General features: G+C 38.6%; 100 protein-coding genes, 2 tRNA genes and 1 pseudogene (2 of these 103 cut by a window edge). 51 read left to right on the top strand and 52 right to left on the bottom strand.

Annotated features, from left to right (window positions below):
• On the bottom strand, positions 1–579 hold the 5' portion of the coding sequence (gene rsgA / locus J8L70_RS06820) for a small ribosomal subunit biogenesis GTPase RsgA (protein WP_211054786.1). Its footprint begins 480 nt before the window's first position; 579 of the gene's 1,059 nt are visible here — the first part of the coding sequence; it begins with the start codon at positions 577–579; its stop codon lies off the left edge, out of view.
• A 122-nt stretch (positions 580–701) separates the two neighbouring features.
• Between rsgA and orn the strand changes: the two genes are divergently transcribed.
• The 4 genes from orn (at position 702) to J8L70_RS06800 (ending at position 4,562) form a co-directional block, all read left to right on the top strand.
• The gene (gene orn, locus J8L70_RS06815) at positions 702–1,247 is read left to right on the top strand and encodes an oligoribonuclease (protein WP_211054785.1); all 546 of its coding nucleotides are present in this window, start codon (positions 702–704) and stop codon (positions 1,245–1,247) included.
• A gap of 261 nt (positions 1,248–1,508) precedes the next feature.
• Positions 1,509–1,584 (top strand) — tRNA-Gly (locus J8L70_RS06810).
• A 191-nt stretch (positions 1,585–1,775) separates the two neighbouring features.
• Positions 1,776–1,851 (top strand) — tRNA-Gly (locus J8L70_RS06805).
• Between the two features lie 470 nt (positions 1,852–2,321).
• A complete protein-coding gene (locus tag J8L70_RS06800; protein ID WP_211054784.1) occupies positions 2,322–4,562 on the top strand; it encodes a heparinase II/III family protein in 2,241 nt (746 codons plus the stop codon).
• 243 nt (positions 4,563–4,805) lie between these two features.
• Here J8L70_RS06800 and J8L70_RS06795 read toward each other — a convergent pair whose 3' ends face one another.
• From J8L70_RS06795 to J8L70_RS06785, 3 genes are all read right to left on the bottom strand, one after another.
• Positions 4,806–5,231, bottom strand: coding sequence for a secondary thiamine-phosphate synthase enzyme YjbQ (locus J8L70_RS06795; protein ID WP_211054783.1), 426 nt, complete (start codon positions 5,229–5,231; stop codon positions 4,806–4,808).
• Positions 5,228–5,695, bottom strand: coding sequence for a chemotaxis protein CheX (locus J8L70_RS06790; RefSeq protein ID WP_211054782.1), 468 nt, complete (start codon positions 5,693–5,695; stop codon positions 5,228–5,230). Before J8L70_RS06790 ends, J8L70_RS06795 begins: the two co-directional genes overlap by 4 nt.
• Positions 5,696–5,765: 70 nt before the next feature.
• Entirely contained in the window at positions 5,766–6,200 is a 435-nt protein-coding gene (locus J8L70_RS06785) for a transcriptional repressor (RefSeq protein ID WP_211054781.1), read from the bottom strand.
• A 92-nt stretch (positions 6,201–6,292) separates the two neighbouring features.
• On the opposite strand from J8L70_RS06785, the gene J8L70_RS06780 reads away from it, so the two are divergent.
• From J8L70_RS06780 to J8L70_RS06745, 8 genes are all read left to right on the top strand, one after another.
• Positions 6,293–6,913 (top strand): MarC family protein, encoded by a 621-nt coding sequence (locus J8L70_RS06780; protein ID WP_211054780.1) that lies wholly within the window; start codon positions 6,293–6,295, stop codon positions 6,911–6,913.
• A gap of 159 nt (positions 6,914–7,072) precedes the next feature.
• Complete coding sequence (gene dusA / locus J8L70_RS06775) at positions 7,073–8,056, top strand: tRNA dihydrouridine(20/20a) synthase DusA (RefSeq protein ID WP_211054779.1); 984 nt, start codon at positions 7,073–7,075, stop codon at positions 8,054–8,056.
• Positions 8,057–8,291: 235 nt separating this feature from the next.
• The gene (locus J8L70_RS06770) at positions 8,292–8,960 is read left to right on the top strand and encodes a PspA/IM30 family protein (protein WP_211054778.1); all 669 of its coding nucleotides are present in this window, start codon (positions 8,292–8,294) and stop codon (positions 8,958–8,960) included.
• Positions 8,961–8,969: 9 nt separating this feature from the next.
• Complete coding sequence (locus J8L70_RS06765) at positions 8,970–9,176, top strand: PspC domain-containing protein (RefSeq protein ID WP_211054777.1); 207 nt, start codon at positions 8,970–8,972, stop codon at positions 9,174–9,176.
• 9 nt (positions 9,177–9,185) lie between these two features.
• On the top strand, positions 9,186–9,512 hold the full coding sequence (locus J8L70_RS06760) for a hypothetical protein (protein WP_211054776.1): 327 nt from the start codon (positions 9,186–9,188) through the stop codon (positions 9,510–9,512).
• Positions 9,513–9,588: 76 nt separating this feature from the next.
• Positions 9,589–10,098: a copper chaperone PCu(A)C gene (locus J8L70_RS06755; protein WP_211054775.1), complete on the top strand. Its 510-nt coding sequence runs from the start codon at positions 9,589–9,591 to the stop codon at positions 10,096–10,098.
• An 8-nt stretch (positions 10,099–10,106) separates the two neighbouring features.
• Positions 10,107–11,093: a DUF2333 family protein gene (locus J8L70_RS06750; RefSeq protein ID WP_211054774.1), complete on the top strand. Its 987-nt coding sequence runs from the start codon at positions 10,107–10,109 to the stop codon at positions 11,091–11,093.
• A gap of 9 nt (positions 11,094–11,102) precedes the next feature.
• The gene (locus tag J8L70_RS06745; RefSeq protein WP_211054773.1) at positions 11,103–11,873 is read left to right on the top strand and encodes a TIGR04219 family outer membrane beta-barrel protein; all 771 of its coding nucleotides are present in this window, start codon (positions 11,103–11,105) and stop codon (positions 11,871–11,873) included.
• 27 nt (positions 11,874–11,900) lie between these two features.
• Here J8L70_RS06745 and J8L70_RS06740 read toward each other — a convergent pair whose 3' ends face one another.
• Positions 11,901–12,788 (bottom strand): TIGR03899 family protein, encoded by an 888-nt coding sequence (locus J8L70_RS06740; protein ID WP_211054772.1) that lies wholly within the window; start codon positions 12,786–12,788, stop codon positions 11,901–11,903.
• Positions 12,785–13,375: an SRPBCC family protein gene (locus tag J8L70_RS06735; RefSeq protein ID WP_348772136.1), complete on the bottom strand. Its 591-nt coding sequence runs from the start codon at positions 13,373–13,375 to the stop codon at positions 12,785–12,787. Before J8L70_RS06735 ends, J8L70_RS06740 begins: the two co-directional genes overlap by 4 nt.
• A gap of 159 nt (positions 13,376–13,534) precedes the next feature.
• On the opposite strand from J8L70_RS06735, the gene J8L70_RS06730 reads away from it, so the two are divergent.
• Positions 13,535–15,724, top strand: coding sequence for an EAL domain-containing protein (locus J8L70_RS06730; RefSeq protein ID WP_211054771.1), 2,190 nt, complete (start codon positions 13,535–13,537; stop codon positions 15,722–15,724).
• Positions 15,725–15,816: 92 nt separating this feature from the next.
• On the top strand, positions 15,817–18,006 hold the full coding sequence (locus J8L70_RS06725; RefSeq protein WP_211054770.1) for a YgiQ family radical SAM protein: 2,190 nt from the start codon (positions 15,817–15,819) through the stop codon (positions 18,004–18,006).
• A gap of 73 nt (positions 18,007–18,079) precedes the next feature.
• Here the strand turns inward: J8L70_RS06725 and puuE are convergent, their stop codons facing one another.
• Genes puuE through xdhA form a run of 8 tightly spaced genes read right to left on the bottom strand, consistent with a single transcriptional unit; the run spans position 18,080 to position 27,160 of the window.
• Positions 18,080–19,012 (bottom strand): allantoinase PuuE, encoded by a 933-nt coding sequence (puuE, locus tag J8L70_RS06720; protein ID WP_211054769.1) that lies wholly within the window; start codon positions 19,010–19,012, stop codon positions 18,080–18,082.
• 2 nt (positions 19,013–19,014) lie between these two features.
• The gene (locus tag J8L70_RS06715; RefSeq protein WP_211054768.1) at positions 19,015–20,235 is read right to left on the bottom strand and encodes a urate hydroxylase PuuD; all 1,221 of its coding nucleotides are present in this window, start codon (positions 20,233–20,235) and stop codon (positions 19,015–19,017) included.
• A 4-nt stretch (positions 20,236–20,239) separates the two neighbouring features.
• Positions 20,240–21,595 carry a guanine deaminase gene (gene guaD / locus J8L70_RS06710; protein ID WP_211054767.1) on the bottom strand — a complete coding sequence of 452 codons (1,356 nt, stop codon included), beginning with the start codon at positions 21,593–21,595 and terminating at the stop codon, positions 20,240–20,242.
• A gap of 2 nt (positions 21,596–21,597) precedes the next feature.
• The gene (gene uraH / locus J8L70_RS06705) at positions 21,598–21,942 is read right to left on the bottom strand and encodes a hydroxyisourate hydrolase (RefSeq protein ID WP_211054766.1); all 345 of its coding nucleotides are present in this window, start codon (positions 21,940–21,942) and stop codon (positions 21,598–21,600) included.
• Complete coding sequence (gene uraD / locus J8L70_RS06700) at positions 21,939–22,439, bottom strand: 2-oxo-4-hydroxy-4-carboxy-5-ureidoimidazoline decarboxylase (RefSeq protein ID WP_211054765.1); 501 nt, start codon at positions 22,437–22,439, stop codon at positions 21,939–21,941. Before uraD ends, uraH begins: the two co-directional genes overlap by 4 nt.
• Complete coding sequence (xdhC, locus tag J8L70_RS06695; protein WP_211054764.1) at positions 22,436–23,344, bottom strand: xanthine dehydrogenase accessory protein XdhC; 909 nt, start codon at positions 23,342–23,344, stop codon at positions 22,436–22,438. The genes uraD and xdhC overlap by 4 nt, the downstream gene beginning before the upstream one ends.
• Positions 23,341–25,674: a xanthine dehydrogenase molybdopterin binding subunit gene (xdhB, locus tag J8L70_RS06690; RefSeq protein ID WP_211054763.1), complete on the bottom strand. Its 2,334-nt coding sequence runs from the start codon at positions 25,672–25,674 to the stop codon at positions 23,341–23,343. The genes xdhC and xdhB overlap by 4 nt, the downstream gene beginning before the upstream one ends.
• Positions 25,661–27,160 carry a xanthine dehydrogenase small subunit gene (xdhA, locus tag J8L70_RS06685; protein ID WP_211054762.1) on the bottom strand — a complete coding sequence of 500 codons (1,500 nt, stop codon included), beginning with the start codon at positions 27,158–27,160 and terminating at the stop codon, positions 25,661–25,663. The genes xdhB and xdhA overlap by 14 nt, the downstream gene beginning before the upstream one ends.
• 344 nt (positions 27,161–27,504) lie before the next feature.
• Between xdhA and J8L70_RS06680 the strand changes: the two genes are divergently transcribed.
• On the top strand, positions 27,505–28,881 hold the full coding sequence (locus tag J8L70_RS06680; RefSeq protein WP_211054761.1) for a nucleobase:cation symporter-2 family protein: 1,377 nt from the start codon (positions 27,505–27,507) through the stop codon (positions 28,879–28,881).
• Between the two features lie 139 nt (positions 28,882–29,020).
• Here the strand turns inward: J8L70_RS06680 and J8L70_RS06675 are convergent, their stop codons facing one another.
• Positions 29,021–30,460, bottom strand: a complete 1,440-nt coding sequence (locus J8L70_RS06675) for an NCS2 family permease (RefSeq protein WP_211054760.1) — start codon at positions 30,458–30,460, stop codon at positions 29,021–29,023.
• Between the two features lie 351 nt (positions 30,461–30,811).
• Here J8L70_RS06675 and J8L70_RS06670 point away from each other — a divergent pair, with 351 nt between their 5' ends.
• The 4 genes from J8L70_RS06670 (at position 30,812) to J8L70_RS06655 (ending at position 37,175) form a co-directional block, all read left to right on the top strand.
• Positions 30,812–32,284 (top strand): adenosine deaminase, encoded by a 1,473-nt coding sequence (locus J8L70_RS06670; RefSeq protein WP_211054759.1) that lies wholly within the window; start codon positions 30,812–30,814, stop codon positions 32,282–32,284.
• Between the two features lie 11 nt (positions 32,285–32,295).
• Positions 32,296–33,216: a hypothetical protein gene (locus J8L70_RS06665; protein ID WP_211054758.1), complete on the top strand. Its 921-nt coding sequence runs from the start codon at positions 32,296–32,298 to the stop codon at positions 33,214–33,216.
• A 294-nt stretch (positions 33,217–33,510) separates the two neighbouring features.
• Positions 33,511–35,928 (top strand): TonB-dependent receptor, encoded by a 2,418-nt coding sequence (locus J8L70_RS06660; RefSeq protein WP_211054757.1) that lies wholly within the window; start codon positions 33,511–33,513, stop codon positions 35,926–35,928.
• Positions 35,929–36,053: 125 nt separating this feature from the next.
• Entirely contained in the window at positions 36,054–37,175 is a 1,122-nt protein-coding gene (locus tag J8L70_RS06655; RefSeq protein ID WP_211054756.1) for a purine nucleoside permease, read from the top strand.
• A gap of 56 nt (positions 37,176–37,231) precedes the next feature.
• Here J8L70_RS06655 and J8L70_RS06650 read toward each other — a convergent pair whose 3' ends face one another.
• The 7 genes from J8L70_RS06650 to J8L70_RS06620 form a co-directional block, all read right to left on the bottom strand.
• Entirely contained in the window at positions 37,232–38,596 is a 1,365-nt protein-coding gene (locus J8L70_RS06650) for an 8-oxoguanine deaminase (protein ID WP_211054755.1), read from the bottom strand.
• A 179-nt stretch (positions 38,597–38,775) separates the two neighbouring features.
• Positions 38,776–40,041: an allantoate amidohydrolase gene (locus J8L70_RS06645; protein WP_211054754.1), complete on the bottom strand. Its 1,266-nt coding sequence runs from the start codon at positions 40,039–40,041 to the stop codon at positions 38,776–38,778.
• Positions 40,042–40,065: 24 nt separating this feature from the next.
• Entirely contained in the window at positions 40,066–41,295 is a 1,230-nt protein-coding gene (locus tag J8L70_RS06640) for an alanine--glyoxylate aminotransferase family protein (protein WP_211054753.1), read from the bottom strand.
• A 4-nt stretch (positions 41,296–41,299) separates the two neighbouring features.
• Positions 41,300–42,124, bottom strand: coding sequence for a sulfite exporter TauE/SafE family protein (locus J8L70_RS06635; RefSeq protein WP_211054752.1), 825 nt, complete (start codon positions 42,122–42,124; stop codon positions 41,300–41,302).
• A gap of 7 nt (positions 42,125–42,131) precedes the next feature.
• Entirely contained in the window at positions 42,132–43,700 is a 1,569-nt protein-coding gene (locus J8L70_RS06630) for a gamma-glutamyltransferase (protein ID WP_211054751.1), read from the bottom strand.
• Entirely contained in the window at positions 43,697–44,905 is a 1,209-nt protein-coding gene (locus tag J8L70_RS06625; RefSeq protein WP_211054750.1) for an amidase family protein, read from the bottom strand. Before J8L70_RS06625 ends, J8L70_RS06630 begins: the two co-directional genes overlap by 4 nt.
• 395 nt (positions 44,906–45,300) lie before the next feature.
• On the bottom strand, positions 45,301–45,951 hold the full coding sequence (locus J8L70_RS06620; RefSeq protein ID WP_211054749.1) for a TetR/AcrR family transcriptional regulator: 651 nt from the start codon (positions 45,949–45,951) through the stop codon (positions 45,301–45,303).
• Between the two features lie 1,318 nt (positions 45,952–47,269).
• Here J8L70_RS06620 and J8L70_RS06615 point away from each other — a divergent pair.
• On the top strand, positions 47,270–48,169 hold the full coding sequence (locus J8L70_RS06615) for a Dyp-type peroxidase (protein WP_211054748.1): 900 nt from the start codon (positions 47,270–47,272) through the stop codon (positions 48,167–48,169).
• Positions 48,170–48,194: 25 nt separating this feature from the next.
• Here J8L70_RS06615 and argR read toward each other — a convergent pair whose 3' ends face one another.
• Positions 48,195–48,662, bottom strand: a complete 468-nt coding sequence (gene argR, locus J8L70_RS06610) for a transcriptional regulator ArgR (protein ID WP_211054747.1) — start codon at positions 48,660–48,662, stop codon at positions 48,195–48,197.
• 214 nt (positions 48,663–48,876) lie between these two features.
• Between argR and mdh the strand changes: the two genes are divergently transcribed.
• The gene (gene mdh / locus J8L70_RS06605; RefSeq protein ID WP_211054746.1) at positions 48,877–49,809 is read left to right on the top strand and encodes a malate dehydrogenase; all 933 of its coding nucleotides are present in this window, start codon (positions 48,877–48,879) and stop codon (positions 49,807–49,809) included.
• Positions 49,810–50,128: 319 nt separating this feature from the next.
• On the opposite strand, the gene J8L70_RS16055 is transcribed toward mdh, so the two are convergent.
• Positions 50,129–50,317 carry a hypothetical protein gene (locus J8L70_RS16055; RefSeq protein WP_247664716.1) on the bottom strand — a complete coding sequence of 63 codons (189 nt, stop codon included), beginning with the start codon at positions 50,315–50,317 and terminating at the stop codon, positions 50,129–50,131.
• Between the two features lie 387 nt (positions 50,318–50,704).
• Between J8L70_RS16055 and J8L70_RS06600 the strand changes: the two genes are divergently transcribed.
• A complete protein-coding gene (locus J8L70_RS06600; RefSeq protein ID WP_211054745.1) occupies positions 50,705–50,944 on the top strand; it encodes a helix-turn-helix transcriptional regulator in 240 nt (79 codons plus the stop codon).
• A gap of 39 nt (positions 50,945–50,983) precedes the next feature.
• Here the strand turns inward: J8L70_RS06600 and J8L70_RS06595 are convergent, their stop codons facing one another.
• The 4 genes from J8L70_RS06595 to J8L70_RS06580 are packed head-to-tail and all read right to left on the bottom strand — an operon-like array spanning position 50,984 to position 54,727.
• Entirely contained in the window at positions 50,984–52,363 is a 1,380-nt protein-coding gene (locus tag J8L70_RS06595; protein ID WP_211054744.1) for an MFS transporter, read from the bottom strand.
• A gap of 36 nt (positions 52,364–52,399) precedes the next feature.
• The gene (locus J8L70_RS06590; protein WP_211054743.1) at positions 52,400–53,020 is read right to left on the bottom strand and encodes a peptidylprolyl isomerase; all 621 of its coding nucleotides are present in this window, start codon (positions 53,018–53,020) and stop codon (positions 52,400–52,402) included.
• The gene (locus J8L70_RS06585; protein WP_211054742.1) at positions 53,017–53,583 is read right to left on the bottom strand and encodes a YajG family lipoprotein; all 567 of its coding nucleotides are present in this window, start codon (positions 53,581–53,583) and stop codon (positions 53,017–53,019) included. Before J8L70_RS06585 ends, J8L70_RS06590 begins: the two co-directional genes overlap by 4 nt.
• Position 53,584: 1 nt before the next feature.
• Complete coding sequence (locus tag J8L70_RS06580; protein WP_211054741.1) at positions 53,585–54,727, bottom strand: methyltransferase; 1,143 nt, start codon at positions 54,725–54,727, stop codon at positions 53,585–53,587.
• Between the two features lie 41 nt (positions 54,728–54,768).
• On the opposite strand from J8L70_RS06580, the gene J8L70_RS06575 reads away from it, so the two are divergent.
• The 3 genes from J8L70_RS06575 to fabV all read left to right on the top strand — a co-directional run bounded on the left by J8L70_RS06575 (position 54,769) and on the right by fabV (position 57,018).
• Positions 54,769–55,368 carry an alpha-ketoglutarate-dependent dioxygenase AlkB gene (locus J8L70_RS06575; RefSeq protein WP_211054740.1) on the top strand — a complete coding sequence of 200 codons (600 nt, stop codon included), beginning with the start codon at positions 54,769–54,771 and terminating at the stop codon, positions 55,366–55,368.
• Between the two features lie 54 nt (positions 55,369–55,422).
• Positions 55,423–55,734, top strand: coding sequence for a BolA/IbaG family iron-sulfur metabolism protein (locus tag J8L70_RS06570; RefSeq protein WP_211054827.1), 312 nt, complete (start codon positions 55,423–55,425; stop codon positions 55,732–55,734).
• Between the two features lie 90 nt (positions 55,735–55,824).
• Positions 55,825–57,018, top strand: coding sequence for an enoyl-ACP reductase FabV (fabV, locus tag J8L70_RS06565; protein ID WP_211054739.1), 1,194 nt, complete (start codon positions 55,825–55,827; stop codon positions 57,016–57,018).
• Between the two features lie 221 nt (positions 57,019–57,239).
• On the opposite strand, the gene ispB is transcribed toward fabV, so the two are convergent.
• Positions 57,240–58,211, bottom strand: coding sequence for an octaprenyl diphosphate synthase (gene ispB / locus J8L70_RS06560; protein ID WP_211054738.1), 972 nt, complete (start codon positions 58,209–58,211; stop codon positions 57,240–57,242).
• Between the two features lie 444 nt (positions 58,212–58,655).
• Here ispB and rplU point away from each other — a divergent pair, with 444 nt between their 5' ends.
• From rplU to J8L70_RS06535, 5 genes are all read left to right on the top strand, one after another.
• The gene (gene rplU, locus J8L70_RS06555) at positions 58,656–58,967 is read left to right on the top strand and encodes a 50S ribosomal protein L21 (protein WP_004587921.1); all 312 of its coding nucleotides are present in this window, start codon (positions 58,656–58,658) and stop codon (positions 58,965–58,967) included.
• A 16-nt stretch (positions 58,968–58,983) separates the two neighbouring features.
• On the top strand, positions 58,984–59,241 hold the full coding sequence (gene rpmA, locus J8L70_RS06550; protein ID WP_211054737.1) for a 50S ribosomal protein L27: 258 nt from the start codon (positions 58,984–58,986) through the stop codon (positions 59,239–59,241).
• 136 nt (positions 59,242–59,377) lie between these two features.
• Positions 59,378–60,532: an Obg family GTPase CgtA gene (gene cgtA, locus J8L70_RS06545; RefSeq protein ID WP_211054736.1), complete on the top strand. Its 1,155-nt coding sequence runs from the start codon at positions 59,378–59,380 to the stop codon at positions 60,530–60,532.
• Between the two features lie 71 nt (positions 60,533–60,603).
• Positions 60,604–61,092: a type 3 dihydrofolate reductase gene (gene folA, locus J8L70_RS06540; protein ID WP_211054735.1), complete on the top strand. Its 489-nt coding sequence runs from the start codon at positions 60,604–60,606 to the stop codon at positions 61,090–61,092.
• Positions 61,093–61,173: 81 nt separating this feature from the next.
• Positions 61,174–61,548 (top strand): DUF3718 domain-containing protein, encoded by a 375-nt coding sequence (locus J8L70_RS06535; RefSeq protein ID WP_211054734.1) that lies wholly within the window; start codon positions 61,174–61,176, stop codon positions 61,546–61,548.
• 328 nt (positions 61,549–61,876) lie between these two features.
• Here J8L70_RS06535 and J8L70_RS06530 read toward each other — a convergent pair whose 3' ends face one another.
• The 7 genes from J8L70_RS06530 to lptD form a co-directional block, all read right to left on the bottom strand.
• Positions 61,877–63,892 (bottom strand): methyl-accepting chemotaxis protein, encoded by a 2,016-nt coding sequence (locus J8L70_RS06530; RefSeq protein WP_211054733.1) that lies wholly within the window; start codon positions 63,890–63,892, stop codon positions 61,877–61,879.
• A 132-nt stretch (positions 63,893–64,024) separates the two neighbouring features.
• The gene (locus J8L70_RS06525) at positions 64,025–64,843 is read right to left on the bottom strand and encodes a symmetrical bis(5'-nucleosyl)-tetraphosphatase (protein WP_211054732.1); all 819 of its coding nucleotides are present in this window, start codon (positions 64,841–64,843) and stop codon (positions 64,025–64,027) included.
• A 15-nt stretch (positions 64,844–64,858) separates the two neighbouring features.
• Complete coding sequence (gene apaG / locus J8L70_RS06520; protein WP_211054731.1) at positions 64,859–65,245, bottom strand: Co2+/Mg2+ efflux protein ApaG; 387 nt, start codon at positions 65,243–65,245, stop codon at positions 64,859–64,861.
• The gene (rsmA, locus tag J8L70_RS06515; protein ID WP_211054826.1) at positions 65,232–66,035 is read right to left on the bottom strand and encodes a 16S rRNA (adenine(1518)-N(6)/adenine(1519)-N(6))-dimethyltransferase RsmA; all 804 of its coding nucleotides are present in this window, start codon (positions 66,033–66,035) and stop codon (positions 65,232–65,234) included. Before rsmA ends, apaG begins: the two co-directional genes overlap by 14 nt.
• Positions 66,025–67,023 (bottom strand): 4-hydroxythreonine-4-phosphate dehydrogenase PdxA, encoded by a 999-nt coding sequence (gene pdxA, locus J8L70_RS06510; protein WP_211054730.1) that lies wholly within the window; start codon positions 67,021–67,023, stop codon positions 66,025–66,027. Before pdxA ends, rsmA begins: the two co-directional genes overlap by 11 nt.
• 3 nt (positions 67,024–67,026) lie before the next feature.
• Positions 67,027–68,319 carry a peptidylprolyl isomerase SurA gene (surA, locus tag J8L70_RS06505; RefSeq protein WP_211054729.1) on the bottom strand — a complete coding sequence of 431 codons (1,293 nt, stop codon included), beginning with the start codon at positions 68,317–68,319 and terminating at the stop codon, positions 67,027–67,029.
• 44 nt (positions 68,320–68,363) lie between these two features.
• A complete protein-coding gene (gene lptD, locus J8L70_RS06500) occupies positions 68,364–70,616 on the bottom strand; it encodes an LPS assembly protein LptD (protein WP_211054728.1) in 2,253 nt (750 codons plus the stop codon).
• 114 nt (positions 70,617–70,730) lie between these two features.
• Between lptD and J8L70_RS06495 the strand changes: the two genes are divergently transcribed.
• Genes J8L70_RS06495 through djlA form a run of 3 tightly spaced genes read left to right on the top strand, consistent with a single transcriptional unit; the run spans position 70,731 to position 73,275 of the window.
• Positions 70,731–71,732 carry a phosphotransferase gene (locus J8L70_RS06495; protein WP_211054727.1) on the top strand — a complete coding sequence of 334 codons (1,002 nt, stop codon included), beginning with the start codon at positions 70,731–70,733 and terminating at the stop codon, positions 71,730–71,732.
• The gene (murU, locus tag J8L70_RS06490; RefSeq protein ID WP_211054726.1) at positions 71,729–72,406 is read left to right on the top strand and encodes an N-acetylmuramate alpha-1-phosphate uridylyltransferase MurU; all 678 of its coding nucleotides are present in this window, start codon (positions 71,729–71,731) and stop codon (positions 72,404–72,406) included. Before J8L70_RS06495 ends, murU begins: the two co-directional genes overlap by 4 nt.
• 14 nt (positions 72,407–72,420) lie before the next feature.
• Positions 72,421–73,275, top strand: coding sequence for a co-chaperone DjlA (gene djlA, locus J8L70_RS06485; RefSeq protein WP_211054725.1), 855 nt, complete (start codon positions 72,421–72,423; stop codon positions 73,273–73,275).
• Here djlA and J8L70_RS06480 read toward each other — a convergent pair.
• The 3 genes from J8L70_RS06480 to rapA all read right to left on the bottom strand — a co-directional run bounded on the left by J8L70_RS06480 (position 73,258) and on the right by rapA (position 77,945).
• Positions 73,258–74,211 carry a DUF3530 family protein gene (locus J8L70_RS06480; RefSeq protein ID WP_211054724.1) on the bottom strand — a complete coding sequence of 318 codons (954 nt, stop codon included), beginning with the start codon at positions 74,209–74,211 and terminating at the stop codon, positions 73,258–73,260. The genes djlA and J8L70_RS06480 overlap by 18 nt on opposite strands.
• Positions 74,212–74,292: 81 nt before the next feature.
• Positions 74,293–74,946, bottom strand: coding sequence for a bifunctional tRNA pseudouridine(32) synthase/23S rRNA pseudouridine(746) synthase RluA (rluA, locus tag J8L70_RS06475; protein ID WP_211054723.1), 654 nt, complete (start codon positions 74,944–74,946; stop codon positions 74,293–74,295).
• 104 nt (positions 74,947–75,050) lie between these two features.
• On the bottom strand, positions 75,051–77,945 hold the full coding sequence (gene rapA / locus J8L70_RS06470; RefSeq protein ID WP_211054722.1) for an RNA polymerase-associated protein RapA: 2,895 nt from the start codon (positions 77,943–77,945) through the stop codon (positions 75,051–75,053).
• 149 nt (positions 77,946–78,094) lie between these two features.
• Between rapA and J8L70_RS06465 the strand changes: the two are divergent.
• The 8 genes and pseudogenes from J8L70_RS06465 to J8L70_RS06430 form a co-directional block, all read left to right on the top strand.
• Positions 78,095–78,510, top strand: a pseudogene (locus tag J8L70_RS06465) (efflux RND transporter permease subunit); the annotation flags it as partial.
• Between the two features lie 181 nt (positions 78,511–78,691).
• Positions 78,692–79,075: a hypothetical protein gene (locus J8L70_RS06460; RefSeq protein WP_211054721.1), complete on the top strand. Its 384-nt coding sequence runs from the start codon at positions 78,692–78,694 to the stop codon at positions 79,073–79,075.
• Positions 79,076–79,179: 104 nt separating this feature from the next.
• Positions 79,180–79,647: a DUF411 domain-containing protein gene (locus tag J8L70_RS06455; protein WP_211054720.1), complete on the top strand. Its 468-nt coding sequence runs from the start codon at positions 79,180–79,182 to the stop codon at positions 79,645–79,647.
• Entirely contained in the window at positions 79,647–81,059 is a 1,413-nt protein-coding gene (locus J8L70_RS06450; RefSeq protein WP_211054719.1) for a TolC family protein, read from the top strand. Before J8L70_RS06455 ends, J8L70_RS06450 begins: the two co-directional genes overlap by 1 nt.
• Positions 81,049–82,791 carry an efflux RND transporter periplasmic adaptor subunit gene (locus J8L70_RS06445; RefSeq protein WP_211054718.1) on the top strand — a complete coding sequence of 581 codons (1,743 nt, stop codon included), beginning with the start codon at positions 81,049–81,051 and terminating at the stop codon, positions 82,789–82,791. Before J8L70_RS06450 ends, J8L70_RS06445 begins: the two co-directional genes overlap by 11 nt.
• Positions 82,792–82,807: 16 nt before the next feature.
• Entirely contained in the window at positions 82,808–85,954 is a 3,147-nt protein-coding gene (locus tag J8L70_RS06440) for a CusA/CzcA family heavy metal efflux RND transporter (protein WP_211054717.1), read from the top strand.
• Positions 85,955–86,875: 921 nt separating this feature from the next.
• Positions 86,876–90,646, top strand: a complete 3,771-nt coding sequence (locus J8L70_RS06435; protein ID WP_211054716.1) for an ATP-binding protein — start codon at positions 86,876–86,878, stop codon at positions 90,644–90,646.
• Positions 90,636–91,538, top strand: a complete 903-nt coding sequence (locus tag J8L70_RS06430; protein ID WP_211054715.1) for a diguanylate cyclase — start codon at positions 90,636–90,638, stop codon at positions 91,536–91,538. Before J8L70_RS06435 ends, J8L70_RS06430 begins: the two co-directional genes overlap by 11 nt.
• Positions 91,539–91,586: 48 nt before the next feature.
• Here J8L70_RS06430 and J8L70_RS06425 read toward each other — a convergent pair whose 3' ends face one another.
• Both J8L70_RS06425 and J8L70_RS06420 read right to left on the bottom strand, forming a co-directional pair.
• On the bottom strand, positions 91,587–91,967 hold the full coding sequence (locus J8L70_RS06425) for a DUF3192 domain-containing protein (protein WP_211054714.1): 381 nt from the start codon (positions 91,965–91,967) through the stop codon (positions 91,587–91,589).
• 204 nt (positions 91,968–92,171) lie between these two features.
• Positions 92,172–93,116 carry a D-2-hydroxyacid dehydrogenase gene (locus J8L70_RS06420; RefSeq protein ID WP_211054713.1) on the bottom strand — a complete coding sequence of 315 codons (945 nt, stop codon included), beginning with the start codon at positions 93,114–93,116 and terminating at the stop codon, positions 92,172–92,174.
• A 94-nt stretch (positions 93,117–93,210) separates the two neighbouring features.
• Between J8L70_RS06420 and zntR the strand changes: the two genes are divergently transcribed.
• The 7 genes from zntR to J8L70_RS06385 all read left to right on the top strand — a co-directional run bounded on the left by zntR (position 93,211) and on the right by J8L70_RS06385 (position 101,520).
• Positions 93,211–93,624 (top strand): Zn(2+)-responsive transcriptional regulator, encoded by a 414-nt coding sequence (gene zntR / locus J8L70_RS06415; RefSeq protein ID WP_211054825.1) that lies wholly within the window; start codon positions 93,211–93,213, stop codon positions 93,622–93,624.
• Positions 93,608–94,768: an SO_0444 family Cu/Zn efflux transporter gene (locus J8L70_RS06410; protein WP_211054712.1), complete on the top strand. Its 1,161-nt coding sequence runs from the start codon at positions 93,608–93,610 to the stop codon at positions 94,766–94,768. Before zntR ends, J8L70_RS06410 begins: the two co-directional genes overlap by 17 nt.
• Positions 94,769–94,856: 88 nt before the next feature.
• Complete coding sequence (locus J8L70_RS06405) at positions 94,857–95,990, top strand: 1-acyl-sn-glycerol-3-phosphate acyltransferase (protein WP_211054711.1); 1,134 nt, start codon at positions 94,857–94,859, stop codon at positions 95,988–95,990.
• A gap of 102 nt (positions 95,991–96,092) precedes the next feature.
• The gene (locus J8L70_RS06400; RefSeq protein ID WP_211054710.1) at positions 96,093–96,338 is read left to right on the top strand and encodes a DUF1289 domain-containing protein; all 246 of its coding nucleotides are present in this window, start codon (positions 96,093–96,095) and stop codon (positions 96,336–96,338) included.
• Between the two features lie 46 nt (positions 96,339–96,384).
• Complete coding sequence (locus J8L70_RS06395; RefSeq protein WP_211054709.1) at positions 96,385–96,588, top strand: DUF3283 family protein; 204 nt, start codon at positions 96,385–96,387, stop codon at positions 96,586–96,588.
• The gene (locus tag J8L70_RS06390; RefSeq protein ID WP_211054708.1) at positions 96,589–96,993 is read left to right on the top strand and encodes a GNAT family N-acetyltransferase; all 405 of its coding nucleotides are present in this window, start codon (positions 96,589–96,591) and stop codon (positions 96,991–96,993) included. It begins immediately after the preceding gene.
• Positions 96,994–97,017: 24 nt separating this feature from the next.
• Positions 97,018–101,520 carry an EAL domain-containing protein gene (locus J8L70_RS06385; RefSeq protein ID WP_211054707.1) on the top strand — a complete coding sequence of 1,501 codons (4,503 nt, stop codon included), beginning with the start codon at positions 97,018–97,020 and terminating at the stop codon, positions 101,518–101,520.
• Positions 101,521–101,537: 17 nt separating this feature from the next.
• Here J8L70_RS06385 and J8L70_RS06380 read toward each other — a convergent pair whose 3' ends face one another.
• Both J8L70_RS06380 and J8L70_RS06375 read right to left on the bottom strand, forming a co-directional pair.
• On the bottom strand, positions 101,538–102,407 hold the full coding sequence (locus tag J8L70_RS06380; RefSeq protein WP_211054824.1) for an ion transporter: 870 nt from the start codon (positions 102,405–102,407) through the stop codon (positions 101,538–101,540).
• Positions 102,408–102,493: 86 nt separating this feature from the next.
• Entirely contained in the window at positions 102,494–105,160 is a 2,667-nt protein-coding gene (locus J8L70_RS06375; RefSeq protein WP_211054706.1) for a bifunctional acetate--CoA ligase family protein/GNAT family N-acetyltransferase, read from the bottom strand.
• A gap of 103 nt (positions 105,161–105,263) precedes the next feature.
• Here J8L70_RS06375 and J8L70_RS06370 point away from each other — a divergent pair, with 103 nt between their 5' ends.
• Positions 105,264–105,980: an SIMPL domain-containing protein gene (locus tag J8L70_RS06370; protein ID WP_211054705.1), complete on the top strand. Its 717-nt coding sequence runs from the start codon at positions 105,264–105,266 to the stop codon at positions 105,978–105,980.
• Here J8L70_RS06370 and J8L70_RS06365 read toward each other — a convergent pair.
• The 8 genes from J8L70_RS06365 to J8L70_RS06330 all read right to left on the bottom strand — a co-directional run bounded on the left by J8L70_RS06365 (position 105,977) and on the right by J8L70_RS06330 (position 112,994).
• Positions 105,977–106,648, bottom strand: coding sequence for a hypothetical protein (locus tag J8L70_RS06365; RefSeq protein ID WP_211054704.1), 672 nt, complete (start codon positions 106,646–106,648; stop codon positions 105,977–105,979). The two genes, J8L70_RS06370 and J8L70_RS06365, sit on opposite strands and share 4 nt — an antisense overlap.
• Positions 106,649–106,727: 79 nt before the next feature.
• Positions 106,728–108,560: a DUF885 domain-containing protein gene (locus J8L70_RS06360; RefSeq protein WP_211054703.1), complete on the bottom strand. Its 1,833-nt coding sequence runs from the start codon at positions 108,558–108,560 to the stop codon at positions 106,728–106,730.
• A 70-nt stretch (positions 108,561–108,630) separates the two neighbouring features.
• Entirely contained in the window at positions 108,631–109,767 is a 1,137-nt protein-coding gene (gene hemW, locus J8L70_RS06355) for a radical SAM family heme chaperone HemW (RefSeq protein WP_211054702.1), read from the bottom strand.
• Positions 109,764–110,363 (bottom strand): RdgB/HAM1 family non-canonical purine NTP pyrophosphatase, encoded by a 600-nt coding sequence (rdgB, locus tag J8L70_RS06350; protein ID WP_211054701.1) that lies wholly within the window; start codon positions 110,361–110,363, stop codon positions 109,764–109,766. The genes hemW and rdgB overlap by 4 nt, the downstream gene beginning before the upstream one ends.
• 7 nt (positions 110,364–110,370) lie before the next feature.
• Positions 110,371–110,814: a DUF4426 domain-containing protein gene (locus J8L70_RS06345; RefSeq protein ID WP_211054700.1), complete on the bottom strand. Its 444-nt coding sequence runs from the start codon at positions 110,812–110,814 to the stop codon at positions 110,371–110,373.
• A gap of 69 nt (positions 110,815–110,883) precedes the next feature.
• The gene (locus J8L70_RS06340) at positions 110,884–111,417 is read right to left on the bottom strand and encodes a YggT family protein (protein ID WP_211054699.1); all 534 of its coding nucleotides are present in this window, start codon (positions 111,415–111,417) and stop codon (positions 110,884–110,886) included.
• Between the two features lie 26 nt (positions 111,418–111,443).
• A complete protein-coding gene (proC, locus tag J8L70_RS06335; protein WP_211054698.1) occupies positions 111,444–112,265 on the bottom strand; it encodes a pyrroline-5-carboxylate reductase in 822 nt (273 codons plus the stop codon).
• An 18-nt stretch (positions 112,266–112,283) separates the two neighbouring features.
• Complete coding sequence (locus tag J8L70_RS06330) at positions 112,284–112,994, bottom strand: YggS family pyridoxal phosphate-dependent enzyme (protein ID WP_211054697.1); 711 nt, start codon at positions 112,992–112,994, stop codon at positions 112,284–112,286.
• Between the two features lie 2 nt (positions 112,995–112,996).
• Between J8L70_RS06330 and J8L70_RS06325 the strand changes: the two genes are divergently transcribed.
• Both J8L70_RS06325 and J8L70_RS06320 read left to right on the top strand, forming a co-directional pair.
• A complete protein-coding gene (locus J8L70_RS06325; protein WP_211054696.1) occupies positions 112,997–114,037 on the top strand; it encodes a type IV pilus twitching motility protein PilT in 1,041 nt (346 codons plus the stop codon).
• Positions 114,038–114,045: 8 nt separating this feature from the next.
• Positions 114,046–115,182, top strand: a complete 1,137-nt coding sequence (locus J8L70_RS06320; protein WP_211054695.1) for a PilT/PilU family type 4a pilus ATPase — start codon at positions 114,046–114,048, stop codon at positions 115,180–115,182.
• An 84-nt stretch (positions 115,183–115,266) separates the two neighbouring features.
• Here J8L70_RS06320 and ruvX read toward each other — a convergent pair whose 3' ends face one another.
• Positions 115,267–115,343: the 3' end of a Holliday junction resolvase RuvX gene (ruvX, locus tag J8L70_RS06315; protein ID WP_211054694.1), read on the bottom strand. It continues 373 nt past the right edge of the window; only the last 77 of its 450 coding nucleotides appear in the window; the start codon falls outside the window, past its right edge; its stop codon occupies positions 115,267–115,269.

Raw genomic sequence — 115,343 nt, 5'->3', positions numbered from 1 at the left:
TAATACTTGATAACCTAAACCGCGATATATATCGAGTATAGATTGTATTTTACTTAAGCCAGCATCATCGATTAAGTCTATTTTATTAAGTACTAAAATAGGCTCAATCCCCATATCTTCGCAGGCAATCAAATAACGATCGATAATATTATGAGTAAATTCGGGTAAAACCGCAGAGACCATTAAAATTTGATCTATATTAGCGGCAATGACTTTTACACCATCGTAAAAATCAGGGCGAGTAAGTTGCGAACGACGCTCTTGAGTTGCTTCAATGACACCCGCTAAGTCGCCTTCACTTACTTTTGCACGGCGAAATAAAACTTCATCTCCACATACTAGGTTAGATACCGTACGGCGTATGTTGCAACGAAATACATCGCCATTTTCAGTTTCTACATCAGCATGTTGACCGAAACGACTAATAACAATAGCGCTTTGAGTTGCGCCTAAATTATCGTTTTGCCACTGTTGATCGCTTATTTTTACAGTTTGGCTATCTGCATTTTTTAAACGCTTTTGATGATTGGCCTTAATCCGACGGGATTGACCTTTACTTAATTTTTTCTGTTTTGCCACTTTAGGCCTATAACCTGAGTTAAATGTCGACTTTGCTAAAAAAAGCTTTAGCTCGGCGGTTGATGCTAATATGATATATCGAAATGCGTTGGATCTAAAGAAAAGCACCATTTAAGGTAATTATGACTATTAATAAATCAAATTTAATCTGGCTTGACCTCGAAATGACAGGCCTTGAGCCAGAAACCGACAAAATACTTGAAATTGCAACGGTTGTCACTGATGCCGATTTAAATATTCTTGCAGAAGGGCCTACTATTGCAATTCATCAAAGTGAAGAGTTATTAGCAGGTATGGACGAGTGGTGTACCACGCAGCATGGTCAATCAGGTTTAACTGAGCGTTGCAAAGCGAGTTGCTTTGACGAAGCTTATGCGGTTGAACAAACATTAGCGTTTTTAAAGCAATGGGTACCTAGCGGTGTATCACCAATGTGTGGAAACTCTATAGGGCAAGATCGTCGTTTTATGAATAAGTACATGCGTGAGTTAGAAGATTTTTTCCATTACCGCAATTTAGATGTCAGTACGATAAAAGAGCTCGCACGACGCTGGAAACCAGAAGTACTAGCACAAGTAAATAAAAAGGGCTCACATTTAGCACTTGATGACATTAAAGATTCAATTATGGAATTGAAAGTGTATAGAGAAAAGTTCTTTAATTTGTAAAAAAAACTTGCAAACACCTCTAATTATTGTAGAATCCTGCCCCGCTCAAGACGATAACCCCCGCGGGGTTAGTGTGTTTGAGTAACTAGGTTGTTTTGATTGATGTGCTTTTTCACCAAAGAAATCATATTAATAAAGTGAGTTTTGCTAAAGCCTAGAATTTAAGTTTGACGACTTTTGAATGCGGCACTAGCTCAGTTGCCAGAATGTTGAACGCGACACGTCGCGCACCAACGGACGAATCACTGACTATTTTTGAATGCGGCACTAGCTCAGTTGGTAGAGCGCGACCTTGCCAAGGTCGAGGTCACGAGTTCGAGCCTCGTGTGCCGCTCCAATCTTTTTTAATAGATTGCAGCAAAAATTTTAAATGCGGCACTAGCTCAGTTGCCAGAATGTTGAACGCGACCTGTCGCGCACCAACGGACGAATCACTGACTATTTTTGAATGCGGCACTAGCTCAGTTGCCAGAATGTTGAACGCGACCTGTCGCGCACCAACGGACAAATCACTGACTGTCTTTGAATGCGGCACTAGCTCAGTTGGTAGAGCGCGACCTTGCCAAGGTCGAGGTCACGAGTTCGAGCCTCGTGTGCCGCTCCAATCTTTTTACTCCCTTTATTAAATTATGATTTAGCTACCCACTTTTTATTTAATAAAAAGAGTGCTCATAACTTCCTTTTGTATTTCTGAATAAATATTCAGAGCTTCTTATATGTGTACTTTTATACTTATAAATTCACTCTTTAGCACAACCCTATACTTTAAATTCTTATTTTATTTAATTTTCTCGTATCTGTTGCTCAACTATTTCCTTATCTTTATTTATATAAATTACGCATTTTGTTAAATAAAAATTCACTTTTACAAGACAAAAGTACAAAGAAAACGTTATATTTAGTGCCTGACAATATAGCAATGAATAACTCATTTAATATAAACAAGCGTTTAAAGTGAGCTGTTACTGTAAGTTATTATATAGCCGCACTTTTTAGTTATTAATTGTCATTTTAAATACACTGTATACAACTTCTAAAAGTTTGAACGTTTAGACAATGTAAGGACTCACATACATGCACATAAAAAAAATTCCGGCTTTAATGCTAATGACGGCTTTATGCTCAAGCCCATTTACACTTAAAGCACAAGATCACCCTAGTTTAATTTTAAATAAAAATAGTGTTGAAAAGATTAGAAATAATTTAGGTGAAACGCCTTTATTTGACGCAACATTACAACGAGTAAAACAAGAGGTTGATGCTGAAATTGCAATGGGGATAGATACACCTATCCCGAAAGATTTTTCAGGTGGGTATACTCATTATCGACACAAACAAAATTTTATAATTGCGCAAAAAGCGGGTGTGCTTTATCAAATTTTACAAGATGAAAAGTACGCAATATATATTCGCGATATGCTAATGCAATACGAAGCAATGTATAAAAACTTACCTCTTCACCCACAAGAACGTTCGTATTCTCGTGGTAAATTATTTTGGCAATGCTTAAACGACAGTAACTGGCTTGTATATATGAGCCAAGCTTATGACACTATTTATAACTTTTTATCAGAGCAAGAGCGCAATAAATTAGAGAATAACTTATTTCGTCCTTTTGCTGATTTTATTTCATTAGAAAACCCTGCTTTTTATAATCGAGTGCATAACCATAGTACATGGGGTAATGCTGCTGTAGGTATGATTGGTTTAGTGATGAATGATGAAGAGCTAATTCAAAGAGCTCTTTACGGTATAGAAGATGATGGTTTACCGCTAGGCAGTTATGATAATGATGGCGGCATTATTAAAGTTGAAGGGCAAAGAAAAGGCTTTTTAGCGAATTTAGAAGAACCATTTTCTCCTGATGGTTATTACACGGAAGGTCCATATTATCAACGCTATGCAATGTATCCATTTTTAATTTTTGCACTGGCAATGGAAAATGCTCGTCCTGATTTAAAAGTATTGCAGCATAAAGATAATGTTTTACTTAAAGCTGTTGATGCACTGTTAAATTTATCTGATGCTGATGGCGAGTTTTTCCCACTTAATGACGGTCAAAAAGGCATGTCATATTATACTGCATCATTAGTTACAGCCGTGAACATTGCCTATCATTATGGAGAGCAGAATCCTAAGTTACTAAGCATTGCACAAAAGCAGAACCAAGTACTATTAGATGAATCAGGGTTAGATGTTGCTATTGGCATACGCGAAGGAAAAGCTAAGCCTTATACTAAAAAGTCAGTTAATCTTACTGATGGTATTAATGGTAAGCAAGGTGGTGTAGGGGTTTTACGCTACGGCAATGAAGATTTAACATTGGTATTTAAATATGCTGCGCAAGGTTTAAGCCACGGTCATTATGATAAGTTATCGTATTCTCTTTACGAAAAAGGTGATGAAATAATTCAAGATTATGGATTGGCTCGATTTGTAAATATCGGCCAGAAAGGGGGCGGTAATTACTTAAAAGAAAACAAAACTTGGGCTAAAACAACCATCGCGCATAATACATTATCTCAAGATGGCGAAATGCACTTTAAAGGTAAGTACAGTGTTGCCAGTACAAAACATTCTGATTTGTATTTTTTTGATGCAGATAAAGAAGATGTACAAGTGGTGAGCGCTACTGAGGCAGCTGCTTATCCTGGTACCGAAATGCATCGTACAATGGCTTTAATAAAAGACGAGCACTTTGAAAAAGCATTTATGTTAGACATCATGAAAGTTTCTGCTGATAAAAAGCATGACTATGATTTTCCATTTTATTACATGGGGCAGGTTATTGATGGCAACTTTAAATGGGAATCACCTAAGAGCTTAAGCCCACTTGGTAATAAAAATGGCTACCAACACTTATATTTAGAAGGTAAAGGTAAACCTGCTGGCGCGAATACTCAGTTCTCTTGGTTGCACGAAGGGAAGTTTTATACACTTACTTCTGCGACAACACAGGCCGATGAATTACTATTAACGCGTATTGGTGCTAATGATCCTCAGTTTAATTTACGTCGAGATGCCGGTATTGTGATCCGCAGAAAAGATACCGCTGATACTACGTTTGTTTCAATTATTGAACCGCATGGCAGCTATAGCCCTGTGTCGGAAGCATCTTTAAACTCTAGCAGTAATATTAAAGAAGTCTCTGTAGAGCTTGATACAGCGCAATATACGGCAGTGAAAATAGTCGATTTAGATGATAATGAGCAATGGTTTATTTTAGCCAATAAAAATGCGTCAAATACGGCTAAACACAGCTTAACTATTAACAAAAAAACGTATCGTTGGGTGGGACCTTACCTTTATCAATAATAGGTAAACCATCGTTAAGTAAAAATTGCCCTGCAATCTATTAAGCTTATTAACTAATAGGTTGTAGGGTAACGATACGCTGAAAATGAGTGTTAAAACCACTGAAAACGTTATTTTTATTATATTGCTATAAACATCTTTAAATGCAGTTCTAACTCATATTGATAATTAAAGTATTAATAGTGGTGGTAATAAGGTATTTGAAGTGTTTTATATTGTTGCAGACACTGTGGGGTATTAGCGCTACAGCTCACCTTGAATAGTCGCAATTATGTTTCTACTGCTGGCATGATCTCGGTGCTCACCGAGGTATATTCCTTGCCAAGTCCCCAATGCTAAATAACCGTTAGCGATAGGAATTGTTAGCTCACAACCAATCGTACTGCTTTTTATGTGCGCAGGCATATCATCATCGCCTTCATAATCATGGCGGTAATAAGGCTGGCATTGTGGAACAAACTTATTAAAGTGGCTTTCCATATCCATGCGAACGGTGGGGTCGGCATTTTCGTTTATGGTTAAGCTAGCAGAGGTATGTTGAATAAATAAATGTAACAGCCCAACTTTATAGCGGCTTAATTGAGGAAGTTGAGCAATAATTTCATTATCAATTAAGTGAAAACCCCGAGAGCGGGGTTTTAATGTAATAATGTGTTGTTGCCAACTCATAGCGCATCGAAGCTTATTTCTATATAAGCATTACCGTCATCACTGGTAAATGGCATAAGAATTTTTTTGCCATCACTTTTATGGGTAATTGTGTGATTTTTACCTGAAACAACAATGGGGGTCGCCATATCAAAATCGTACCCTTTTTCGCCCAGTAGGTTTTTCGCCCCACCGGTAACCATATTGGTTATTTCGCCAACCATATCAGTAACTTCATCATTAATACTGTCAGGTTTTTCACCTAACATTTTTTCCATTAACGTCAATGCAAGGCTTTCATCAAAAGTAATCGATAGTGAGCCACGAGTAACCGGCCCGACCATTCCGATAACACCCGATACATCACCGCATGCTATTTCATCGGTTTTTATACGAGGTTTTCCCGGTTTTAATTTTGTTTGCGCCATAGTCTCTAATACATTAAGTAAAGAGGCTAAAAAAGGATTGATGAATTCTACATTCATGGTTTATACCTATTAAATAGTACTGAAATAACAGCTTGCAATAAATCTAATTTAAAATACAAAACTAATTTTATGAACGACAAGACTCACATTTACCATGTGCTTCAATTGTTTGTGCAGAAACAATAAAACCGCTTTCTGCTGCAAGGTTATTTAACTCATGGGAAATAACAGTAGAGTGTAATTCTTTTATAAATCCACAAGTGTCACAAATTAGTAATTGAACAGGGTGAATATGATCAAAATGATGACACAGCATAAATGCATTTGTGCTTTCTATTTTATGAATAAACCCCAGCTCAGATAAAAAATCTAAAGCACGATATATGGTTGCGGGCTTAGCGCCTGCCTCAGTAACTTTTAACTGTTCAAGTAAATCATAAGCACCAACACCTCCTTGGGCATTAGCTAATAACCGAAAAACTTTTTCACGGATAGGTGTAAAACGTGCACCACGGTTATCACATTCTTGTTTGGCTTTACTTACGAGTGATTCTATATTCATCTAATTTATCCTTACGCGACCGTGATATACTAACATATTGTATTGTAGTTGCAGCGTTTTTATTCTACTCATTTTACTAGGAAATTTTAAGGATGCATGAATTATTAGCCACATTTATTTTCTTTTTTGCAGTCATAGACCCGATCGGGACTGTACCCGTCTTTATTGCTGTTACACGCGCTGACGATGAAAAATTTAAACGTAAGGTTGCTTTAAAAGCCGTCGGGGTCTCTGCACTTGTATTACTCTTTTTTGTTGTAGCAGGTGAGCAATTATTAAATGCAATAGAAATACCTTTAGCGGCGTTTCAAATTGCGGGTGGTATTATTTTATTACTGTTTGCATTGTCGATGATTTTTGGAGAAAGCAAACCTGAAACAGAAATAAAAAGCGTACGTGATAGTACCGAAACGGCAATATTCCCTTTAGCTATCCCTTCTATAGCAAGCCCTGGGGCTATGTTAGGTGCCGTGTTAATGACCCGAAATGAAGAGTTTACCTGGGTTGAGCAGTTAGTTACATCATCAATGATGTTAGCTGTATTATGTGTTGTGTTGGTTTTATTATTATTGGCAACACAAGTACATAAATTAATTGGTGACAGTGGAGCTAGTATTATAAGTAGAATCATGGGGCTTGTTTTAACGTCGGTAGCGGTGACTAATATTTTAAGCGGGGTGGCGCAGTATTTTGGTTTACAAGTGTATGGCTAAAAGCGAGTAAAACGAATGACGTTATTTTTAATCCAATAGCGGATACTTACTGCTGCATTTTATTATTTAGGTTGTGTATAATTACCCGCTAAATTTGTTATTAGAATCGTTAATGCGCTTTTATTGCGTACATTAATTAAAAACTTTGGAAGTATCGCAATGCCTGCAAGTCCCGTAAGTAATAGTTTTCGTAGAATGTCTGTAGCTCCCATGCTTGATTGGACTGACCGTCATTGTCGTACGTTTCATCGTAAAATGACCAAGCATACGGTGCTATATACTGAAATGATAACCACGGGCGCCATTTTATTTGGTCGCGGTGATTACCTGCATTTTAATCAGCATGAAGGGCCTGTTGCATTGCAATTAGGTGGCTCAGATCCTAAAGCGTTAGCGCAATGTGCAAAATTGGCAAGTGAGCGTGGCTATCATGAAATTAATTTAAATGTAGGTTGCCCATCTGATAGAGTGCAAAATGGGCGTTTTGGCGCATGTTTAATGGCTGAGCCAGATTTGGTTGCGCAATGTGTTAGTGCGATGAAAAGCGAAACAGATATTCCTGTAACGGTAAAAACACGTATCGGTATTGATGAACAAGACTCCTATGCATTTTTATGTGCGTTGGTTGAGGCAAGTCATAAAGCTGGATGCGATGACTTTATTATTCATGCACGTAAGGCATGGCTTAATGGTTTAAGTCCAAAAGAAAATCGTGAAGTCCCTCCTCTTGATTACCCGCGAGTATATCAACTTAAAAAAGATTACCCACAGTTAGATATTAGTATTAATGGCGGTGTTAAAACGCTGACCCAGAGCCTTGAGCATTTAACGCACCTAGATGGTGTAATGATAGGTCGCGAAGCGTATAGCAATCCGTTTATATTAAATGATGTTGATGAAGTTATTTATGGCGAAACAGCCAATAGTCAAACACGTCATGATGTTGTTCGTGCAATGTATCCGTACATAGAAGAGGAAATGCGTTTAGGTGCTAATTTTTGGCATGTAGCACGCCATATGTTAGGGATTTTCCAAGGACAGCCAGGTGCTCGTGGTTTTAGACGACACTTATCAGAAAATGGTCACGGTAAGCAGGCTGATTTATCGGTTATGGATAAAGCTCTGAGTTTCGTTCCAGAATAAACGTATTTTGTAATTAAAATAGCCACCATATTGGTGGCTTTTTTGAACCTAAAAGTTGGTCAAATTCACTTTTTTTTAGTCTTTTTAAACTTTTCCATTCATCCACTCTTCATTCTCCTATTCTTTTTATTTACCGTATCTAATTGAAAATTAATTGTTTTATTGGTTTTTCAGGAGTTGGCATAACTTTTGGAATAACAATGAGGTAATTATTAATTATAAGCGGAGAGTTTAAATGAGTGTAATAACTAGAATTAACGATGTAATTCAATCAAATATCATTGCAATGCTTGATAAAGCAGAAGACCCACAAAAGCTCATCAAGCTATTACTTAACGATATGCAAGGCGCATTGAGTGAGTGCCGCACTACAGCCGCAACACTGTTATGTGAAGAAAAAGCGCTTAAACGCCATATCAAAGCCAATGTGTTAACGATGAACCACTGGCAAGAACAAGTAGAAATAGCGATAGCTAAAAATCGCGATGATTTAGCTAAAGCGGCTTTAATGCAAAAGCAAGTAATTGCAGATGATGTAACCATTAAAGAGTCTGAATTGGCCGCTTTGCAAAACTCTATTGTAAAAATGAGCGATGACTGTGAGCGTTTAAACAAAAAAATAGCGGATGCCAAAGTAAAGCAATCCCAGCTAGAAAAACGCCAAAATATTGCGACAGTAAAAGCAAAGGTACACGGGCAAGTACACAGTGAAAAAATAACCCATGCTATGTCACGTTTTGATTGCATTGAGCAAAGAGTAGAAAGTATTGAAGCACAAGTTGAGGCTTACGAAATGACATCATCAGCAAGCTCAATGGCAGATGAAATTAATAACATAGTAAAAAATGAGGCGATTGATAATGAATTAGCCGCTTTAAAAATGACGATAAAGAAATCAGCTTAGGAGAACGGTATGAATACATTTAATGCAGAACGTCGTTGGTATAAAGATAAACTAAATAAAAAAATATCGGGGGTGTGTAGTGGCTTAGCACAACGACTAGATTTACCCGTTTGGTCTACCCGATTAGTTACGCTGCTACTTTTTTTGAGTTTCCCCGTTGGTGTATTAATAGGTTATTTGGTTGCTCATTGTTGTTTAGAAGATAAAGTAATTTAGGAGAATGTAATGAAAACACTAGCGATAGGTATTGTCTTATATTTGTTATTTTTTACTGATGTGCTGCCTTTTGTCCATTTTGAGTCGTGGCAATTACCATTATGGATTGCGGATATTAGCTGGACAGGGCTTGAGTTAGTTGGTGTATTAGTGGCAATTATTATTGTTGCTGCGGTTGCAGGGTTATTAGCTATGGGCGTAGTAGGGGCTTTTTTAGTGGCTTTTGCCGGTGTTGTTTTAGCGTGTTTATTTGGCTCTATCATGATATTTTGGCCATTACTATTAGCTGCCATACTCTATTGGTTAATAAGCGACAATAAAAAAGTCTTAAGTTAATTTTTTAACTGACTAAGTAGGCCATTCTATGGTAAATTTAGCGAGTAATCTTATGTTAATATACAAGGAATAAATAATGATGAAAATGCTTTTAATAACCGTAGTGATAGCTTTATCTTTTTGTTTTTCGTCATCATTATTAGCCCATGAGGGGCATGATCATAGTCATGAAGTTGCTCAGCTTAGTGTTGAAAATGGGCAGGTAAGAGAGTTTTTACCTGCTGCTGAATCCAGTGTCGGGTATTTAACAATTAGCAATCATAGTAAAGTTGATGCTGTGTTAGTTAAAGCGACGATTGATGGATTGGGGCGTGTAGAAATACATCAACATAAGCACGAAGGTGCAATGATGAAAATGGAAAAGGTAAGTAACATAGAAATTAAGGCTCATGAAAGTGTGCAGTTTCAACCTGGCGGCTTACATTTAATGGTATTTGAGCCGCAAGAGCCACTTATTGCAGGGCAAGAACGTAAACTCACGCTATATTTTAAAGATGGTAACCGTATTTTTACAAACATAGAGGTTATATCGCTAGCAGAACAAGTTGAACAATCTACGTCTGCTAAACATCACTCGCATCACTAGGAGGTAAAATGTCGCAACATAAAGGAAAGTTAGTCACATTATTGGTACTGCTACTTGTTATTTTTTATGTCATTGCTGTTTATTGGAGCATTGAACCTGATAGGTTTGATGTTATCGACAATGCAAATCAACAAGCGAAGCAAGAAAATACCCAATTAGTTACCGGATATACGACCACATCAACGTTGATTACCGTTTCGAATACCTTGCTCAATAAGCCCGGTGGTTACTTGTCAAATGATGTGATGCCACCTAGTTTATTTATGGATAATATGCCTGCGTGGGAATACGGTGCACTTGAAATGGTGCGTGATTTAGCCCTGTCGATGCGTAAGGATTTCAGCCGTTCTCAGTCTCAGTCAACAGAGCACGAGGCACTAAAAAAAGCACAACCACAATTTAATATTAGCTCTGAAGCATGGGCGTGGCCTAGTGCTGAAGGTGAGTATGAAAAAGGAATTGAGTTTTTAATCACTTACCGTAATCAAATTGCTAATCAGCATGAACGTGATAGCCAGTTTTATGCCAGGGCAGATAATTTACGTAGTTGGTTAAAAGAGGCCGAAAAACGTTTAGGTAGCTTAAGTCAGCGTTTAAGTGCCAGTGTTGGCCAAGAAAAAGTAAATACCGATTTAGCAGGTAACTCATCAAATAAACAAGCAACTAACACTCCACTGCAACAGCAAATTAGAACATCGTGGTGGGAAATAGATGATGTGTTTTACGAATCTCGCGGTGCAACGTGGGCGTTACTTCATTTTTTACAAGCCGTAGAGTACGATTTTGCAGATGTACTTGAAAAGAAAAATGCGCGGGTAAGTTTACAACAAATTATACGTGAGCTTGAGGCAACTCAAGAAACTGTGTGGAGCCCAATTATTTTAAATGGGAATGGTTTTGGTTTTGTAGCAAACCACTCATTAGTTATGGCTAATTATATTTCACGAGCCAATGCGGCTTTAATCGAGTTGAGCGAATTGCTTGCTCAAGGATAAGGAAGAACGATGAAAAAATATTGTATTGCAGCTGCCATCTCTATGGCATGTTTAACGCCGGTTGCGCACGCTGATACTCTTTTAGGGCTATATATCGGTGTAGATGGAATTCAAGCGGGCAATGATGGTAGTTTCTCAGATGGGAATAACGCCCAACAAGATTTTAATTTTGAAGATGAAACATTTATAAGTTACTACGCTGCTTTTGAGCACCCAGTACCTTTAATTCCAAATATTAAATTAAAGTACACTGAGCTTGAGCTAAACGGTTCAACAACACTTGATAGTTCTTTTTCATTTAATGGTGAAGACTATGTAACACAAACCGATGTTAGTTCAATGACTGACTTTTCGCATATTGATTATATTTTGTATTACGAAATTTTTGATAACGATTTGGTATCAATTGATTTAGGTCTAAATGCAAAGCAATTTGATGGTGAAATTACAGTAACAGGTACTTCACAGCAAAATGGTTCTAGCCATACAGAAACCGTTGAGTTTTCTGGTTTTGTTCCGCTTGCTTATGGTCGCGCTGAAGTGGGCCTACCATTTACTGGTTTAAGTGTATTTTTTGAAGGTAGCTTATTGGCTATCGATGATAGCAAGTTGCAAGATTACCAAGCTGGTATTGCTTGGGAATTAATTGATAATTTAGCGGTAGATGTTGCTATTAAAGCGGGTTATCGTTCAATGACATTAGAGCTTGATGATATCGATGATATTAATACTAATATCGATATGTCAGGTCCTTTTGCCGGTGTTCAAGTACATTTCTAACGTTGCATAATGTTAACCTGGTATAAATTATTCAATTGTATGCCAGGTTAGCTCAAATTCATTTTCTAATGCGCTATTTATCAATTGCTTATAGTTTTTATTTATTGGAATATTTATTAACTTAGAAAGCTCATCTCCGGTTTGCGTAAACTTATAATAACTCAATACTAAATCACTACTTTTAGCTTTAAGTGTAACTTTTTGTGATAAAAAGCAAAGTGTTAGTTCTTGTCCTGATTTTAAAGCCGCCGATTCAATTTCTTTTCTATACAGTAAATTTAAATCCATTAAGGTTAAAATTTCGGGAAAGCTAATGCCTGTTTTTCCTAAATTTAATGACACTTTATTCCCTTTTCGTAGTAAATCAAACAAGGATGGCTTTTTATAAAACCCTAATAAAATAAAGTGACTATCATCTTTTGCATTAAAGCTACTCAGTGACACACATTTTTGCAATGCATCGGCTTCACGTTGTGTCATATGCTTTAGTGTTTGCAGACTTTTAATTGAAAAAGTACCAGGGGTTAAGGTTTCGCCTATTAGGATTTTGGCCCATAATATTTGCATTGATTCATTAGCGGTATCTTCACACAAAGAGATAAAATGCTCTACCCAGTCTGCATCAGGCTGCTTATTGCTTGCTACATCAGGGCAAAATTCCATCGCTAAAGCTAATATTGTTTCTATGTTTTGTTGGCGCTTTATAAGTAATAGATCTTGCCTTTTTTGAGCACGAGCTAGGGTTGTATTGTCACTATTAATACTATAAAGCGGTTTTACTTGACCATGGGTATTATATTGTTGCTGGCTCGTATCCCCATTGCCTTTTTGTATTGTTTTAGTAACAGGGTAGCCAAGTAGAGATTCAATAATATTAGCTAACCTAATTTTTACTTGTGAAGATTTTACCGTCATAGTGAATTTACCTGTGTGATTGCAGGTTGCATTGGATCTTCGGGGGGATTTTGTTTTTGTTTTTCATGCTCAAGTTGAGCGACGGTTTTTATATTGTTAAGCCCTAAAGTAATGGTGTTTGTTAACACATATTCACTTAATAACGCCATATACCCAGATAAAAATGGGGTGTTTGCTTGGCCTTCTACGTGACAAATAACATCGACAGCAGCGCCGTTAGCTTGCTGGGTTATTGTCGCATTAATTATATGATCTTGATTAAATAAAATATTAAATGAGATTTTATTTTCTGAGATAGTCGTGATTGTCATTTCACCAAAACCCCATTGGCTTTGCCATGTTTGATGGGCACCGAGCCCGCTATTAGGTTCACCTAAAGTAAACTTAATTGTTGGATCAACCTTATGCCATGGAGACCATTTTTTCCAATGGTTAAAATCACTTATTAATGAGCTAATTGCTTTTCTATCGGCCTCGATGGTTACTGATTTTTGTGCTTGGTAATGCTGAGGCAAAAGTAAGCCTATGACAATGATTACGAGTAATAAAATAAATACTGTTTTTAAAGTTAGTTTAAGTAGTTTGATAAGCGTGCCTTTTAAATGATTAATTAATTATGATTTAAAAAACTAAATATTAATCGACTATAGTAATAAGTAGAGTGACTTATATATGTTTAATCGTCGCTAATTAACTTATTAATTTATTTATATTATGCGTACCATCTTAGCCATAAAGGAGAGCAGATGCCATCATCCGAAAATGATTTTTTACTTTTTCAAGAAAGTGATTACCCAGAAGTTGTTGAACCAACAGCATTTTGGGATGTATTAATTGTTGATGATGAACCAGAAATTCATACCGTCACTAAGCTTGCCTTAACGGGTATTGAATTTTCTGGAGCAGGATTACGCTTTCATAATGCACACTCAAGTGCAGAGGCTATCAATATACTAAAGGCATCTTCTGATATTGCGGTTATCTTTCTTGATGTCGTTATGGAGACTGATGATGCTGGGTTAAAGCTGGCTAAGTGGATCCGAGAAGAATTAAACAACCAAACAGTGAGAATAATTTTACGAACTGGACAAGCAGGTAATTGCCCAGAGCAAAAAGTAATACGCGAATTTGATATTAATGATTATAAAACTAAAACAGAATTAACTCGTGATAAGTTAGTAACGTCATTGATTACGGCATTACGCTCATATCAACAAGTTTGTCAGCTTGAGTATCAAAGTGAAGCAATGAACACCATATTAAGTGCTTCTAAGGCCATTTTAAGCTTAAAAGATGTAAAGGTACTGTGTAAAAATATTATTGATTATTTAGCTGTCATTTTAGCGTGCGAACCTAAAGGCTTAATCTGTAAGCAATTACAAGATGATGAAGCAATAACCGTATTAGGCGGGTGTGAAGGCTTTGAGCAATATGCTGGCTTAAAATTAGGCGAGATAAGCCATGACGTTGTAAATAATCTAGCGCATAAATTTAAAAATGATCAGCATGTATTTGACCACGATGGTGCACTCTTTATTTTTAAAAGCGCACAACGCACTGCGGGTATTTATATTCAGTGCGATCATCCTCCTTCAGCGCTGCAGGTGAAGTTTGCAGAAATATTTTTAACCAGTGTGAGTGTCGCGCTAGAAAACGTGGGTTTATTTAATAAATTACGTGATGCCGCCTATAAAGATGGATTAACCGGTATTGCTAATCGTATTAACTTCATTGAAAACTTAGCCTCTCATTACCATGAGAACGACAATAAGAGTGTTTTAGTGTTACTTGATGTTATGGGGTTTTCAGATATCAATAATGGCTTAGGCCAAGAAGTAGGAAATGCCTTATTAATTGCTATTGTACATCGCCTACAAAAGCTACTCCCCGATGCACAATTACTTTCTCGTATAGGTGCCGATATTTTTGGGCTAGTTATTGCAAAAGATAAATTTAGTCAATGCTGTTTTATAGAGAATTTAAGGCCTTCTTTTATCGTTGGAGAGCATATATTACCTATTGGTTTTAAAATGGGGTTGTGTCATCAACATGATTTTCAACACAGTGGCGCAGAAACCTTAAAGTTAGCTTATATCGCGCTAAACCAAGCTAAAAAAGAAAGCAAAGAAGAGGGGGTGTATTTTCAAAGCCAAATGCAAAAAAATATTGCGTTGCGGTTACAGATGATCCGCGAATTAAGACAAGATTTTGAAAGCCAAAGATTAGAGGTGTGGTATCAACCACAGTTTAATTTAAAAGATTTATCGGTATTTGGCTGTGAAGCTTTATTACGTTGGCGCTCTCGAGATGGCAGTTATATTTCACCTGCCATATTTATTCCATTAGCCGAAGATGCAGGACTGATCATTGAAATAGGCCAATGGGTATTAGAGCAAGCGTGTTTGCAGCAAAAGCGCCTAGAAAGTTTAGGTTTTGAAATATGTATTGCGGTTAATGTATCGGTGCCGCAATTTAAAGTGAAAGGTTATGCTAAGCAGGTTACAGATACCTTAAAAAAATATAATGTAGCCCCTAAAAATATTGAACTTGAGGTAACCGAGAGTGTATTAATGGATGAGTTAGGCTCAGTAATAGATAGTTTAAATGAATTAAAAAGCACCGGTATTGAAGTGGCTATAGATGATTTTGGTACAGGGTATTCGTCATTAAGCTACTTACAAAATTTACCTGCTGATAGGCTAAAAATAGATCGTGCGTTTATTAAAGACCTACCAGAAAAAGACAACGGTGATATTGCTGCTATGGTTATCGCATTAGGCGCTAAGTTAGGTTTAAGAACGATAGCCGAAGGCGTTGAAACACAAGCGCAAGCTTCATTCTTACAACAGTTAGGATGCAATGAAGTACAAGGCTTTTTGTATGCTAAACCCATGCCCGAAAATGCATTACTAGAATTTATTAAACAAGCTAATTAATTAAAATTAACATGCTTAAGCGTAATAACACTAAAGCAATCAGTTGCAATTAGTGTATAATTTGCGCCTTTTGTTATTTGATGGTCAAAACTATGAGCCCTCTGCAAGCTGAACGTGCGTTATTTTCCTACCCTAAATATTGGGCAGAATGTTACGGCACCGCCCCATTTTTACCTACCACCCGTGAAGAAATGGATGCACTTGGCTGGGATAGCTGTGACATTATTATCATTAGCGGTGATGCATATGTTGACCATCCAAGCTTTGGTATGGCGGTTATTGGCCGTGTACTTGAAGCGCAAGGCTTTAGAGTAGGGATTATTGCTCAGCCAGACTGGCACTCTAAAGATGCGTTTATGGCATTAGGTAAACCCAATTTATTTTTTGGTGTAACCGCCGGCAATATGGATTCGATGATTAACCGCTACACCGCTGAAAAGCGTATGCGTCATGATGATGCTTATACGCCTGGTAATGTTGGTGGTAAACGCCCAGACCGTGCAGTCATGATTTATTCACAACGTGTGCGCGAAGCTTATAAAGGTGTGCCGATTGTTATTGGCGGAATAGAAGCCAGTTTACGCCGTATTGCTCATTACGATTATTGGCAAGAGAAGGTTCGCCGTAGTATTTTATTTGATGCTAAAGCCGATATCTTAATTTATGGTAATGCAGAGCGTCCATTAGTTGAAGTGGCTCATCGTATTGCTGGTGGCGAAACGATGGATACAATCCAAGATATTCGCGGTACAGCCGTTATTCGTAAAGAACCGTTAGTAGGTTGGCGAGGTAGCGATTCAACAGCAATTGATAAAATAGGTAAAATTGACCCTATCCCAAACCCGTACGGGGCTGATGATGTAGGCTGTAGCAAATCTGAATTTAAAAAAGCAGGCATTGATTTACAAGCCGAAGCAGCAAAGCCAATTACCATTCAACCGGCTCGCCCTAAACCATGGGAAAAAACCTATGTAAAACTTCCCGCTTTTGAGCAAGTAAGTGTTAACAAACCTTTATATGCCCATGCTTCGCGAATTTTACACCAAGAAACAAACCCTGGTTGTGCTAGAGCGTTATTTCAACGCCATGGTGATCGTTCTATTTGGGTTAACCCGCCTGCATTTCCATTAGAAACTCATGAAATGGATGATGTATTTGGTTTACCTTATCAACGTATTCCACATCCAAGTTATGGTGATGCAAAAATTCCTGCTTACGACATGATAAAAACGTCGGTAAATATAATGCGTGGGTGTTTTGGTGGGTGCTCGTTTTGTTCTATTACAGAGCATGAAGGGCGAATTATTCAAAGCCGTTCACAAGAATCTATTATTGATGAAATAGAACAGATCAGAGATAAAGTCCCTGGCTTTACTGGGGTTATTTCTGATTTAGGTGGACCAACAGCCAACATGTATAAACTACGCTGTACCAGTAAAAAAGCTGAAAGTACCTGTAGGCGTTTATCGTGTGTGTACCCTGATATATGTAAACACATGGATACCGATCATACACCGACTATCGACTTATATAAAAAAGCCCGTGAAGTAAAAGGCGTAAAAAAAATATTGATAGCCTCTGGTGTGCGTTACGACTTAGCAGTGCAAGACCCTCGTTATGTTAAAGAGTTGGTGACACACCATGTGGGCGGCTATTTAAAAATTGCACCAGAGCATACAGAGGACGGTCCATTATCAAAAATGATGAAACCGGGCATGGGAGCATACGATCAGTTTAAAGCGTTATTTGATAAGTATTCGAAAGAAGCGGGTAAAAAACAGTATTTAATCCCTTACTTTATTTCGGCGCATCCAGGGACAAAAGATGAAGATATGGTGAATATGGCACTGTGGCTTAAATCGAATGATTTTAAGTTAGATCAGGTGCAAAACTTTTATCCTTCGCCAATGGCAAATGCGACCACTATTTACCATACCGAAATGAACTCATTACGTAATATTAAAAATAATACGGAACAAGTTGCGGTACCTAAAGGGGCACGTCAACGTCGATTACATAAAGCTATTTTACGCTATCATGATCCATCAGGCTGGCCAATGATCCGTGAAGCTTTACGAAAAATGGGTAAAGCAAAACTTATTGGTAAAGGGCCTAATTGTTTAGTGCCCGAAGAAGGCCGCGATGAAAAACAAGTAAAGGGAAGTAAGCATACAAAAGGAAAAAGTGCGCGTCCGGCATTAACGCGACATACTGGGTTTAGCCAATTTAAAAAAGCGAATACCAAGCCTAAAGTCGGTGGTAATAAGCAAAGAGCACGATAAAGGCAATAACAAATAAAAAAGGGTTAACTGTTTAGTTAACCCTTTTTTATTGAGTGTTTAATAAGAATGAGACTTAATCTTGCTGATAAGGGTGGGTATCATGCCAATGCTGTGCAATTTCTGCGCGAGTAGCAAACCAAACCCCCTCAAACGATTGCGCGTATTGAAAAAAGCGTGACAGAGCTTTAATACGTCCTGGACGACCAATTAATCGACAATGTAAACCAATTGACATCATTTTAGGGCGATTTTCGCCATTTGGATCGCCCTCTTCATATAAAGTATCAAATGTATCTTTTAAATAATTAAAGAATTGGTCGCCGGCATTAAACCCTTGTACCGCCGCAAAGCGCATGTCGTTTACATCAAGGGTATAGGGAACAATTAATTGAGGCTTGCCTTGTTTAGTGCTCCAAAAGGGTAAATCGTCACTGTAGTCATCGGCATCGTATAAAAATGGCCCATTCTCAACAACCAGTGCGGCCGTGTTAGGACTGGTTCGTCCGGTATACCAGCCTTGAGGTTTTTTGCCGGTCAGCTGCTTGATAATCTCTACAGCTTTGAGCATATGCTCGCGTTCGGTGTTTATATCTATATTTTGATAATTAATCCAACGCAGGCCGTGGCTCGCAATTTCGTGGCCAGCGGCTACAAACGCTTTTGCAACATCAGGGTGGCGTTCAAGTGCCATCGCTACAGCAAAAATAGTGACTGGAATATCGTATTTTTTAAACAATCGTAACAGTCGCCATACTCCCGCACGAGATCCATACTCATAAATAGATTCCATACTAATATGGCGGTCTTCTACATGAGGCGCACTGACTATTTCAGATAAAAAGGTTTCGGCAGCAGGATCGCCATGCAGTACACAGTTTTCGCCGCCTTCTTCATAATTTAATACAACCTGTAGGGCAATACGTGCCTTGTTAGGCCATTTTGCGTGGGGGACTTGCGCACCGTAGCCAATTAAATTGCGAGGATAATCGTTATTTTTTACAGTCATTATTATTTCTCTTTTTTAACATCAGCAAGCCACAGGGCTAAAGTATCTCGCTCGGCATCGGTCATTTTGGTCACATTAGCAAAGGGCATATCTTTAGTAATAATGGCGCGAGTATGAATTAATGCATTTACTTTTTTAGCGGCTTCGATTGAATCTAATTTAAATCCCAAAGGAGCTGTTTGAAATATTTTTGAACGCGGTGCTTCACTGTGACATTCAGTGCAATGGGTATTAATAATTTGCCATGCTTGTGCATCGCTTACACTAACAACATCCGTAGAGGCAGTTGTATTGGCGACTGTTGTTTGTTGGTTTTTAGGCCAAGGAGCTATGGCTAACATTAAAATTAAAAAGGCAGCTATACCGCTTATTAATACCGATGGTTTATTTACACCTTGATGTTTTAAATTAAAAAAGTGACGTATCCACATCCCGATAATAAATAGGCCAATTAAGATTAGCCAACCAAAATCGTGGCTATAGGTATAAGGAAAGTGATTACTTAACATGATAAAAATGATGGGCAAGGTCGCATAATTATTATGCACAGAGCATTGTTTTGCTTTTAATCCAGGGGCGGAGTCTGGAATACGACCCGCTTCAATTTCGCTGACCATATAACGCTGCCCCGGCATTATGATGTGATAAACATTACCTGCCATACAGGTACCAATCAGTGCGCCGACGTGAATATACACAGCTCGGTCACTAAAGAGTTGATCAACCCCCCATGTCCATAGAGCTAATAGGCTAATAGCGACAAGACTAAAGGCAATGCCTTTTTCAACAAGCGGGCTTTTACATAATAAACGATAGCCAATATAACCTAAGGCTATGAACCCTAAAGAAGCGGCAATAGCGGTAAATTTACTTAATTCACTTTTACTGCTGTCGAGCAGGTATACATCGGCACCTACATAGTAGAGTAAGGTAAATAATAGCGTCCCGCTGATCCAAGTAGTATAAGCCTCCCATTTAAACCAATGTAGGGTACTTGGCATTTTTTGCGGTCCATTTTGATACTTAGCCACTTCGTAAAAACCGCCGCCGTGTATAGCCCATAAATCGCCTTTAATCCCAATATCTTGCTTATGTTGAGGCGGGGTTTGTAAATTGTTATCAAGCCACACAAAATAAAATGATGCGCCAATCCATGCAATGCCTGCGACCACATGAAAGTAGCGAAACATTAAGTGGGCAAGCTCAAATAAATAATTTTCCATTGGTTTAAGCCTCTGTAAGTGAAGGGGAAAGGGGGGCTGCAAAAGGGCTGTTTGCATCACGTTGATAAATACAGTTACCCATAATATAAGTGTGCTCTATACAGCGGTCATCGCCTAACATCATAATAGCAAATAGCTTTTCATGTAACGTATGAGCATGTTGTAAACGAAATTCTAAAAAGTCTGTAGCGGCAAAATCAATGACAATAAAGTCCGCTTCGCAACCTAGGTTAAAGTTACCTATGGTGCCTTCTAAATCAAGGGCACGTGCACCACCTAACGTAGCCAGGTAAAGTCCTTTAAATGCTGAAAACTTTTCGCCTTGTAGCTGTTGTATTTTGTATGCTTCATTACCTGTTTGTAACATTGAAAAGCTAGTGCCTGCCCCTACATCGGTACCCATACCGACATTAATGTTATGTTTTTCGCAGGCTTTTAAATCAAACAATCCTGAGCCTAAAAATAAATTAGACGTAGAGCAGTGTGAAATTGCCGCATTATTATCACTTAGGCAGCATAATTCGCGCTCAGATAAATGAATGCTATGGGCAAATACCGAGCGCTTACGCACTAGCTCAGCTTGTTCATAAACCCCTAAGTAATCGGGAGCATCAGGGAATAAACTACCGACCCATTCGCATTCGTCTTTATTTTCAGATAAATGGGTATGTAAGTAAGCATCGGGGTATTCTTTTAATAACTGGCTGCACTTTTGTAATTGCGCTGGGCTAGAAGTGGGCGCAAAACGAGGGGTTACTGCATAGCTCAGTCTATCAACGTTATGCCACTTTTCGATTAAAGCTTTAGACTCATCGTAACTGCTTTGTGCGCAGTCTGATAGATCTTCTGGGCAATTACGATCCATCATCACTTTACCGGCTATCATTCTTAAATTGCGCTTTTGCGACGCCTTAAAAAAAGCATTAACTGATTGAGGATGTACCGTACCAAATACCAATGCCGTTGTGGTGCCGTTACGTAATAGTTCATCTAAAAAGATGTTAGATACGTGAGATGCGTACTCTTCGTCTGCAAATTTTTTCTCGGTTGGAAATGCATACTCAGTTAACCATGAAAGGAGTTGTTCGCCGTATGCACCAACCATTTCGGTTTGTGGTAAATGAATATGGGTGTCGATCATTCCAGGCATAATTAGTTTGGCGTCGTGGCGTATAACTTTTACATCACTGTGTAACCCGTTGAGAATATCTTGCTCGTAGCCTAGCTTCACAACTTTACCGTGCTCTATTAACATTGCGCCTTTTTCAAAGTAACGATATGCGCGCTCACCAGCAATGGTTGGATCGTCAACAAAGTCTAATATATTGCCACAAATTACTTTTTTATTATTGTTGCTCACAGTTAACTCCCTCTGTAAGTTGAAAAACCAAAGGGTGAGAGAAGTAACGGAATATGATGATGCTTAGTATCTTGTAATCTAAAGGTAATTTGCGCTTCAGGGTAAAATGCCGCTGTGGTTGTATTACTGTAGTAGCTATCAAGGTCAAAAACTAATTTATAGGTAGCAAAATCAATCAGGGTATCAGGTGCTAACCAATCGGTAATGCGGCCATCGTCGTCGGTGTTTGCTTTTGTTAAAAATAGCCATTCATTATCAACTAATTTATAAAGCTCTACAGCGACATTTACCGCCGGTTTTCCGGTGCTTGTATCTAATATATGGGACGTAATTGGGCTTTTGCTCATAGTAATTTCTCTAATCTAATTTTGGTTATTTTTGCCTGCTCGCCAGCCGCTATCATGAGTTCTTCATCACGATCGTTATTAATGCGTTGCTCGATAAGTGTTAGCATTTGCGCTGCACTTTTACCGGTGGCACACACAATAAAAATAAAGCCAAACTTTTCTAAGTAAGCATGATTTAAACGAATCATTTGCTCTAGTGTGTGTTTATCTGCTTCACTCATTGCTGATTGTTCATGGCCTGCTTTATCTGCGGTTGCAGCATATTTTTTGCTTAAGGTAGATAAATCCCCAATTTGTGGGTGACCTTCAAAAGCGGCTAAGTAATCGCTCTCACCTAACTGTTGCCATACAGTCTCTGCGCTAGTAAAAATTTGCTCTTGGGTGTTAAAAGGCCAAAGCGCCATCATGCCTTCAACCCAGCGAGGAGCAACACAGCAATGCGTTAGTTCTTGTTGTGCTTGGTGTTTAGATAAGTCATTAAGTTTTATTTTGCTCATAATAAGGTTTCGCTATTAGTCAAAGTGGTGCTGTCGTTGGTATTTATTAACGCATTTTTTAATGTACGCCATTGTAAGCCTTGGCGTTTTGGAGCAGGGGGTTGCTGCGCTTGGTAGAGCGAAATAATTTGCCCGCTGACTGATACAGCCACTTCCATCGGTAATTTACCCGTCACGTTTTCAAGGCCAACAGGGCAGTGCATAGTTGCAATTTGTTGCTCGTTAAATTGACGATGAGCTAAGCGTTGCTTAAAGCGTTGTGCTTTAGCGTCTGATCCAATCACTCCTAACCAGTTTGCATCACCTTGTTTTAAAATGGTCTGTGTTAAAGCAAAGTCGAGTTGGTGGTTATGCGTTAAAATTAAAAAGTGACCATTTTTAGGGGCTAACGCCACTTGTTGCGTTGGTTCTTCATCTACAATTTTTGTTACGTTACTAGGTAATGACTCGGGAAAGACGTCACTGCGACTATCAATCCATCGGATACGTATGGGGAGCTGCGCTAATATGGTAATTAATGCGTGTGCAACATGCCCAGCACCATAAATATCTAAGCTAAAGCGTTGGCATTGCATGCACTCTAGCATAACGGTAGCAACCCCTCCGCAGCATTGGCCTAAACTGGCGCTTAAGTTAAATTGTTCAATAACTTGAGTGGCTTGTTCGCCGGCTAATAGTTCGCGTGCTTTTTCGATCACTTTATACTCTAAATGGCCGCCACCTAAAGTGTCGTAAATATGCTCTGCGCTAATAACCATTTTTGTACCACTGGCACGAGGGGTTGAACCATTTGTGCCTAATACGGTTGCAATTACGTAATGGGTGCCACTTTGTTCATGGTCATATATTGCTTGCGCCCAGTTTTGAGTATGAAAGCCTTGGAACGACTGATTTAAGTTGCTCATACTTGTTCCTGCTGCCATTTGGTTGTTTGCTCAATGGCGGCTAACACTCGCTCAGGTGTTGCGGGGGTATCTAATGGAGCTGTGTAACGGTAATCACTGACACTGCTAATGGCGTTTCTAATGGCACTCCATACACTAAATGCCAGCATAAAAGGAGGCTCTCCCACAGCTTTAGAGCGAAATACGGTGGTTTCGGGATTTGCTGAGTTATACAGTTTTACATTAAATTCACTTGGGGTATCGCCAATAGCGGGTATTTTATAATTGGCAGGCCCAAAGCTGGCTAATTCGCCTTTATTGTTCCATTGCAAATCTTCGCAGGTTAACCAGCCCATGCCTTGTATAAACGCTCCTTCAATTTGTCCTATATCAAGAGCGGGGTTAATTGAGCTGCCTACATCGTGCACTATATCTACGCGTGTTACGGTATTTTCACCGGTGAGTGTATCTACTTCTACTTCGCTAAGGGCGACACCATGGGCGTAATAGAAAAAAGGTCTACCTTCACCTTTTGCTCTGTCGTAATGAATTTTAGGGGTCGCATAATAGCCCGTTGATGACAGTGATACTCGGTTCATGTAAGCAAGGTTTGCCAGTTCGCTAAAACTGATTTCGCCTTTGCTAAAGGTGATTAGGTTATTTTTAAATTCAATACTTTGCTCTGGTGCTTCAAAGTGCTCTTTAATAAAATCAATTAAGCGTTGTTTTATGGTGTTAACCGCATTGAGTGCTGCCATTCCATTTAAGTCTGTTCCGCTAGATGCAGCAGTAGGCGACGTATTAGGTACTTTATCGGTACGAGTGGCGCTAATTGTCACTGCTTCAAAATCAACCCCAAACCCATGAGCCACTATTTGCGCTATTTTGGTATTTAAGCCTTGGCCCATTTCGGTGCCACCATGGTTTAAATGAATCGATCCATCACTGTATACGTGCACTAACGCACCGGCTTGATTTAAATGCTGCACAGTAAACGATATACCATATTTTACAGGGGTCATCGACAGACCCTTTTTAATGATAGGCGAGTGTTTATTAAACTCTTTAATGGCGTCTTTTCGTGCCCAGTAATCGCCAGATTGCTCTAACTCGCTAATCATATCTTTTAAAATATGCTGCTCAACTGTTTGATGGTAGGGCGTCGTATCTCGTGTTGGTCGATATAAATTTAATTTGCGAATTTCTAGTGGATCTTTACCCAGCTTCGCGGCTATATCATCCATAATCAGCTCGCCCATAATCATCCCTTGTGGGCCACCAAATCCTCTAAATGCGGTATGGCTGACTGTGTTTACTTTACAGCGATTACCTTGGATTTTAGCGGCAGGGTAGTAGTAGGCGTTATCAGCATGAAACATAGCGCGGTCTACAATGGCGTCTGATAAATCGGGTGAATAGCCACAAAAACCATTTACAGTTATATCAGCCCCTTCAATTAAGCCGTTTTCATCAAAGCCGACATGATATTGGTTATAAAAAGGGTGGCGCTTGCCTGTTAATCTAAAGTCATCACTGCGTGATAGTCGCAGTTTTACAGGACAGCCTAAATAGTATGTTGCTAATGCGGCTAAACATGCCCATGGCGCCCCTTGGGTTTCTTTACCACCAAATGCACCGCCCATACGGCGTGTTTCAACTGTAACAAAGCTAAATGGTTTATTTAAAATTTTAGCAATTAAATGCTGTACTTCAGTAGGGTGCTGCGTTGAGCATTGAACATGAATCCCCCCGTCATTATCGGGCTGCGATAATGCAATTTGGCCTTCTAAATAAAAGTGCTCTTGGCCACCTATATTAATATCACCTTTAAGCTGGTGGTGTGCATTCGCAATGGCTTGAGCGCTATCGCCTTTATTAAGTGAGTGAGGCGGGCGTACCCAATGTTGTTTTTCAATGGCGTCTTTAATATCAAGCACAGGAGTACTTTGCTGACATTCAATATTCACCATTTTTGCTGCTCTGCGGGCTGTTTCATGGCTATCTGCAACCACCACTAAAATAGGTTGCCCGTGATATTGAATTAGGTGCTTAGTGAGGAGTATATCGCCAGGAAAAACGGGACCAATATCTAGTTTACCAGGGACATCATCGGCACCGAGTATGCGTTTTACTCCTTTGAGGGCTAATGCTTTACTGGTATCAATAGCGGTAATCGTCCCGCTGGTAATGGGAGCAAGTACAGGGTACGCATGCAAGCAACCTTGTGGGACCGGGTTATCATCGGCATAGTTAGCATTACCGCATACTTGCTTTATTGCACTGTCGTGGTATTTCGATTGACCGACACTGCCACCTTGTGCTTTTAATTTATCCATTTCAAAGTGACGCATGTGAAATCCTAGTAATGGCAATTAAGTTATCTGGGTTTTTTAATTCGCTGTGGCAAAACTCAATACCGACACGGTGTAAAAGGTTTTTCGTGACGTTTATACGATATTCAGCACTTGCGCGTACATCACTCATAGGTGAAAAGTCAGAATTAACGTGTTTCGCTGCCTCTTTAAAGCTGGCTACGCTTAGTGGCAAACCCACTAATTGCTGTTCTATATGGGGCGCATTTTTGGGGGTGGCTGCCATCCCTCCCATAGCACAACGTGCATGAGTAATCGTGTTGTCGTTGTGTTCAATAGCAAGCACTAAGCACACCGTTGAAATATCATCTTCGAAACGTTTTGATATTTTATGACAAGCCAGTTTTAACGATTTACTGCGTTTAGGGATGGTTATATTGCTAATAACTTCATCTTCTTTTAATACGGTTTTACGGTAATCTAAGAAAAAGTCAGCCACATTTATAGTCCGTGTTCCTCGTGCCGATAATAAATCCATTGTGGCGTTAAGTGCGATAAGTAAAGGCGCTGGATCGCCTATCGGTGAAGCGTTTCCTAAACTGCCACCGAGTGAGCCTCCATTACGAACTTGCGTTGAACCTAAGCGTTCAAATAATTCTTTAGCCTCAGGGTAGTAGTGACAAAATTGACTAACAAATTGGCTATAAGGTAAGGATGCGCCAATATTTAGCTCACCTTCATTGTCTTTCAACTGCATCAATTCGTGGGTTTGGCTTAACGAGATAATGGTATCGGGCAGTAACAGGTTTTGGCTTAACTCAATGGCAAAGTCGGTGCCTCCTGTGACTAAATGGGCGTTTAAGTGTGATGATTTTAATGCAACTAATTGAGCCGCAGTTTGTGGTAAATAAAAGGTGCGCTGCTCATTTGTTAAAAAAGGTACTTGGTTTTGCTCGCAGCTTATAGACGCTTTAAATTGTGTCGCTAATGCGCTGTAGTTTTCACTGCTGCGTGGGTAGCTATAAGCCTGCTCGGCAGCTAATAATATAGGGCTGTAACCCGTACAGCGACATAAATTACCACCGAGTGCATGTATTACGGCCGATTTTCCGGGATAAGTCGGGTTATTTATATAAAGTGCCAATAAGCTCATAATAATGCCCGGCGTACAAAAGCCACATTGTGAACCATGACATTCAACCAATGCTCTTTGCACTGGGTGTAATTCGTTTAATGTAGGATAAAGTGAGGGAGTGACTCCCTCAACGGTCACAATATGCTTAGCGTGCGCGTTACCTAGTAGTAATAAGCAACTATTCATGGTTTTATAATGCCAAGAATGCACCCCTTGCGGGTTCACTATTTCTTCGCCGACTAATACGGTGCATGCACCACAATCGCCAGTTGCACAGCCTTCTTTGCTGCCCACTTTCCCTTTATTGGTGCGAAGCCAGTCCAAAATGGTGAGACTTGGCGAACATTTTTCTACTTCTATTGGTGTGTCATTTAATAGAAACTGAATCAAACTGACCCCCTTAACCCTTTTATAGCCTTTATTTTAAAAGGCTTTTTATTTGTTTTTTGTTGTTGTATACGCACGGGTATTAATTATGTTTTGTCATCTTGGTAAGTATATTGCAGATATTATGCCATTCTTGACCGTTTGGTCAGTAGAGCTTATTGACTGCATTTATGCAAGTAACAAGTACTAAATAATTATAAAAATAATTGTGCTATTTGTTGTTGCCAGAAATGTGTTAGTTGCTCGCTTTAATGATTTATCTCGATAAATTAATTGATATGTAAATGCTTTGATAAAGCCATTTATGTAATTAAATTCTCCCTTTGGGGGTATGTAGAGGGTATACAATGGCTAAAGACGCAACATCATCAAATGATATTATTTTTGCAGTAGAAGATAAGCCCGGTGCGATGGAATCTTTTTTTGCAGGCTTACAGCATGTGTTAGCCAGTTTTGTTGGGATCATAACTCCGACCCTTATCATTGGTGGCATTTTAGGATTGGGAAGCGACATTCCTTATTTAATTAGTATGTCGTTAATTGTTTCTGGTGTGGGCACATTTATTCAAGCGAAGCGGTTTGCAGGAATTGGAGCAGGCCTTATTTGTGTACAAGGAACAAGTTTTGCTTTTTTAGGCACAATTTTGGCGACAGGTTTTGCAGTTAAAAACAATGGGGGCTCGAACGATGAAGTACTCGGTACTATTTTTGCCGTTGCGTTTTTAGCGGCCATTGTTGAAATTTTTATGAGCTTTTTTATTAATAAACTTGGCAAAATTATTACTCCAGTGGTTACCGGTGTCGTAATTACAATGATAGGTATTACCCTGATAAAAGTAGGGATGATAGATATTGCCGGAGGGAAGTGGTTACTTGATAACATGCCAGATCAATTTGCATCGGCGAGCCATTTGTTTGTTGGCTTTAGCGTGGTTGCTTTAGTGGTGGCACTTAACGTAAGTAAAAACCAATGGATCAGATTAACCGCTGTCGTGGTTGCTATGGTCGTGGGGTGTATTTTAGCTGCGCTACTTGGGAGCACTAAATTTGAAATGGGCGAATTTGATTTAGTGGCGATTCCAATACCTTTTAAATATGGGTTTAACGTGGATATAGGGGCTTTAGCGGCTTTTGGTTTTATTTATTTGATTACAGCGATTGAGTCTACCGGCGATATCACTGCAAACTGTGCTATTTCTAAACTACCGGTTAAAGGACCTAGTTATTTAAAGCGTGTACGAGGAGGTATTTTAGGTGACGGTGTCAACTCAATGATTGCTGCCGTATTTAACACTTTTCCAAATACGACCTTTAGTCAAAACAATGGTGTGATTCAGTTAACTGGAGTGGCAAGTCGTCATATTGGGCTTTGGATAGGTGCAATATTAGTGATTTTAGGCTTATTTCCCGTGATTGGTGCCGCATTACAAAATATACCCAAACCGGTATTAGGGGGAGCAACACTGGTTATGTTTGGCACTGTCATGGCGGCCGGGATAAAGATACTCACATCAGAAAAAATTAATCGTCGTAGTTTATTAATAATTGCGGTGAGCTTTGGTATTGGATTGGGAGTCAATTTTGTCCCTGAGATATTTTTAAATGCGCCAACTTATATTAAAACTATTTTTGGTAGTGCAGTTACGGTCTCTGGTTTAACAGCGATTGTGCTCACTATTTTATTACCGCAAGATAGTGCCGATGAATTGAGCTCTACATCATAGTTAGCATTAATATACACAATAGCAAAGTATTTGCGCTACATATCACATAAGCGAGTGTGGCTATACAAAAAAGGGGGGTTACATTATTAATGTAACCCCCCTTTTTTCACCCCGGTGGGTGAGCATTTTTTAAATGATGTTATTCATGCAGAAAAATAAATTTAGCAATAAATAAAACAGTGAGTGCCCATACACCTTTCGATACTTGGTTAGATTTACCAGTACCGACTTTAAGCGCGGTATAAGTGATAAAACCAAACGCGATACCATTAGAAATTGAAAAGGTAAATGCCATCATTACCGTGGTGCAAATAGCGGGGGCATATTCTGTTAAATCATCCCAATCTAACCCTTTTAACGAGCTCATCATTAGCATGGCGACATAAATAAGTGCTCCGTCTACGGCAAACCCAGGCAGCATTTGCGCAAGAGGCAAGAAAAACACCCCCATCAAAAATAACAAACCAATCGTTACCGCAGTTAATCCCGTTCGTCCACCTGCTGATATCCCTGTAGCCGATTCGACATACGAGGTAACCGGTGGGCAACCAAAAGCGGTGCCGATCACCGATGAAATAGAGTCGGCTTTTAATGACTTATTCAAGCCTTTTATATGCCCATTCTTATCTTGTAGATTAGCGCGCTCAGCCACCCCCATTAAAGTACCCGCAGTATCAAAAATATTCACAAATAGAAAGGTAACGATCACAGGAATGAGTGCAACTTCAAATGCTCCCATAATGTCTGCTTTAAACAAAATTGGCTCAATAGCAGAAAATTCAGGAACCGCTAATAGTCCGTTGTAACTGATGAAACCGCTGGCGGGAGCAAATGATTTTGCCGCCTCTGCAACAACAAAAAAATCAGTAGGCAGCACCCATGTCATTATAAATGCAATAAGAGTTGTCGTTGCTATTCCTATAATAACCGCGCCAAAAATATTGCGATAACTTAAAATTGCAATAAGTAAAAAACTGAGAAAGCCAAGGGCAGGGGCTTCGGGGCCAAACTCACCAAAACCAAAATGACTAAGGTCGGCAATGGCTAATAGGTTGTCAGGGCTGGAGATTACAATACCAGTAAAACGCAAGCCAATAAATCCAAGAAATAAACCCACACCAGCAGTCATGGCAAGGCGTAAACTCATTGGTATACTATTGAGCATCCACTCTCTGAGGCGTGTGACACTCATTAAAACAAAAAGTACCCCTGATAAAAATACAGAACCGAGTGCTATTTCCCAGCTATAGCCCATAGAGCCCACAACGGTGAAGGTAAAAAAAGCATTTAACCCCATACCTGGCGCAAGCCCAACGGGCCAGTTTGCATATATCCCCATTAAAAGCGTCGCAATGGCCGCCCCTAAACAAGTTGCTAAAAATAAACCATCAAAAGGCATCCCTGATTTTGACATGATCATAGGGTTTAAAAACATAATGTAAGACATGGTTACAAAGGTTGTTAGCCCCGCCATTAACTCTGTTTTAACTGATGTGTTATGAGAAGATAATTTAAACCAGCGTTCTAAAAAACCTACTTTATTCGGGGTGATATCGCCAGTTTCATCTACTTGGCTCATTTTTTTCTCTCTTATTATTTTAATTGAATGATTGTAAGTTACTTGTGAATATTACGGTTTTAGTGATTTTTTATTGTTGAATATTTTTAAATTGGCATTCGTTTATGTTAAATATATATTCAGGTTAATGCTAACAAAATCACAAAAGCTCGTATTTATGTCAACATTTATCTTTAACTTAGTAATGAATTTTAATCATCTTAAAAAATATACTTATCTAAGTGAAAATAAAATAACTACTTAGCACTTAACTATAAATGATATAACTTAAGTCGTGCGGGAGAAAATAGCCTTAAAGTACCTTTAAGTACCTAAATAAAAATAACTAAAATCTAAAATAGAAGGGTAACCATGTTGTCATCACTACGAATTATATTAGCTGTAACGCTATCTATTGGTTTATTTATGTTTAACAACGTCAGTGCAGCCGATGCGGTATTTAGCACTGAGAGCGACCAAAATACATGGTTTGATGAATTTAAAGCGACAGCATCAGATGAGCAATTATATACATTTTTATATAATATGCCCAAAGGTGGAGAATTGCATAACCATTCAAGTGGAAGTAATTTTCCTCGCTGGTGGTATGCGCTTGCAACCAACCCTAAATTAAATGGCGGGTATACTTATTATACTAAAACGTCTTTAAACTTATGTCAGGGGTATGGCCAAAATGCATTTGGTTTTTCGCCTCCTAATCTCACCTTTATTAATATTAGCGAACATACCTATCAGCAATTAAGCGATTGTGAAAAGAGCAACTACAGCGCTTTATCATCGCTCACTAAAGTGCAAAAAGAAGCGTGGAAAAAAAGCCTATGGCTAGATAAAAAGTATGAAGGGAGAGATGAGTTTTTTCAAACTCATTGGCAACGCTTAAATGAATTAACCAACAATCCTTATATCGCAGCTGAAATGCTGGTAAAAAATATGAAAGCATTCGCAAATGAAGGCTTAATTTACCTAGAAAGCCAATTTAATGTAAATGCATTTTATACACCACAAGGGAGCTTAGCATCGCAAGATACGGCACTGGATATTGTGCGCAACCGTTTAAGCAAGGAAGATGCTAAAGAGACAGGGGTTACCGTTAAGCTGATTTTTCAATTATTACGTTTTGCTCCTAATGCTGAACAGCAGTTAGTCGATATTTATAAATTTGTTGATAAAAACCGTGATATTTATGTCGGTATAAATATGGTCGGTAGAGAGGATAATGCTAAAGGCCATCCATTACGATTTTTATCGACACTGCGCGAGCTTAGACAAAAATACCCAGCAATTTCATTAACTATTCACGCAGGTGAAGTCGATGAGCCGAACTTTCATATCAGAGATACGTTATTACTAGGTGCTGACAGGATTGGGCATGGGGTTAATTTACTCGGTGATCCGCAAACCGTTTTATTAATGCGCCATAATAAATATTTGATAGAAGTAAATTTAATCAGCAATTTATTACTAGAATATGTTGATGATTTTAGTAAACATCCCTTTCCTGAATTTTTACGTACAGGTATTCCGGTTGCTTTATCAACAGACGACCGAGGTATGTTTAACTCAAACCTAACCGATGAGTTTTTTATAGCTGTTAAGTCATTTAACTTATCGTGGCAAGAAGTTATGTTACTGAGCGAAAATTCGCTTAGTTACAGCTTTTTAGCTGCAGAGCAAAAGCAGCAATTGTTAAATCAGTTTAATAACAATATGGCACAATTTTCTCAACGTTTTAAAAAGCAGGGTGAAAAAAGCTTAACAAAAAAAGCGGTAATAAATGAATTTATTAAACGCCACTATCCGACATTAAATACGCACTCTAATTAGGTTTTTAAGCAATGAACATTAAAAAAAATTATATCGGTTTCACATGTATTACCTATTTTGCATTTGTTTTATTTAGTCATGCTTATGCGAAAGAGGTTTATACAGATATTGTAAAAAATGCGCAATTAGCCGAAGTTGCCCATGCTTTACAGCCTGAAAAAAGCCAAGAGCAAGCCGCTTATTTATTACTTGCTAAATTAGGTTGCTTAGCCGTCGACGATACATCTACAAATGAAAAAAAGTTGATTGAAGATTGTACTGCATTAAAGTCTTTTTCTGTCAGCGCCGTTAGCGTCCCCGATGCGCTTAGAGACCTATTTAACCAACTGCTAAAACAAGGTGTCATGCAAGGTTACAATATAAAAAAACAAGCGGATGTAACCACCTTAGCGTCGGGTAAAAACAGTTTAGTGTATGGTCACAGCTCGTTAGTGCATGCAAAGCAACTTATTGCTTTATTAACGGCAAATAATATTGATTTTACTTCGCAGCTTATTGCTAAAAGTTCTGCATTTAATATTAGAGATGGGTGGGATGATGCGCAGCCGGGCCAAGATAATGTAAAAATACGTGTTGCCCAAGAGTACGATATTCGCTTTAGTTTTGCCGATGAAAAAACGTTAACAAAGTTTATGCCACTCATTAATCAATACGCTAAAAAAGACGATAACAGTGAAAGCGGGTTGATTATTGATGCATGGTGGCAACCGTTTTACCGTACGCTAAGTGCTCGTGAAGATTATCATCAAGTACAGCGAATATCTGTAACGTATGAAGGGTATGTTGCGTCTAGCTTAGTATTAAATACAGATTTAGAAAAAACACTCAAACAAATTAATGCTCATATCGATAATGAAAAATTTGTTGTGTTTAGTGAAAGTATCTGGGTAAACCCTGCTTTTTTTCGTTACTTAAATGGTGATTATCAATAGTGTGATAATTGCAATATGAAAATATAACAAGGTGCTAAGTTGGTGCAATTGCTCTAATCTAGTGCTTTGTTTTTAAATGTAAATTAATATCTTCTAAATATCATTTCCTTTACTTTGTTAACATTGTTAAACAAAACAGTAACTTAACGTGCTGTTTAAATAAACAGATTGTTCTGTTTTTTAAATTTTATTAATGGCACTAATTGTGCTTTGTTACTCTGTTGATAACTAAAAAAACAAAAACAGCAATTATATAGTTGCTTTTCAGTTCATCTAAACGGGGAAATATTAACAATGAAAACAAGAGAGTATAAAGCAAATTACCTTGCTTGCGCTATTGCGTTAGGTTTAGGTATGTCGACAAATGTATTTGCGGCCGAAGAGCCAGTTGCAGATGCTGATGCAAAAGATATTGAAAAAATTGAAGTTAGAGGATCGCTAGGTAGCTTACCGGGTGAGGCTGTTGAGTCGGTATTTGGTTTTGGTGTGTCTATTTTAGAGACTCCTCGTTCTGTATCGACCATCAGTGGCGAACAAATGGAACGTTTTGCTATTGGTGATATTGATGAGCTAGTAGCCTTTGCACCGGGTACTTTTACTCAATCATTTTTTGGTGTGGCAGGGTCATTAGATGTACGTGGTACACCGGGTGAAACTTACTTTCGTGGTGTAAAGCGTTTAGATAACCCAGGTAACTACCCTACACCTATTGGTGCATCAAGCAGTATTGATATTGTTAAAGGTCCTGCTTCACCTATTTATGGTCCAGCTAAAATTGGTGGTTACTTAAACTTCACGCCAAAATCTTCACGAGCAACAGCAGGGCAATACCTTGAAGAAAACAAAGGTGAGTTCTCGTTTACCGCAGGTAGCTGGGATAAAAATATCATCACAGCTGAAGTAGGTGGTCCGGCTAAAATTAATGGTAAAGACGCGGGTTTCTATATTTATGGTGAAATAGAAAACTCAGGAAGTTACTACGATAATACTGATACAGACCAAACGGTTTTACAGGCTTCATTTAATTATGATGTTTCTGATAATTTTAGATTTGAAATAGGTGGTATGTACCACAAGTTTGATGGTAACCAAGTAGCAGGTTGGAACCGTTTAACACAAGATTTAATTGATAACGGCACTTACACAACAGGGACGGCTCAACCATTAGATTTAGATGGCGATGGCTCAATTTCTCACCAAGAATACAACGAAGTAAACCTCGCTGGTAATAGCTTTTTTTACGTACCAGGTTCATCGTTTACAGATAGTGAAGCCACTGATGCAATGATGCTTGAAAATGTTGGCACTGCCACACTGAGCCATAATCAGGTGCTTGTTGCTGCCGATGATCAGCTAGTGAATACGGCTCAAACATTTTACTTTGATATGTTTTACTACCTCGATAATGGCTGGGAAATTAAAAACCAGTTATTTTATGATGGATATGAAAACTTAAATGAAAATGCGTATGGTTTTGCGCAAAAACACGATAGTTATGTAATTGAAGACAAAATTGTATTTTCAAATGCATGGGAAATTGGCTCGCTATACGCGCAAGTGCAAATTTCTCCATCAGTACGTTATACAAACTTTATGCATGCTGATGACTTTACCCATGAGTACTTCGATCGCCGTGATTTAACAATGGAATCGACTGCCCTTGACCGTCGCTTATTAGCGACACGTATCGATAAAGATTACGATAACTACGATACGGGTAGCTACACAGATTTAGGTTTAGGCGCAATGACTAACCTAACTTGGGATTGGGGCTTAAACATCTTACTCGGTCTACGTTATGATACGATAGATATTGATAGTAAGAGCCACGATTACAAATTGTTAGGTGCTGAAGATTCGACCGATACAAGTAATGTAACACAAATAAGCGATACAGTTAGCGGTACATCTTGGAATACCAGTATTTCTTACAAATCAGAGTTTGGTTTAATCCCTTATATCACACTTGCTGAGCAAGCTACTTTGGTTGCTGGTCAAGGTGCTGAAATTGGCGTTGGGCAGGTGGAAAATGGCGCATTTGATACATCGACACTGACTGAGTTTGGTTTAAAAGGTTCATTCCTTGAAGGTAGCTTGTATTTTGCATTATCAATGTATGAGCAAGAACGTACTGATTACAATGCACAATCAATTACGACCAATGCAACAACACGTAACGAAGGTACTGAGTTAGAATTACGTTGGGTTGTTAATGATCAACTTGTAGTTAGTGGCGGTTACACTAACTTAAAAGTGTATAACTTAACCGCTATTGAAGATGGCAGTCAGTTTGGTTTCTTAGGTGCTGAAGATTTAACTAATCTTAGCGACCCTTCATTAATCTACGGTGGTGCTGTTATCGGTTTAACATTAGTACCTGATGAAGAGTCTGGTTTAAAAGCCGGTGTACCTGAAAACATTTATAGTGTGACAGCAACTTACGACTTCGAAAATGGCTTTGCAGCTAACTTAAGTGTTGTAGATGTTGACTCAACTTATTCAGGCTTCTCACAAGCGGTTGAATTACCAGCATATACTTTAGTAAATGCCGGTGTTTTTTATGAAGCGAAAGATTGGACTGCAAGTTTTACCGTTAAAAACTTAACGAATGAAACTTACTACCGTGCAAACTTCCCTGATTTATTTGGTTCTCAAGTTGTATTGCCTGAGTTACCGCGTAATGTTCAAGCTAAATTTACTTATAAATTTTAAAGTAAATAGCAAACCCATAACCACTGTTTAAAGTGATTTGTGGTTTCTTCCTAGAAAGTGAAACATAGTGATTTATGTTTCACTTTTTTTTCAACTTCTGACATATAAAAAGAAAAAGGAAAAAAATGAAATACTTATTTAACACATTATTACTTTGTGCTTTTACACTGCTTGTTACCGGTTGCGAGCAAAATACAAATATCAGCAAAACCACTCCCGCAGCTTCTCAAGAGCCAAAAGTAGAGGTGAAGGTTGTTGTTGTGAACATGTTTGAAATTGGTGAAGATGAAGGTGATAAAGCCGGTGAATTTCAATTATGGAAAGCAGGACAAAAATTAACAAAGAAATTTGATTTTCCACAATCACACCATGACCTGTATTTTAATGAAGAAACAGGTGTTTTAGGCATGGTAACAGGTATGGGTACAGCGCGTTCAGCTTCCGCTATTATGGCGCTTGGTTTAGACCCTCGTTTTGATTTAACAAAAGCTTACTGGTTAGTCGCTGGTATCGCTGGTATCGACCCGCATGATGCATCAATTGGTTCGGCTGTATGGACTACATGGTTAATTGATGGTGATTTGTCTCATGAAATTGATGCGCGAGAGATACCCAGTGATTGGGAAAGTGGTTATTTCCCGTTATTCTCACATGGACCTTATAAGCAAGGAGCTACGGCTGCTGCTACAAATCATACCCCAGCAGGTGAAGTATATAAAATTAATGCACAACTTGCCGATTGGGCTTTTGAGTTAACAAAAGAGACACCATTAACCGATTACCCTGCAATGCAAGCACTTAGAGCAAAGTATGTTAATTACCCAAAAGCACAATTACCTCCTTTTGTACTTAAAGGCGATCATATGGCGGCATCTACTTTTTGGCATGGTAAATTACTTAATGAGTGGGCAAACTCATGGAGTAAATTTTGGAGTAATGGCGAAGCTAACTTTGTCACTTCTGGTATGGAAGATACAGGTACTTATCAAGCTTTAACGTATTTAGATGCGGCAAATAAAGCCGATAAAAGCCGTTTTATGGTGCTTAGAACGGGCAGTAACTATAGTATGCAGCCAGAGAGTTTAACTGCGGCAGAGAATTTAAAGTTAGAAAGTGGTGAAAACGGTTTTGCTGGGTTGCAATCATCATTAGAGTCAGCATACTCAGTGGGAAGTATTGTTGTGAATGATATTGTTACTCACTGGGCAGAGTATAAAAACTCTTTACCATATGAAGTGAATGAGTAAGTGATATCTGCGGCTTACTTTTTAATAAGCCGCAGACATTTAGGTGGTATAAAACATTAAGAAAGAATAAGTTGTTTCGCTAAATTATGGTGTTGATTTTTAATCTCATTAAGATCGTGACTAAGTAATTGTGCGTCTTTGACTAGCCATTGGCCTTTACACATTACAGCATCTGCACTGTGTGCTCCGCATAACACTAAAGCGGCCAGTGGATCATGGCTGCCAGAAAAACGTAACTCATCGAGTTTAAATAAAGCAATATCGGCCTGCTTACCAACGGCTAGTTCACCGATATCAGAGCGGCCAATCACCTGTGCGGAACCTTTTGTTGCCCAATAGAGTGCATCTAAATGAGTGACTTCGTTTGCTCTATAACGTAAGCGGTTAATCATTAAAGCTTGCCTTACTTCTTGAATCATATTAGACCCATCGTTAGATGCTGAGCCATCGACACCTAAGCCTATTTTAACACCAGCAGCTTCGAGCTCTTTTGTACGGCAAATACCCGAAGCTAAAATCATGTTAGATGATGGGCAGTGACATATCCCTACCTTTGCTTTCCCTAGGCGCTGTATTTCTTCGTCATTAAAATAAATTCCATGAGCAAGCCATACATCACTGGCAAGCCAGCCAACTGATTCAAGGTAGTCAAGTGGGCGCATACCAAACATTTTGATGCAAAAATCATTTTCGTCTTCGGTTTCTGCTAAGTGAGTGTGCAGCATCACTTTGTGTTTGCGGGCAAGGGCGGCGGTTTCTTTCATTAGCTCAGTAGTCACTGAAAAGGGAGAACACGGAGCAAGCGCAATATTGATCATGCTGCCAGTTTGATGCTCATGGTATTCATTAATTAAGCGTGCTGAATCGGTTAAAATTTGAGAGTCAGTTTGCACTGTTTGCTGAGGAGGGAGGCCGCCATCTTTTTCACCTAGGCTCATTGAGCCTCGGGTTAATGTTACTCTGCATCCCATTTGTTTTGCTGCAATTACTTGTAAATCAATAGCGTGCTCTATTGCCTGCGGAAATAAATAATGATGATCGGCTACGGTGGTGCAGCCTGATAAAATTAATTCGGCTAACCCTAATTGGGTCGAGGCATGGATCATATTTGGCATTAACTTAGCCCAAATAGGGTATAAACTTTTTAACCAAGGAAACAACGGTTTATTAATTGCGCCAGGAAATGCACGAGTTAACGTTTGATATAAATGATGGTGAGTATTAATAAGCCCTGGTAAAACAACGTGCTGAGATGCGTCAAATACTTCATCAATGGGTGATTGAGGAGTTGAAAATGAAGGAACAAGCTCAATAATTGTGCCTGTTGTTTTGTCTATAACAATGCCATTTTTGGCATCTTGGCCATTAGCTGTAAAAATAGCTGATGGGTGCTTAATCCATAGTCGTTGAGGTGTGCTCATTTCATATTTTCCAATATAATTGAGCTAGGTATGATCGTAAATACGATCAAAGCCATAGCTCCAATGGGAGTTATGGCAGTGACTTGCGTGTTAATCTGCCGATTTATGTTCAATACACAGGTATTGTGTTGGGTATATCATTACATAAACAATAAAAAATCGAAATAGGTGCTGCTATTTTAATCTTTACTGCTTTTATTTGCTTGTAATACCAATGCGCTGAACATGACATTTAGCGCTTTAGTTACATCTTCATCAATAACAGCTTCTGCAGGATGATGGCTAATTCCACCAGGGCTACGAATAAATAACATCCCAATAGGGCAGATAGGTGCAATGGCCATCGCATCATGACCAGCTCCAGATGCCAGAAAAGGTGAGTTTTCTTGGTTTAAAGTACATGCTTGGCTAAATAGTGCCTGAATATAGCTATCGCATTGCACGGCCTCTGCCGCGTGTGTCCATTGCCATTGAATGGTTAAGTTACGTTGTTTGGCAATTTTTTCTGCTGTACTTTCTATGTTGCTAATTAAGTCTGCTAAATCGTTATCACTTTGTGCGCGGGCATCTAGGCTAATCGTCGTTTTTCCAGCAATAACATTTGTTGCTCCGGGGCGCACATGGACTTGTCCTACGGTAGCCACTTCACCATTTTTACAATCGTTAGCGAGCTTTTCAATCGCAATAACGAGTTCGGCTGCTGCGGTCACTGAATCTTGGCGTAAATTCATAGGTGTTGTGCCTGCATGCCCACTGTGGCCGGTTAGTGTGATCATAGCGCGTTTAGCGCCTGCAATCGCGGTAACGACACCTAACGCTTGATCTACAGACTCTAGCACTGGACCTTGCTCTATGTGAGCCTCCCAATAAGCCAGAATTTCATCTGGGTTAAGGGCTGCTTTTGCAAAATCATCGGGTTGTAAGCCAAAATCCAGCATGGCTTGGCGCATAGACATGCCTTGGGTATCGGTAATTGCTAACCAACTTGGATTAAACTCATTAGCTAATGCTTTTGAGCCAATAAGGGTGGTGGCAAAGCGGGTCCCTTCTTCATCACAAAACCCGACAACATCTAAATGAAAAGGCAAATCAAGATTTAATTGTTTTGCCAAGGCTGCTAACTCTATTGCTAGCATAACCCCTAAAATTCCATCGTAAGCTCCGGCATTTGGTACTGTATCTAAGTGAGAGCCTATAATTAAACGTTTTGCATTTGGGTTTGATGAGCGTAGGCTGCCCCATAGGTTACCTACTTCATCTTGCCATGTCTGCATGTCTGCATCATTCATCCACTGACCCACAATTTTATTACATGCTTGGTGCTCCTTAGATAAATACTCACGGTGAATACCGCCTTGCATTTGCGAAATAGCACTCAGCGTTTTACAGCGTAGTAAAGCACGGGCTGCATGGGTATTAGCAAGGTCTGGGTTCAATGTAGTCATGCGATTCCTTATTGAGTTAATGGTTTATTTATAATGAGATAAGGCAGCAAGAGCAGCCTCGCCTTTAGGACCTTTGTAGCCATTAGCATGTAAACAGGCATCTAAACTGGCAAGTGTTTGCAGTACGGCATCTTTACGTGCGTTATAACCCATAGTACCGATACGCCAAATTTTGCCATGTAGTGGACCAAACGAAGTGCCAATTTCAATCCCAAAATCACTAAGCATTTGGCCACGAACATGATCGGCATTAATACCCTGTGGGATGTATACACCTAATACGTTATTCATTTTATGATCTAAATTACCAAATACTTTAAGCCCTAAAGCCTCAATCCCATGTAACATAGCATCGCCGTGGAGCTTATGGCGTGCGACACAGTTATCAACACCTTCTTCAATGACTATCCGTGCACACTCAGAGGCACAATAAAGCATACTGGTGGCTTCGGTATGATGATTTAAGCGCTCTTCGCCCCAGTAATTCATAATCATGCCTAAATCAAAATAGTTCGAGCGTACAAATGGCTCAATACCATCTTGGTGATCTGCGGTACGTATTCCAGCTTCTACTTTTTTACGTTTTTGAATCCAGTCGGCACATTTATCACTTAGGGTGAGTGGCGCCGATCCTGATGGTCCCCCTAAACACTTTTGTAAACCAACAGATAATGCATCAAGTTTCCATTCATCGGCTGGCAGTTCATTGCCGACTATAGATGCGGTTGCATCACAGTAAAAAAGTACGTCGTGTTTTTCACAAATATCGCCAATATGAGCCAGTGGCTGGTTCATGGTTGTTGAAGTATCACCTTGTACCATTGCTAATACATGCGGCTTTATCGTGACAATTGCTTTTTCTATTTGCTCTGGTGTAAATACTTCACCCCATGGCACTTCAATGGTGTGTACTTTTGCGCCAACACGCTCGGCAATCTCTGCGAGTAAGTGACCAAACCGTCCCATTATTGGCACAAGTACTTTATCGCCAGGACGCAAAATTGAGCATAGTACGGCTTCAATACCTGCCCGAGAGGTGCCATCTATTAACATGGTCCACTCGTTTTTGGTTTTAAAAACTTCGCGGTAACGAGCCATTGTCTCGTTCATAAAGCCGGTCATAACAGGGTCGTATTGACCAATTAATTGTGCAGACATTGCACGTAATACTCGAGGATCAGCATTAATAGGACCTGGGCCCATTAGTAGTCGCTGCGGTGGATTTAACGTTTGAATTTGAGTTTCACTAAACATATTTTTAAGCTCCCAGAGTCTGAGTCAACATGCGAATGCCTGTTAGCATCAGCACAACGGCAAAAGCGCGTTTTAATTGTTTTTGATCAAGCTTACTACCTATTTTTACACCCAGTGGCGCAAATAAAATAGTGAGCGGTATAATAAGTAAAAAAGCAGGTATATTAACAAGACCCCAAGTGCCTATGGGGGCATCATTAGGTGTTGTTCCAATGCTTAATAAGGTAATTACGCCCGGTAAAGCAATGAGTAAACCAAATACTGCTGCAGTGCCAACCGCTACATGCGCACGTACATTAAAAGCACTAAGTAAAGGCACGCCGATTGTGCCACCGCCAATGCCTATCATCACTGAAAAACCACCAACGATAGAGGCCATAATCGCTTGGCCTAACTTACCGGGGAGTTGACTGACTAATGCCGGTGAACCCGCTCTAAACAGCATATTTAAACTTACTAATATAGCGATGCATGCAAACATAAGAACCAGTGCATTGCCGCGTACTGAATGAGCAACAAAACTGCCAATAATCGCCATAATTAAAATGAAAGGGGCCCAAAGTTTAATCAGTGCTAAATCTATATTCCCTTTGCTGTGATGTGATCGAATTGATGATAATGATGTTGGCACGATGGTTGCCAATGACGTAGCGGTTGCTATCATCATGGCTGACTCAGGGCTGACACCAAAACCTTGTAATAAAAAATACAAAACGGGTACTATTACAATGCCGCCACCGACACCAAATAAACCGGCTAAAATACCAGCAAAAATACCGGTAGCAATTAAGGCCACGACGATAGGCCATTGATTAATTAATTCTGACATGAGATCCCTATAAAGTTGATGTTGCAGTTGCAAGGCCGTCGGAGCGAGGGTCTGTTGCTGCTTCTAGGCTATGAGGAGTATCGATTATAGCCCCTGCATGACCCATCATTTCGTTGTTATTTTCTACGCTGACCCAGTCGTGTCCACGTTGAGTTAAATTGCTTTTAATTTGTTGTGCTAATTGCTGTTCAATTTTTAAGTTTGTACTGGTGCTACCCCATGTACGGCCAAGTAACCAGCGTGGCGCACTAATCGCTTCATTAATTGTTTTATTGCGCCAAACATAATTGCTAAATACAGCCGCTTGAGTTTGTGGCTGCCCTTCGCCTCCCATTGTGCCGTAAGCAAGTCTGCGGCCATCATCAAACTTTGCCATAGCGGGGTTTAATGTATGGGCGGGCTTTTTATTGGGAGTTAATGCATTTGCTTCACCTTTGTTAAGGCTAAAACTTAAACCACGATTATTCCATACAAAGCCACCTTCACTCATGAGTACGCCACTGCCAAATTCCCAATAAACACTTTGAATAAAGCTAACTAATTGCCCGTTTTTATCTCTTGCAGCCATCCACACTGTATCGCCCGGTTCGGCATTAAAAGGCCAGCTTTTAGCGCGTTGCATATCAATGTTATCGCTGAGCTTAGTTAAAGTATGATCAGTTAATGCCTCTTTATACTCAGTGCCAAGTACATTAGGATCAGCCCAAAGTGTTGGGCGATGAGTAAAACTTTGTTTTGTTGCCTCTACAATAAGGTGCGTCCAGTCGGCATCGTTGTGGGCGAGGTGCTTTAGTTTTTCTATCGTGCCTAAAATTTGTAAAGAATGAACACCTTGTGTTGGTGCGGGTAAATTAAAGCATGAAATCCCCGACATATTTACGACAAGAGGAGAGACCACATCGGCTTGTGTGCAAGCCATATCGTTAGCTGTTAACTTGCTACCTGCGGCAGATAAGTCGTTTGCAAAGGAGTTGGCAAGGTCTCCGTGATAAAAGGCATCTAACCCTTGCTTGGCTAAATATTCAAAGGTTTTTGCTAGCTTAGGATTTTTAAAATGCATCCCTGCTTGCAATGGTTGACCATTAGGAATATACAATTCTTTAAAGGCTTGATTGGTTTCATCTACCGCGGCCAGTTTTTCACATGCAGCTTGTAAGCTTTTAGTTACTTTAAAACCATCTTTAGCAAGGGCGATAGCGGGGGCTAAAATATCGGTTAATGGCAATGATGCGAACTCATCAAGAGATAATGCTTTTTGCCAGCCCCGAATTGTACCAGCTTGGCTAAGCGCACTTAATCCACCACGCTCAGGGATATGGTTTAATGTTTGATAAGTTTCTGTATCTGCTAATGCACGACCACAAGCATCTATTGCAATCGGTATTTTTTGATTAGCATTATCGATTAACCAAAAACCATCACCTGCAATTGAGTTCATATGAGGGTAAACCACACTAATAGCCGCCGCTGCGGCAACCATGGCTTCGGTGGCTGTCCCGCCTTGTTTTAAAATACTTAAACCCGCATTAGTTGCACTAAAGTGTGGCGCTGTAAATGCAATATTTGCTGTTGTCATAGCGAGGTATCCTGCTTAAATTGATTGCTTATGTGTGTGGCGCAAGCTAATAAGCTTTTGTCGTTTGCATGGCTCATCATTAATGAAAATCCATAAGGGTGGCCATTAGCCGTAGGTGTTAAAGGTAAATGCACTTGTGCCGAGCCACTTAATCCAGCCATTGCAGAGAGCGTTAATATTTGCATTCTTAATGGCCCGGTATCAGCCCCTAATTTTGGTGCTGTAGTGGGGGTTGTTGGTAAAAACAAACAGCTATTTTTGTTTAAATTAGCATCAATCACTTTTTGCCATTGTTGTTGTACTTGTTGCGCTTCTTTTTGTTGTGCTTCACTTAACCCAAGCGCCATATCAAATCGCGCTTGAATTGCCTCTGAAAATTCCGGTTTAGGTGTCGTGTTTTCTAACCAGTGGCGATGAGTTTTTGCAATGGCACGCCCTTGTAATATTCTAAAAGTATCGGCAAGTTCACTAAGAATTTGATCATTAGGTAGCTGAAGTGTTTTTACTTCTTTAAAGTAGGGTTTTATCTTATCTAATGCTGCGACTAGATTGCTGCGCAGTGATACATCTACTAAATCAAATAATTGCTCAGCGACGATTAGGGTATTAACGGGGGTAATTTCTTGCTCAGGAAGCAGTACATCACCTACGTTACTGAGTAAATCGGCACTTTGTGTAAACCAACCAATGGTATCAAAAGGAGGAGCAAGGGGAATAAGCCCTTCGGTGTCGATTACATTATGGCTGGGCCTTATACCATACAAACCGCAATAACTGGCAGGGATACGAATTGAGCCCCCTGTGTCAGTACCCAAACCAATATCAGCTAAGTTAGCTGCTACCGCAGCAGCAGAGCCCATGCTCGAGCCACCGCATGCATGCCCTGGAAAATGTGGGTTTTCAGCAGCACCATAATGAATATTATTGCCCTCTAGGCTATAGGCAAGCTCATCGGTATGAGTGAAGCTAATAAAGCAGCTTCCAGCTTCCATTAATTTATTAATTGCATCGGCATTTTTTATCGCAACATTGCTTGAGTTAAACCAGCTTGGATTTCCTGCACTATTAATATGGTTTTTTACGGCAAAAACGTCTTTCACTGCGAGGCGTTTATTTACTAAAGGCCCGGTATGACTTGTTTGCCAATTTTTAGGACCATGCTGACAAAAAATGCCAGTTAACTGATTACTGGTTGCAATATTCATTATTCAACTCGTTATTTTAAATAGGGATAAATAAGGCTGTCATTATTATTTAACACATTAAAAGTAATTAAATGAGTGGTGCCGCTTTTTAGTTATTGTTTTTACTTTTCGCCACATTATGACCGGCTAGCTTATTTATTACTTATTAAGCTAGCAAAAGCAATGCCAAATCCAATAAAGTTGTCCGTTCGGTCAGGTTTTTTGGCGTTGTTAGCTTTTTATTACAAAATTCAGTTAAGAATAAAGTAAATTGAATGAGGTTAAATAGCTGTTATTGTATTAAGTTGGTGCGTACTTGCACCAAGATAGCCGCCAAATATCCGTATAAAAGTATGTTTATATTGCTATAAAGAAAGTGTTTTTTAATTTACCTAAAGAAGCACTTGCACCGTTAGTTATTCATTTTTCGTCGGTACGCTCAGGCCAATACCTTTTAATATAATTTGTGCAATTGAGTCGGTGATTTCGGTGATATCTTGTGGTGTGTAATCTTTTTTATCTAAAATTAATAAAACTTCACTTTGAAAGTCAGCGTAGTATTGCGTGGTAGACCAAATTGTAAATAGCAGGTGGTAAGGATTAACGCTATCAATCTTTCCTTGATCAATCCAGCTTTGGAATAGTGCAGCTTTTTTCTTCACCCAAGGCCGAGTGCTACTGCTAATATAATTTTGTAAATAAGGGGCACCTCGTAGCACTTCACCGGCAAATAATCGAGATTGTAGCGGTTGTGCAATAGATAAGCTTACTTTGTTTTTTATGTAATTGTATAAAACAATGGCAGGTTCTTGTGTTGCGTTTATATCATTTAACCCAAGGTTCCAATTGACTACAATGCGGTCTATAACTGCTTCGTATAAGCCATCTTTACTTTTAAAGTAATATAAAATGTTAGCCTTTGGAACTTGTGCTGCTTTGGCAATCATGCTCATACTAGCGCCATCGTAGCCTAGTTGAGAAAACAACTGCTCTGCTGCATTTAGAATTAATTGTTGGTTTTTTTCTCGGGTAACTTCTTTTTTATTCAACTTTATTTCAGTAGTCATTATTGAGGTTAGCATGATTAAACAGTGATTCATTTTTAACTTTGTTGACCAAAAGGTCAACGACTGAATATGAAATAGATCTAAACAAAATAAAATAAGCTTCGAATTTAATTAATTACAGTAAAGGCAGAGAAGGGCGATTTTCAATGATATAAATGATTAATACATCTGAAAAATATCCGGCTGATTTATGATGTTCGATATTTTATAAAGTAAGAGTTGCGTTTGATATTAGGTGAATCGTAAGTAGGTAATAAATTTTAGATAAAGAAAAGCGCGCTCTAATAAATAGGCGCGCTTGCGGAATCTTCTAATTTTTTGCATCCTGCAACGAGCTTAATCATTTCCAAATGAATACATTTCCATGTCTGTTGATATATTACTTTTCGTTCTATTCAACGTAGGCCATCCGGGCCTATTTCCTTTTACTCCATTACATCCTGTAAGGTAAAATCTATTACCATCCTTTTTTCACATCATCCTGATGTAATCCATTAAAACAGTTCCATTGCGTTACCTTAAAGGCCTGTCCTTATTTCCATTTTAACATCCTGTTATTGCAACACCCTGTTGCTATCCATTATGCATCGTCCTAATGCTATCCATATATTAAACAAATCCATTGCGGTACTCATCCTGAGCCTGTCCTTTATATCCTAACTTCCTGCTAAACCTTTCATTGGTTATACAAGTAAACCATCCTAGCTTACTTATTAAGCATCTTTGCTTTGATGTAGGTAATTATAGGTTAATTATGGGAATAGAATAGCTCTAAACAGGCTTTGTAAGCATTGAGCTTTATTGTGATTAAAATAAAAGTTATATATTACAGTTGCTTAGAGTTAATGTGCTGCATTTTGATACGTGTGTTTACTCATATGCTGGCAACACCGTAAGAGATATCTCACAAATATAATATTAAAAGTGGCGTCAGCTTTAGCGGGGAGTTTAAAATTTACTTTTATTGAGTTGATTCTTAAGGGGCAGATGGATTACTTATTATTTAATCTATTTTTATATTTAACAAGAAATATATCATACATATTGCAAAGGTAGTTGCAGAGCTTCTAGCTCAGGGCATATACTTACAAGCAATATTAACAATGGCTGAATGATATTATGGCGTATAAATAATTAGCGCTGTTTGTTAGCTGCGTTACTGCGATGTTTAGCTAACGATATTCATCATTTTAATAGTGTACTTTTTGTATAACCCGCACGCTTTATTTTTTAAGGCTAGGAATAATAAAAATAAAACCTCAACACTTAATATAACAAATACGTTTTATTAGGTGTATTAATTAGCTAAGGATTAATCATGGCACAAGCGCAATCTGGAATTTGTGCTGAAGCAAACCTGCATGGGTTACATTTGTTTTTTAACGTACTTGATGCTCAAGATGAATCCTTACGGGCTAAGCTTAAACATGTCAGTGTGATAGAAGCTGAATTTAATGATCAGTTTTCTGAATCGATGCTGTCGTGTATGGTCGCGATTGGGGCGCAATATTGGCCTCATATATTGCCTGAGTTTATCCCAAGTCAATTACAAAGTTTTCCTAACATAAATCACAGTGAGCATGTAATGAGTGCACAACCTTGTGATTTATTTGTACAAATTCGATCTGATAGAGAAGATGTAAATCATTTACTTGCATTACAAATTTTAAAATTATTTACACCGGATGTAGAGCTTGTTGAGCAAATTCGCAATTTTAGATTTTTAGATGGCCGTGACTTTAATGGCTTTATTTATGGGGGGGATACCCCTCATGGTCGTCAAAAACGAGCAACGGCTTTAGTGAATAAACCTGGGACTTTCGAAGATTTAGGGAGCTATATTCATGTTCAGCGTTTTAAACACGATTTAACTATTTGGCAGCATCTGTCTCTTGATGAACAAGAGCAAATAATGGGGCGGACGCGATTAGACAATAGCCCTTTGAGCGAAAAGTTAGAAACTAGCCACGCAACACGTTGTGAAATTAAAGATCAACAAGGTAACCCTATTTTACTTAACCAAAGCATGCCTTACGGGGATGTATATGAACAAGGGCTATTATCAATCAGTTGCTCATCATCAGGTAATGCCTTTGAACAAGTCTTACGTAGTCGCTTAGGAACCGCTGAATGTTATGATCACTGGCTTGATTTTACTCAAGCCGATATGGGTAGCGCTTTTTTTGCCCCGTCAGTGACCTTTTTAAAGCAATTATAATCTGCCTTGTTATTATTTTTTAAGTTTATACGGTATCGAAAAGAACACGCACTCGCTCTAACGTAATATCGATTTCAGATATTTTAGCTGGGGCAATAAAAATAGTATCATCACCAGCAATTGTGCCTAATACACCATCAGCTTTGCCTAAAGAATCAAGTAAGCGAGCTATTAATTGAGCCGCGCCTGGGCTGGTGGTAATTATAATCATCATTTCGTTATGCATAATATCAATAACAAGCTGACGCAACGGACTTTTTGCTGTTGGAACCCCCATTTCTGCAGGTAAGCAATACACCATTTCTTGTTTGGCATTACGTGTGCGCACGGCGCCAAACTTGCTCAACATACGTGATACTTTACTTTGACTTATATTATCAAAGCCTTGTTCTTTTAATGCCTCTACTATTTCGCCCTGAGAGCCAAAATTCTCTTCTTTTAAAAGTGCTTTAAATGCTTTTACCAGCGCTTCTTGCTTATCTTGTGGTTGCATATTGTTCGTCTTGTTATTATTTGTGGGTAAAATTATACACAAAAATGAATAATTATGCAGCAGTTGTTCGCCTTTAAACCCCGCAAATAAAGCAAGAATAAAACTATGGTCGAAAATATATGCAAAAAAAGCCGGATAAATTTGTTTTTAGGCGTTAATTTCATTATCTTAAGGGCCACAAATATTTCCTATCTTCAAATTACGGAGAATTCCAATGAAAGTTGCTGTATTAGGTGCTGCAGGCGGTATCGGTCAAGCGTTGTCTTTATTATTAAAAACAGGTTTACCAGCTGGTTCTGAATTATCACTTTACGATGTTGCACCAGTTGTTCCTGGTGTTGCTGTTGACCTATCTCACATCCCTACAGATGTTAAAGTTGCGGGTTTTGGTGCTGATGCATTAGATCAAGCTTTAACTGGTTGTGACATTGTACTTATTCCAGCGGGTATGCCACGTAAACCAGGTATGGACCGTGCTGATTTATTTAATGTGAATGCAGGTATCATTAAAACGTTAGCTGAAGGTATTGTTGCTAATTGTCCTAAAGCATTAGTAGGTATTATCACTAACCCAGTAAACGGTACTGTGCCAATTGTTGCTGAAGTATTTAAAAAAGCAGGCACTTACGATGCTAACCGTGTATTCGGTATTACGACATTAGATGTTATTCGTTCTGAAGCATTTGTTGCTGAACTTAAAGGTGTTGATGTAGACACTGTTAAAGTTCCTGTGATCGGTGGTCACTCAGGTACAACTATTCTTCCTCTACTTTCACAAGTAGAAGGCGTAAGCTTCACTGAAGAAGAAGTTGCAGCATTAACTCCACGTATTCAAAATGCGGGTACTGAAGTAGTAAATGCTAAAGCCGGTGGCGGTTCAGCTACATTATCTATGGGCGCCGCTGCTGCTCGTTTTTGTATGTCTTTAGTTAAAGGCTTACAAGGTGAAGACGTGGTTGATTACGCTTATGTTGCTGTTGAAAATGGCGATGCTGAGTATTTCGCTCACCCTGTGCGTTTAGGTAAAAACGGCGTAGAAGAAATTCTTTCTTACGGCGAGCTAAGTGCATTTGAAGAAAAAGCTAAAAATGACATGCTTGAAACACTTAAAAAAGACATCAAAGAAGGTGTTGATTTTATGGCGTAATAGCCAAAGTGTCGTGTTAGCCTAAAGTATGTAGGCTAACTTTATGAGCTGCTTATATTAAAAAATAATATGAGCAGTTCATTTTAAATTGTTCTAACTAAACCTAAACCTTATTACTTTTTATACTTTTACTCTGCTCTTTCGCCTCATTGCCATGTCATTTTAAATTCATATTGTTATTACTACTGTTATAGGTTTTTAAGTTGTATCGCTTAACATACATACTTTTTACTACCCAAAACGTTTTCACTCTTGCGTGTAAAATTTAGCTTACTTGTCCCTTAATTTTAAATTTTAGCAATGAATAAATTTAGTCTAGCTAGAATTCACTAGGCGAGTATTCGGTTATTTGTATCATTAAAATGAAAAAACCTAATACAAACGCTGATAATCCTAAAATATAAAAAAAACCTTTTTTTCCTTGTTTTACAGGTACTTTATTTATTTTTAAGAAGGAATACCACGCTATACATAAAACGATGGGAAGCAAAAAAATTAATCTAATCATAAATTCCTCTATATTATTTAATTGTCTTTATTGCAATTATTGTTGTTTGTTTTGATGCTTTAATGTTAACGGTGTGTTCCTTGTTTTATTTTTATCTCATATATACTGGTAGGAGCACAGTAAATGTAATATTAAAGTATCATTAGTAATAATGGTTTAGTTTTTATTTAATTAGTGCAAAGTAAACAATTAAATTTTAACCAGGTGTATATTAGTATATAATGTATTCAGAATGGGACGGGCAAAATTTCATTCTTTTTTAATAAACTTAAAGATGCCGTATTAGATTGCAGCTTGTTATTGGAATAGCAAATTGATTTAAGTGGTTAACACTTATTTCACTGCATTTTAAATGGGTATGTCAGATCATCAAGTAGGAGATGTTATATGATGGGCAAGACTGTTTCTTCACAAGAGAACGAAAGATTAACTAAATGGCTTAAAGTTAAGCGCCATGAAAAGGGGCATACAATGCGAAGCCTTGCACAAGTACTGGGTACGCCGCACTCTTTTATTGGTAAAATAGAAAACCAGGAGCGTCGTTTAGATGTCATTGAGTTTGTACGTTATTGTACTGCACTTGAGGTCGACCCGCTCGAAGCTTTAGGGTTATTACAAGCTGGTTGATAAGATTATTAGGGTGTTGCTGTTTTTACACCCTAATACTTATGTTTTATTATGATAATTTCTTTCAAGTTGGTAGAGTTTGCCTTTAATAAGGTACAAAAATATAAGCGAAGGTAAAACCATTAAAGCTGTCAGCAGAAAAAATAGTGCCCAATTTCCAGCTAACCAGTCATCTATTACAACCCCGCTATAACTTGATAATAATGTTCGTCCTAAATTCCCCAGTGATGCTAAAAGTGCATAATGTGTCGCACTGAATGCTCTATCACACAGCATAGATATAAACGCGACCATAGCAACTAAAGACCAAGCTTGTGTAAAACCATCGATCACGATAGCAAACGCGTATAAACCTAAATTAGGGCCGACTAACGCAATAGCACTAAATGCTAAGTTAGAAGCTGCCATAGCAATACCGCTAATGAATAGACCTTTTACAATGCCATATTTTTGATTGAATAGGCTTCCTATGAAACTAAATATAATAGTAAGCACAGCGGTACCTACTTTAGAAAATGTGGCGATATCGCTGTTACTAAAACCAATTTCTTTATAAAAAACAATAGACATTCGTCCTAAAAAGGCTTCACCAATTTTAAATAAAAATATAAAGGCTAATAACGCTAATGCTGTTTTTACACCATTTTTAGCAAAAAACGTTTTAAATGGGTCTATAACTGTCACCCCTAACCAAGCAATGACTTTTGTCAGTGGGGTCTGCCTCTTTGTGGCTATTTTATTTAGGTATTGCTGCTCTAATTTAGCATGTGTTGCTTCACGATTTGATTGAGGTTCGTTAGCCCATAATGCACCAGTCATTAAAAAAAGAATAATAACAGCTAAAAAGTAATAAATTTGCGGCCAATCAATTGCGCGAAGATCTGCCATATAAAATGGGATCGCACCTAATAAAGCATATCCGGTCCACCATCCTGATGTTGCCATAGCAGCGGCTGCAGTACTTTTGTGAGACTCGTTTTCATTAAGGGTATCAATGCGAAAGGCATCAATTGCAATATCTTGTGTCGCTGAGGCTATCGCAATTAAAAAGCTTAAGCTTGCAGCGATGGCCAAGTTCATTTTTATGTCGAGACCGGCGAGCATTAAAGTGCCAAAAAACATGATGCATTGGCATAATATGATCCAACTTCGACGCTGTCCTAACTTTTTATATAAAAACGGTAGTTTGATACGATCAATTAATGGTGACCATAAAAAGTTGATACTATAGGCACCAAAAACAATGCCAAATAGCCCAATCATACTGCGGCTAAGACCTTCATCTTTAAGCCAAGCTGACATAACTGAGCCAATTAAAACCCATGGAAAGCCACTACTAATGCCGAAAATAAAAATATTAATGAGCCGTTTATCTTTAAAGTACGAAAAGTATTCTTGCAAAGAGAGTGTTTTATTCATAGGGCCTTCAGTGGCTAATGTATTTAAATTTGTTGATTATAATGGTGTATGTGCCAGTACTTTTATATTTAGTATTACAACCGGATCTACGGGGACAAAGTCATAACCAATTTTTTCGTTAAATCCTGTTTTAACGGCCATTATTTTGTCTAATGTGTCATAGCCATCCATTACATTTCCAAATACAGCAAACCCCCATTCTCGGCCTGGGTTTAAATGGTCGTTATTTTCCATGTTAAAAAAGAATTGACGGGTACCTGTATGCGGCTCTCTATCTTGATAAGCCATTGCGATACTATACATATCATTTTTAAGGCCGTTTCCGCTTTCGTTAAAAATAGGATCATTTTCATGTAAACCATCGTAATCTTTATCGTATCCTCCTCCTTGAATAACAAAATCACGGTCATTCTCTACATCGCGTTCAACGCGGTGAAATACACTGCCTTGATAGCTTTTATCCATCACATAAGTAAGAAAGTTATTAACGGTAATAGGGGCTTTTGAGCGGTCTAATTCAACCACTATATTGCCAAGAGAGGTGACTATTTCAACCTGGGGGAAGATATTATCTTTTTGTACAAAGCGGCCTTCTTGAGCCGCAAAAATTGAGTGACTTATTAATGTACAAAGAGTGAAGAGTATTATTTTTTTCATGGGGTGCCTTCTAAAAATGTAATTAATTCAGGATCAGAAACGATACGCGTAATAAGCTGCTCGGTTAGCTTATTTAGTTGGCCTTCGATTTTAGCTCTATCGTGACTTAATGGGCCTTCTAAATTGGCAGTCCCCGAATATGTTTTACTAAAATTGCTATTTGCACGAATAATACGCACTGTAAAAGCCGTGTTAGCATGGCTGGTATGGCTCATTAGCTTTTCTGTTACAACACTCTGCAGCGTATTTATATCAAGCTCAAAACGAGTTGTTGCACGATTTGAGACCCTAGCGCCGTTACGGCTAAGGGCACTGTCGAGGATACTTTTTACCGAATCAGCAACACCTTGACTCGCAATTGTTTTCGTTTGCTTATCGTTAATAATCTTTAGCGTACTATTGTCACCACGTAAATCAATAACACTGGTACTTACGCTGGCGTTAATATTACTCACCTGTGCGTTTTTATACACTGGATTAAAAATAACTTGATTTTGGGGGGCACTGCAAGCGGTTAGTGTCATTAATAAAGTGCAGTAAATACCTATTTTCAACATGTTCATTTTATAGCGTTCCACTATTTTTTGTTGCGCTCAATACGACAAACTTTTTATTTGAGCCCAATAATTTACAGTTTCCAAACATACGATTTAGTTTATCGTGATAGTCTAAATGACGATTACCTATAATACGCAGCTCACCACCTTCTTTTAATGTATCCTTTGCTTGTTTAAACATTTGCCATGCAATGTGATCAGTTACAGCTTGAGCTTGATGAAAAGGGGGATTACAAAGCACAATATCAACACTATTTTTAGCAAAGCCAGTTAAACAGTCATTCTCAATAAATTGACAATCATCAAAGCGAGATTCTAAATTTTGCTCTACATTTAAGCGCGCTGATTCTACAGCCATATATGATTCATCGACAAATGTAACCGCTGCATTTGGGCAGCGCGATAATGTCATTAACCCGACTACGCCATTGCCACAGCCTAAGTCTATAATACTTTTAGATTTAGGCGTTTGTGGTAGGTAATTAAAAAAGAAACGAGCCCCTATATCTAATGAGTCACGCGAAAATACATTCGCGTGATTAGTAATTTTAAAATCAGTGCCTTCAAGTTCCCAGTTTATAGGGAAGTCGGTTGACTGATATCCGCCTTTAGCTTGGCTGATAATTAAGCGGGATTTTTTAACCGCTAAACTGGTTTTTGTTTCACCAATAAAGCGCTCAAATGCTTTAATAGTCGAATTGTGTATCTCTTTTGTTTTACCTGCAGCAATCACCGGGGTGTTGGGTGCTAATATTTCGCTTAATTCACTTAACTGAAATTGTAAAAAGCCGGTATTACGTGGTATTTTCACCAGTACTAAATCGACGTTTTCAGGCAGCGACGATAAACTATCTAACTGTGTGAAATTGGCAGTAGAAAGCTTATTTTCTTGCATATTGTACGCTGCTGCTTGATGACTAATATATGAGTCGTTGACTGAACAAACAGTTAACTGACTAAAGTAACAAGACAGGGCACCAAAGCTGTCGTTTAAAATGAGCAACGAGCGACAATCAGGGTGGTGTTCATTTATATAGTTAATAAGGTACTCATCACCAGAATCCCAAGCTTGTAGGCTACGGTTTTTTTGATCTAAAGGAAAACGCTCTAAGGTAAAGGTTTTGTCACCGAGCTTTGCTTGTGTTGTCATAATAGTTTTGGTTCAGTAATCTAATGTAGGTAAATTCTAACATGCAACGCCCAAACGCCAACCCCCAACTGTTACCAAATGGCTTTTCTTATCAACCAAAAGCAATAAGTGCGCAGAAAAGTCTCAATTTATTTTACTATTTACAGAAAAATCTCAATTGGCAGCAACCCTCAACTCACGTTTATGGCAAAACAGCACCGATCCCCAGGTTGCAATGCTTTTTCAGTGATAACGCTATTAATTATGGTTACTCTCAAACTTCTTTGCGAGTTGAAGTTTGGGATAATATTTTGCTTGCTTTAAAACGCCGACTTGAAAACAGTTTAAACCGGCCATTTAATTCGTTACTGGTGAATTATTATCGAGATGGTAACGATACCATGGGTTTTCATAGTGATGATGAAATAGAGCTTGGACCTGAGCCTTGTATTGCTTGTATATCACTAGGAGCAGAACGAGCAATAAAATTAAAACATAAAGCGAGTAACAAAGTGAGTAATTTTAAATTACAAAGTGGTAGCTTGTTGCTGATGCATGGATATAGTCAGCGCGATTATCAGCATGCTATTGCTAAGCAAACAGCGTTACTACATCCACGGATAAGTTTAACCTTTAGGTATATTTTACCGTCACGGATGTAGCCAATTTATTCACTTACTTGTTATAGTTAACGTATTAATTAGCAATACAGTTTAATATCGATGCAACAACAGATTGAACAAAAGTTAGGTGATGCAATTGCATGCAAGCATTTAAATGTCATAAATGAAAGCCATATGCATAGCCGCGGAATTGACTCTCATTTTAAAGTGATTATTGTTAGTGAAGAGTTTACTGGTAAGCGTTTATTACAGCGCCATCGTTTAGTAAACGAAATATTAAAAGATGAACTAGCACATCATATTCATGCTTTAGCGATACATACTTACACGCCTGACGAATATGCACAGCAAGAAGGGCAAGCGCCTGCATCTCCAACCTGTTTAGGTGGTTCGAAAATCAGTTAATGGGTGTATGTTAAACTGATCAGATCAGTGTTTTTAGTATTAGCCTTTAAACTAGCGCTAATTTTTATAGTAAAAGATATAGGATGATCAATGGTCATTAAGCCTAAAATTCGTGGATTTATCTGCACAAATGCTCACCCTGTAGGTTGTGCAGAACATGTACAAGAGCAAATTAACTATGTTAAACAGCAAGGTACATTAAAAAATGCCCCTAAAAATGTGCTCGTTATTGGTGCATCTACAGGTTATGGTTTGGCATCACGTATTACCGCAGCTTTTGGTGGTGGTGCTAAAACATTAGGTATTTTCTTTGAAAAAGAAGGGACTGAACGTAAAACAGGTTCAGCGGGTTGGTATAATACTGCTGCATTTCAGGCTGCTGCGGATGATGCTGGAATTTGGTCTAAAAACATCAATGGCGATGCGTTTTCTAATGAAATAAAACAAAAAGCAATTGAGACCATTAAAGCAGAGCTAGGAAAAATAGACTGTGTTATTTATAGCTTAGCATCTCCTCGTAGAACCGATCCAAACACCGGTGAAGTATATTCTTCTACGCTTAAGCCGATTGGTAACTCAGTTACCACTAAAAACTTAAATACATCAAAACGTGAAATTGACGAAATTACCGTTGAAGCTGCAACCCAAGATGATATCGACAATACGATTAAAGTAATGGGTGGTGAAGATTGGGAAATGTGGATTGATGCACTTAAAGAAGCCGGTGTGCTTGCTGAAAACTTTAAAACAAGTGCTTATACCTATATTGGAAAAGAATTAACCTGGCCTATTTATGGTCACGCAACAATTGGTAAAGCAAAAGAAGATTTAGACCGTGCAACAGTAGCAATTAAAGCGGCGACAGCTGACTTAAATGGCCAAGCGTACGTGTCATCATTAAATGCGGTGGTTACTCAGGCAAGCTCTGCTATCCCAATAATGCCATTGTATATCTCTGCTTTGTTTAAAGTAATGAAGCAAGATGGTACGTATGAGGGCACTATTGAGCAAATTCACGGTTTATTTACTGAGAATTTATATGGTGATAATCCACGTTTTGATGACGGTGGTCACTTATTCCAAAACTATAAAGAGCTTGAAGATGATGTTCAATCGCGTATTCAACACGTGTGGGATAGTGTAAAAACTGACTCGATAGATGAGCTAACAGATTATGTTGGTTATCATAATGAGTTTTTACGTTTGTTTGGTTTTGGTATTGATGGCGTTGATTACGACAGCGATGTGAATCCAATGCAACCTATCGCTAATATGATTGACTAATAGTTTATTAGCTAGCGGTAATCGCTGTATGCGCTTATAAAATGAAATGGCGTGCTTTACTTTAGTTATAACAAAGTAAAGCACGCCATTTTTTATAATGTGATGTTTTATTTTGTGTCAAAAAAACTAAAGATGAGAGATGATTTAATTAACCCATGTCACTAATGCTAAAATTAGTAACATGGAAATAATGAAGCACTGAAAATGCGAGGAGTGGGCTGTTAGTGGGTTCTATCAACCGCAATGCGCGCTAAACTAATCAGCGCTTGTTTATAGTCAGAATCTTCAAGGAAGTTTAAACAAGCAATGGCTTTATCGGCCTCTTGTTCTGCTTTTTTCATTGTAAACTCAAGTGCATTAGTTTGTGCTAGGGTTGCTAAGATATCATCTAAATGATCCATGCCGTTACTATACTCAATGGCATCACGAATTAACTTTACTTGTTGTTCATTCCCTTGTTGCATGGCATAAATGAGTGGCAGTGTCGGTTTACCTTCAGCTAAATCATCACCGATGTTTTTACCTAATTGACTTGCATCAGCGCTGTAATCTAGTACATCGTCAACTAACTGAAAAGCGGTACCTAAATGCATACCATACAGGTTTAAGGCATTTAAAATCGTTTCGTCTTTTTCGGTAACAATAGCAGCAAGGCCGGTGGCTGCTTCAAATAATTTGGCTGTTTTAGAATAAATAACCTGCATGTAACTTGCTTCAGTGGTGTCAGGGTCATTACAATTCATCAACTGTAATACTTCACCTTCAGCAATAACGTTCGTCGCATCAGCCAGAACTTGCATTATTTGCATTTTCCCAAGGCCAACCATTAATTGAAATGAGCGAGTATAAATAAAGTCACCCACTAACACACTGGCGGCATTGCCAAACTCGGCATTTGCTGTTGGTGTACCACGGCGTAAGTTTGACTCATCTACGACATCATCATGTAACAAGGTCGCGGTATGAATAAACTCAACGATAGTCGCTAAGGTAATATGATCTTTGCCCTGATAACCAAGTGCTTTGGCCGCTAAAATAGCTAGCATTGGGCGTACGCGTTTACCGCCGCTGTTAACTATATATAAGCCAAGTTGATTCACTAACGCTACATCAGACTGCATTTGTGCATGTATAAGTTGATTGACGTCATTCATATCGCTTTCGATTAACGCCTGGATAGCTTTTATATCCATTGATCTCCGAGCCAGTTTTAGGTGTGTTAACGCCAGCGATTATACAACAAAAAATGACCTAGCTCGATATTTTACGACGAATCCTTTAAAAAACATGTTCTAACTGAGATTTTATTACTATAAATACAAGTTTGAGTTTAAATAATGAGCAGTTGATGTCATCAGCCCACTGATTTAAGGGCGAATATATTTATTATGTACAGTGATTTGTCTTTTACTGATGTAAAGTCTATTTATTTTTAACTTAGTTGCTAAAAAGCGCTTGGCAACGGGCTAATTTAATATAAAATAACTGCAAATATTGAATTGCTCTCAATGCAGCTAATTATTATTGATTTTATTAAAAATGGGGCTTGCTAGTTTTTAAGCATTAGCGTAAACTTCGCGCCCTATCGAAGAATATTTTAGTTGCGTCGATTTGAGGGCGCACAGACGGAGTTAATTATGTACGCGGTTTTCCAAAGTGGTGGTAAACAGCATCGTGTGACTGAAGGTCAAACGATTCGTCTTGAGAAATTAGACGTAGAAACTGGTGCGGCAGTTGAATTTGATTCAGTACTTTTAGTTGCTGATGGTGAGAAAATTGAGATCGGTGTACCGTTCGTAAACGGTGGTAAAGTAACAGCTGAGGTTGTTTCACATGGTCGCGGTGAGAAAATTAAGGTTGTTAAATTTAGACGCCGTAAGCATTCTCGTAAGCAGATGGGTCATCGTCAATGGTTCACTGAAGTTAAAATCACTGGCATTAGCGCTTAATTAGAGGTACTTAGAAATGGCACATAAAAAAGCAGCTGGTAGTACTCGTAACGGTCGCGATTCAGAAAGCAAACGCCTAGGTGTTAAGCGTTTTGGTGGCGAATCAGTTTTAGCGGGTAGCATCATTGTTCGTCAACGTGGAACTCGTTTCCACCCTGGCACAAACGTAGGTATCGGTAAAGACCATACTATCTTTGCAAAAGCAGATGGTAAAGTTCAATTTGAACAAAAAGGTCCTTTAAACCGCAAATACGTAACTATCGTAGCTGAGTAATCAGTAAGGTAGTTTAAAAACCCCGCCTTTGCGGGGTTTTTTGTTTTCAAGTTATTGAATATATACCCAAGCCTGCATTTTTGTTGGCTTGGGTATATAATAGTTAAATTAAAGCCAATCCCTAAAGTGAGTAATCATGAAGTTTGTAGATGAAGTAGAAATTCGCGCAGAAGCTGGTGACGGCGGCAGCGGTATCGTATCTTTCCGTCGAGAAAAATATGTACCAGACGGCGGCCCTGACGGCGGTGACGGTGGAGATGGTGGTAGTGTTTATCTACAGGCTGATGAAAACTTAAATACCCTAATTGATTATCAATTTGAACGTTTTCACCGTGCTGAACGTGGTACAAACGGACAAAGCCGTAACTGTACGGGTAAAAAAGGGGAAGATTTATTTGTTAAAGTACCTGTGGGTACTCGTATCATGGATGTGGATACACAAGAGGCATTAGGTGATTTAACGCAAAACGGTCAGCGAATTGTTGTTGCTAAAGGTGGTTTCCATGGCTTGGGGAATGCACGTTTTAAATCAAGCACAAACCGTGCACCACGCCAAAAAACGCTGGGAACACCCGGTGAAGTCCGTAATTTAAAACTTGAATTAATGCTACTTGCTGATGTTGGACTACTTGGTTTGCCAAATGCAGGTAAGTCGACCTTTATTCGCAGTGTATCTGCTGCCAAGCCTAAAGTGGCCGATTACCCTTTTACCACGTTAATACCTAACTTAGGTGTTGTACGCCCTGAAGCAAATAAATCATTTGTAATTGCCGATATTCCAGGGCTTATTGAAGGAGCTTCTGATGGCGCTGGTTTAGGAATTCGTTTCTTAAAGCATTTAGAGCGTTGTCGTGTATTACTTCATATAATTGATGTAATGCCAGTTGATGGCTCGAACCCTGTAGATAATGCGTTTTCAATAATTAATGAGTTGCATCAATATAGCCCTAAGCTTGCTGATAAACCGCGTTGGATAGTGTTTAACAAAATTGATTTGTTACCAGAGGACGAAGCGCAGGCATTATGTGAACAAATTGCCCAAGAACTTGGTGAAGAAGAAAACGTTTATCAAATTTCAGCAATCAACAAACTAAATACACAATCTCTAATACATAATATTATGAGCTTACTCGATAGTATGCCTAAAGAGAAATTTGTTGAAGTTGAAGATGAAGAGGTTGAATTCAAGTGGGATACTTACCATAAAGATGCGACTAAAAATAACAATGATGACGACTGGGATGATTGGGACGAAGACGATTACGATGTAGAAGTCGTCTACGAACGATAATATAATTAATATATAAAAAGGAGCATTGGCTCCTTTTTCTTTGTTTACTATAAAAGTATTAGGATATTGATGTGATAATTTCAATGATAGCTGCCATGGCAAATAATCGAGTTATAGGGCTTGATAATGAAATGCCATGGCACCTGCCTGCTGATTTACAGCATTTTAAAAAGGTGACAACAGGTAAGCCTGTGATCATGGGACGAAAGACATTTGAATCTATTGGTCGCCCTCTACCTAACCGTCGTAATATTATTATCACGCGTAATAGTGAGTACCAAAGTGAAGGGATTGAAACAGTGTCTTCGCCAGAGGCTGCGCTAGAGCTTGTCTTTGACGTAGAGGAGATAATGATAATTGGGGGAGGGAATATCTATCAACAGTTTTTACCTATTGCAGATCGCTTATACTTAACCCTGATTGATTTAGAAGTTGCTGGCGATACTCAATTTCCTGAGTATATGACAGTCGCTAATTGGAAAACACTCGATGAGCAACAGGTAACGAGTAATAACGATACTTTACCTAGTTATAAATTCGTAACTTTGTCTAAAAGGTAATAACATTATTGCGGAAAACTTAATCACTTGGTATAATTATCATAGTTTGTTTTAGTACTAAAGTATCAAAGGGTTTTTACTATGAATTTATCTAAGCTTGTTTTAATTTCCGCTATTGCAGCGGGTTCTTTTGTTTATACAGCACCTGCAAGTGCTGATGACCAATTAGCCGTTTCAATATGTGAATATATTGCTTCGAACGATAAAAATCGTTTACGTAGTAAATTAAAAAGCTCACGTATTAAAATACGCAATGTGTATGATGCAATTGCTTGTAACGGAAATAACTTATTACGTCATGCGGTTGCTAGTAATGCCGTTGATACTGGTGAGTATATCGTTAAAAACTTATCTAAAAGCTCGCTAAAAGACGGCGCAGACCTGTCTTGGGCTGAGTCAAATGGCTTCGGAAGCTCTCCTTTAATTGCGGTAATCAAAAACCGTGCTGGTATTTAATAGCTTCAGTTAAAACAAATTTAAAAGCCGCGTTGAACGCGGTTTTTTTATGTCTAAATAAAATCTTTATACATTACTTTTATAATAACAATGTCAGGTTATTTGCGAGATTAAGTTAGATTTAACGACCTTATCTATACCAGCCTTAAAGTTAGTCAAAATAACCTGTTATTTTGTTATCGGGAAGTGCTTAGTTAAAAATTGATGACTTAAAGCTTAACAGGGATCAGTTTTGAGACTACAGGAAAACAGAGAGGGAGATTAAAATTAATAATGAAGGTCAGTCTTTAGCTATAAAGTTGGGGCCGTAGAGGCCCCATTTTAAATGTTAAACTTTAAACTCATCAACTGATAAACGAAGCTCTTCTGCAAGCTTCGCGACCTCAGTACTTGATATGTTAGTTTGGCTCGCACCCTCAGCTGTTTGCTCTGCTATTGCTACAATTGATTCTAAGCGCTCACTGATCTCTTGAGATACTTGTTGTTGCTCTAATGCTGCTGTTGATATCTCTTCACTCACATCGTGTGCTTGTGATACCGCAAACGTAATTGAGTTTAATGCTGTATTGGCTAAATCACTTTGCTCAACACAAGACTCAGCTTGCTGTTTACCTTTTTTCATTGCAGTTACAGCCGCTTCAGCACCTGTTTGCAGTGATTCAATCATCGATTGTATTTCTTGTGTCGATTCTTGAGTTTTACTTGCTAAAGATCGTACTTCATCAGCAACAACTGCAAAGCCACGGCCGTATTCACCTGCACGAGCAGCTTCGATTGCTGCATTGAGTGCTAATAAGTTGGTTTGATCTGCAATCCCTCTAATAACATCTAAAATGCTACCAATTGAAGCACTGTCTTGATGCAGCTTATTAATCACTTGAGAGGCATCATCAACCTCACGTGCTAGCTGCTCAATGGTTGCTTTATTGTTATTAGATATCCCTTTAACACGCTCTGCTTCTTTATCTGCATTTTTAATATCATTGAGCGCTTGATGCGCACTTTCACTCACGGTTTGTGAAGTGCTGTTCATTTGTGTTGTTGCCGTTGCGGCTTGTTCAACTTGTGCTTGCTGATTACTAATTGCTTGACTAGATTCTCCGGTAATCGCTGACGTTTCTTCTGAAGCAGCAGCAAGCTGTGTTGAGCGAGAAATAATGCCTTTAATAAGACTACGTAAACTATCAATTAAAGTATTACAGCTATGTGAAAGCTCACCAAATTCATCTTGAGCACTGTCATCTAAGCGCTGAGTCATATCACCATTAGCGACAATACCTAATATACGGTTAACTTCTGCCAGAGGTTTAATAATGCGATTAACTGTCATTAATGCGATAACAATAGCAATTAATGTGGCAACAACCATGCCTATCCAAGTCCAAAGAGTGGCAGAGTTTACATCTGAACGAACTTCTGTTTGCAGTTTAAATGCAACATTACTTGCTTCATCTACTAATTCATCAATTTGTTTTAACGCAGTTGCAGTGGCTTGCTCAGACTCAATTACCTGCTGCTGTGCTAGATTCGTTGCATTTATAAAGCGTTTGGTATTTGCAGCTAAGCTGTTGTTACCTGATATATTATCTTCTAATTTATCAACATATTGCTGTAGATCACTGTAAAGTTCATTATTTGAGTTTTCTATTGCTGGCTTAATTAAGGCAATTGAATTGAGTACTTCTTCAAAATAGTATTCTTGCTCTTGCTTTATAATATCAAGCGTTTGTAAGGTTTTAACTGTGAGCATATCGGTACTGTTAGTGGTGACCGACATAAAGTTATTTTCGAGGCTATTTGCTGCTTGGTAAGCACGTGGAGAGTCTTGTTCAAAACCGTCAATATCAATAATATCTAAGATAATTGAGTTCGCATCTTCAATTGTTATATCAATGCTCTCTACTTGGTTTTTTAATGTGGTTATTAGTTTAAGCTGATTACTTTTTTCAACTAACAACTCTTCAACTGTAGCAATAAATCGCTGATATGTTTGACCAACCTCTTGGCTACTTTTATTTAAGTAAGGGTTAGTGCTAACCACTGCATTAAGCTCTGAATGAGCTTTACTAAAGAGTTTTTTTTCTTTTTCGATGACGTCTTTAAAAGCAAGTAGTTCTTTTTCTGAGGTTGAGTAAAAGCTGGCTTGCGCTGTTTTACTTATAGTCATAAACTCAAATTGTAGTTTTGAGCTTTTATTTAATGCAGGTAAAGAAAGTTGGTTTACTTGCTGTGTTGAATCACCAATATTAGCAATTTTAATTAGTGAATTCCCACCAATGGCTAAAAGTAATAAGGTGATAAAAATAAAACCACACCAAATACGCTGGCTAACTGTTAAGTTCATATTATATTCCAAGGGGGTAAGAGCGATAGCTAGGTTATCGGCTAAAATTTCAAAAAGTTAAGAAATTATTATCTTTAAATAGAATTTAATTTCATTCTTTTAAATTTAACAGAAATGATTAGGCTTTTCAGTTTATTTCAATAAAAAGTGTGATTTTTCTGAAATGATTTCCATATTATCTAAATTAATTAATCGCATCTCTGCTCCCCAGACACATCCTGTATCTAAGGCAATGATCTCTTCATGCCCCGTTACTCCTTGTAAAGATGCCCAATGGCCAAAAATAATTTTATGGTTAAGTTGACTGTAGTTTTTATGATTAAACCAAGGTGTTAGTTCTGGGCTGTGCTTTATTGCGCCTTTTGCACTGAGCTCTAGTTGATCATTTGGTAATAAGAAGCGCATACGCGTAAAGTAGTTAACGATGTAGCGAAACTTTTCAAATTTATTTAATTTAGATGAAAAAACAGTCGGGTGTGCGCCATACATATTTTCAAAAAAAGAGGTCGCGTCTTTGCCCTGATAGCATTGTTGTGCAAACTTTGCATGGTTTAATGCTTGTTGTATATCCCAATGAGGATTTAAACCTGCATGACTAATAAAACACTTATGTTGCGCTAACCAAATTGCTAAAGGCTGTGTTTGTAAGTAGTGAATGTAGCGCTGTATGTGGCGGCTACTTAATAAGGGGGCCAGTTTATCTTTAGGGTTTGTTGGTTTATTTAAGTAAAAGCAAGCAATCAGATGTAAATCATGATTACCTAAAGTAATGCTTATACTGTTTTGGTGCTTATAAATAAACTCAATACAGGCAAGTGAGTCGGGCCCGCGGGCAACAATATCACCAACTAAATAAAGGTGATCTTGACTGGGGTTGAAATTTACACGCCGTAATAAGGCTTGAAACTCATTAAAACAGCCCTGTAAGTCACCTATTGCATAGTTAGCCATACAGAGCCACCACGGTTAATGTAATATATTTGGGCAGGCTAAACGAAACACATTAATAGGTGCTTCAATGGTTGAGCCAAATTCATTTTTTAAGGTGTAATAACCCTGCATAGTCCCAACTGGAGTGTCTAAGATAGCACCGCTGGTGTAATTGTAGCTTTCACCGGGGCCTATCGTTGGGGTTTCGCCAACCACACCATCACCTTGAACTTCAACTTCTTTTCCATTTGCATCGGTAATTAACCAGTAGCGGCTTAGTAACTTTGTGCTACATAAACTATGGTTTTTAATGGTTACTGAGTATGCAAATACATACTTGTCTTGTTCTGGCTCTGATTGACCTTCAACATAAAAGGTCTCTACCGATACTTTAACGGGCGAACCCATGTTATTTGTTGTCATAAATCCAGTTGGCTATATCTATAAATTGTTGTAAAGATAAGCTTTCAGCGCGTAAAGTAATATCAATACCAATACTTGTTAGCTCATCTGCTGTTAATAAGTTAGCTAAGCTATTACGTAATGTTTTACGACGCTGGTTAAAAGCTTCAAGACAAACTTGATTTAATATCTTGGTACTTTTAGCACTACGTTGCTCAGGTTTTTTAGGGATTAAACGAATAACGGCAGAATCTACTTTTGGTGCTGGTTTAAAGCATTCAGGCGGTACTTCTATAACGGGGATCGCATTACAGTAATATTGTGTCATGACACTTAAGCGACCAAATGTTTTACTACCAGGGCCTGCAACCATACGTTTTACAACTTCTTTTTGCAGCATAAAGTGCATGTGTTCGATATTATCTGCAAATTCAAAAAGGTGAAATAGCAACGGAGTTGATATGTTATAAGGCAGATTGCCAAAGACCTTTAGTTTTTTATCGTCTTTAACGAGGCTCGCAAAGTCGAATTTCATTGCATCGCCTTGGTTAACGTTTAATTTTGGCCCCAAAACAGGGTGCTCAATTAAACGTTGAACTAAATCTTTATCTAGCTCAACCACGGTTAATTGTCCGCTTAGTTGCGCCACAGGCTCAGTAATTGCGCCCAGACCAGGCCCAATCTCTACCAGGTTATCTTCAGGCTTAGGATCGATGGCAGAAACAATTTTATCAATGATCATTTCATCAAATAAAAAGTTTTGTCCAAAACGTTTACGGGCGCGATGGCCTAAATGTACTTTATCGGTCATTAATTTGTGCTTTTTCATGGGCGAGCTTTATTGCCTCGCGGATTGCTAATTCAAAACTGCCAACTTCAGCATTCCCTGTACCGGCTAAATCTAGGGCGGTGCCATGGTCTACTGAGGTGCGAATAAAAGGAAGGCCAAGCGTAATATTTACTGACTTGCCAAACCCTTTGTATTTTAACACAGGTAAGCCTTGATCGTGATACATTGCTAATACAGCATCAACTTGTGATAAGTATTTATCCTGAAAAAGTGTATCAGCCGGAAGAGGACCAATTAAATTCATCCCTTGCTCATTGAGTTTATTTAGCGTAGGAGTAATTGTTTCTATCTCTTCATTACCTAGATGCCCGTCTTCACCAGCATGAGGGTTTAAACCACAAACTAAAATACGAGGCTTTTCAATACCAAATTTGGTTTGTAAGTCATGATTTAAAATGCCGATAACTTTGGTTAAACGTTCCTCAGTAATAGCACGAGATACATAAGCAAGTGGGATGTGTGTAGTGACTAATGCAACACGTAACCCTTCAGTTGCCAGTAACATGACAACATCAGGTGTATTTGATTGTTGTGCAAAGTACTCAGTATGACCACTAAACGAAATTCCCGCTTTATTAATAATACCTTTATGCACAGGTCCGGTGACAACGGCGTCAAAGGTACCATCCATATTTTTTTCACTGGCAATACGCAGAGTATCTAATACATATTGACCATTGGTATCATCTAAGACACCTAGCTCTACAGGCCCACCTAAATCAACTTGGTGAATATAAACACTGCCTGCAGGAGCGGGGGTTGCTTTTGCATGAGGGTCAAACTCAATTAAATTAATACTCAGGCCTAATTGTTCGGCGCGTGTTTTTAACAACGCACCATCAGCAATCGCGACTAACTGCGCATCCCATTTTAACTGGGCTAATTTAATAAATAAATCCGGGCCTATCCCTGCTGGTTCGCCTGGTGTTACTGCTATTTTTAAAGTCATTGTTTATTCTGCTGGAAAAATTTCAACGTGTGCCTGATCGCGCATTTCTTGCTGCCAGTTAAAACTTTCTTCTTTAAATTTACGGTTAAATAACAAGCCATGAGCACGATTACGTTTTGCTTGTTCTGTTTTATCTGCTTTACGCTTATCGAGTAATTGCACGATATGCCAACCAAATTGAGATCTAAATGGTTCGCTTATTTCATTTTTTTCTAATGCTAATAAATTATCTTTAAATGCAGGTACATAGGTTGTTGGATCTGTCCAATCATACTCACCGCCTTTAAGCGCAGAACCAGGATCTTCTGAATACTCTTTCGCAAGTTCAGCAAAATCGGCATTTCCAGCGAGTAAGTCTTTTCTAAATCCAGCAAGCATCGTTTTCGCCTTTTCTTCGCTTAAGATGATTGAAGGTTTTATTAAGATGTGGCGTGAACGTACCTCTGTAGTTTCAACTATTTGTAGGCCGCGGATATCTTGTACTTTTATAATATGAAAGCCAGCACCAGAACGAAGAGGGCCTATAACGCTTTCTTTTTTCTTACCTTTAACAGCCTGGGCAAAAAGTGAAGGCATTTCGTTTACGCTCATCCAACCAAGTTGTCCGCCTTCAAGTGCTTTAGAGCCCCCTGATGATGAAATCGCGATACGTTTAAATTCTTGGCCAGCGTTTAATAGTTCAATGACTTTGTCTGCGCGTACTTTTGCATTGTTAATATCTTCAGTCGTTGCCTCACTAGGAATATCGATTAATATATGGCCAATATTATATTCTTCGGTATTTTGTCCTTGCTCTTGCATTATTTTTAATAGGTTATCAATTTCTTGCTCGCTAATATAAATACGGCGGTCAACATTGGCACGAGTCACTTGTTGTGTGGTTATTTCTTTACGAATTTCTTCACGGTAAGCTTGGAAATTATCTCCAGTACCTTCAATGGTTTTTCTAAGGTCTGCGATTGTGCCACCTTGCTCGCTGGCCATTGATGCTAATGTTTGATCTAACTGACTATCAGAAATTTCAAGACCCATGCGTTCAGCCATTTGCATTAATAGCGTTTGGTTGACTAAGCGTTCAATGGCTTGTACGCGTAATGTTGCATCTTTTGGGAGTTGCTGATTTTGCTCTTTTGCTTGTGATTTTACACGATTGATGATGGTATCAACTTCGCTTTGTAAAATTACACCTTGGTTAACAACGCCTATTACTTTATCTATTTCTACAGGTGCCGCTATAGCAACATTATAAAGGCTTAATGATAAAACGGTTGATGTTAATATTTTTTTTAAATTCATATTCTTTTTTCGACTCTTGCTAATGCCATAGTATGGATTAAATACTAATTATTAAGAAAATAAGGTCTACGATAGCCAAAAATACTTTGTTGTAATAATTTTTGCGCATCATAACTACTTTTACTGCCTAGCCCTTTTAAAACAAAATTCAGACGAATACTTGAATCAAATGTAGCTTGGTCTTGGTCAATCGCTTGATTTAAATCGGTTTTAATCTGACGCTGACCTGTAATTTGAACTGCCCAACAGCATGATTCATACTGAAGTCCGGTTAATACTTCTATACTGCGTTTATTCTCAATGTCTTTATGATAACTTGCAATAAACTGCCATTCATCACTAATAGGTACGCTCGTAAACATACCGACTTGCTCGATTGTATTTCCTGAGACATCATTTGCATAGCGATGGTTCAATTGAACTAACTGATTATTGTCGCCTTTGTAATCTAAGGTAACATTTGATTGAATCATTTGCTTGCCGTCAGTATCGTATTGGATCCCGCCAGACAAATACCATCGACGATGCCAATGTACCATGGTTTGTGCTGCAAACAAGGCATTGTAGTTTGTCTCTTCAGTAATTCCTTGCTCAGTGGGTTTTGCAGAATCACTTAAATAAAAGATTTGCCCAGCGCTGAAATTAAACACTTCTTCACTTTTACTACTAAATAAGCGTGTTGTTGCACCTATCGTTAGCTGATTAGCGCCAGCTATTCTATCAACACCTGAAAAACGTGTATCTCTAAACAAACCAAAAAAGTCTTCTTGTAAATTGACGGTATCAAATAGAGCAATGTCGGTTTGATCTTTGTTAGGGGTATACAGGTATTGCATTTGTGGTTCAAGTGTTTGAATGCCATCTTCAAAAAAGAAAGAGGTATCACGTTCAAAGTTTAATTGGCTATAAAGACGTACTTTTGGCAGTGTTCTCGAGACAGAGCTACTGTATTGGGTGCCATCTAAATCACCATGTTGCTTATAATTTGTTTGCAGTAAACTAACTTCAGATAAAAAAGACCAAGCGTATTGTTCATAACCAAAGCGAACTTTTGGCTCAATATGTAATCGAGTTGCTTCGTCTACCTCTACCTCTGTACTGCCATTAATAAAATGACTCAACTCACCTGAAATACTAAAGTCAAAATGATTTATACGCCAAGGTGCAGTTTGGGTAAAGTTTATTTGTGGTAACGCGGTATATGATTCGTCATGATCCCCGAGTACTTCAAAACTTTGAATTTTAATATCGGTACGCCATGTATCGCCTAAATGCGTTAATGCTCCCGTGCGATAGAGTTGGGTGTCGGTCGTATTTGCGTAATTTGATGTTAAATCGGTTAAGTAGTTATCATCACTGACGTTGGTAATATCGACGCTAGCACGCCAGTTTTCGCCAAAATAACTCTTTTGTTGCCAATGAAACATATAACGAGAGTCAAGTTCTGGCTCAGAATCATCTTCATTTAAATATTCAATACCAACAAGGCCTTTGCTTGTATCGGTTAAGTACCTAAATTCGGTTTGTAATTGAAGACCAATACGAGACATATAACGCGGGGTGATGGTCGCATCGTAATTAGGAGCTATATTCCAATAATAAGGGGTAATCGTTTCAAGGCCATAACTATCAGAGCTTGAAAAGCTCGGGGTTAATAACCCCGACTTACGGCGCTCATCTAACGGAAAAGTAAAATAAGGTAAATATAAAACGGGGGTGTCGAGTATGCGCAATACTGCATTATAGGTCTCCCCCCAACCTTCTTCGCGAGATAAGTTGATTTCATCAGCTTCAATTGCCCAAACCGGAATTTCTCCTGGGCAGGCAGTAAAGCTGGCATTCATTAATAATAAGCCAGAATTATTAACGGTAAGTTTTTCAGCACCGCCTTTACCTAATTGCTCAGTTAAATTGTAATTTGCGCCAAGTAAGCTTATCTCAGAATTATTTAGATCTGCATTTAAGCCCGTGCTATGTACCGTACTGACAGAGTTTTGATAAGTAATTGGCCCTGTAGCATTTAATAAACTGCGTTCTTTATCTAATAAAGCACTTTGTGCGGACAAACTCATATCAAGGGTGTTAATATCAACATTGCCGTTAAATTCAGCACTTTGAGTACCCAGAAATTCGACTTCGTCTGCTTTAATATCAACGGTACCTAGCTCAAGTCCTTGCATAGGTTGCCAGGTTCTGGTTAGCATTGAGACGCCACATAGTTTGTGTGTCAGCTCAGTGTCGGCAAGCGATGATGTGCTTACGACGCTTAGCATCAATATGCCCCAGCTTTTGTTCATTTAGTAACCTTAATATTCAGTGCGAAATAGTAAAGGGGACATAATAAAGCAAAATAATGGCAAATACAGTAATTGACCAAATTAACTTAGCTAAAAATAGATAACTTATAAAATATGACACGTATTGAACATTTAAAAAAATTTATAACAAAATACTTTGACGGACAAGCTTATGAGTTAGAGGCTATTACCGGGGATGCTAGTTTTAGGCGCTATTTTCGCGTCGCTACATCGACCCAGCAATTAATAGTGATGGACTCAGACCCTCACAAAGTTAATAACTTGCCCTACATTACTTTGAATAAAGTGTTTACCAAACAAGGTTTTTTACTTCCCGAAATTCTTGCCAGTGATCAAGAGCAAGGCTTTTTTATATTAACCGATTTAGGCCAAACTCATCTTGCTGACCTGCTTGAGGATGAGCATCGTGAAGATTATTACCAACAACTTATAACGCTTAACGCCCAGTGGGCACAAACGCCTCCAGCAAGTATTATGCTGCCTTATGATCAGGCTTTTATAAAGCGTGAGTTAGATATATTTAGTCAATGGTTAGTTGCCGATTTTATAAATATTGAGATTAATGAGAAACAGCAGTCTTTATGGCAACAAAGCTGTCATTTATTAATTAAAACGATGCTAGAACAACCGCAAGTAACCATGCATCGTGATTATCACAGTCGTAATATTATGCGCTGCAATCAGCAGTGGGCAATCATAGATTATCAAGATGCTGTCCAAGGTCCACTCTGTTACGACTTAGTGTCATTGCTTCGAGATTGTTACTTTAAATTACCTAATGCACAGTTAACGCGTTTATTAAAATACAGCTTTGATGAGTTTAAACAGCATAAGTTAATGGCCGACGTAAGTTATGATGAATTTACCTATTGGTTTGATTTAACAGGGCTACAACGTCACTTAAAAGCGGCTGGGATTTTTTGTCGTCTGTATTTACGCGATGGTAAAAAAGGGTATTTAGATAATATTGTACCTACACTTGATTACATTATTGAAATTGCAGCTAAATATGATGAATTACAGTTTATGAGTCAGTGGGTGGCTAATACCATTAAACCTAAGGTAATCGCAAAGCTGAAAGAGAGCAGACAATGAAAGCAATTATTTTAGCGGCTGGGCGAGGGCAACGTATGATGCCACTCACTAAAGAGATGCCTAAGCCCATGTTAAAAGTGGCTGGTAAGCCATTACTTGAGCATCATATTATAAATTTAAAAGCGGCGGGTATTGAGCAAATCGTAATAAACCTTGCTTGGCAGGGCGATAAAATAAAAGCGTACTTTGGTGATGGTAATAAATGGGGGGTCAGCATTCAATATAGCCAAGAACAACCTGGTGGTTTAGAGACCGCCGGTGGCATTATTAATGCGCTTAAATTATTAGGGGATTCTTTTATTGTTTTAAATGGTGATGTTTATACCGATTATGATGTGAGTGCACTCATCCAATTACATTTATCAGACAATGAAGCGCACCTTGTTTTAGTTGAAAACCCAGCACATAATCCTGAGGGTGATTTTGCACTTAATCATCATCAAGCAATATCACAAAAATATACTTTTTCAGGAATTGCACGTTACCAATCGGGTTTTTTTACAGGTTATAAAAACCAAGTGTTGCCGCTGGGGCCTATTTTAAGAGAAAAGCTAGATGAAGGAGTCATTTCAACAGAGCTTTATTTAGGTCAGTGGGACGATATTGGTACACCACAGCGGCTTGATGAATTAAATCAGCGATTAGCCGGTTCTTCTATTTTAGCAACAGATTAAGGAACGTATTTTAGATGTGGGGAAAAATACTCGGATTTTGTTTTGGTTTTATGTTTGGCAAATTTTTTGGCGCTGTATTAGGCCTCTATCTCGGACATTTATTTGATAAAAGTCTTAAAAATGACTTTGATAAAGCCGGTGGGTTTTCTGGGTTATTCAAAGGTGATGATGTAAACGAACGCCAAGCATTGTTTTTCTCAAGCTGTTTTTCGGTGATGGGACATATTGCAAAGTCAAATGGGCGTGTCAGCGAAATTCATATAAAAGCGGCATCTGTTTTTATGAACGAAATGGGGCTGCAGGGCGATGAACGTCGTGAAGCGCAACATGCATTTCAATCGGGTAAAGACAGTGATTTTTCGCTTAAAGAGACCGTGGTTGATTTTAAAGAGCGTTTTGCGAAACGCTATGACCTACTACAACTTTTTTTAGAAATACAAATACAAATGGCGTTTTCTGATGGCGTACTGGCAGCTCAAGAAAAGCAGCTACTGCAAGAGGTTAGTAAGTTATTAGGTATTTCTAAAACACATTTTAATTTTGTGCTAAAGCGCTACCAAGCTGAGTTTGCTTTTAGGCAGCAACAGCAACAATTTCACCAACAACAAAGTCGCAGTAGTTACAAAGAAGGCTCGGGGCACCATGTACCCCCTAATAATGCGATGAATAAAACACAGGCGCTAGCATTGCTTGGGTTAGATACATCAGCCACAACACGCGATATAAAAGTCGCGTATCGTAAGTTGATGGCACAACATCATCCAGATAAATTAGTCTCGCAAGGGTTGCCAAAGCATATGATGGAGCTAGCAGTTAAAAAAAGCCAAGATATTCAAGCTGCTTATGAATACTTAAAAAAGACGGCGTAAAAAACCGTCTATTTCTTTAATGAGGCGCTGTTGTTGATCTGGTTGATTACTTAAGCCAAATAATTCTCGTTGGCGGTAATCAAACTTACTATTGCGGTTTACCCAGCGCTGCCTATCTTTAAATCCGTCGATGATCGCCTCATTATCATTACTGTAAAAAATATCTAATAACGCAGGGCTAATAAGCGATGTCGTTTGATTTAAACTTTGATTTCGTTCTGTATTAGGTAAATAGCTACTTAAGCTAACAAATGCATTAATATTTGTGTTGGGAAAGTTAGCGTAGTATTCAATGAGCGCTCCGGCGCTAGCGCCTTGGGCAATCACAATGAGGTTTTCAGGCTGCGAAAGCATGGCATGTGTATGAAGCGATTCATAACGCGTAATTAACTGTTTTTTGTAATCATCAAGTATTGTATTACTCATGTTGGGAATCGCATCTACATAGTGTGGCTGTGTTGCAACTTCTTCTTGCTCAGGTGTGTTACCTTCTTGAGCATCTGCGTTGTTAGGCTGGTTATTAGAAGCGGGCTTTTCTGTGGAGGCGATTGGGTCTAATTGTTCGGTTGTTGTCTTTTTTTTGCTCGCGTTCCAGTTAATATCAGGCACTGCCATTGCATAAGTCGTATAGCCGAGTTGGTTTAGATTTTTTCGTAAAAAATTTATACCGGCATTATTCATTGGGCTTTTCTCCCAATCAGGAATGAGTAATACAACCCCTTTAAATTGTGCACTCATGTACTCACTATAAATACTGACAAATTCAGTATCATTAGCGCTGAGGTATTTTATATTATCGTGTGCTAGTAAGCGCTCAACGTCATTTTTTTCAAGGTTAGAGTAGGGCGTAGGTATCGTGTAGTCCATCGCTAAAAGTGGCAGACTTAGCACTAACAACGTAAAGACGAACAGTGTTTTTAACTTATCCCAAATCATAAAAAGCCAATTTTATTTACCAATAATTATATATCGGCATTCAAGCTTTAAAATTTAGCTTATTATTTAAATAACCGTTATTTAAAATTCAGGCTCAACTTCAAAAGTAAGTACTTGCTCGCTAACAGGGTGTTTTATTTGCAGCATTTGAGCATGTAATTGCAAACGTGGCGCCGCGCTTAGTGCTTGTGGATGTGCATACAAACGATCACCTAATATTGGGTGTTCTAAACTTAGCATATGCACACGTAGTTGATGTGAACGCCCTGTGATAGGGGTGAGTGCGACACGTGTCGCATTTGCTTCATATTCAAGTACTTCAAAATGAGTAAGAGAGGGCTTACCGTTTTCGTGATCAACCATTTGCTTGGGGCGGTTAGGCCAATCACAAATAAGCGGTAAATCAACCGATCCTGTTTTCGTTTTAAGCTGACCATATATACGCGCAATATATCGCTTTGATGTTTCACGTTCTTGAAACTGCATACTCAGATGACGATGTGCTGCTTTGTTCATTGCTAGGCATAATATTCCCGATGTAGCCATGTCTAAACGGTGGACTATTTTGGCATTAGGAAAAACTCGATTAACTCGATTTATTAAACTATCAGCATGTTTAGGATCTTTACCTGGTACAGTTAACAGCTCGCTCGGTTTATTTACAATGAGTAGGTCATCATCTTGATAAATAATACTCAAATAGGGAGTCATTGGGGGGTTATAATTAAGTAACACAAGCAACCTTACTGATAATTTAGAGCGTTATATTATTGATAAATAGCCAGTGAAAGAGTGTCACTCTTGCACTGGCTTTTAATTATTTACGCTTGCGTAAATATTTAGTGTGATACAACGATTAATCGAATAGCATCCAATTTTAATTGTGCTTTTTCGATATGAGTTGCTAACTCATTGCGTTGTTTGTCGTAAAACGTAATTTCTTCTTGGCGAATATTTGGGTTTACTTGCTTAAGTGCTGTTAAACGCGCTTGCTCTTCACCTAGTGATACTTGCATTTTTTCTAATGAAGTACAGCGAATATCATTAAGCTTCTGTTGTGCAATATCTTTAGCGGTATTAATCATTGGGTGGATAGCACTTTGTAATGCACCTGCTAATTTACTTGCTGTTTGTCGTCCTACAGCGCTAAGCTGTTGGTTAAATGCATCAAACGCTACGTTATCGGCTAGGTTGTTGCTGGCTTTATCAAGCAATACCCTAATTGGTGTAGGTGGTAAAAAACGCCCTACTTGTAATGACTTCGGAGCCATTGCTTCGGCAACAAAAATCAGTTCAACAAAAAATGTACCCGGCGGTAGTTTTTTGTTTTTAAGTAATGCAACAGAGGCACTGCCAAAATCATCTTCACAGATCATATCTAGCGAGCCTTGTACCATAGGGTGATCCCAACTGATAAAATGCACATCTTCTTGTGAAAGCGCGGTATCACGGTCAAAAGTAACGGTCATTCCTTCTTCTTTTAACGCGGGGAATGAGGCTGTTAGCATATGCTCAGTTGGTTTGAGGATAATCGTATTCTCGCCTTTATCTTCTTGGCTAACACCAAAGGTGTCGTATACGTTTATCATATAACTTGGTAATTCAAATTGGTTATCAAGTTGTTCAATCTCAGCAACTAGGGCATCTGCTTTACCTTGGCCAGATGAGTGCAGTTCGAGCAAGCGATCTCGACCACTTTCCATTTGTTTACGCAATACACTATTTTGTTGTGCGACTTGTTCTAGTAAAGGGTCTAGCTCTTCTTCATCACAATTATGATTACTAATAAACTCTAGCAGCTCTTCATGAAACTCTTTATATAGCATCTGCCCTGTTGTTGAGGTTGTTTCAAATGCATCTAAACCTTCGTGATACCAGCGCAGTAATACTTCTTGTGCGGTATTTTCAAAATACGGAACATGAATGTTTACATCTTGTGTTTGCCCAATACGGTCAAGACGACCAATACGTTGCTCAAGTAAATCAGGGTTAAGTGGTAAATCGAATAACACCAAATGATGCGAAAATTGGAAGTTACGGCCTTCTGAGCCAATTTCTGAACATAATAATATTTGTGCATTATCGTATTCATCGGCAAAAAACGCAGCGGCACGATCACGCTCAATAATCGACATACCTTCATGGAATACAGAAGCTTTAATGGCTTCTCGCTCACGTAAAATTTGTTCTAAGCTAATGGCTGTTTCTGCTTTAGCACAAATTAATAGCACTTTTTCGTGCTTTAATGTTTTAAGTGTATTTATCAGCCATTCAACACGTGGGTCAAATCCGCCCCAGCTAGCACTTTCGCCTTCAAATTCTTGAAATATTTTTTCAGGAAACAGCGCACGTTGTGCACTTAATTGAGCACTTTGAATGCCACCCATGCTGCCTAAAACAGACATCGCGGTTTTGTACTGTTTAGGAAGTTGCATTGGATACGCGTGCAGTTTACGGCTAGGGTAGCCATCAATACCACTTCGACTATTTCTAAATAAGATACGTCCTGTGCCATGACGATCGAGTAACATATTTAGTATTTCTTTACGCGCTGCTAAATCACCTTGCTGAGCGTTTGCTAATAATTCAGTTATATCTGTTTCTTTTAATAGCTCAACAAGTGTCGCGGTCGCATTATCATCAAGCGCTTGTTGTTGTAATAATTGATTAGCCGCCTCGGCAACGTCTTTGTAATTGGCTTCTTCATTGACAAAAGCGTCGTAATCGTAAAAGCGATCTGGGTCAAGTAACTGCAAGCGCGAAAAGTGACTGCGGTGGCCAAGTTGATCAGGCGTTGCTGTAAGTAAAATTAAGCCTGGAATATCTTGGCTCAGCTCTGCCATACGTTGGTATTCGGTACTTGGCTTATTGTTGTTTATGCTCAAGTGATGCGCTTCATCAACAACTAATAAGTCCCAATCAGCTAACGTAGCATGTTCGAACCAGCGTTTCTTTTTAGTTAAAAACTCTAAGCTAGTTAGTACTAACTGCTCTGTTTCAAAAACATTAGGCGAATCGGCAAATGCTTCATCACAGCGTTCTTCATCAAAAATAGAAAAGCGTAGATTAAAGCGGCGTAACATTTCAACTAACCACTGATGCTGTAGATTTTCAGGTACAACAATCAGTACGCGACTTGCACGGCCACTAATAATTTGTTGATGTAAAATCATGCCCGCTTCAATGGTTTTACCTAAGCCGACTTCATCTGAAAGTAATACTCTTGGGGCAAATCGTTTACCGACTTCTTGAGCAATATAAAGCTGATGAGGAATAAGGTTTGCTCGTTGACCTATTAAGCCTTTAATAGACGACTGCTGGCGTGCAAATTGGTGCTGCCATGTTTGGTAACGCAGTGTGTAGTGATCAAAACGGTCTACTTGACCGGCAAATAAACGGTCTTGTGGTTTATTAAACTTAATAAAATGATCTAAAAAGGTTTCTTTTAACTGTGCTTGCTCATTGTTATCTGTACGGGTGCCGTGATAACAAAGTAAGTCGCCTTGTTGCTCAATTGACTCAACTTCTAATTCCCATTCTTCAACGCTTTTGATTATATCGCCTGGGTTAAATGCAACACGGGTTACAGGTGCTTCGGCACTTGAATAAACACGGTTTTCACCACTGGCAGGAAATAAAATACTGACCTGTCGGCCCTCAATGGCAACCACAGTGCCTAATCCTAAATCTGACTCTGTGTCACTGATCCAACGCTGACCTAAGGAAAAATTCATGTATGTCTCGTCTATGAAGAAAAAGGCGGCTATGTTACCTGTTACCTAACACCACTGCAAGGCGCTATTTTCAATATTATTAGAGTAAATTACTTGTGCTCATTTAACTTATTATTAGTACAGATTTTTACTAAATTAAAGATATTTTTGGTTCGTCACTTTACATTAAAGATATTGCTGATATTGAAAGTGACAAAGGACTAAGAACGGGAGCAGCTACGCAAAATGCTCGTGAGGTGGTCATGAGTACGGTATGTATGTTTATTGCTGAAAATAGTCGTGCTGTAGCGCATGCTGTGGGTGAAAAATTTAAACAAATTAATGTCACATCACCAGATAGCATTGTCGCAACTGCTGTTTATGAACGAACCAAATTAGTTGATAAAATCCTACAGACCGTGCAGCTAAACCTACTCGAAGGGCTATTTAGGTTATTGTTGTACTATTGGTACTACTAGGTAATTTCAGGGCTGCACTTTTAACCACATTAGTGATCCCATTTACCATGTTGATGACAGTAACAGGTATGCTGCATACAAGGGGGAGTGCATACTTGATGAGGCTATTTTTTTTGCTAAAAATGCTCAGGTGTTAGCTGCGAAATATCATAGTGATTTTTAATTAATGAGGTAACAACTAAAATTTTAACTTCTTGAGTTTTGAAAACGGTTTTAATACTTGGGCTGCGTTAGTTTACTTAGGTGTCAAACTACCTTAACATAGGCGGGTATTTTTTAGAGAATTTTATGTCAAAGTCATTATCTAAAGTTTTAGTTGTAGTCGCTATGCTTACTGCCTTTTTAGGGCAAGCATTGGCTTATACTGCTATGCCTTGTGAAATGTCGGCAGATTCTCATGTATCTCATATGGAGATGGAACAAACGTCACTGAATCACCTAGAAAGTATGAGTCATGGTGATATGAAAATAAGTGATACAGGTAATTATCAAGACTGTTGTAGTGTTGATTGTACTTGTCCTGCCAATGCCTGCATTACTATAACTTTTTTGAATACTAATAATGTTGGCTTAACGGATTTTTTACGTATCCGTGAAGCTATGTATCTTCAAAAGGTTGAACAGCCAACTTCAATTTCTACCTCTCTCTACCGTCCACCAATTTTTGCCTAACAAGGGGTTAGTGCGCCCAATTTTTGCGCACAAATAATACTTTACCTGTTAATTGACTAAGCGCTATTGCGCCAAAGTACTGTCCAGCGTTGTCTGGGGGCAAAATGATCAAAAACTATATAAAAATAACAGTAGCATTACTGTTTATACCAGCGTTTGCTTACGCTAATGAGCACAAACATGAAACTAACCCAGTAGAATTATTGGTTTATAAAACTCCAACTGGTGGCTGCTGTAAAGAATGGATATCTCATATCGAAGATGAAGGGATTATCGTTCAGGCCAAGAATTATCAAGATAAACACGGTATTCAACCGAATTACCGTTCCAGTCATACCGCTATCACGAAACATAGCTTTGCTTTTGAAAGTCATGTGCCAGCTAAATTTATTCAAAAATCCCTTTCAGAGAATCGCCCAAACGCAATCAGATTGTCGGTACCAGTAATGCCTATTGGCTCTCCCGGTATGGAAGTGGGTGAGCATTTTATGCCCTATAACGGGCTTATTTTGTTTAAAGCTGGAACAAGTAAATTTTACGCAAATATTAAGGCTTATAAGGAGCAATTTTAATGAAACGTACCTTATTAGATTTATCGAAGCTACTGTTGCTAGGGTTAATGAGCAGCTTTTGCGTTTTCGCTGCTCATGCCGCAAAGGTTATAACGCTGGAACAAGCTATTTCATTGGCTCAACAAAATGATCCGTGGATTCATGGCAATAAATTAAGGCAATCAGCTATGGATAGTCGAAGTATTGCAGTGGGTACTTTACCAGATCCTAAAGTCTCAATATCTATGATGAATTTACCTACAGATACATGGGACTTTGACCAAGAGGGGATGACTCAGTTTAACGTTGGGGTATCTCAAACCTTTCCAAGAGGAGATACGTTAGAAATTAAAGAGAGTCAATTAAAAGTTGCCTCAACCAAATTTCCACTGCTACGTGAAGATCGAAAAGCCAAACTAAAAACAATTGTTTCTGAGCTTTGGTTAGATGCTTATTTAGCACAACGCACTATTACATTAATAGAAAAAGACTGGAACTTATTTGAGCAAATGGCTGAAGTAGCAAAAGCTAGTTATTCGAATGCTGTTGGTAAAACTCGTCAACACGATGTTATACGTGCCCAACTAGAAATCCTACAGCTTGAGGATAGGTTAACGGTTGAAAAGCAGAAGTTGGAAACTTCCATCGCACGTTTAAATGAATGGCTACATATTTATGATGAGCATAATTTAGGGAAGGTATTTGATTTTGATACTCAACATTTGGAGTTCGTTGTTTCCAAAGAAATCCCGATTATTCGTTTGTATAACCCTAAATTGTTAACAATATCGCATTATTCACGAAATAGTTTAGCTAATGAGCTAGTTAATCACCCTGCATTGCTTGTTATCGATGTTAAGCAGAAAGTGCAAGAAAAAGAAGTCCTACTTGCTAAGCAGCAATACAAACCGCATTGGGGGGTAAGTGGAAGTTATGGTTATCGAGAGCGTATGTCATCTGGAGAAAGCAGAGCTGATTTGTTTTCAGTTGGGGTTACTTTTGACTTACCACTATTTACTGAAAATAGACAAGATAAGCAAATGTCCGCATCTATTGCAGAAACAGAAGCAGTAAAAACTGAAAAACTATTGCTAACTAAGAAAATGATAGCTTCTATTGAAAAGGAACTTAAACAACTTAAACGCCTTTCAGATAGGCAAGCTTTATATGAAGACCAGTTACTAAAACAAACATATGATCAAGCAGAAGCTTCGTTAACTGCATATACAAATGATGATGGTGATTTTGCCGAGGTTGTTCGAGCCAGAATCGCTGAGTTAAATACAAGAATATCCGCACTACGAATTGATGTTGATGTACTCAAAGCGGTTGCTCGTATTAATTACTTCCTTACTTCGTCAAAGACTCGCACTTCTACTGTAGGCAACACAACTAACTTATTCAGCAACTTGGAGAAAAGTAATGCCAATTAACAAAAGAACAATTGTCGCTGTCATTGTAGGCATTGCGATTGGAGCGGGAACATTAAGTATCTTGCAGAATTTAATAATAGAAAATGAAGTCAGCACTGCTGGCTCGGAAGAAAATAGCCCTTTGTACTGGGTTGCGCCAATGGATGCTAATTACCGCAGGGACAAGCCCGGTAAGTCGCCAATGGGGATGGATTTAACTCCTGTCTATAAAGAAAAGTCTTCGAGTGATGAGCCTGGTAATGACTGGGGTCCCGGCGCTGTGAAAATCTCCCCTCATGTAGTGAATAACTTCGGTGTTCGAACATCACCTGTTGAACTAAAGGGTACGCATAATGAAATTTCAACAGTAGGTTATGTGCAATATGATGAAGACAAACTTATTCATATTCATCCACGCGTTGATGGCTGGATAGAGAAACTCTATGTTAAAGCCGCAGGTAATCCTGTTAAAAAAGGGCAACCACTATATACCCTGTATTCACCTCAGCTAGTGAACGCTCAAGAAGAATTCTTAATCGCATTAAAGCGTAATAATGATTCTCTGATTACGGCAGCAAAAGATCGATTAGAAGCACTGCAACTATCTCCCCAATTTATAAAAGAGCTAGAGAATACCCGTAAGGTGCAACAGAACATTTCCTTCTATTCACCTCAAGCGGGTGTTGTAGATGGCTTAAAAATAAGAGAAGGTTTTTATGTTAAACCGGGAAATACTCTGATGAGCATTGCTCAGTTAGATCAAGTATGGGTAGAAGCGGAAGTGTTTGAGCGTGATGCAGCACTAATTAAAGAGGGCTTATCAGTATCAATGACGCTTGATTATTTACCGGGGGAAAATTGGACAGGCGTCGTCGATTATGTTTATCCGACACTGGATAGCAAAACTCGGACCCTACGTGTTCGATTAAAATTTGACAACACAGGTTACCAATTAAAACCAAATATGTTTGCGCAAGTATCCATTTATGCAAAGCAAACACAAAGCGCATTGTTAGTACCTAAAGAAGCGGTAATAAGAACAGGTAAACAAGATCGTGTTGTGCTTGCTCTAGGTGAAGGTCAGTTTAAATCCATAGCAGTCACTATTGGTCGAGTTGATAGAGACAGTATTGAGATATTAGCTGGACTGAATAAGGGGGATTCAGTGGTGACTTCTGCTCAATTTTTGATTGATTCAGAATCAAGTAAATCGTCTGATTTTAAGCGTATGACCCATGACGAAGTCGCTAATTCTGTTTGGATGCAAGGTGACGTGAATAGTGTTATGGCAGGACATCGTATGGTCAACATTACACACGGCCCTGCTGAAGCTTGGGATTGGCCTGAAATGACGATGGATTTTACTATCGCTGAAAATGTGAATGTGGACTCATTAAAACAGGGACAATCTCTGGATTTTGAAGTGAGTAAAACGAGTGATGGTGGTTATGAAGTAACAGATATTCATATTATCTCTGAATCTAAAGTTTCTACCGTTACGGTAACAGGCATAATAAACTCGGTTAATATTAAAAATCGCACTTTAAATATCAGTCGTGATCCAATTGAAAAACGGAACAGACCCGCTGCTACGATGGACTTTATCGTTGCGGATAATATAAATATGGCCGATTTTAATAGTGGTGATAAAGTCAATTTCACATTTGAAGCGAGTGATAACCCGAACATTACTGAAATCTCCCATGATAAAGGTGACCAACAAAATAATATTGTTGACCACTCGAACCACTGATTAGGGGAATATAGATATGATTGAATCAGTAATTAGATGGTCGATAAGTAATCGATTCTTCGTCCTATTGGCGACTCTTATACTAATAAGTGGTGGGCTTTTCTCTTTGAAGAATACGCCTGTTGATGCGATCCCTGATCTCTCAGACGTTCAGGTGATTATTAAAACCAACTACCCTGGACAGGCACCACAGGTAGTACAGGATCAGGTAACCTATCCGCTCACCACTGCCATGTTGTCCGTTCCAGGAGCCGTAACTGTTCGTGGTTATTCATTTTTTGGTGACTCATTTGTTTATGTGATCTTCGATGAAGATACTGACTTATATTGGGCGAGAAGCCGAGTACTAGAATACCTAAGCCAAGTTGCTCCGTCTTTACCTGAAACTGCTCGTCCGCAATTGGGTCCTGATGCCACGGGAGTTGGCTGGGTTTATCTATATTCACTAATTGATAAAACTGGCAATTTAGATATTAGTCAGCTTCGTAGCCTTCAAGATTGGTTTTTAAAATATGAATTGCAAACCGTTCCCGGCGTATCAGAAGTGGCGGCAATAGGGGGGATGGTTAAACAGTATCAAGTACAAGTGGATCCTGACAAATTACGTGCCTACGGGGTGCCATTAAGTCATATTTCGATGGCACTTAAGAGAGGAAATCAAGAAACGGGCGCTTCAGTTGTTGAAATGGCTGAAGCCGAATATATGGTTACTGCTACTGGATATATTAAAAGCGTTGGTGACATTGAAAATATTCCCTTAGGAATTAATGCTCAAGGTACACCAATAACTATCGGCGATGTAGCTCAAATCAACCTTGGTCCGCAGATGAGACGAGGTGTTGCTGAGCTTAACGGTGAAGGTGAAGTAGTCGGTGGTGTAGTGGTTATGCGATTTGGTGAAAACGCCCAAAAAACGATTGATAGAGTAAAAGCTAAACTTAAGCAGTTAAAGAAAGGATTACCTGACGGTGTAGAAATTGTCACTGTTTATGATCGTTCAGGACTAATTTCCGAAGCTGTTAAAAACCTTTGGACCAAGCTGTTTGAAGAGTTCATCGTCGTTGCTTTAGTTTGTATAGTTTTCTTGTTCCATGTTCGTTCTTCCTTAGTGGCTATTTTTAGTTTACCAGTTGGTATCCTAGCTGCATTTATTGTGATGCATCTTCAAGGTATTAACGCCAATATTATGTCTTTAGGTGGGATAGCTATCGCCATCGGTGCCATGATAGATGGTGCCATAGTTATGATAGAAAACATGCATAAGCATATGGAAAAAACACCACTTACTAAGGAAAATCGGTGGCAGATTGTAGCAGAATCTGCCAGTGAAGTTGGCCCCGCATTGTTCTTTTCTTTACTTATCATTACGGTTTCATTTGTACCAGTGTTCACATTGGAAGCACAAGAAGGCCGAATGTTTTCTCCGTTAGCATTCACCAAAACTTATGCTATGGCGGCATCTGCTGCATTAGCAGTGACGTTAGTGCCAGTATTGATGGGTTATTTCATTCGAGGAAAAGTCCTTCCTGAGCATAAAAACCCAGTTAATAGAGCTTTAACAGTAATTTATATGCCTGTATTAAAGTTAGTTTTAGACTTTCCTAAATCTACGATTGTCGCTGCTATTTTAGTGACTATGGTTGGTTTTTGGCCTATCGATAAAATTGGTAGTGAGTTTATTCCGCCTTTAGATGAAGGTGATTTAATGTATATGCCAACAACCTATCCCGGTATATCCATTGGTAAAGCTCGTGAGCTACTTCAACAAACTGATAAGTTAATCAAAACTGTGCCTGAAGTAGAAACCGTGTTTGGTAAAGTGGGTCGTGCAGAAACCGCAACCGACCAAGCGCCACTCACCATGATTGAAACTTTTATTCAGTTAAAGCCTCGTTCAGAGTGGCGAGAAGGAGTAACAACTGAAAGCCTGAAGAAAGAATTTGACAAGTTAGTCAAATTTCCGGGATTAACCAACGCTTGGGTCATGCCAATTCAAACACGCATCGATATGCTTGCAACAGGTATTAAAACACCCGTTGGGGTCAAAGTAGCAGGTACAGAGCTAGAGGTTATCCAAGACATCGGCAAACAACTTGAAACTATTCTGATGGACGTTTCTGGCACGTCGTCCGTTTATTCAGAACGTGTAGCCGGAGGCCGTTATTTAAAAGTAGATATTAAACGAGAAAGAGCCACTAGATATGGACTCAACATCGCTGATGTACAACAGGTTGTAGCTTCGGCAATAGGGGGCATGAATGTCACTCAAACCGTTGAAGGACAAGAAAGGTATCCTGTTAATCTGCGCTACCCTCAGGATTATCGTGACTCACCCGAGCAGTTGGCTAGATTGCCGATAGTAACTCCTGATGGTATGCGGATCTCACTTGCAGATGTTGCATCTGTTTATATTGAAGACGGGCCTGCGGGGATAAAAAGTGAGAACGCTCGGATTAATGGTTGGGTTTTTGTTGATATTGATGGAGTTGATGTTGGCTCTTATGTCCAACAAGCACAAAAGGTAGTCGCTGAAAAGTTAATATTACCTGCTGGTTACTCAATTACTTGGTCAGGACAGTATGAATATATGTTGCGTGCCAAAGAAAAGTTAACGTATGTCGTTCCTTTAACATTAGCAATTATCATTATCCTGCTTTATCTTAATTTTAGAAACTTTGCCGAAGTCGCTATCATCATGGGTACTTTACCACTTGCGATGATTGGCAGTATTTGGTTGATGTATCTGCAAGGCTTTAATTTCTCAGTAGCCGTAGGCGTAGGCTTTATAGCCCTCGCTGGGGTTGCGGTTGAAATCGGCGTGATCATGTTGGTCTATCTGAACCAGTCATTTAAGTCTCTAATAGAGCGATGTCAGGCTGAAAGTCGTAGCCCATCTGTTTTAGAGTTACGTGAAGCCGTGTTACAAGGTGCAGGAATGAGAGTTCGCCCCGTTATGATGACCGCAGCAGCAATTATCGTAGGTTTATTACCAATTTTATATGGCAGTGGTACTGGTTCAGAAGTAATGAGCCGAATTGCTGCGCCAATGGTAGGGGGTATGGCGAGTGCGGTCATCTTAACGTTACTTATCTTACCGGTGTTATTTTATTTATGGCGTGCTAACGGTTTGAAAAAGAAGCTTAACTTTAAATCAAACACATAAATTGTGGCTTACGTAGTGTTTTTAGCTAAAGGGAAATCAACTTTAATTAGGAAACTATTATGAAAAACTTAAAACAATTATTTTAACATCAGTAATGAGCATTGGATTAATCGCAAGTGCCGATGCCCATGATCCAAAAAAGCATGAAAAAAGCTGACTGTAGCAAAATGGAACACAGCAAGATGGATATGAAAGATCTGGTTGCTGTTGCCATGATGAAAAAATGGAATAAGGATGAACACAAAAATCATTAATTAAGTTTTATGGATCATTTAGCACAATTATGTGTGCTAAATGATTTTTAGTAGGAAGGAAATGTTATGAATATCCTTAAAGTATTAGTGTTTGAACTTTCCAGCTTTAACTAGACAGTTTTTAACCCAGAATAGTACGCTTCTTCTATTGTTCGCTTTCTTAAAAAATCAAAAGAATGGTGTGCTGTAAATGTATTTGATAAGCGCTTACCAATAACACGGCTGATATTATGTGACGAGAGCATTGCTATAACTAAATCATACCCGTTAGGCTCTATCGACTGAAAGATATTAACAATTTCTGTTGAGCGGTTGCCATTAGGGGGAGTTTTTAACCACTCTATATTGTCCTGAATGACATGCCCCACATTCCTCTGTACAACTAATCCCAATTATATCTCGATATTTTTATGTCTTTTTAACTATTTAGAGAAAAATTTTAAATTGCTTTTACAAATGAATGTATTGAAGTCCTAGCCTTCGGCTTCATGTTTCTATTGCATATATTGTTGAGCGATTTAAAGACTTTGAAGGCAGCGCAACGGTTAATCTCAATGGTGTGGTGGTCGTCGGCTAGCGTCTTTCGCGGAGGAAAATTTATAGCTTGCGAAATGGGACTTGGCTCGATAATCTATTCACTGATTTTCGAGCCAGTGAAGGCGTATAATTGAATTTTCTACCACTAAAATATTATTACCGTTCTTTAACGGCTGCTTTATTAATACCAATATCGGTTGCTTGTTTATTGTGTTTGTATATTTATGGCAATAAAGTTGAACAAGCATTAGAAAAACGAAAAGAAGGTTTTAAGAGTGTATCAGCGCAAGTTGTGCATGGGGCACACTCAGCCACTGATTTACTTAACACCATGTTTAAGCGCTATCAGCAGCCTCTTTTAATACAACAAAATACAGATATATTTGACAACGTAAATCAATATAGCCGTTACTATTATCAGCATTTTAATGATAAAAGTGGTGAAATTGTTGGAATTGGTAAACTTAAACCGTCTGCGCAAACCGCCCAACGTTGGCAACAAGTTAAATCGTTAGGCCCGACATTCTCTTCTGCTTTGGCGTTATTACAAACGTTAGCGGCGATTGCTTATGTTGATGAGTCTGGTTTTGCCTATGTAAAACGTCATAATCAAAGTAAAAGCCAATTATTAACCGCTATTTTGCAAGGTCGTCTGAAGCCAATATTTACATCTCGAGGGCTGGCATCTAGCTCGTTAATAAAAATAGGGGATGAGAGTTTCTTTGCTATTGGTCGACAGCGAGAAAAAGGCTCATCTGATTATATTATTTTAATTTATAATATTGCCGAATTATCACACTGGCTCAAAAAAGTATCGCCTGACAGTGGCGAATATATTTTTATGAATCAAGCCCATCAAGTGATTGCCAGCTCAACCAAAGCAATTAATTCACAAGTCGCCTTAGATGATTACTGGCCAGGATTGGTTCAGCATCACGATGGGGTGACGGTTGAAAATAATAGTAGTTACTTTTTTATGCAGTCTATTGGTGATTTACCAATACACTCAGGGTTTCATGAAACAAAAGCGAATATAAGAACCACGATTATTTATGAAGTCGCCTTAGAATTTGTATTACTATTGGTTTTTTTGTTTTTAATGTTTAGCGTGTTTTTTATGCTTAATAAGGTGCTGTTTGTCGGCCCTGTTACGCAACTTATGCGCTGCTTAGGTCAAGACCCTAAACTCCTGGACGATGAATATAAAATTCCACATGCTTGGGTGCCTTGGTTTAGTAAAGTAAAAAATGTATTTGCTAAAAATAAGCAACTCGTTGATTCATTACAACAAGCTAATCAAGAGCTTGATGAAAAAGTGCAACTACAATCAAAAAAATTATTACGTAGTTATGAAGCGAAAGAGCGTCATTTAGCTTTGTTAAATACGATGCTTAATAGTGTCCCTGATTTAATTTACTTTAAAAATGTAGACGGTACTTTTTTAGGCTGTAATAAAGCCTACGAGTCGTATATAAATACTGAGCAAGCAGCGTTAGTGGGTAAACAATTAAGCGATTTTAGTCGTGAACACGAACACATTAGCGTGTTAGAGCAACAAGTACTCGATAGCCGTGAAAACGTATTACAAAGAATTGACACCATTGATAAATCTTATCAGTTAACAATAGCGCCATTTTATAATGAGCAGCAACAGCTGTTAGGTACTGTCGGCATAGGCCGAGATATAACACAGCAGCAGCAAGCTTTATATGCGTTAAAAGCCTCAGAATCAAAGTTTAGAAGTGCGATAGAATTTGCTGCTAATAGTGTGATGTTACTCTCGCTTGATCATATTATTGTGCAAGTAAATAAAGCCGCACGAAAACTGTTTAATTCACACCCAAAGCTAACAGATGCTCATTTTAGTGGCCTGTTTGATGAACCACATTGGTTAGCAATCAAAGAAAAACTGGTTTTGTTAGTTGAAAATAAAAAAACAGTTCAACATTTAACGATTAATCAAGGCCAACTTGCGAGTTGGTTACAAATAAGTATGTCGTTAGTGTGGAGTGGGGAACGTCAGCATTCTTACTATGTTATTCATATTCAAGATGTTAGTGCTTTAACTAAAGCCAAGCATGATGCTGAACGCGCAACCTTAGCAAAAAGCCGCTTTATTGCTAATTTAAGCCATGAAATCCGCACTCCGTTAAATGCCGTTTTAGGCTTACTTAACATGATGGAAGAGCAAGGGTTAACTACACAACAAAAGCAACAAAATGAACAAGCTAAGCAAGCTGCAAATAGTTTACTATTTATGCTCAATAGAATGTTGGATTTTGCGCGTGTTGAAAGTGAACAGGCGCAATTGCAATTAAGCCCGTTTAGTTTAGTTGAATTAATTGATACCTGTGAGAGCATCACTTCACCTTTATGTAAAAGCAAAAATATTGAATTTAATATTGAGGTAGACCCTTTCATTGCACCTTCAATTATCGGCGATTTTATTCGCTTACAACAAATACTTGGAAATTTACTCACTAATGCAGTGAAGTTTACGCAGCAAGGCTCAGTGACGCTAAAAATCCACTTACTAGAAAGTCAGTCGGTTGAGCAGCAACGAGTTTGCTTTGAAGTAAAAGATACAGGTGCAGGGATTGATAAAGTCGATCAAGGGCGTTTATTTGATGCATTTACACAAGGCGATGAATCATCAACTCGAGCTCATCAAGGGGTCGGTTTAGGTTTAGCGATTGTAAAGCATGCTGTGGCCCTGTTAGGGGGCGAAATTGAAGTATTTAGTGAAAAGGGCCATGGGTGTAAATTCTTTTTTGCATTAGATATTATGGTTAATGAAACGGATACTGAATTTGATATAACTCAGTTGATAGCAATAACCAGCTTACAAAGTACGACGCTAAATACGGCTTTATCAGTATTTGGGCAGGCTCATAAGATTGATATTGATGAAGTTTTAAAATATCCAATTAAGCTAAGTGGTAAAGAGCACTTATTAATAGAGCAAAGAGAATATCAAACGTTACTTGCTAATCAGAGTTGTAAAGAAACACTGATTTCTAATGGGATTACTATTGATGTTGTTAATTGTAGCGACCAAGTAGTGACATCAATTGATCCACGTATCCCAATAAAAATTATAAAAAGCAGTGCACTTGCTCAGCGATTATTAGGACTTAATGTTAAAGAGTTAAGTAAACCAGAGCCGGTCGTTAATGAGGTTGTAAAAAATGATATCGCGGGTTTGCTCGTACTCACTGTGGATGATAATCAACTAAATTTAGAGATTATAGAAAGCGTCCTTCAGCAAGCTCATATTAATGTAATCACGGTAGATAATGCCGCAGACGCTATTGAGCTAATACAGGTTTTAAAACCCGATTTAGTATTAATGGATGTGCAAATGCCACATATTGATGGTTGCCAAGCAACGCAATTAATTCGTCAAGAGTTTGATCAGCAAACGTTACCTATTTTTGCACTTACAGCGCACTGTGAAGCAAGTGATATAGAACGCTCTTTACAAAGTGGTATGAACAAGCATTTAACTAAACCAGTTATACCAAATGTTTTGCTTTCTGAAATTAATAGTTTAAATATATTAAAAGCTAAGTTTTACGATAAAGAGTTTGCACTGAATCAGTTTTCTTTAGATGTATCGGCATTAAATTCAATGAATGAAAAGTTTACAGTGCTGTGTAAAACACAACTCTTGCAGTTACAAGAGCTAACATCACCTGATGAGTTGATACGTATTGTACATAGTATAAAAGGAGTTGCAGGAAACTTAGGCTTTTTACGGCTGTCTAATTGCGCATTAATCTGTGAAAGAAAACTAATGAATTCTAATGACCCTATTAGTGTTACAATTAATCCATTGCTTATACAATTGCAGCAAGTAATACACTTTATACAATACTCAGAGGTTAAAAATGCTAACTAAAGCGAAGGTTTTAATTGTTGATGATGATCCCCTCAACCGTTTAGTGTTAGAAAAAACCCTACAAGATGAACATGATGTTTTTTTGGTAGAAAGCGGTGAAAAAGCGCTCGAACTAATAAAGACTCAACAAGTTGATCTGATTATACTCGATGTTGTTATGCCCGGCCTCGATGGCTATGAAGTATTAGTGCAATTAAAAGAAAACCCGATTACGCAATCAATTCCTATTATATTCATTTCAGCGAATAAAAGTCATGACGATGAAGCGAAGGGCTTAGAGTTAGGAGCAATGGATTACATTACCAAGCCATTTTTTCCTTCTATTGTGAAAGTTAGAGTACGTAATCAGCTCCTTATTAAGCAAAAAAATGATTTGTTAGAAAAATTAGTTTCCATAGATGGTTTAACTGAAATACCAAACCGGCGCTACTTTGATGAAAATTTATCACGAGAATGGCGTAAATGCTCGCGTGAGAAAATGCCATTATCGGTGTTGATTATGGATATTGATCACTTTAAACGCTTTAATGATACTTATGGACATCGCGCTGGGGATGATTGCTTAAAAAAAGTGGCACATGCCTTAATTAATGAATGTGCTAGAGGCAGTGATTTTGTTGCCCGTTATGGTGGTGAAGAGTTTGCTGCTGTGTTGCCAGCAATAGGGAGCGAAGCGGCCAAAGCGTTTGCTAATAAATTGCTCAATGCTATTAGGGCGTTAAAAATTAAGCACAAAGCATCACTTAACGATCAACATATTAGTATTAGTATTGGTGTTGCCACGATGAATGGTAAAACTCAAATGAGCGAACAAGCGTTACTTGAAAAGGCGGATAAGAGTTTATATGCAGCCAAAGATGCCGGCAGAAACCAAATTGTCGCACTTGATTAAAAATACCACCGAGCTCAACATAGCACTTGGTGGTATTTAGTTACCTAGTTAATCTACTAGCGCCTTTAAGGCAATGTCACCGACGCCAATTAATTCATTATTTTTAAATACTAATGGGGTACATTCGTCTTTCGATGTTTTACCATCGGAATGAATGCTATTTGTAGCATAATAAAGTACCTGATAAGTATTCCCATCTTTGAGCAATAAATCAGTAAAGTCAGGCGTTTTTAATTGAGCTAATACATCTTGGTACTGATATTTTAATGGTAAGTTAGCAATGGCTTCACGGTTGAATTTATGGTGTTCTTGCCAGCTATCATGCTTACCGGTTGCCCAATGAGTTTCAGCCTCGCCATCAGATACAGCAATGACACAGCCGTTTAAAAATACGGTACTAAGTGCAGCAATTAAAAGTAATTTTTTCATATTATCCCTACATAATAATTATTAATGGTTATGAGTGTCACTGTACTAATAAATAAATACAGTGACTTTATATAAGAATAAGCAAACCGTAGGCCAGAATAATAATCATTATAAATCAATGGCTTACTTTTTGTGTGGCCGTGGTGTTTTTGCGCCCTTTAATTTTTTGGTGAAAATGACCAAATTTAGGTCTATTTACTTAGGTTACACAACACGATTTCGTTGTTGGCTTTGCATGAATGCTTTAATGTTTAAGCTAACTTCATTTATTAAACGCGCGATAGACTCTGTACTTGCCCATGCGATATGCGGCGTTAGTAATAAATTGTCACCGTGGTAATTAGCAAGTGGGTTATTCGCTTGTGCGGGTTCTGCTGTTAAAACATCAATACCGGCTCCAGCAATGATGTTTTTTTCAAGGGCTTTGGTTAAATCGTGTTCATTAATAATACCTCCTCGGGCGGTATTTATAATAATGCAATTACTTCGCATGGTATTCATTTCGTTTAAAGTAATTAAATCTTGTGTGTCGGCAGTTAATGGGCAGTGTATGCTGATGATATCGGCCATGGCGATAGCTTCATCAAATGGAGTTCGCTCAGCACGACAAACAGCGCCTTTTCTCTCTGCGAGTATGACATTTGCACCAAACGCTTTTGCCACCTGTTCAACGCCTTGTCCTAGGGTGCCTCCACCAATAATAACAAAATTCTTATTTTGCATATCATTAATTGAATAATCGAGACGACAAAACATTGCGCTTTTTTGCCATAAACCCTGTTGGCTGTCTTGTTGGTAACGGTGTGTATTGCCTAGTAAATTAGTGATGAGAGAGAAAGTATGTTGTACAACGGAGGCTGTTGAATAGCCCGCCACATTGGTCACTGCAATCCCGAGTTCTTTTGCTGCATTTAAATCAATATTATTGGTACCCGTTGCACAAACACAGATAAGTTTTAATTGCGTCAGTTGACTGAGTGTTTCGCGATTTAATACCACTTTGTTAGTTAATAGGATGTTCGCATTTTTGCTGTGCTCAACAACCTGCTCAAAAGAAGTGTGCTCATATATAGTTAATTCACCGCACGCTGAAATAGCAGAAAGCGATGATTGTGCCAATGTCGCATTATCAAGAATAGTAATGTTCATGGTTTTCCTAAAAAATTAAATAAAAATATTGACCTTGGTGCTTACTCTAAGGTTTATACTTATGTCATTCATTATAATTAAAGTGAAATTTAATATGAAAATAGGTGAATTATCACACCTGCTAGGTATTTCTAATGATACGCTAAGGTACTACGAAAAACAGGGTTTGTTAACGGCAACTAAACGTAATGCATCAGGTTATCGAATATATAGCGATGATGATTTAAAGTTAATGCAATTTATTTTACGCGCTAAAAATGTAGGCTTTAGCTTAACAGAAATTAAAGAGTTGTTATTAATTCGGTTTGAAAAATCATTACATTCGTGTGCACAAGTAAAAGCAATTACATTGCAAAAGCGTGATCTTGTAGCACAGCGAATTAACGAATTACAACTTTTTCACGATTCGCTATCTATATTAGCCGAGCAATGTTGTGGTTCAGAGCGACCTGCACAAAGTTGCTCTATTTTAAGTGTTTTGGAGGATGTTGATGGAACTTATTTATAATTTTTGGCAGTTGTTTTTGTTATCAGCTCCGTGGCTAATGCTTGGTTTGCTCATTGCGGGAATATTAAATGTTTATTTACCAACAGACTTTCTAAACAAACATTTAGGAAAAGAAGGTTTTTGGACAACAATTAAAGCCGCCTTAATTGGGGCGCCTCTTCCGCTTTGTTCGTGTGGTGTTATTCCTGCCGCTATTGGTTTACGCAGAGCGGGGGCATCTAAAAGTGCGACCACTGCATTTTTGGTGTCTACACCCGAAACTGGGGTTGATTCGGTATCAGTATCGTATGTGTTACTGGGCCCATTTATGGCAATTATTCGTCCTATAGCGGCTGTTATTAGCGCGGTTGTGGCAGGGTTGCTTGTTGGGCGTGAAGATAAACAGACGCGAGCTAACGATGAAAATACGCCAAAGAGTGAGTCATCATGTTGCACTTCGCATCAAGTAGTCGCAAAAGAAGTGTGTTGTGATACTGAAAAACTAAAAGCAGAAGAACATGCATCGTGTTGTGCGCCTAAAAAGCCAGCTTTAGACGCTTCATGCTGTTCTTCATCAGCGCAGCCAGTAAAAAAAATCTCAGTGTGGCATAAGCTTAAATCGGCCGTATCGTTTAGTTGTAATAAGCTATTAGAAGATACGATGACATGGTTATTAATTGGGTTATTTTTTGCGGCCTTAGTACAAACTTATGTGCCAGCGCATTTTTTAACGCAGTGGGGCAGTGGGGTGTTAGCAATGATTATGGTGATTGTTGTCAGTATTCCTATGTATATTTGCGCCACCGCTTCAACGCCTATTGCCGCAGGGTTGTTAATGAGTGGGGTCTCTCCAGGCGCTGTATTGGTATTTATGCTCGCGGGACCGGCTACAAATATAGCAACATTAGGGGTGGTAGCAAAAGAGTTAGGGCGTCGTGCGGTTGCGGCTTATTTAATAGGTGTAATTGGCGTTGCGGTTTTATTTGGCTTTTTAACTGATTATTTAGTTGCAGAGTTTGGGTTTGTGGTCAGCCCACTTTTACAACAAGAACATGATATTCTGCCGCACTGGTTGAGCTTAATTTGTGGTGTGGTGTTAGTTGCGCTAATGCTGCGTTTAATGTTCAAATGGGTTACTAATAAAATTTACGTAACGTCTAATTAAATATTGGTTGGTAAATCCAGCTAAATTATAACCCCTAAATTACGGTACGTTATTTAACGTGCCGTTTTTTAACTTTATAGATGCAAACATGAGTAAAATAGAAGATAAGTACGCAGACATTAGACCGTATAATGACGACGAAGTGGCTGCTTCGTTAGAGCGGTTAATAAACGATAATGCATTTATTGATGTTATTGCTAAATATAACTTACCGAAGTTTTTATCTGCCATTCCTTTTATTTGTCGTACCTTGGTTAAAAGACAGTTACGAAAAAAATGGGGACAAGTGACGACAGTAGAGCAGGTACAGCAAGAAGTTGCTGAGTATTTAAATAAATTAGTAAAACGTACGACCTCTAAAGTAACGTTCTCTGGACTTGATCAGTTAGACCCTGAGCAAGCTTATTTATTTATTTCTAACCACAGAGATATCGTACTCGACCCAGCTTTAGTTAATTGGGGGTTGTTTCAAAATAATATGAAAACCGTCCGTATTGCTATCGGTGATAACTTACTTCAAATACCTTACATAACAGAGCTTATGCGTTTAAATAAAAGTTTTATTGTTAAGCGCTCAGCAAAAGCCCCTAAAGAAATGCTTAAAGCATTAACGCAGTTATCTGGATATATTTATGATTCGTTAACGGGCGGTCACTCAATTTGGATTGCACAAAAAGAAGGTCGCGCCAAAGATGGTGTTGATCAAACAGACCCTGCGTTATTAAAAATGTTACAGCTGAATGGTCGAAAGCAAAAAAAAGTATTTTCAGACTATGTTAAAGAATTAAAAATAGTACCTGTGTCTATTTCTTATCAATATGAACCTTGTGCCATCGCTAAAGCCAAAGAGCTTTATCACAAAGAGCATCATGGTGAGTATGTGAAATCAGAAGGTGAGGATATTGCCAGTATCGTTGAGGGTTTTAGTGCTGATAAAGGCCATGTACATTTAGCATTTGGTGAACCTATAACCGAACATTGTGAAGATGCTGATGAATTAGCTAAAGTGATAGATAACCAAATCATTGATTCGTTTTATTTACACCCAGGGAACTATATTGCCGGGGGATGTAAGCATGCTGTGATTGATGAGCCTGATACGCTTACTTTTGAGCAGCGATTAGAAAATGTGCCACAAGAGCTGCGCCCTATCGTGTTAGCTATGTACGCTAAACCCTTTGAGCGTAAAAGCGAAGTGACTCAAGAAAACCTTGAAAGTTAACTACGTGCATTAGTTTTAAAAAGCAGCAATTTTATTGTTGCTTTTTTTTTAGTCAAAAATGGCGTTATACTCTAATTTATGTTTATAAATTGATGCAAAATAATGCAACAAATAGAAATATTTGAAATTCCTAGCCCTTGTAAAAGTATTTGTCAGGTAAATAACCGAGGCTATTGTAAGGGCTGTTATCGCAGTAGAGAGGAGCGCTTTGGCTGGAACAATTTCAGTAATAATGAAAAGAAAAAAATTTTGAGTTTGTGCCAGCAACGCTATAAGCGTTATTTATTGAAAAAACAAAAATCTATGCCGGTAATCGGCATCCCTAAACAACAAGATTTTGATTTTTAAATAAAGTTAAAATGGTATAATTTATTTTTATTTATAGGGGAACTGTATGAGCTTTAATTTATGTAACTTGCCTAGAGAAGAAAAATATCAAATTCAATTAGATTACGAAGCCTCATTTTGGGCTTATCAAATTAAACGAGGGAAAATTAATCGTGAGCATGCTTATAACACTATTCATGCGCGCCCCGTTGCAGAGCAGGCTATTTTAAAACAAAAGTTTGAACAGTATTTAGCGTTAATGCTAAGTTAAATGGATGTTAGCATAACGTGCTTAGCACAGGTTAAAATACCTTTAGTAAACAAGTTCTATGCGAATTATAGCGTCAGAGGTCGAGCAAAAAAACACGATGATGTGTGGGTCGTTTATCATAATTTTGAAATAGTCGCGGCTTGCAGAATCCAAAATAAATCAGATTTTCTATTTCTATCAACAGTCTTTGTTGCCCCCGATTATCGCTTACAAGGACTAGCCAAAAAACTGCTTAGCAGCGTACTCCTTCATTATAGCGACGTAATTTATACCTTTGCATATACACCGCTTATTCATTTTTACACTGAACTTGGATTTAACCAAGTGTTAACATATACTCCAGCATTAAACGCATTATTCAATATATATAGTCATCGAGATATTCGAGCGCTGCAATTTAAATAAGCTATTTTCAGCAAGGGAGCTGTTATGAGCAACAAGATGAACATGGTGCTTTTTTTCACCGTATTTCTCCTTTTTATGAGCCTCTCTATTAATGCCGAAGTTAAGCGCTTATCTCCTAATGAAGGGTTAACACAAAGCTACGTTAATACCTTATTAATCGATAACAATGGCTATTTGTGGTTGTCTACCGAGGGGGGATTGAATCGTTATGATGGATACCAGGTTTTACCAATAACAGGACCTAATGGTGAACTTGAAGAGACGATTATTGATACTATTTATCAAGATAGTGAAGGACAGATTTGGATAGCATCATTACTCGCGGGTTTGTTTCGTTACGATCCTGCAACCGACAGCTATAAACAATTTTTATCAAAACCGACCAGCGAAGAGCAAATTATTAATGAGTCGGTGTTTAGTATGCTCTCTATTGATAAGAAGACCATGTGGTTAGGCCGTGGTAGAGACTTTGCTAAATTAGATATTGCCTCAGGAAAAATTACCTCTATTTTTGTTTTGCCTAGTGAAAAAGATCATGCTCTCGTACGGACCTTATTTCATTACAATGGTTTTATTTTTATAGGTTCAAGTAAAGGGGCTTATGTTTATCATATTGCCACAGAGCAAATTAGAGCCTTAGAGCATTTACCACAAGGGATTGAGCACGCTTATCAAAATAATATTAAGTCGTTTGCGCTTGCTCAAAACAATCAACTTTTGGTGGGGGCTGTAAGGGGGCTTTATAGCGTTGATATTAGTAATTTATCAACCTTGTTTGAGCACCCTGATCAGGCGTTTAATAGTAAAACATTATTACCTGATCTTAATATTTGGAGTATTAGCTATGATCAAGGGCATGTTGATTTAGCAACCGACAAAGGCCTTTTTAAGTTTGACTTAACTCATTATGATTTAATAAAAAATACCGAATTAAATAAAAGTAAATATACCCTAACTGATACTAGCATCATTGATATGGTACAAGATAAAACAGGGGGGCGATGGCTGGCAACTAAAAGTGATGGCGCGTTTTATTTACCAAAAAAACATTACAATTTTAATAATGTAAATGGTTCTAAATTAAGTGGCGCAGGCTTATCTCACTCTTCAATTTGGAGCATTAAACAATATCAGGATAAGGTGTGGTTAGGTACCCATAATGGTTTAACCGAAATTGATTTAGCAACGGGTAAAAGTAATATTTACTTAAAAAACTATAGTATTGATTCGTTAACTAAAGAGTTTAGTGTTTTTTCAATTATGCCTTATAAAAACCAATTTTGGCTGCTAACAAATTTAGGTTTATTGGTGTTTGACCCCGATACGCACAAAATATCTCACGCATTAACGAGGGACCCCGATAATCAAAAAAAACTTGTTGGCAGAGTGCATGGTGCGCAGTTAATTAATGGTATTTTATATTATGCTCATGCCGAATATGGCATATTTTCTTATGATATAGATAGCCAAAACTTAACGAAGTTAGGCGGCGAGTTTGCCAAGTTTGACCCTTTTATGGTGTATGGCTTTTTACCCCCAATTTCTAATGAACCCGATTGGCCATTATTTTACAGTGCGGGTATTTTGTATCACGTAAACCCGCAAACATTGAGTTTAAAAAAAATATACACAGTACCTGAGCAACACGAAAATATTGCTATTAATGTACTGTCGTATATCGTTGATAAAAATAATATTTTGTGGCTTTCATTATCTAATTTTGGCTTAATAGGATTAGATGCAACCAGCTTTGAGTTAGTGCACACTATTGATATCGAAAAGAATAAGTTAGGGACCTTACTTTACGATATGGTGCGTGATGACAATGAGATGATTTGGATGAGTAGCCATAAAGGAATTTGGCGATTAAACCCTGATACCTTACATTTCCAGCAATTTACTTCGTCTCAAGGTGTATTATCCGCTGAATTTAATAGCAATGCTGTTGCAAAGTTTAACGATGGTACAATTGCTTATGGCGGTTTAAAAGGTTTTACCTACTTTGATCCTGAAAAAAACAACTACCAAAAAGCGTTAATCGACCGGGTAAACATTACGCGTGTTAGTTTAATGTCACGTGAGTTAATGGTTGATTTAAAACAACCTCTTAATGAAATAGAGTTAAATCATGATGATATTGGCTTAGAAGTCGCATTTTCAGCAATGGCGTTTAGTCAACAAGAACGCATTATTTATGAATATCAATTAGATAGCGGTAAAAAAACGTTCACTCACAATAATAATCGCGTGTTATTTCCTAAATTAAGCCCAGGGACTTATCAATTGAAGGTATGGGCTAAAGATCCATTTACAGGAAGCTATACACCGCCAGCGACATTAAAAATTAAAGTTAATTACCCATTATGGCGAGCCCCTTATTTTATGGTGCTTTATGCAGCGTTAATTGTTGCATTAGTGGCCGTGTGGGTTATACGTCGTAATAAAATTCAACGCATATTAATGGCCGCTCACAAAGAAAGTAAAGAAAGCGAAGCACGATTAAAGCTTGCGCTTGAAGGCAGCGAGTCTGGGGTATGGGATTGGCAATCAAGCGACGTTAATATTTACCAGCCAAGGTTAGTTAGCGAATTAGGTTATGAAGACGAAAGTGTTAACTTAGATGATTACTTATCTCATATTCATCCACAAGATAGAGCGATGTTTCGATTAGAGTGGCTAGAGTTTTTAGCGACAGATAAAGGTTACTTTAATTGTACATACCGACTGCGCCATAAAAAAGGGTATTGGTGCTGGTATAAAGATTTTGGCAAAGTCGTGCTGTGGGATCAAAAAGTACCACAAAAAGTGGCGGGTACTTATACCAATATGACCCGAGAAATGGTCTATGAAGAGCATGCAAGGTTATACACTGCCGCATTTGAGCAAACGAGAGATTGGGTGTTTATTTTAGATAAGAATTTATACATTCGCACCTCTAATAAATCGTTACAGCAGGCATTTAATTTTACTAGAGAGCCGCGTTCTAGCCGTTCATTAAAGTTAGGTATTGCAAGGTGTCATCGTATTGATTACTTAAGACTAATAAAAAAATTAAAAGTGAATGAGCACTATAGCTGTGAAGATATTGTAACGTTAGCAAATAACGAAAAACGTCATGTGCTAGTAAAGATTAGCGCGATTGCTGATAGCCAACAGCGACTCAGCAGCTATGTCATTATTTTAACAGATATACATAGTCAAAAATTAGCCGAAAATGCACTTTATAAGGTGGTTAACTACAATGCTTTAACGGGGCTACCCACCCGGACATTATTTAATGAGCAAGTTGAGCAAGCTTTAAATAAAGCGAATACCCAGCAAACGCAAGTCGCGCTAATGCATATTAATATTAAACGCTTTAAGTACTTTAATGATTCAATCGGGCACGACAGTGCAAATGAACTAATTAAAGTGGTAGCGCAGCGTATCAGTCACTGTTTAAGCGATGATATTAGCTTAGCGCACCTCAGTGCTGCTGAATTTGTGGTGCTAGTTGAGAATGTGGCACAAGAGCAAGTATTAACTGCATTGTGCAACGAACTACTCGCTACCGCGAACAAAAATATTAATGTGAATAACCAAGTCGTGAACGTTAATTTAAATATTGGCGTGGCACTTTATCCCGATGACGCCGTGTATAGCGATAGCCTTTTTAAGGCTGCTAATATTGCTTTATACCATGCTAATTTAACAACTGAGGGGAGTTATCAGTTTTATAAACAGCAAATGAATTATGAATTACAACATAGCTTATATTTAGAACGCGAGATAACTAAAGCGTACCAAACACATGCGTTTTGTAATCATTATCAACCTATTGTCAGTGCTGCTAATTTTAAAACGGTTGGGTTTGAGGTGCTATTGCGCTGGCCTGATAATACCCGCGTAAAAACGCAAGAGTTTTCACTGGTTGCAGAAAAAATGGGGTTAATAACTAAAATTATGCTACAGACTCTCTCTCGGGCATTAGGGGAGTTAAAGCAGTGGCGAGAAATAAACCCGCAGTTGTATTTATCTATTAATTTATCGGCTCTTGATTTTGAACTTGAAAACTTGGTTACAGAAATCGAAACCGCACTCATTGATGCTGAAGTACCCGCAAGCGCATGCGTATTTGAAATAACAGAATCGGTCCTTATTAGTAGCTCTACACATGCATTAAAAAGCATGCAAGCGCTTAAGCAATTAGGCTGTAATTTATATATGGATGACTTTGGTACAGGCTATGCTTCACTTACTTATTTAAAGCAGTTTCCTATTGATGCGATTAAAATTGACCGCAGTTTTGTGCAAAATATCGGTATCGATTTAGATGATGAAACGATCATTAAATCGACATTAGGGTTAGCGCAGAGCTTAAATAAGCAATGTATTGCTGAGGGCATAGAAAGTACACAGCAACTGCAATTTTTAAATGCTTTAGGGTGTCAGTATTATCAAGGCTACTTGTTTAGTCGAGCCATGGAAAGTAGCTCAGTGCCTAAGTTAATAGAGCGTGATTGGCAATACCTATTTAATAAAGCTTAGGTATTTCACTAATGAGTTTAATCTTGACGCTGACCGCAATGCTTACAAAATAAGTGACTATTGCGGGCATTTAATTGCGCTTTAATTGCTTTATTGGCATCTAATTTACTCAAGCCGAGCTTACAACGAATTAATTCTAACTGTTCGTACTGTTGTGTATTAAGCGTGCCGAGTTGGATCTCTTGATGCACAGCATCGGCAAAGGCTTGGCGGCGTTTACGAATTTGTTCTGAAAAGCTAGAGGCGAGTAAGCCTGTAGGAATAGCGACCATTCCCATACTCACTAATGTAATAATACCGCCAAATAACTTACCTAAAGCCGTTATCGGTACTACGTCGCCATACCCTACAGTTGTTAGTGTTGCCATTGCCCACCACATGGCAGCTGGAATAGAGCCGAACTTTTCTGGTTGCACTTTATGCTCAAGTAAATACACACCACATGACGCTAAAATAAGCACGACAGCCATAATAAAAAAGGCCGCTAACATCGAGCTACTTTCATCTTTAAAAGCTTGCAGTAAGAGTTGCATCGCGCGTGAGTATCGTGTGAGTTTAAATACCCGTAATAACCGAAGAACACGTAAAAAGCGCAAATCGAGTGGGGTTATAAACATCATTAAACTAGGTAAAATAGCAATTAAGTCAATAATCGCTAATGGCGAAATCATATAACGTAAACGCTTTTTTGTATTTGAACAGGGCAGGCTGGCGTATTTACTTTTATCAACACTCGCCCAGATCCGTGCGATATATTCAATACTAAAAATGGCAACCGAAGCTATTTCTAACACTAAAAATTCTAGTGCGTATTGCTGCGAAATCACAGGGACAGATTCAAGTACAATTGCCACTACATTAACTAAAATAATGCAGATTAATAACATGTCTAACTGATGACTGCGTTTATGGTAATGCGCTTGCCCTTCTAAGAGTAAAGCGAATTTTTTTCTGTTACTGATTTTTTGATTACTCAAAACGTTAAAACCATATTGACGCTGCCTTCTTCAAAATCACGGGTTATGACAAACCCCAATTTACGTGCTAATTCAATCATTCCGGTATTTTCGGGTAGCGTTATCCCTTCAATTACTTCAACCCCTTGGTGTTTACAGTAATCAATTGCAGCTTGCATGAGCATGCGTCCTAAGCCTAAACCTTGATAGTTAGAACGAACAACGGTGGCAAACTCAGCATGTAAATTATCAGGGTCCATAATCACCCTCGACACACCTAATGTACATGCGGTGCCATTTCGACGCTGAGTAACAATAAACGCCATTTCTCGGTCGTAATCAATTTGCGTCATTTTTGCTAATTGATCATGATTAAATTGTGGTAATTCGCCAAAGAAGCGCTTGTATCTATCCTCTTTATTTAATGAAGCATCGAAATCTTTATGTGCCTGCTCGTCTTCAGGTCTGATGGGGCGAAGAGTCGCTTGAGAATGATCTTTTAAAGTCACTTCTTTAACTAAGTTAATTGGGTAAGGTCGAATAGATAAACGCTTTTTATTGGCCGCAGCCTTATACGGATGGATATTAATACTGGCATCGAGTACTAAAAATTGCCCATTACTGGCTAAAATAGGATTAAGCTCTAATGAGGTAATATCGGGCTGATCGATGATGAGTTGGGAAATGCGAGTAAGGAGTGCGCACAACCTGTATTTATCAACTTTTTCGGGCAAAATTCGATCTTTTAATACGCCCTTATCATGTGCCGCAGCAATCAAGTATTTTGCTAAGTTCATATTTAATGGGGGTAAAGCTACTGCAGCTTGGGCATACTCAAGGCCATTCCCCGCCTCACCGAGTAAAATAACAGGACCAAAGTTTGGTTCGGTTTTAATTGCAATACGTAATTCATTAGCGCCGGCTCTTGGTGCCATTTTTTGTAGTGAAAACCCTTCAATAATGGCATGCGGATAGGTGTTTTTAATGCGTTTTAGCATAGCAACAGCCGTTTGTTCTACCTCTTGTGCATCATTAAGATTCAATACCACACCACCGACCTCAGATTTAGAGGCGATACTAGGGCTAATTAATTTAAGCGCAACCGGAAAGCCTAGCTTAATAGCTTGCTGTTTTGCTTGTTCGGGATTGAAAGCCACCTCTGTTTTAATGCACTCAACGCCATAGTTACTCAACACTTTGCGCGCTTGATGAGTCGATAAATAAAACTGTTGTTGGGCTAAATGTTCTGTAATTAGTGTATTAGCACCTTGACGATTTATTTTTGTATCGAGTGTATTTGACTCCGGTGTTTGCGTTAAATGTTTTTGGTTACGGCGATATGTCACTAAATGCATAAAAGCGCTGACAGCACCTTCGGGAGTACGATAGGTTGGAATGGCATAATTGCTACACACTTTTCTGGCGGCATACGCAGCATCTTCACCCATAAAATTTGTGATCACATAGGGACGAGCCATTTTAGGGATCGTTTTAAGGGTTTCAACAATTATATTGGCGTAATCTTCGCTCGGTGCTAAAGCTGACGGTGTATGAATAATTAAAAGGTTTTTAACTTCACTTGCGCGTAATAAAATTTCTAATGCTTGTTTATACCGAGATGGTGCTGAATCGCCAAATATATCAACAGGATTTGAAGTGGTATCAGATTGTGGGATGACTTTATTTAAAGCCTGACGTGTGTCATCACTTAATTGTGCAAGCTGGCCTGAGCCCTTTATGAGCTCATCGACGGCCATAACCCCAGGACCGCCGCCGTTGGTTAAAATAGTTAATTGCTCTACTTGTAGTAATTTGGGGTGCATGGCCAGGGTTTGGGTTGCAGCAAATAGCTCTGTTAAATCATTTACCCTTAACATACCAGCGCGTTGAAATAGAGCGTCGTATACCGCATCTGGGCTTTGTTTTCCACCAGTGTGTATTTCTCCGGCGAGTGCGCCTGCGCTGGTACGGCCGGTTTTAATAGCAATAACGGGTTTACTAAATGCCGCCGCTCTGGCTGCTGAAATAAAGCCTCTAATATCTTCAATGTTATCAATGTATAATAATATTGCTTTGGTTTTAGCATCACGACCAAAAAAATCAAGCAGTTCATCAAAGTCAATATCAAGGCAGTCACCGACTGATAAAAAATAAGAAAACCCAATCTCTTTATTTTTAGCCCAATCTAAAATAGTTGAACATACCGCTGCTGATTGAGAAATAAACGCCAGCTTACCTGGACTTGCGACCGTGTGTGAAAAACTGGCATTTAAACCAATATGTGGGATCAGCAAGCCTAAGCAGTTGGGCCCTAATAAAGTCACATTATATTCTGAGGCGATATGTTTTATTTGTTGTTTTTGTTCGTTAGACAATCCATCAGCAATAATTATTGCGCTGGTGCAGCCGAGTGTACCTAGCTGTTCAATAATATCTAATAGCGTGTTTTTGTTGGTACAAATAATCGCAAGATCAGGTACTTTGGGCAGGGCTGAAATATGGGGATAAGCAAGTACACCATGCACCGCGGTATGTGTGGGGGTGACCGGCATAATAGGGCCTTTAAAGCCTCCTTGTAATAAATTACGCATAACCACATAGCCCGCACGAGTTGATACATTCGATGCGCCAATAACCGCGACTGATCTTGGGTTAAAAAACTGACTAATTCGTTTTAAGCTCATTTTAAAATCCTGTTTGATGTGCGAGTGTTTTTTCAGTCGTTGTTAAGCTTATTAATGTACCTTGTTTACAGGACATTTTCGAGTAGCAAATCATGGAGCCAGTATGAGCCGAGTAACAAATTATAATTTAGCCATTGCCGCTGCAATTTTAGCAATTGGATTACTTGGCTTAGGAGTCATTTTAAATAGCACGGCACTTGCAGTAAAAGCAATGGATCGTACTGTCGTGGTCAAAGGCTTGGCCGAACGAGATGTTGTTGCCGATACGGTTATTTGGCCATTACAATTTACAGATGCGGATAATAATTTAGAGGTGTTAGTGCAGCGTATTGAGCAAAAAAATAGTGCAATTATTGCCTTTTTAAAGCTGCATGGCTTTGATGACGATGAGATATCATTGGGAGTTCAATCAATAAAAGATCAGCAAACACAAGCGTATGTTAATCAGCATCAAAAGCTTAGATACCTAGCTCGCTCTACCGTTACTATTTATAGTCACGCACTTGATAAAGTAAAAAATGCGGTTGCTCAGATTAGCCAGTTAGCTAAACAAAACATTGCCATAGAACAAGACAGTTACCAAACTAAAATAGAATATATATTTAACGGTTTAAACAATATAAAACCAAGTATGGTGCAACAAGCGACTGAAAAAGCAAGAGAAGTAGCACAAAAATTTGCCAAAGATTCTAATTCTAAATTAGGTAAAATTAAAACGGCTCATCAGGGGCAATTTAGCATTCGTGCCCGCGACTCGAATACACCAGCAATAAAGAAAGTACGTGTGGTTAGCCGTGTTGAATACTACTTAGTCGATTAATTCATACTTTTAACTAAACGGGCTATTTCGCTAGTAGGGCGTTGTAAGTAAGCCGCACTGAGTAACAATGTCGGTTCATTCAAGCGTGTTGGTTGTAAAAAAGGTAATAGATTTCCTTTGTACTGCGAATTTTGCTTTTGCTCTATTTCTATTAACGCTAGTAAGGCTGAAAACTCATGTTTAATTGGTATGTTCGTTTTATTTGCAAAAGCAATATAGCAAGCCACCGGGGTAAGCCCTTGTGCATTAGGCGTAGCTAAGGCACTTAATAGATCTTCGTTAGATTCAAATAACATTAGTGAACGTATGTAATTAAAAGGGAGTGTACTTTCATCAGCATGACTAAATAATGTATGTAATAGGCCATTACCTTGCTCATTGTATGTCATAAAGCCTTTATTTACTTTCAGTGCCGGTGTAAAAAACACTAATTCATCGAGTTGTGTAAATTGCGAAATAAACTCTGCAGGAAGTTGGTTAGTTGCTAAAATATGCGTTGCTGCATTTTGCATAAATTGATATTTAACGTCCATTCGCAGCGCACTTTGAAATAGATATTTAAGCTGCAATACTTGTTGCTGCGACGTTAGGTTTTTAAAGTCGTTATCTAACTCATTGAGTTGCTGTTTGGCAATGCGCGCACGGAGTAATTGTATACTTAAATCCATTATTATCCTTATTAAAATAAATATAAACAAAAGGCCGCTTAGGCGACCTTTTAAGTTTATGTGTTATTAAAAATAACGCTTAACTTTTTTTGCTTGCAACCCATTCATTTACAAACTTTTCTAATAAGTTCAGTGGAAGAGGGCCATTTTTAAGAACTACATCATGGAATTGACGTATATCAAACTTATCACCCAGCTCCATTTTAGCTGCTTCACGTAGTTCAAGTATTTTAAGCATACCTACTTTGTAAGCGGTTGCTTGTGAAGGCATTACAATGTGGCGTTCAACCATTTTAACCGCATCTGAAGTTGCATTTGGCGTATTATTTACATAGTAATCAATACCTGTTTGGCGATCCCACTTCATTGCATGAATACCGGTGTCTACCACTAAACGACATGCACGCCAAAGCTCCATAGAGAGGCGACCAAAATCTGAGTACGGGTCTGAATACATGCCCATTTCTTTTGGTATAAACTCAGAGTATAACCCCCAGCCTTCAGTGTAAGCGGTGTAACGGCCATATTTACGAAACTCTGGAACACCTTCTAGCTCTTGCGAAATCGCTATTTGCATATGGTGTCCTGGAATACCTTCGTGATATGCCAGTGCTTCCATTTGATAGGTGGGCATTGCTTGCATATCGTAAAGGTTTGCGTAGTAAATACCTGGACGAGAACCATCCGGTGCTGGTTGTTGATAAAAGGCTTTACCCGCTGCTTTTTCACGGAAAGCTTCAACGCGTTTTACAACCATATCTGCTTTTGGTTTTACAATAAATAACTCATCTAAACGCGACTTCATGGTGTTAATTAAAGCTGTAGCCTCGCTTAAGTATTGCTCTTTACCTGCTTCAGTATTTGGTAAGTAAAATTGCTTATCTGTTTTCATAAACTGCATAAACGCTTTTAAGTCACCTTTAAAGCCCACTTTTTCTTTAATTTGACGCATTTCATCATGAATACGTGCAACTTCAGCTAAACCAACAGCATGGATCTCTTTTGCTGTTAAATCAGTGGTGGTGGTTCTTTTTAATGCGTTGTTATAAAAATCAGCACCATCAGGTAACTTCCAAGCGCCGTCACGATCATCGGCACGTTTTTCAAGTTGTGCTAAAAAATTTATTAACGTTGAATAAGCGGGTTTTACCGCCGATGTTAGTGCATCAGTAGCTTGCGCTATTAGTGTCTCTTTTTCTTCTTGTGTTATTTCAAGTGCAGATACTTTACGTTTAAAGTCACTAAGCAGCGTTGAATCTTCACCTTGTTCAAAAGGGGCGCCTTTAATAATGTTTTTACTTGAATCAATCACATGTGGAAAAACAAATTTAGGAGCGATAATACCTTTATCAGCACGTACTGTTAAATCAGTAACTAACTGTTCAAATACTTTTGGTACCCCATTAAGGCGAGAAATATAGGCCTTGGCATCATCAACATTACTAATTTGATGTTGGTTAATTAAAAACGCAGGCACCATAGAGTGCGTACCAAACATTTGATTTACCGGGTAGTTATGGTATCGCCATTTAAAGTCGGCAATCGAATTTTCAAGTGCTTGTTTTTTTAAGTCGTAACTTACTTGCGTTGATGCATCAAGTAGGTCTCGGTTAATTGTTTTTAATTCAACTAAGTCTGCTTTTGTTTGTGCGTGACTTTTAAGTACTTCAGCTTCGCTGCCATCATCCCATTTATCGTAATCTTTTTTTATCCCCATGTATGTTTGATAGATAGGGCTTTGCATGACATCACGTTTAAATGTGTCATCAAAAAAGGCATTGGCGCGATCTATTTCGCTTTGCTGCGGCGCGACTTGTACTACCATTTCTGAGGTCGGTTTTTCAGCTGTCTGCTGACAGCCACCTAATAATGCAGCGCTTATTGCTGCTGCGATAAAAGTAAGTTTACGCATTTTTTTCCCTTTGTTGTTAGAAACCCAGTTGGGTAAAATTATTATTATAAATTACCGTTTTATATCGGCATTAAACAAATAACTCTAGCAGATCATTTAAAAAACGATGCCCTTTTTGAGTCACTTGCCATTGTTGCTTTGTCTGTGTGAGCAGTTTATTTGTCTTTGCTTGTGCCAGCGCATTTTCAACAGACTCTAATGGCTGATGAGTTAGCACGGAAAAATCATCAATAGGGCAGGGCTCAAAGAGACGAAATCGATTCATAAAAAACTCAAATGCTAAATCATCTTGTGCCACCTGCCAGCTTTTATATAAATAAGGCTTCACCATATCCATATAGCCACGGGGATGTTTTACCTTTTCGGTACGCGTTATCACCTGCGTTTTGGCATTTGTTACTTTACCATGTGCACCACAGCCGATACCGATATAATCGCCAAAGCGCCAATAATTTAAGTTATGCTGACATTGAAAGCCTGGTTTTGCATAACCTGATATTTCGTATTGGATATAGCCGGCTTGTGCTAATAATGCTTGGCCTTGTTCTTGAATATCCCATAAGGTGTCATCGTGTGGCAACGTCGGTGGCTTAGAAGCAAACTGAGTATTGGGCTCTATCGTGAGTTGATACCACGATATGTGCGGTGGATTTAAGGCAATGATTTTCTTTAAATCACTCAGGGCGTCATCGAGAGTTTGCCCAGGTAGTCCATGCATTAAATCTAAGTTAAAGCTATTTAATCCGGCCTCTTTTGCTTGCTCAGCGGCATAAACAGCTTCATCGGCTCCGTGGATTCGACCTAGGGCTTTTAGCTTGTCATTTTGCATGCTTTGCACCCCGATAGAAATCCGGTTTATGCCTGCATTTACATATTCTTTAAAGCGATTTGTTTCAACAGTCCCTGGATTCGCTTCTAGAGTGATTTCGCACTGCGGTGCTAAACCAATTAGGTTATCTATTTCATTGATAAGGCGAGTGTATGCACTGCCCGTTAATAAGCTCGGTGTGCCGCCACCGATAAATATACTGTGAATTTTACGACCTTGTACCAGATGTAAGTCGGCTTTTAGGTCATCAATTAAATGCTGTACATATTCAGCCTCAGGTATTTCGCCTTTTTGACCATGACTATTAAAGTCGCAATAAGGGCACTTTTGCACACACCAAGGCACATGAATATATAAACTCAGAGGAGGTAGGATCACAGGCCGCCTTTTAGTTTTAAAGCATCTAATAATTTAGCTAATGCTTGAGCGCGATGACTTATTGCATTTTTTTGGCTTTTACTCAGCTGTGCGCTAGTGCAATTTAATTCAGGGATAAAAAACACCGGATCGTAGCCAAAGCCACCTTCACCGTGTTGTTTTAAAGTAATTTCACCTTCCCAACTCGCACTGCAAATGAGTGGCGTTGGATCTTCGCTATGGCGCATAAACACTAATACACACCAAAAACGTGCACTGCGAACAGGGTTATCACCGAGCTCATGCATCAGTTTATCAATATTTTGTTGATCGCTTGCATCATCACCACTATAGCGTGCTGAATAAACACCTGGAGCGCCATTTAAACCATCTACTTCAAGCCCTGAATCGTCAGCTATTGCGGGCATTGACGTTATTTTAGCGGCATGGCGGGCTTTAATTATGGCGTTTTCAACAAAGGTGGTGCCGGTTTCAGCCACTTCACCAACGTTAAATTCGCTTTGCGGTACTACATTAATATTTAATGGGCTTAGCATGCTTGCCAGCTCATCGACTTTTCCACGGTTGCCTGTGGCAAGCACTAAAGTTTTGCTCATAATGGGCTTAATCTACGTAAAATTTTTGTTGGAATTTCAGGGTGTGAAATTGGTTGTTTTGTTTTATAGCTATTTCAAAGCGTAATACTTCTTCGTTGCTGTAATCTACTTGTGCTAAATAATAAATCGCATCACCTTCTTTAACTTCTTTAAAGTTAAGGGTTTGCTTATTACCGAGTAGATTTTTTGCTGTACCGGTTAAAACCGCTGTTTGAGCACTATTTTGGGCGTCATTTTTTAAAATGGAAATATTAACAATACCTTTGTAACCACTGCGCTCAAGGCCATAGGCTTGAGCTATATTTGGCTGAATAAAGGTTGATGGAAAAGCAATGTAGTGTACCTGCCAATCACCGAGCTCTTTATATTGTGCGCCAGGCATTTGTTGTGCTTTGCTAGTAAATGCCAATACGAGGGTTAGCATTGCAAAAAGTGAAAATAAACGCTGCATAGTTATCTCCTGCAAACCTATAAAAAAGAGGCCAAATGACCTCTTCGAATGTTGTTTTAATAAAAGTGATTAAATGAATAAATCAATTAATAACTTTTGTATAAATTGAATTGCGATAATTAAGACCAAAATTGATAAATCGAACCCACCCATAGGTGGAATGACTTTACGGATAGGTCTAAGCATTGGCTCTGTTAATTGTTGAAAAACGGCTTCAATGGGATTATATCCCTGACTTACAAAGCTTAAAATAGCACGAACAATTAACACTAAAAATAGTAAGCTAAACGCTTCGCTTAATACACTCAGTACACTTTGTATTAAGGCAGGTTGTAATGCCCAGCCGTGAAACTGCATGTACATTAAAATGCTGACTTTAGCCAATGCGATTAAAAATGCTAACAACAAAGAAGCAAAATCAAGCCCTGCAAAGCCTGGGATTATTTTGCGTAATGGGTTTACAGCAAACGACGTTGCTTTGACCACAAATTGACTCATTGGATTGTAAAAGTCAGCTTTAGCCCACTGTAACCAAAAACGTAGTAGGACTACCATTAAAAATAAATTGAATACAGTATCAATTAAAAAGTGCATCGCCGTCATAGTATAACCTTTATCGTAATATGAACTTAAAGCTCTTGTTCCATTTGTTGAGCACGGGCAATACATGCATCCATTGCATCACCCACTGTGTTTATTAAGCCTTCTGCTTTTAAGTGTTCAACAGCTGCATGGGTTGTTCCACCTTTAGAAGTTACATTGGCACGTAATTGTTCAATGCTAATATCACTTTGATCAACGGTCATTTCAGCAGCGCCTAATGCGGTTTGTTGTACTAATTTACGCGCATCGTCGTCACTAAAACCAAGTGCTTTTGCTTTTTCTTCGATGGCCTGCATAAATAAGAAAAAGTAAGCAGGCGATGAGCCCGTTACAGCAATAATATCGTTTATTTGAGATTCTTGTTTAACCCAAACCACGATACCGGTTGATTCAAATACGTGCTGTACAAAATTGTGTTCATCGCTAGTTTCGCCTGCACCAAATAGTCCTGACACACCGCGGCCTAATAACGAAGGTGTATTTGGCATACAACGTACCATTTTTACTGGTTGACCTAACATCTCACGTAATCGTGAAACAGTAAGCCCTGCCGCCACAGAAATAAATAATTTATCACTAAAATCGATACCAGAATCTTGAAATGATTGGCATAAATCACCCATCATTTGTGGTTTAACCGATAAAACAATAACATCAGCATTGCGTAAGGCTTGATTATTATCGCTGGTGGTTTGCACGTTAAAGTCGCTAGCTACTTTAGCTAGTTTTTCTTGGTTGCGGTTAGTTGCAATAATATGTTGTGGGTTAAACCCATTTTTTACCATGCCACCAATAATGGCATAGCTCATGTTACCTGTTCCTATAAATGCGATTGTTTTATCTGACATACGTCTGTTATCACCCTTTTAAGTTCGTGTACCAAAAATATCTGTGCCGATCCTGACCATTGTTGAACCAGCACTAATTGCTGCTTCGACATCATTACTCATTCCCATCGACAATGTATCTATATCAGGATATTGGGTCTTTAGTTTATCAAAGCAAGCATATAATTGCTTAAAATATTCTATTTGCGTGTCGTAGCAATTCGATTTGGCCGGTATTGCCATTAAACCGCGTAACTTTAACGTAGGTGCATTCGCTATAAACTTTGCAAGCGCATCAATTTCATCGGGTTGGCAACCTGATTTTGCTTCTTCCAAGCTAATATTAACTTGTATTAAAACATTTAACGGCTGTTTATTTTCAGGGCGCTGACTGGCTAATCGATTGGCTATTTTTAATCTATCGACACTATGTACCCAATCAAAATACTCTGCAACTAATGCCGATTTATTTGATTGAATGGGGCCAATGAAATGCCAAATGATGTCGCTATATGAGTCTAGTTGCGCTATTTTATCTACAGCCTCTTGAACATATGACTCACCAAATTGGCGTTGACCAAACTGGTATGCGGCAATAATGTCGTCACAGGGTTTTGTTTTCGACACTGCAAGTAATGCTACGTTGTTATTATACGGAGATTTTTTTGCAGCCTTGGCTATTCTGTCGTAGGCGCTTGTGAGTCGTTCTGCTATTGTAAACATATAATTATCAGTTAGTTGTGGAGCCATAAATGGATATTACCGAATTATTGGCGTTTTGTGTTCAAAACAAAGCATCAGATTTACACCTGTCGTCAGGTGTTTCACCCATGATACGCGTTGACGGCGATGTGCGCCGTATAAATATTCCAGCCCTTGAAAGCAAAGATGTAAACGGGTTGGTATACGATATTATGAACGATAATCAACGTAAGGACTACGAACAAAACCTAGAAGTTGATTTTTCTTTTGAAGTGCCTAATTTAGCTCGTTTTCGTGTTAATGCATTTAATTCTAACCGAGGTCCTGCAGCTGTTTTTCGTACTATTCCAAGCGAGGTTCTATCGTTAGAAGATTTGGGTGCACCTGATATATTTAAAACAATTTCTGATAACCCAAGAGGACTGGTGCTTGTTACAGGACCGACTGGTTCGGGTAAATCAACAACGCTTGCAGCAATGGTTGATTATATAAACCAAACTAAACACCATCATATCTTAACTATCGAAGATCCGATTGAGTTTGTACACGACAATAAATTAAGCTTGATTAATCAACGCGAAGTTCACCGTGACACCCATAGCTTTTCTAATGCTTTACGCAGTTCATTACGTGAAGACCCCGATGTTATTTTAGTGGGTGAGCTACGTGATTTAGAAACTATTCGTTTGGCGATGACCGCGGCCGAAACGGGGCATTTAGTGTTTGGCACATTGCATACCACCTCTGCACCAAAAACCATTGACCGTATTATTGATGTATTCCCTGGCGAAGAAAAAGACATGGTACGCTCAATGCTGTCTGAATCATTACGTGCTGTAATTTCGCAAACATTACTTAAAAAAATAGGCGGCGGGCGTATTGCAGCCCATGAAATTATGCTGGGTGTACCAGCTATTCGTAATTTAATACGCGAAGATAAAATTGCACAAATGTATTCATCTATTCAAACCGGAGCGTCAGTCGGTATGCAAACGATGGATCAATGTTTAACAAGTTTGGTTAACCATGGCTTGATAACAACGGCTGCAGCTAAAGCTAAAGCACAAGATAAATCGCAATTTGGAGGCTAGGGAAAAACATGGATATTTCTTTAAATCGTTTTTTACATTTAATGATTGAAAAACAAGGATCTGATTTATTTGTTTCTAGCCATTTGCCAGTGAGTGCAAAAATAAATGGCGAATTGACGGCGCTAGGTGATGATAAGCTAACTGATGAGCAGGCGCTTACGCTGGTTGAGTCAGCGATGAGCGAAAAACAAAAAGCAGAGTTTCACAAAACAAAAGAATGTAATTTTGCTATTGCTACCGATGAAGGTCGTTTTCGTATTTCTGCTTTTTGGCAGCGTGATAGAGCGGGGATGGTCATTAGACGTATCGTAACCGAAATCCCTGATATTAATGACTTAGGTTTACCCTCAACACTAACCGATGTAATAATGGCAAAACGTGGATTACTGCTGTTTGTTGGTGGTACGGGTACTGGTAAATCAACCTCATTAGCGGCTTTAATTGGTTATCGCAACCGTAATCAACGGGGGCATATTTTAACGATTGAAGATCCCATTGAGTTTGTGCATGAGCATCGTAAAAGTATTATTACTCAGCGCGAAGTTGGGCTTGATACAGAAAGCTTTGAATCCGCACTAAAGAGCTCTTTACGCCAAGCGCCCGATGTTATTTTAATTGGTGAAATACGTTCACAAGAAACCATGGAGTACGCATTAAGCTTTGCTGAAACAGGGCATCTATGTGTAGCGACCTTGCATGCTAATAACGCAAACCAAGCTATTGACCGTATTATGCATTTAGTGCCTAAAGAAAAACATGACAAATTAAAATACGATTTAGCACTAAATTTACGTGCCATTATTGCCCAGCAACTTATTCCTACTTCAGACGGTGAAGGACGAGTTGCAGCCATTGAAATTTTATTAAACTCTCCCATGGTGGCTGAGCTTATTAAAAGTGGCGATATTGGTGGAATAAAAGAGGCGATGGGTAAATCGAACGAGATGGGAATGCAAACGTTCGATCAAGCTTTATTTGAGCTTTATAAGCAGCAGCGTATTAACTATGCCGATGCATTGCATCATGCTGATTCACCTAATGACTTACGACTAATGATAAAACTACGTAATAACGAGCAACAAGGGGCTGGATTTTTACAAGGGGTGACCATTGACGGTTTAGATACAAAAGGGCGCTCAGATTAATTGCGTTAGTTAAATGCAACTCCCTCTTTAATTGTTAAATACATTACCTATTAAAGAGGGAATTAGGGTATTTATTGTATAAAATTAATCACCGTAACTTGATTCAAAAAAACTCTCTAAAATAATCACCGCAGACATATTATCAACTTTCCTTTTGCCTA

The sequence above is a fragment of the Pseudoalteromonas sp. MMG010 genome, assembly GCF_018100905.1.
Classification (GTDB): domain Bacteria; phylum Pseudomonadota; class Gammaproteobacteria; order Enterobacterales; family Alteromonadaceae; genus Pseudoalteromonas.
Note: the sequence above shows the minus strand (reverse complement) of the source record. Positions and strands in the feature narration are given on the sequence as shown.

Excerpts from the sequence above, each read along its gene's own strand:
- J8L70_RS06525 (WP_211054732.1), bottom strand. The coding sequence starts at position 64,843 with ATGGCTAACTATGCAATAGGTGACTTACAGGGCTGTTTTAATGAGTTT.
- uraH (WP_211054766.1), bottom strand. The coding sequence starts at position 21,942 with ATGAGCAAAAGCCCAATTACGTCCCATATATTAGATACAAGCACCGGA.
- fabV (WP_211054739.1), top strand. The coding sequence starts at position 55,825 with ATGGTCATTAAGCCTAAAATTCGTGGATTTATCTGCACAAATGCTCAC.
- J8L70_RS06595 (WP_211054744.1), bottom strand. The coding sequence starts at position 52,363 with ATGAATAAAACACTCTCTTTGCAAGAATACTTTTCGTACTTTAAAGAT.
- J8L70_RS06445 (WP_211054718.1), top strand. The coding sequence starts at position 81,049 with ATGCCAATTAACAAAAGAACAATTGTCGCTGTCATTGTAGGCATTGCG.
- J8L70_RS06615 (WP_211054748.1), top strand. The coding sequence starts at position 47,270 with ATGGCACAAGCGCAATCTGGAATTTGTGCTGAAGCAAACCTGCATGGG.
- J8L70_RS06450 (WP_211054719.1), top strand. The coding sequence starts at position 79,647 with ATGAAACGTACCTTATTAGATTTATCGAAGCTACTGTTGCTAGGGTTA.
- J8L70_RS06330 (WP_211054697.1), bottom strand. The coding sequence starts at position 112,994 with ATGGCTCCACAACTAACTGATAATTATATGTTTACAATAGCAGAACGA.
- rsmA (WP_211054826.1), bottom strand. The coding sequence starts at position 66,035 with ATGACCGATAAAGTACATTTAGGCCATCGCGCCCGTAAACGTTTTGGA.
- proC (WP_211054698.1), bottom strand. The coding sequence starts at position 112,265 with ATGTCAGATAAAACAATCGCATTTATAGGAACAGGTAACATGAGCTAT.
- J8L70_RS06750 (WP_211054774.1), top strand. The coding sequence starts at position 10,107 with ATGTCGCAACATAAAGGAAAGTTAGTCACATTATTGGTACTGCTACTT.
- xdhB (WP_211054763.1), bottom strand. The coding sequence starts at position 25,674 with ATGCGTCACTTTGAAATGGATAAATTAAAAGCACAAGGTGGCAGTGTC.
- J8L70_RS06460 (WP_211054721.1), top strand. The coding sequence starts at position 78,692 with ATGTCAAAGTCATTATCTAAAGTTTTAGTTGTAGTCGCTATGCTTACT.
- apaG (WP_211054731.1), bottom strand. The coding sequence starts at position 65,245 with ATGACAACAAATAACATGGGTTCGCCCGTTAAAGTATCGGTAGAGACC.
- J8L70_RS06455 (WP_211054720.1), top strand. The coding sequence starts at position 79,180 with ATGATCAAAAACTATATAAAAATAACAGTAGCATTACTGTTTATACCA.
- J8L70_RS06590 (WP_211054743.1), bottom strand. The coding sequence starts at position 53,020 with ATGAAAAAAATAATACTCTTCACTCTTTGTACATTAATAAGTCACTCA.
- djlA (WP_211054725.1), top strand. The coding sequence starts at position 72,421 with ATGTGGGGAAAAATACTCGGATTTTGTTTTGGTTTTATGTTTGGCAAA.
- J8L70_RS06640 (WP_211054753.1), bottom strand. The coding sequence starts at position 41,295 with ATGTTTAGTGAAACTCAAATTCAAACGTTAAATCCACCGCAGCGACTA.
- argR (WP_211054747.1), bottom strand. The coding sequence starts at position 48,662 with ATGCAACCACAAGATAAGCAAGAAGCGCTGGTAAAAGCATTTAAAGCA.
- J8L70_RS06795 (WP_211054783.1), bottom strand. The coding sequence starts at position 5,231 with ATGAGTTGGCAACAACACATTATTACATTAAAACCCCGCTCTCGGGGT.
- J8L70_RS06400 (WP_211054710.1), top strand. The coding sequence starts at position 96,093 with ATGCAACAAATAGAAATATTTGAAATTCCTAGCCCTTGTAAAAGTATT.
- lptD (WP_211054728.1), bottom strand. The coding sequence starts at position 70,616 with ATGAACAAAAGCTGGGGCATATTGATGCTAAGCGTCGTAAGCACATCA.
- J8L70_RS06765 (WP_211054777.1), top strand. The coding sequence starts at position 8,970 with ATGAATACATTTAATGCAGAACGTCGTTGGTATAAAGATAAACTAAAT.
- J8L70_RS06495 (WP_211054727.1), top strand. The coding sequence starts at position 70,731 with ATGACACGTATTGAACATTTAAAAAAATTTATAACAAAATACTTTGAC.
- ispB (WP_211054738.1), bottom strand. The coding sequence starts at position 58,211 with ATGGATATAAAAGCTATCCAGGCGTTAATCGAAAGCGATATGAATGAC.
- J8L70_RS06730 (WP_211054771.1), top strand. The coding sequence starts at position 13,535 with ATGCCATCATCCGAAAATGATTTTTTACTTTTTCAAGAAAGTGATTAC.
- J8L70_RS06420 (WP_211054713.1), bottom strand. The coding sequence starts at position 93,116 with ATGAACATTACTATTCTTGATAATGCGACATTGGCACAATCATCGCTT.
- rplU (WP_004587921.1), top strand. The coding sequence starts at position 58,656 with ATGTACGCGGTTTTCCAAAGTGGTGGTAAACAGCATCGTGTGACTGAA.
- murU (WP_211054726.1), top strand. The coding sequence starts at position 71,729 with ATGAAAGCAATTATTTTAGCGGCTGGGCGAGGGCAACGTATGATGCCA.
- J8L70_RS06410 (WP_211054712.1), top strand. The coding sequence starts at position 93,608 with ATGGAACTTATTTATAATTTTTGGCAGTTGTTTTTGTTATCAGCTCCG.
- zntR (WP_211054825.1), top strand. The coding sequence starts at position 93,211 with ATGAAAATAGGTGAATTATCACACCTGCTAGGTATTTCTAATGATACG.
- rpmA (WP_211054737.1), top strand. The coding sequence starts at position 58,984 with ATGGCACATAAAAAAGCAGCTGGTAGTACTCGTAACGGTCGCGATTCA.
- J8L70_RS06680 (WP_211054761.1), top strand. The coding sequence starts at position 27,505 with ATGGCTAAAGACGCAACATCATCAAATGATATTATTTTTGCAGTAGAA.
- puuE (WP_211054769.1), bottom strand. The coding sequence starts at position 19,012 with ATGACTGTAAAAAATAACGATTATCCTCGCAATTTAATTGGCTACGGT.
- J8L70_RS06770 (WP_211054778.1), top strand. The coding sequence starts at position 8,292 with ATGAGTGTAATAACTAGAATTAACGATGTAATTCAATCAAATATCATT.
- J8L70_RS06385 (WP_211054707.1), top strand. The coding sequence starts at position 97,018 with ATGAGCAACAAGATGAACATGGTGCTTTTTTTCACCGTATTTCTCCTT.
- J8L70_RS06755 (WP_211054775.1), top strand. The coding sequence starts at position 9,589 with ATGATGAAAATGCTTTTAATAACCGTAGTGATAGCTTTATCTTTTTGT.
- J8L70_RS06325 (WP_211054696.1), top strand. The coding sequence starts at position 112,997 with ATGGATATTACCGAATTATTGGCGTTTTGTGTTCAAAACAAAGCATCA.
- J8L70_RS06405 (WP_211054711.1), top strand. The coding sequence starts at position 94,857 with ATGAGTAAAATAGAAGATAAGTACGCAGACATTAGACCGTATAATGAC.
- J8L70_RS06380 (WP_211054824.1), bottom strand. The coding sequence starts at position 102,407 with ATGTTATTAATCTGCATTATTTTAGTTAATGTAGTGGCAATTGTACTT.
- J8L70_RS06430 (WP_211054715.1), top strand. The coding sequence starts at position 90,636 with ATGCTAACTAAAGCGAAGGTTTTAATTGTTGATGATGATCCCCTCAAC.
- J8L70_RS06800 (WP_211054784.1), top strand. The coding sequence starts at position 2,322 with ATGCACATAAAAAAAATTCCGGCTTTAATGCTAATGACGGCTTTATGC.
- J8L70_RS06785 (WP_211054781.1), bottom strand. The coding sequence starts at position 6,200 with ATGAATATAGAATCACTCGTAAGTAAAGCCAAACAAGAATGTGATAAC.
- xdhC (WP_211054764.1), bottom strand. The coding sequence starts at position 23,344 with ATGAGCAACTTAAATCAGTCGTTCCAAGGCTTTCATACTCAAAACTGG.
- J8L70_RS06575 (WP_211054740.1), top strand. The coding sequence starts at position 54,769 with ATGCAACGCCCAAACGCCAACCCCCAACTGTTACCAAATGGCTTTTCT.
- J8L70_RS06625 (WP_211054750.1), bottom strand. The coding sequence starts at position 44,905 with ATGAATATTGCAACCAGTAATCAGTTAACTGGCATTTTTTGTCAGCAT.
- J8L70_RS06535 (WP_211054734.1), top strand. The coding sequence starts at position 61,174 with ATGAATTTATCTAAGCTTGTTTTAATTTCCGCTATTGCAGCGGGTTCT.
- J8L70_RS06390 (WP_211054708.1), top strand. The coding sequence starts at position 96,589 with ATGGATGTTAGCATAACGTGCTTAGCACAGGTTAAAATACCTTTAGTA.
- J8L70_RS06620 (WP_211054749.1), bottom strand. The coding sequence starts at position 45,951 with ATGACTACTGAAATAAAGTTGAATAAAAAAGAAGTTACCCGAGAAAAA.
- pdxA (WP_211054730.1), bottom strand. The coding sequence starts at position 67,023 with ATGACTTTAAAAATAGCAGTAACACCAGGCGAACCAGCAGGGATAGGC.
- J8L70_RS16055 (WP_247664716.1), bottom strand. The coding sequence starts at position 50,317 with ATGATTAGATTAATTTTTTTGCTTCCCATCGTTTTATGTATAGCGTGG.
- J8L70_RS06745 (WP_211054773.1), top strand. The coding sequence starts at position 11,103 with ATGAAAAAATATTGTATTGCAGCTGCCATCTCTATGGCATGTTTAACG.
- J8L70_RS06360 (WP_211054703.1), bottom strand. The coding sequence starts at position 108,560 with ATGCGTAAACTTACTTTTATCGCAGCAGCAATAAGCGCTGCATTATTA.
- J8L70_RS06585 (WP_211054742.1), bottom strand. The coding sequence starts at position 53,583 with ATGAACATGTTGAAAATAGGTATTTACTGCACTTTATTAATGACACTA.
- dusA (WP_211054779.1), top strand. The coding sequence starts at position 7,073 with ATGCCTGCAAGTCCCGTAAGTAATAGTTTTCGTAGAATGTCTGTAGCT.
- J8L70_RS06650 (WP_211054755.1), bottom strand. The coding sequence starts at position 38,596 with ATGAGCACACCTCAACGACTATGGATTAAGCACCCATCAGCTATTTTT.
- J8L70_RS06760 (WP_211054776.1), top strand. The coding sequence starts at position 9,186 with ATGAAAACACTAGCGATAGGTATTGTCTTATATTTGTTATTTTTTACT.
- J8L70_RS06725 (WP_211054770.1), top strand. The coding sequence starts at position 15,817 with ATGAGCCCTCTGCAAGCTGAACGTGCGTTATTTTCCTACCCTAAATAT.
- J8L70_RS06675 (WP_211054760.1), bottom strand. The coding sequence starts at position 30,460 with ATGAGCCAAGTAGATGAAACTGGCGATATCACCCCGAATAAAGTAGGT.
- rdgB (WP_211054701.1), bottom strand. The coding sequence starts at position 110,363 with ATGAGCAAAACTTTAGTGCTTGCCACAGGCAACCGTGGAAAAGTCGAT.
- J8L70_RS06440 (WP_211054717.1), top strand. The coding sequence starts at position 82,808 with ATGATTGAATCAGTAATTAGATGGTCGATAAGTAATCGATTCTTCGTC.
- uraD (WP_211054765.1), bottom strand. The coding sequence starts at position 22,439 with ATGAGCAAAATAAAACTTAATGACTTATCTAAACACCAAGCACAACAA.
- J8L70_RS06715 (WP_211054768.1), bottom strand. The coding sequence starts at position 20,235 with ATGGAAAATTATTTATTTGAGCTTGCCCACTTAATGTTTCGCTACTTT.
- J8L70_RS06340 (WP_211054699.1), bottom strand. The coding sequence starts at position 111,417 with ATGACGGCGATGCACTTTTTAATTGATACTGTATTCAATTTATTTTTA.
- rapA (WP_211054722.1), bottom strand. The coding sequence starts at position 77,945 with ATGAATTTTTCCTTAGGTCAGCGTTGGATCAGTGACACAGAGTCAGAT.
- J8L70_RS06655 (WP_211054756.1), top strand. The coding sequence starts at position 36,054 with ATGAAATACTTATTTAACACATTATTACTTTGTGCTTTTACACTGCTT.
- J8L70_RS06635 (WP_211054752.1), bottom strand. The coding sequence starts at position 42,124 with ATGTCAGAATTAATTAATCAATGGCCTATCGTCGTGGCCTTAATTGCT.
- orn (WP_211054785.1), top strand. The coding sequence starts at position 702 with ATGACTATTAATAAATCAAATTTAATCTGGCTTGACCTCGAAATGACA.
- J8L70_RS06790 (WP_211054782.1), bottom strand. The coding sequence starts at position 5,695 with ATGAATGTAGAATTCATCAATCCTTTTTTAGCCTCTTTACTTAATGTA.
- J8L70_RS06740 (WP_211054772.1), bottom strand. The coding sequence starts at position 12,788 with ATGACGGTAAAATCTTCACAAGTAAAAATTAGGTTAGCTAATATTATT.
- J8L70_RS06370 (WP_211054705.1), top strand. The coding sequence starts at position 105,264 with ATGAGCCGAGTAACAAATTATAATTTAGCCATTGCCGCTGCAATTTTA.
- J8L70_RS06345 (WP_211054700.1), bottom strand. The coding sequence starts at position 110,814 with ATGCAGCGTTTATTTTCACTTTTTGCAATGCTAACCCTCGTATTGGCA.
- J8L70_RS06365 (WP_211054704.1), bottom strand. The coding sequence starts at position 106,648 with ATGGATTTAAGTATACAATTACTCCGTGCGCGCATTGCCAAACAGCAA.
- cgtA (WP_211054736.1), top strand. The coding sequence starts at position 59,378 with ATGAAGTTTGTAGATGAAGTAGAAATTCGCGCAGAAGCTGGTGACGGC.
- J8L70_RS06600 (WP_211054745.1), top strand. The coding sequence starts at position 50,705 with ATGATGGGCAAGACTGTTTCTTCACAAGAGAACGAAAGATTAACTAAA.
- J8L70_RS06630 (WP_211054751.1), bottom strand. The coding sequence starts at position 43,700 with ATGACAACAGCAAATATTGCATTTACAGCGCCACACTTTAGTGCAACT.
- J8L70_RS06780 (WP_211054780.1), top strand. The coding sequence starts at position 6,293 with ATGCATGAATTATTAGCCACATTTATTTTCTTTTTTGCAGTCATAGAC.
- J8L70_RS06375 (WP_211054706.1), bottom strand. The coding sequence starts at position 105,160 with ATGAGCTTAAAACGAATTAGTCAGTTTTTTAACCCAAGATCAGTCGCG.
- mdh (WP_211054746.1), top strand. The coding sequence starts at position 48,877 with ATGAAAGTTGCTGTATTAGGTGCTGCAGGCGGTATCGGTCAAGCGTTG.
- J8L70_RS06425 (WP_211054714.1), bottom strand. The coding sequence starts at position 91,967 with ATGAAAAAATTACTTTTAATTGCTGCACTTAGTACCGTATTTTTAAAC.
- J8L70_RS06580 (WP_211054741.1), bottom strand. The coding sequence starts at position 54,727 with ATGACAACACAAGCAAAGCTCGGTGACAAAACCTTTACCTTAGAGCGT.
- J8L70_RS06645 (WP_211054754.1), bottom strand. The coding sequence starts at position 40,041 with ATGACTACATTGAACCCAGACCTTGCTAATACCCATGCAGCCCGTGCT.
- J8L70_RS06660 (WP_211054757.1), top strand. The coding sequence starts at position 33,511 with ATGAAAACAAGAGAGTATAAAGCAAATTACCTTGCTTGCGCTATTGCG.
- surA (WP_211054729.1), bottom strand. The coding sequence starts at position 68,319 with ATGAATTTAAAAAAAATATTAACATCAACCGTTTTATCATTAAGCCTT.
- J8L70_RS06320 (WP_211054695.1), top strand. The coding sequence starts at position 114,046 with ATGGATATTTCTTTAAATCGTTTTTTACATTTAATGATTGAAAAACAA.
- J8L70_RS06395 (WP_211054709.1), top strand. The coding sequence starts at position 96,385 with ATGAGCTTTAATTTATGTAACTTGCCTAGAGAAGAAAAATATCAAATT.
- J8L70_RS06665 (WP_211054758.1), top strand. The coding sequence starts at position 32,296 with ATGAACATTAAAAAAAATTATATCGGTTTCACATGTATTACCTATTTT.
- J8L70_RS06480 (WP_211054724.1), bottom strand. The coding sequence starts at position 74,211 with ATGATTTGGGATAAGTTAAAAACACTGTTCGTCTTTACGTTGTTAGTG.
- J8L70_RS06530 (WP_211054733.1), bottom strand. The coding sequence starts at position 63,892 with ATGAACTTAACAGTTAGCCAGCGTATTTGGTGTGGTTTTATTTTTATC.
- J8L70_RS06670 (WP_211054759.1), top strand. The coding sequence starts at position 30,812 with ATGTTGTCATCACTACGAATTATATTAGCTGTAACGCTATCTATTGGT.